This is a genomic window from Streptacidiphilus sp. MAP12-16 (assembly GCF_041262165.1).
GTDB lineage: Bacteria > Actinomycetota > Actinomycetes > Streptomycetales > Streptomycetaceae > Streptacidiphilus.
Map to the genome: position 1 here is coordinate 1 of NZ_JBGCBY010000021.1, position 112,134 is coordinate 112,134.

The following is a 112,134-nucleotide window of genomic DNA, read 5'->3' on the forward strand; positions in this document are numbered from 1 at the left end:
ATCTGGCGTTGACTTTTGGCACGCTGTTGAGTTCTCAAGGAACGGACGCTTCCTTCAAGACCGTCTCACCGGTCTCTCCGGGCGCTTCCTTCGTTCTTTACCCTATCAGACTCTCTCGGGTCCGATTTCCGCCTTCCCGCACCGTTTCCGGCCCGTTCCGACGAGTAAAACTCTAGCCGATTTCGCTCGGACGAGCGAATTCAACCGCATTCCCCGAATTCAGGTCATGGCAAAACAGACGCTCATGATTCTGATGGTTTCAGGGATGGCCGCACCCCGGGGTTCCCCGGCTGGCGACCAGGAAACTCTACGGGACCGGCGGCGGAGGACCAAATCGTCCGTCAGCGCCCGGCGAGGGCGTTGAGCTGTCGGCGATCCAGGCCGGTCGCCTTCTCGACCTCGGCCGTGTCGACCGCTCCGCAGTCGAGGCCGCGCAGCAGGTAGCTGCTCAGCGCCTTGGCGGTCGCGGGCTCGTCCATGACGTCGCCGCCCGAGCGGGACACGTACGCGCTGAGGCGGGCGGCAGCCTGGTCCAGGCCCTCCCGGTAGAAGGAGTAGACCGCGGCGTAGCGAGTGGGCAGGTGTCCGGGGTGCATGTCCCAGCCCTGGTAGTAGGCGCGCTCGAGCGAGCGGCGGACGAGACGGTGGTGCAGGTGCCAGGCGCCGCGGACCTGGGCGGCGTCGCCGGTCGGGATGACGTTGGTCGAACCGTCCGAGAGCCGTACTCCCGTTCCGGCGGCGGCGACCTGCATCACGGCCTTGGCGTGATCGGCGACTGGGTGCTCCATGCTCTGATACGCCGCGCCGACTCCGCAGGAGGCGCTGTAGTCGAAGGTGCCGTAGTGGAGTCCGGTCGCCCGGCCTTCGGCAGCGTCGATCATGCGCGCGACGGTGGCTCGGCCGTCCGCGCCGAGGATGGCCTGGGTGGTCTCGATCTGGATCTCGAATCCGATGCGGCCGTCCGGGAGGCCGGCGGCGCGCTCGAAGTCCTCGGCAAGGCGGACCATCGCGCTGACCTGCTGCGTGTAGGTGACCTTCGGCAGGGTGAGGACGAGCCCGCTCGGGAGACCGCCGCTGCCTGCGCTGAGCAGCTCGGTGAGAAAGAGGTCGAGAGTGCGGATGCCGCGCGTGCGGACAGCGGCTTCCATGCACTTCATCCGGATGCCGATGTAGGGCGGCGCAGTGCCCTCGGCGACCGCGGCGGCGACCAGGCGGGCGGCCTGGACGGCGGCACCGTCCTCTTCGGCGTCGGGGCGGGGCCCGTAGCCGTCCTCGAAGTCGATGCGGAGGTCCTCCACCGGCTCGCGGTCGAGCTTGGCCCGGACCCGGTCGTAGACCTCTGTGGCGAGCTGGTCCGCCGGCCGGCCGACGATGGCGGCGAGGGTGGCTGCGTTCGGGGCGTGCTGGTCCAGGAGGGCGGTGGCTTGCCGGCCCCAGTCGCGAACCAGGGCGGTCACGTTCGTTTCGGCCAGGGCGTCCGCCGGAACGTAGACGGTGTGGACGGGCTGGCGGGTGCTGGGCTCGCCGGGATAGCGGCTGGCGAGTTCGGCGTCGACCTCGGCGAGGGCGGTGTCGACTCCGGCCCGTACCGCGCTGGACAGCGTGGTGCCATAGCCCCCGTTGCCGACCGAGTCGTCGTGACGCGCCATCGCGTACTCCTCCAGGATTTCAACAGAATGTTGACGTGACCGTATCCGGGAGGACCGGGACCGTCAATGGCGGACGGGAGGGGCACCGGCGTTGTCAGGGCCGAAACTGCGTTGACGCCTGACGATGGGGCACGCGACAGTGCCCCATGCCCGCCGATCCGCGCTCAGCGCTTGCCCCTCTGCGTCATCCCGCCTTCCGCTTTCTGGCAGCTGGGCGAGGCGTCAATCTGCTGGGGAACGGCGTGGCCCCGATCGCGCTGTCTTTCGCCGTGCTGGACCTCACCGGATCGGTCAATGACCTCGGCCTGGTCGTCGGTGCGCGTTCGCTCTTCAACGTGATTTTCCTGCTTTTCGGCGGTGTGCTGGCGGACCGCCTGCCGCGCCACCTCGTGCTGGTCGGTTCCGGCGTCCTCAGCGCCTGCAGCCAGGCCGCGGTGGCCACGCTCGTGCTGACGCACAGCGCGACGATCCCGCTGCTGATCGTGCTGTCCGCCGCGAACGGAGTCTTCGCAGCCTTCGCGCTGCCGGCCTCCTCCGCACTCGTGCCGCAAACCGTCCCGGCGGAGCTGCGGCGGTCCGCCAACGCGCTCAACCGGATGCTCGCCAACACGGCGATGATCGTCGGTGCATCTTTGGGCGGGCTGCTGGTGGCCACGGTCGGTCCGGGGTGGGGGCTCGCCGTGGACGCCGCGAGTTTTGGCCTGGCGGCCGTGATCTTCGCACAGGTAAGGATCGCGCCCGACAAGTCGGCAGCCGAGCCTGATGCCGGACCGGACGCAGGTCCGCGGGCCGGGCTGGTCGCCGAACTGCGGGAGGGATGGTCCGAGTTCGCATCCCGGACCTGGGTCTGGGTGATCGTCGTGGCCTTCGGCTTCCTCAATGCGGCACTGTCGATGTCCGTCCAGGTGCTGGGGCCAGTGGTCGCCGACCACAGCTTCGGCCGATCGGGATGGGGCGTCGTGCTCGCCTCGCAGACCGCGGGCATGGTCGTCGGCGGGCTGATCGCGCTGCGGTTGCGCCCTCGGCGGCTGCTCCTGATGGGCGTCGCCTGCGTGGGCGCGGAGGTGCTGATGCCGCTGGGGCTCGCGCTGCAGGAACAGGTCTACGCACTGGCACTGACGGGCTTTGTGGTCGGGATGTGCATCGAGCAGTTCGGCATCGCATGGGAGACCTCGCTGCAGCAGGAGATCCCTGTGGACAAGCTCGCACGGGTCTACTCGTACGACATGATCGGATCCTTCGTCGCCATCCCGGTCGCCCAGGTCGCGGCCGGGCCACTCGCTCACGCCTTCGGTACTCGCGCCGCGCTGTTCGGGGCGGCCGGAACCATCGCCGTGTCCACGATCACCATGCTCGCCGTGCGTGACGTTCGTACTCTGCGCGCGCACGGAGGGACGGGATTGCGCGGGGACGACCCGTCAGGTCACGCAGCGAAGCCCGTCCCCAGCGCCGTCGACCCCGTGTGCTGAACCGAACCGAACCGAGGCGACGGCGAGGCGTCGGCGTCGACGGGGCGATCCCGGCGCCTGCGGGTGAGGGCGAGCGTCAGTTCCTGTGAGAATCCTGTGCAGGTCGACCCGGACGCCGGGCGGATCGGGCTGACCCGGCGTCAGCCGCCCAGGCTGGCTGAGCTGGTGAAACTTCACCCGGCCCCAGCACCGCCCCCGCTCCCCACCCTCGCTCGCCGGCGCAAGGTCCAGCCACATGGGCCTTGTTGCCACCCTTCCCCGTGGTGTTTGATTGCGCACCGTCAAGCAGTGACCGGTTCCGCTTCGCTGCCCGCTCCGTCAGGCGCAGCACCCACCGGTCCTGTCGATCACGGATGTCCTGGCGCGCCCCGGAGTCGCAACGAGTTCGGCGATCCCCGGCTGAAATCCCTCCCCGTTGTTGTCCCCCCACGGCATCAGAAGGAGCCCAGGGAATGTTGATACCCACCCCACACGGTCACTCGTCCACCGGTCGCCACTGGCGGCGGCTCCGCCACGCCGCTGCGGTGTGCGCCGTCGCGGTCGCCGCCGTGCTCGGCGCCGCGGCGTCCAGCACGGCCTCGGTCGTTCCCACAGGCGACACCTCGAAGCCCGTGCCCGCGGCCGCGCAGTCCGCCGGCGTCCACTACGTCCGCAGCCACGGGCACGTCTTCCGGGTGGAGACCCACGGCCGCCACGGCGTGGTCCCCATGCGCGGCCATGTCGGGACGCGCCACCCGGGCGCCCGCCCGGCCGCGAGCGGCACGCTCCTGTACAACGGCGGCCCGGTCCAGCACCAGGCGACGGTCTACCTGGTCTTCTGGGGCAACCAGTGGGACAGCGACAGCAACGGCGTGCAGCAGTACCAGCAGAACCTGTTCAGCGGCCTGGGCACGTCCCAGGACAGCTGGTCCACCGTCACCTCCCAGTACACAGACAGCAGCGGCCAGGGCCCGAGCTTCAACGGCTCCGTCCTCGGCGGAAGCTGGGTCGACGACAGCTCGGCCGCGCCCAGCTCGGCGGCCCAGGCCGACATCGCGGCCGAGGCCGATGCCGGGGCCCAGCACTTCGGGGTCTCCGGCCCGGACGTCCAGATCGTCGTGATGAGCCCGAGCGGCACCTCGCCCGACGGCTTCCCCAACTCGGGCTTCTGCGCGTGGCACGACTACAACGGCAACGTCGCCTACACCAACATGCCGTACGTGCTGGACGCCGGCTCCGGCTGCGGCGCGAGCTCGGTGAGCAGCCAGCTCGACGGGTTCAGCATCGTCGGCGGGCACGAGTACGCCGAAACCCTGACGGACCCGCAGCCCTCCAGCGGCTGGGTGGCCTCCGACGGCCAGGAGAACGGCGACCTGTGCGCGTGGCAGAACCTGAGCAGCGTCAGTCTGCCGAGCGGTTCCTTCGCGATGCAGCCGACCTGGAGCAACAACGCCGGCGGCTGCGCGATCTCGGGCTGACCCGATAGCGGAAGCGCATCGAGCAGAACGGGCGGGTCCCCTCAGGGGACCCGCCCTCTTCGCCGCGCGGTGAGCAGTTCTCCCCTGGTGAGCAGTCCTCCCCTTAGTAGCCGACGATCAGTAACCGACGATCAGCGCGGCGGCGTGGCTGACCGACACCGTGTGGGTGACGCACTCCGCACCGGTCAGCAGGTGGAGCAGGAAGGCTGTCGGCTCGGGCAGGTAACCGATCGTGCGGTCGGCGCGCAGGCACAGGTCGGTCTGCCGGTAGGTGCTGGGCGCGACGGCCAGGGTGCTGCCGGCGAAGGCCGCGGTGATCGGCCGGTGCACATGGCCCGCGAGAACGCGCACCACCTGCGGGTGGCGGGCGACGACCTCGCCCAGTGCCGCGCCGTCGACCAGCCGCATACCGTCCAGGTAGGGGATGCCCACCGGCATCGGCGGGTGGTGCAGGCAGACGAACGCGGGCACCTCCGGCCTGCGGGCCAGAACCGTGTCCAGCCATTCGAGTTGGTCCGGGCCGAGCAGACCGGAGGGCGCCCCGGGGACCTTCGAGTCGAGTACCACGATCGTCGCGTCGGGGTAGTCCACGGAGTAGTGCGCCTGCTTGCCGTCGCCGAGGTAGGTGCTGCCGCCGAAGGCGTCGAGCAGGGCGTCGCGGTCGTCGTGGTTGCCGGTCGCCAGATGGATCGGCAGGGGGAAGCGGTCGATCACCTCGTGCAGTGTGGCGTACTCGTCCGCGCGGCCCCGGTCCGCGAGGTCGCCGGTGATGACCACGCAGGTCGGCTGGGGATCCAGTGCCAGTACCCGGCTGAGCGCACGGCTCAGACCGGAGGCCGGTTCCGCCGCCAGGGCGCCCGTGGTGATGTGCGGATCGCTGAGATGAGCCACCGAGAAGACCATGCCGCCACCCTCTCCTGATCAAGGCGTTTCTTCCAGGGGGCGATCAAGGGAGTGGGCGGGCCGCTCAGTGGTCCGCGGGACGGCCCGCGGCTTCGATGGTGCGTCGAACGAGTGTGGGGACGGCCGTGCCGATCGGGTCGCGGACGACCTCGGCGGCGCGGTCGTCGTAGGGCGTCGGCTCCGCATTGACGATGGTCACCCGGGCCCCGGCGGCGAGGGCGACGTCGACCAGGCCGGCCGCCGGGTGGACGCGGAGCGAGGTGCCGACGACGAGCAGGGTGTCGCAGGCGGCGGCGATGCCCCTGGCCTGGCCCAGGACCTCCGGATCGAGGTGCTCGCCGAACATCACGGTGGCCGGCTTGAGCACGCCTCCGCAGGCGCGGCACGGCGGGTCGGCCTCGCCCGCGCGCACCCGGTCGAGGGCCTCGGCCATGGGGCCGCGCACCTTGCAGTCCAGGCACTGGACCTTTCGTGCCGTGCCATGGAGTTCCAGGACCTTGCGCTCGCTCACTCCGCCGAGCTGGTGCAGCCCGTCGACGTTCTGGGTGAGGACCCGCAGCGGGATCCCGGCGCGTTCCAGGTCCGCGAGGGCTCGGTGGGCCCCGTTGGGCCGGGCGTCGAGGACGCCGAGCTCGATGCGCAGCCGCCACGCCTTGCGGCGTACGTCCGGGTCGGCTCGGTAGTCGCCGATGGTGACCAGCTTCTCGGCCTCCGGGTCACGCCGCCACAGCCCGTTGGGGCCACGGTAGTCGGGGATACCGGAGTCGGTGGAGAACCCGGCGCCGCTGAGGACGGCGACGAGCGGAGGGGTTGACGCCATACCGGAACGGTAGGTCGACAGGTGCGCCGGCTGCGAGTGGTTTCCCACGCCCTCCGGACATATGAAGGATTCTTCATGTGTGCCGGTAGAGTGGTGGTCGTCACTGACCTGAGCGGCGCGGTCGCGCGGCGCCGATCGAGGAGGCCCTGGTGAGCCCGATCCGGGATCACGCGCCTGAGCAGCACGTGCACCGCGAGCCGCACGCGCACGAGGACCAGCCGCACCAGGGCCACGCCCACAGCGGGGGCGGCGGTCACGCGGGCCACGGCCATGGCGTGTCGGCGGACGCCGACCGGCGCTACCTGCTGGGCGCGCTCGCGCTGATCGCCACGTTCATGGTCGGCGAGGTGACGGTGGGTGTGCTGGCCCACTCGCTCGCCCTCATCTCGGACGCCGGGCACATGCTCACCGACGCAGCGTCCCTGCTGCTGGCCCTGGTCGCGATGCGGCTGGCGGCGCGGCCCGCAAAGGGGGCACTGACCTTTGGTCTCAAGCGTGCGGAGATCCTCTCAGCACAGGCCAATGGAATCACCCTGCTCGTCCTCGGCGGGTTCTTCACCTACGAGGCGATCCGCCGACTGGTCAGCCCACCCGAGGTGGCCGGAGGGATCGTCCTGGCGACGGCGCTCGTCGGCATCGTCGTGAATATCGTCGCGGCCTGGTTGATCTCCCGTGCGAACCGCAGCAGCCTCAATGTCGAAGGTGCGTACCAGCACATCCTCAATGACGCCTGGGCGTTCGTCGCCACTGCCGTGGCCGGCCTGGTGGTGCTGCTCACCGGCTTCGACCGGGCCGACGCCATCGCGACACTGGTGGTCGCCGCGCTGATGTTCCACGCCGGGTTCGGGCTGGTGCGCGAGTCCGGGCGGATCTTCCTGGAGGCGGCCCCGGCGGGGCTCGACCCGGACGCGATCGGCGCCGAGCTGGTGGCCGAGCCGGGCGTGGTCGAGGTGCACGACCTGCACGTCTGGACCATCACCTCGGGCTACCCGGCGCTGTCGGCGCACGTACTGGTGCGTGGGGACATGGACTGCCACGGGGTCCGGGTGCGGCTGGAGACGCTCCTGCGCGAGGACCACCGGATCGACCACACGACGCTACAGGTGGACCATGCCACCCCGGAACTGCTGCAGCTCGGCGGTGACGGCTTCGCGGCGCCGGCCGGGGACCACTGCCGCGACCCGCACGGCAGCTCGCACCGGCAGCCGTAGTGCCGAGGCACCGAGGGCCGTGGGGACGCTGCTTCTCAGGATTCTGATGGGAAACTCCAACAGACCGTCGGCACACCCTCGGCGTTATCAACCTGTTACTCATGGATATCGGTCATATCGACATAAATAAGATCATCGCCATTCCTCTCCCCCGCACACTTACGGGACGCTTAGCAGCCCACCGACTAACGTGACGCCGCGGGGACGAACTGCTGTCCCGGACTGGCCTGAAGCTACTGAGGACCGATGACACAGAAGAAGCCGTCGAACGCTGATCGGCGCCGCATAGCCCAGGAGAAGATCGCCGCGCAGCGTCTGGCCGAGGCCAGACGCCAGCGGAAGGTCATGATCAGCTGGGTCGTCGCCGGAGCGGTCCTCCTCGGTGGCGCGGGCACGGCCGCCTACTTCGGGATCCGAAGCACCATGGACGCGAACCAGAAGGCCAAGGCGACCAAGCAGGCCACGGACCCCTCGATCGACAAGAACACCAGCCTGCTCGCCACCACGGCGCACCAGGCCACCGGCGAGGACATCGACGGCGTGGTGAAGAGCAACTCCATGGAGACGCTCGACTACCACATCCACTCGCACCTGCAGATCTACGTCAACGGCGTGCAGAAGTCGATTCCGTACGGCATCGGCATCATGCCCCCGTACAGCCTGCAGAACAGCGGCAGCAGCGCGTTCGTCAGCAGCGGCAGCGCGTTCTACTACCTGCACACCCACGACGAGACCGGCGTCATCCACGTCGAGTCGCCCACCAAGCGCGAGTACACGCTGGGCAACTTCTTCGACCTCTGGAAGCAGCCGCTCAGCAGCACCCAGGTCGGCCCCGACAAGGGCACGGTCACCGTGTACGTCGACGGCAAGCTGTACACCGGCGACCCCACGAAGATCACGTTCACCGAGTTCAAGAAGATCCAGCTGGACGTGGGCACCAACACGCCCTACAAGGACTTCACCTGGCCGTCGGGCTACTAGGCAGCGGGCCGGACATCGTGGAAGGCCGAAGTGGACGCCGTGGACGCCGAGGACGCCGTGGACGCTGACACCGCCGACGCGGAGGAGCGGGAGCTCGTCGCGCTGGAGCAGGAGGCCGCCGCCCTGGACGCGCGGGCTCCTCGGCGCGGCTGGTTGCCGGGCCCGAGGCAGCTGCTGCTGCTTCAGGCCCCGGTGCTGGTCCTGCTCGCGGTCGTCCTGCTGCTGTGGGGGAGCAGCGCCCGCGAGGCCGCGACGGCGGCGCCCACGCCGCCCAAAATCGGGATGACGGACGCGCACCTGGACCCGCCGGCGGGCCCCGCCGGGCCCGTCTACGCCTACATCAGCATCCGCAACAACGGCGGGACCGCCGACCGCCTGGTCGGCGCGTCCAGCCCGTGGGCGGGGCGGATCACCCTGGTCCAGGGCTCCTCCCCCGCCGCGCTGCCGTGGATCACCGTGCCCGCGGCCGGCTCGGTCACGCTGAGCGCGGGCGCTCAGAAGATCGAGCTGACGGACCTCAAGCGGGTGCCCAAGCTCGGCGACACCATCCAGCTGGACCTGAACTTCGCCTCGTCGGGCACCGTGCACGTGTTCGCCCCGGTGGGTCCCGCGAGCAGCCTCACCGTGCTGGACGTCATGAACGCCATGAAGCACATGGACAGGCTGCCGCCGCAATAGGACCTGCCGGACGGGTCGTGAGCCCGACTGAGTCGTCGTCAGGGCTGAGCGTTCGTCAGCACGCGGCGTCGGGGCACGAGTCGCGCGGCGACGGACGACCCCGGGTCAGGTCCGGGCGGTCCGGCATCCGATCGTTACCAGGACCATGCAACTATTCCGTCCCTCGGGAAGTCTGCGGTGACAGGGGCAGCTCAGGCCCCAGACTGAACATCAGTTTTGTTTCATTTCACCTCCGACTTCCCCGAGGAAGGACCTTTGTAGATGGCGTCACTCCGTTTGTCCCGCGCGCGGCGCGCGGTCGCCGGTGCTCTGGGCAGCGCGGCTCTGGCCGCGCTGCTGCCGCTGGGGGCGGCCGCCCAGGCCGTTGCGGCCACCCCGTCCGTCTGCAGCTCGGCCACGCATCCTGCGTTGGCGGCCAAGCTGTCCCACGACATCAAGGCCGCCCTTGCCGGGCGCTACGACAGCGTGGGAATCAACGTCTGGGACGCCAAGTCCGGCGTCTACTGCGACGTGAACGCCTTCGTGCACTTCGACTCGGCGAGCGTGGTCAAGGCCAGCATCATGGGCGCGGTGCTCCGCCGGGCCCAGGAGCAGCACCGCGGGTTGACCTCGTGGGAGTCGAGCAACCTGCACCTGATGATCACTCAGTCGGACAACACCGCCGCGAGCAACCTGTGGTACAGCCTGGGCCGGGCCCGGTTCCAGGCGTTCCTGAACCTGGCCCGGATGGTCAACACCCACCCGGGCCCGGGCGGTTACTGGGGCCTGACCCAGATCACCGCGCGGGACCAGATGCACCTGCTGGACGCCTTCACCGACAACCACACCGTGCTGTCCGCGGGGTGGCGCGCCTATGCGCTGCAGCTCATGGCCGAGGTCACGCCCTCGCAGCGCTGGGGCACCCCCTACGGGACTCCGCGCGGCGTGACGGCGCACAACAAGAACGGCTGGCTGCCCCGTGCCACGCACGGCTGGCGCGTGCACAGCATCGGGATCTTCACGGGAGCCGGGCGGGACTACCGGATGGCGGTGCTCACCCAGAACAACGGGACCATGAGCTACGGCATCGACACGATCGAGCGGGTCGCCCTGGCCGTGCACCGCGACCTGGGTGGGTCCACCTCCTCGGCGGCCGTCGCGCCGCAGAGCGAGGCCCAGGTTCCGAACGCCTCCGACGGCTCCGCTCCGTTCGGGCCTGCGGCGCAGTAGTCGGCAGTAGGCAGCAGTAGACAGCATTGGGTAGACGGCACCAGCACGAGGCACCACACCGGGGCCCGGCCGGGCGGAGCGATCCGTTCGACCGGGCCCCGCGCGTTGGCGGGATGGGCGCTGATCTCGGCAGAGTCGGCGGAGCTGACCCGCCTGTAGGAGCAGCGGGAGATCACCGACGCGACCCGCCGCCGCCTGCAGCGCGCGCTGGACCCGACGAGTCGGGACTGCGCGAGAACTGATCCGCTTCCGGAACCTCCACGACACCCCGTCCGGCACTGCCGGACGGGGTGTTTCGGTTGCCGCACTGCGCATGTATGCTCATTTTTGCTTACTGCGCGACCCTTCTGCGCATCTTCGATCATCCTTTGAGGAGTCCGCCATGTCCTGGACCGCGCAAGAGATCGCCTCCCAGCCCGACTGCTGGCAGCAGGCACTGGACCGGCTGCCCGAGTTCGCGCCGCTGCTCCCCCGCCACGGCGAGCGGGTCGCGGTCGTCGGCTGCGGCACCTCCTGGTTCATGGCCCAGGCCTACGCCGCGCTGCGCGAGTCCGCCGGACTCGGCGAGACCGACGCCTTCGCCGCCTCCGAGGCTCCGCTCGGCGCGGGCTTCGACCGCCGCTACGACCGGGTGCTGGCGCTGACCCGCTCCGGCACCACCACCGAGGTGCTGGCGCTGCTCGAGCAGGTCCGCGGCAAGGTCGCCAGCACGGCGATCACCGCTGACCCGGCCACCCCGGTCGCCGACCTGACCGACGAGCTGGTAGTACTGGACTTCGCCGACGAGCGCTCGGTGGTGCAGACCCGCTTCCCCACCACCCAGCTGCTGCTGCTCCGCGCCCACCTCGGCGAGGACGTCGGCGCGGTTCTCGCCGACGGTGCGGCCGCGCTCGCCGCCCCGATCGCCGGCGAGCTGCTGGAAGCCGAGCAGGTCAGCTTCCTCGGCCGGGGCTGGACCTATGGCCTCGCCCGGGAGGCGGCACTGAAGGTACGGGAGACCGCCGCCTGGTGGACCGAGGCGTACCCGGCGATGGAGTACCGCCACGGCCCGATCAGCGTGGCGCGCCCCGGAAGGGCCGTGTGGAGCCTGGGCGACCTGCCCGAGGGCCTGGCCGAACAGGTCGCCGCGACCGGCGCGTACCTGGAGCGTCGCACCCTGGACCCGGTCGCGGAGCTGGTCCGGGTCCAGCGCCTGGGCGTCGCCCTGGCCGAACGGCTCGGCCGCGACGTGGACAGCCCGCAGCACCTGACCCGCTCGGTCGTGCTGTCCCCGGACCTGGCCGACCGGTGATCGTCACCGTCACTCTCAACGCCGCGCTGGACGTCACCTACCGCCTCGACCGGCTGCGGCCCGCGGGCACCAACCGGGTCGCCTCGGTGACCGAGCGCGCCGGGGGCAAGGGGGTCAATGTCGCCCGGGTACTGTCCGCGCGCGGCCGCCAGGTCCGGGTCGCCGGGTTGGCGGGCGGCGCGAGCGGGGAACTGCTGCGCGCCGACCTCGACCGGGCCGCGCTTCCCCACCTGCTGACGCCGGTAGGGGGGTCGACCCGGCGCACGGTGGCGGTGGTCGCGGAGGAGACCGGCGAGGTGACGGGTCTCTGGGAGCCCGGTCCGTCGGTCACCGCCGAGGAGTGGCGGCGCTTCGCCGAACGCGACTTCCCGAGCGCTCTGGCCGGCGCTGCCGTGGTGGTCCTTTCCGGCAGCCTGCCGCCGGGGCTGCCCGTGGACGCCTACGCCGTGCTGCTGCGCCGAGCAGCCGCACTGGGCGTGCCGGCGGTGCTGGACGCCGACGGCGAGGCTCTGCGAGCCGGTCTCGCGGGGCGTCCCGCGCTGGTCAAGCCCAACGCCGAGGAGGCTGAGCGAGCGACCGGAGCGACCCGTCCGGCGCTCGCCGCCGAGCGGCTCCGCGCCCTGGGCGCGGGCGCCGCCGTGGTCACCGCCGGGGCTGACGGCCTGTTCGGCAGCGCGGACGGCCTCCGCTGGCACACGCCGGTACCGCGACAGGTGCGGGGGAACCCCACCGGCGCGGGTGACGCCGCGACCGCCGCGCTCGCCATCGCCCTGGCCGACGGCCTGCCCTGGCCGGAGGCGACCGCCGATGCGGCGGCGCTGTCCGCCGCCGCAGTGGCAGCGCCGCTGGCCGGCGACTACGACGCCGCGCTCTACGCGGAACTCCGCGCCGAACTCCGGGACAAGCCCCGGACCGAGCTCCGGAACGCAATCAGCACCGAATTCAGCACCGAATTCAGTACCGAAGCCAGCACCGAACTGACGAAGCAGCAGGAGAACCGCTGACATGCCGCTCACGCCGACCGCGCAGATTCTCAGGACCGCCGAACGGGACGGCTTCGCCGCCGGCGCGTTCAACGTCATCCAGATCGAGCACGCCGAGGCGATCCTGGCCGGAGCGCGGCAGGCGAAGGCGCCGGTGATCCTGCAGATCAGCGAGAACGCGGTGCGCTACCACGGCGGCCTCGCCCCGATCGCCGCCGCCAGCCGGGCCGCCGCCCGCGCCGCGGACGTCCCGGCGGCGCTGCACCTGGACCACGCGACCAGCTTCGAACTGATCCGTGAGGCGGCTGCCTGCGGCTTCGGCTCGGTAATGTACGACGGCTCGCGGCTGCCCTGGGCGGAGAACGTCGCGACGACCCGCGAGATCACCGGCTGGTGCCACGAACAGGGCCTCCTCGTCGAGGCGGAGCTGGGCGAGATCGGCGGCAAGGACGGCGCCCACACCCCCGGCGTGCGCACCGATCCGGGCGAGGCCGCAGCGTTCGTCGCCGCGACGGGCGTGGACGCGCTGGCCGTCGCGGTCGGCTCCTCGCACGCCATGACGGTCCGTGAGGCCACCCTCGACCTGCCGTTGATCGCCGCGCTGCGTGAGGCGGTACCCGTCCCGCTGGTGCTGCACGGAAGCTCGGGCGTACCGGACAGCGCCCTGGCGGCGGCCGTCGCCGCGGGTATGCGCAAGGTCAACATCTCCACCCACCTGAACCGGCTCTACACCGAAGCCGTTCGCGAGGCACTGGCCGCGGACCCGGCACTGGTCGACCCCCGCCGCTGGCTCGCACCCGCGCGGGACGCCGTGGCGGCGGAGGTCGCCCGGCTGCTGGACGTACTGGCGCCGCAGATCGAGGACCGGACGGGCGCCAGGACCTGAGTCCGGGTGCGTGAAGTTCGCGGGGACCCGGCTGCTCACCATGCGGATGCCGCGCCGCAGGTGACGCAAGGTTAAATTTTCATGAGCGTCCGTGGCGTCGAGTGCGCCGCGGGGCGTGCGATGCGCTCCAATCACTCAGTGGATACTTTCGTACTATTTCTGACGAAGTGTGCGTATCGTCCGATTGCTACGACCCCGGCCTTGCACGAGGCGTCCTCGTGACGGCGCGGCGGGCCGTACTGGGCTTGCTGGCTGCGGCCGCGACGACTGTGGCGGCGGCACCGCCGCCACAGCGGGCCGGGAACAGGAATCAGAACAGCGCCCGGATCGACCTGGCAGCCGCGCGGGGAAGCCTGCTCCTCGCGGCGGACCAGGCGAGTGAGCGGGTACTGATCCTCGACACGGACGACTCGTCCTGGCTGGGGCGCGGCAGGCCGGCCCGGCGCTCGGCGGCGCGGGCAGCGCTGTGGTCCTGGTCGCCGGCCGACGACAGCCGCCTGCACGACCTGGCCCCGCAGCACGGCTGGCACAACGTCAGCGAAGCCAAGCACCGGGTGCTCAACGGTCAGGAGTGGCTGCTCACGTGCACCTCGGCCGGCATGGCCGCGCTGGTGTCGTACCCACAGGGGCGAGCCCACTGGGCCACCGTGATCTCGGGGGCGAACCTCCACAGCATGGAGATCCTCCCGGACGGCAACGTCGCCGTCGTGGCCAGCGCGGGCGGATTCGTCCGCGTCTACACCGCCTCCCAGGGCTCGCGGTCGACCAGGCACTACCAGTTCAGCCTGCCCGGCGCGCACGGCGTGCAGTGGGACGACGTCCGCAGGAGGCTCTGGGTCCTGGGACAGCACCAGTTGCTGGCGCTCAGAGTCGGCGGCACCGCGGCCCACCCGAGGCTGACGGCGACCCACATCGTCGACCTTCCCGAGCAGGGCGGCCACGATCTCGCCACGGTGGAGGGGAACCCGGACCGGCTGTGGGTCACCACGGGCGGTCGGGTGCGCCAGTACTCCATCCCCGATGACGCCTTCGTGCCGTACGTCGGGCAGCAGGGGATCGACCGGTCCGGGGTGAAGAGCGTCGGCGACTCCCCGGTGACCGGCCAGGTCCTCACGGTGACCCCGGATGCGGCCAACCCGTGCACCTGGTGCACCTCCGTCATCACCTTCCACCTGCCGGACGGCCGTCAGGACCTCGCGGGGACGAGCCTGTACAAGGCGCGTTGGATGCCGCGACCTGATACCCAGTGAACGGTGTACGCGGGCGACCGGCCGCGCAGGTGGCGCCGCCGTTCAGGCGCGGAGGACCCGGACGCCCGCGTCGGTGAGGGACTTCTCCTGGTCGTCCGTCAGGCCGTCGTCGGTGACCAGGTCGTCGATGTCCGCGAGCGGGCAGATCCCGGCGAAGGTCACCTTGCCGACCTTGGTGCTGTCGGCGACCACGATCGAACGGGCGGCGGCGCGCAGGAAGGCGAGGTCGGTGTTGGCCTCCATCTCGTCGTAGGTGGTGCAGCCCTCCGCCGCGGTGAGGCCGTCCACGCCGATGAAGGCGACGTCGAGGTGGTACTGCGCCAGCATCCGCTCAGCGGCGGGGCCGACCAGCTCGTAGCTGGCGCTGCGAGCGGTGCCACCGACGACGACCAGGCGGACCTCCGGGCGGACGATCAGGTCGGCGGCGATGTTGACCGCGTTGGTGACCACGGTCAGACCCCGGTCGGCGGGCCTGCGGTCGCACAGGGCACGGGCCACCTCGGTGACCGTCGTGCCGCCGGTCATGCCGACGACGGCCCCGTCCGGCACCAGGGCCGCCGCGGCTTGTGCGATCCGGCGCTTCTCGGCCTGCTGCCGCCCGGCCCGGTGCCGCAGCGGCAGCTCCAGGTTCACCGAGCCGGTGACCGCGCCGCCGTGGGTGCGCTGCAGCAGCCCCTGCTGGTCCAGCAGCTGCAGGTCGCGCCGGACGGTCGCGCCGGAGACGCCCAGAAGTGCGCTGAGCTCGTGCACGTCCGCGCTTCCGGCCGAGGCCACATGGTCAAGGATGCGCGCGATCCGGTCGGCTTTGAGCATGGCGGAAGTCTACGGCCGGGCCGCTCGGAGGGCGGGTACAGGCGTGGCGGGTCCAGGCGTGTACAGAGGGCGGCGCAGCGAGGGCAGACCGCACGACAGGGTAGCCGCGCGCGACCGCGCCCGCGCGAACATTCCGGTACTCTCCGCGCCCGGACGGTCACCTGCGGTACCCATGGTGCGGGAGGGATGTACCTGTGAGGCTCCAACGCACCGTCTTCACCCGCCGCCGTCCGCCCGCGCTCACCGCCAAGCTGGACGCCGCGGAAACGTTCATCCGTCAGTTCGCCAGTGAGGACCCGGAGTCCGGTGACCCCGAGCGCCGGCTGCGCGAGGTCCGTGCCGCCGTCGAGGCGCACGGGACGTACGAGCACACGCCCGAGGAGCTGGCCTTCGGGGCCCGGGTGGCGTGGCGCAACGCCGCCCGCTGCATCGGCCGGCTGTACTGGCGCAGCCTGGTGGTGCGTGACCTGCGGCATCTGCGGCACCCGGACGACATCGCCGAGCAGTGCTTCGAGCATCTTCGGGTGGCCGGCAACGGCGGTCGGCTCCGGCCCGTGGTCAGCGTCTTCGCCCCGGACCGGCCCGGTCGTCCGGCGGCGCGGCTGCTCGGCGAGCAGCTGGTGCGCTACGCCGACGACCCGCGCAGCGAGAAGCGGCTGGCTCTGGCCAGGGAACTGGGCTGGAAGGGCGGCAAGGAGGACTTCGACGTGCTGCCGCTGCTGGTGCAGGCCGCGCCGGACCGTTCGCCGGAGTTCTACGAGCTGCCGGACGACGCCGTCCTGGAGGTGCCGCTGCGGCATCCGCACCACTCGGGTTTCGCCGGGCTCGGGCTGCGCTGGTACGCCGTGCCCGCGGTGTCCGACATGACCTTGGAGATCGGCGGGGTCAGCTACCCGGCGGCGCCGTTCAACGGCTGGTACATGGGCACCGAGATAGGGTCGCGCAACCTCGGCGACGCGGACCGCTACGACCTGCTGCCCGCCGTCGCCGCACTGTTCGACCTGGACACGGCGAGCGACCGCAACCTCTGGCGGGACCGCGCCCTGGTGGAGCTGAACCTCGCGGTACTGCACTCCTTCCAGGAGGCGGGAGTGACCATCGCGGACCACCACACCGAGTCGTCCCGCTTCATCTCCCACATCGAACGCGAGCGGCGGCACGGGCGCTCCGTGCCTGCGGACTGGAGCTGGATCGTGCCGCCGCTGTCGGGTTCGGCCACCGCGGTCTTCCACCGCTCGTACGACCCGCCGGATGCTGAACTGCGGCCCGCCTTTCTACGGCGGGGCGCTGACCCCTGGGCGCCTGCGAGCTGAACGGCCCAGGACAGTAAGGGTCGGCGGTTGGTGCGTATTGCGTCAACGCGTTCGATCATGTGCGCGGTGTCCGCCGCCACCGGGCCTCGCCCCATCATCGACGCTCGCATCGTCTCTGACGCACCGAAACGGACACGAACCGACAGACATCGGCCCTGCGTGGACATCACGGTCTCGCAACGCATCAGGAACAGGGCGTTGACGCCCCCATTCATCTGCCGTAGAACTACCCGTGCGGTCGAGACAACGTTTCATCCTGGTGACTTCTGTTGGAAACCGATTGGTGCTGGCAGGCCCCCTGAGCAACATTCGCACAGCCGCAACGCCCGCCCCCTGCCGCACTCGTCGCGCGAACCTGAACGCCGTGCGCGTTCATGTTCCGTTTCGCCTCTCCGCGCCAGAGCACTCCACCCACTCCCCATGGAGGCACCATGTCGGACGTCGGCTCGTCGGGTACCAATGTCGCCGGGATGTCTCCGAGCCGACGAACCCTGCTCAGGGGTCTGGCCGGGGCGGCCGGACTCTCCGTCGTCGGCGGCGGTCTGCTGACTGCCTGTAGCAGCTCGGGGTCCAGCTCCAGCAAGCCGAGCACCGGGTCCTCAGGCTCGTCGGCGGCGGGCGGATCGGTGACCTTCGGGTCCAACTACTCCGACCCGGCCATCAAGGCGGCCTTCGCCTCCCTCTGCGGCGCGGCGACAGCGGCGACCGGATCCCAGATAAAGATCAACACGGTCGACCACAACACCTTCCAGACCAACATCACCAGCTACCTTCAGGGCACCCCGGACGACCTGTTCACCTGGTTCGCCGGATACCGCATGCAGTACTTCGCCGCGCAGGGCCTGGCCCTGCCGATCGACGACGTGTGGGCCAAGATCGGCGGCAACTTCGGTACGGCCGCCAAGCAGCTGTCGACGGGCCTGGACGGCCACCAGTACCTGGTCCCGATCTACAACTACCCGTGGGTCGTCTTCTACAACAAGAGCGTGTTCGCGGCCAAGGGCTACACCGTCCCCACCACCTGGGACCAGTACCTGGCCCTGGCCAAGAAGATGAAGGCCGACGGGATCATCCCGATCGCCTTCGCCGACAAGGACGGCTGGCCCGCGCTGGGGACCTTCGACATCCTCAACATGCGCATCAACGGCTACGACTACCACATCAAGCTGATGAAGCACCAGATCCCGTGGACCGACCCGGGTGTGACCCAGGTGTTCCAGCACTGGGCGGAGCTGATGCCGTATGTGCAGACCGGCGCCAACGGCCGGATCTGGCAGGACGCCGCGAAGGCACTGGAGACCAAGCAGGCCGGGATGATCTACCAGGGCACCAACCAGGTGGCCCAGCAGTACGTCACCGACAAGGCCAACCTGGCCGACCTGGACTTCTTCGTCTTCCCCGAGATCAACCCGGCCTACGGCACCGACTACATGGACGCGCCCACGGACGGCTTCATGCTCAGCAAGAAGGCCAAGAACGTCGACGCCGCCAAGGCCATCCTGGAGTACATCGGCACCGGGGCGGCCGAGACCGGCTTCCTGAAGACCGACATGTGGGACGTCGGCCTGGCCACCGGCCTGAGCGTGCCGAGCTACGACGCCATCCAGACCAAGTCGGTCGCGGAGATCGCCAAGTGCAAGGCCGTCGCCCAGTTCATGGACCGCGACGCCGACCCGGCGATGGCCACCGCCATGATCGCCATCATCCAGAAGTTCATCGACGACCCGAGCACGGCCAACATCGCGACCCTGCAGAAGAGTGCCGAGGACCAGGCGAAGGCGATCTACACTTCATGAGTTCCGCGACTGACGCGCGCACCCCGGCGGCGGCGACCAAGGTCCGCCGCCGCCGGGGGGTGCGCCAGCTCTCCAAGCGCGACCGGATCGTCGTCGCGCTGCTGCTCGGCGTGCCACTGCTCCTCGACCTGGCCTTCATCTGGTTCCCGGCGCTGGCCACCGTGCTGCTGTCGTTCACCAAGTGGAACGGCGTCGGCGGCCTGCACACCAAGGCATGCCTGCCGAACGTTCCCTCGATCGTCAACAACGGCTGCCTGTACGGGGTGCAGAACTACCACCAGGCCGCCACGATCTACCCGGAGTTCTGGCCCGCGGTCCGGCACAACCTGATCTGGCTCGCCGTCTTCATCCTGCTCGCCACCCCGCTGGGCATGCTCTTCGCCGTGCTCATCGACCGGGGCATCAAGGGCAGCCGGATGTACCAGAGCATCCTCTTCCTGCCGGTGATGCTGTCCCTCGCCCTGATCGGCATCATCTGGGAGTTCATGTACTCCCAGAACTACGGTCTGATCAACACCGTTATCGGGCGCAACGGCAACAGCAACGCCATCGACTGGCTCGGCAACCCGCATCTCAACCTGTGGGCCGTCCTGGTCGAGGCCACCTGGCGGCAGGCCGGCTATGTGATGGTGCTCTACCTGGCCGGGCTCAAGGCGGTGGACCCCTCGCTGCGCGAGGCCGCCGTGGTCGACGGCGCGAACGCCTGGCAGTCGTTCTGGCACGTGGTCTTCCCGGTGATGAAGCCGATCAACATCGTCATCATGGTGGTCACCGTCATCGAGTCGCTGCGCGCCTTCGACCTGGTCTACATCACCAACAAGGGGATCAACGGCCTGGAGCTGCTCTCGGTGCTGGTGACCTCCAACATCGTCGGCGAGACCCAACGAGTGGGCTTCGGCTCCGCGTTGGGTGTGGTGCTCCTGGTGATCTCCCTCGTGCCGATCAGCATCTTCCTGTACCAGACGTTCCGCCGTGAGGCTGCACCAAAGGATGTGCGATGACCACCGACACCCTTCCCCGGGTCACGGCGCAGCCCGGCAGCAAACAGCGCTCCAAGCCTCGGCCCTGGGGCCAGATCGCCTCCCAGCTGTTCCTGATCAGCGCCTCGGTGCTGTGGCTGCTGCCGATCGCCTTCGCCCTGTACATCGCGGTGCGGCCGTACGCGGAGACCCAGAAGTACGGCTATGTCTCGCTGCCGCACCACCTCACGCTGAAGAACTTCACGGATGCCTGGAGCCAGTCGGGCATGCTGCACTTCTTCTGGAACTCGGTGCTGATCACCGTCCCGGCGGTGGTCATCGTGCTGCTGCTGGCGTCGGGCGTGGCCTTCGTACTGACGCGGGTCAACGTGAAGGTCAACATCTCCCTGCTGATCCTGTTCACGGCCGGGAACCTGCTGCCGCAGCAGGTCATCATCACCCCGCTGTACCGGCTCTACCTGCAGATCCCGCTGCCGTCCTTCCTGGCCGGCAGTGGTCTGCTCTACAACTCCACAGTCGGCCTGATCCTCATCAACGTGGCCTTCCAACTGGGCTTCTGCGTCTTCGTGCTCAGTAACTACATGAAGTCGATCCCGGAGGAGATGTACGAGGCGGCGCTGGTCGACGGGGCCGGTCTGTGGACCCGGTACTGGAAGCTGACGCTACCGCTGTGCCGCCCCGCGCTGGCGGCCCTGGCCACGCTGCTGACGACCTGGATCTACAACGACTTCTTCTGGGCCATCACCTTGATGTCCTCGGGGGACAAGCGACCGGTGACCTCCGCGCTGGCCAACCTGCAGGGCCAGTTCGTCAGCGACCAGAACCTGATCGCTGCCGCGGCGCTGATCGCGGCAGTGCCGACCCTGGTGGTGTACGTCCTGCTGCAGAAGCAGTTCATCGCGGGTCTGTCGCTCGGTTCGAGCAAGGGCTGACCGGCGATCCGGCCGCACGACCTGACTGAACGACCTGACCTCGCGGACGACCAGGAACCGACAGGGGGCCCAAGAGTGCTGGCCAGGCAGCGGCAGGAGGCGATACTCGCCGAAGCCCGCGCACACGAGTCGGTGGATATCGCCGCCGTGGCGCGGCGGTTGGGCGTCTCGGAGGCGACGGTACGCCGGGACCTGGGCGTGCTGGCGGGACAGGGGCACACGGTGCGGGTGCGCAGCGCGGCCGGCGGCCCCGGAGCGGCGGTGGGGACCGGCTCCGGGGCGGCAGCGGGAGCCGCGCGAGGGCACAGCCGCCGCCCGTCGGCGCCTGGCACGGGGGCCACCGCCGAGCAGGTGGCCATCGCAGCGGCCGCCGCGCACACAGCCCGGGCCCACATGACCATCGGCCTGTCCGGCGGCCCGACCATTCACAAGCTCGCCGCGCACCTGCGCGAGCTCCCGGGTCTGACCCTGGTCACCAACTCGCTGCTGACGGCGGCCGTTCTGAGCCGCTCCAGCCGTTCCAGGGACCGGCCGACCGTGATTCTCACCGGCGGCTACCACGACATCTCGGACGACATGCTGCACGGCCCGGTCACCGCGATGGTGCTCCGCAGCATGCGCCTCGAACTGGCCTTCTTCGACTGCACCGGTCTGGACAGCTCGAAGGGGGCGACCACCGACAGCCTCGCCGACTGCGACGCGCGCCGCGCCCTGGTCCAGTCGGCCGCCCGCACCTGCGTGCTGGCCACGGCCGCGCAGTGCGGCAGCACCTCGCTCAGCATGTTCGCGGCCCCCGACCAGATCGACTACGTCGTCACGGCAGCGGTGGGCGCGCCCTCCCCTGCGCAGCAGGCGCTGCTGCGCAGGGCCCGTGGATCGGTCTGCGTGGACCTCGCGGGCACCTGCTCCCCGTCACGGACGGCTTGAGGTCACCGACGGCTTGAGGTCACCGACGGTTTGAGGTCACGGACAGCTTGAGGTCATGGACGGGTTGAGCCCGCTCGCCGGTACTGCAGTGCGAGGCCCTCGACCAGCGCGGTGAGTCCGGTCTCGAACGCGCCCTCGTCGATGCTCCGCTGGTGCTCGGCCAGCAGGTGGGCCTGGCCGAGGTGGGGGTACTCGGCGGCGTATATCTGCTCGTCGTCCACGAACCCGGCCGCGAAGGAACCCAGGGCGGACCCGAACACGAAGTACCGCATCAGGGCGCCTATCCGGGTGGCCTCGCCGCGCGGCCAGCCCGCGTCGACCAGTCCGCCGAAGACCACGTCGGCCAGACGCAGGGCGTTCGCGCGCCGTCCCGGACCCTGCGCGAGCACCGGGACCAGGTTGGGGTGGGCGACCAGGGCCGCCCGGTAGGAGCGGGCCCAGTGGCGCAGCGCGCCCGCCCAGTCTCCGGAGCCGACGGACTCCCACATCGACAGGTCGACTTCGCCGACCACCTCGTCGACCACGGCGTCCAGCAGAGCGTCCTTGGTGGCGAAGTGGTTGTAGAGCGAGGGGCCGCTCACGCCGAGCACCGCGGCGAGCCTGCGGGTGGACAGAGCCGCGAGCCCCTCGGCGTCCACGAGCCGCAGAGCGGCGGCGACGATGCGCTCGCGGCTCAGCAGCGGGTTGCGCGGGCGGGCCACGGCACGCCTCCGTTCGAGAGGTGGCCCACAGCACACTTCCCAAGGTGCTCGGGGCCGGGTTAGAGTCCAAAAACTTGCAGCGCTAGTTTATCGCCGGATCGCTGGTGCACCACCCGCACAGCATGTCCGTAGAGGACCGTGAGGACCCCCGTGAACCTCGAGCTCACCGAAGAGCAGGCCGCAGTGCGCGAGCTGGCGGCCGACTTCGTCAACCGCGAGATCGTGCCCCACGCCACCGCCTGGGACCGCGCGGAACAGGTCGACCGAGGCATCGTGAAGAAGCTGGGCGCGCTGGGCTTCCTCGGTCTGACCATCCCCGAAGAATACGGCGGCTCCGGCGGCGACCACCTGGCGTACGTCCTGGTCACCGAGGAGCTCGGGCGCGGTGACTCCTCGGTGCGCGGCCTGGTGTCCGTCTCGCTGGGCCTGGTCGCCAAGTCGATAGCCCACTACGGCACCGAGGCCCAGAAGCGGCACTGGCTTCCCCGGCTCACCTCCGGCGAGGCCCTGGGCTGCTTCGCGCTCACCGAGCCGGGCACCGGATCCGACGCGGGCAACCTCACCACCCGCGCCGTGCGAGACGGCGACGACTGGGTGATCGACGGCGCCAAGATGTTCATCACCAACGGCACCTGGGCCGAGGTCGCGCTCGTCTTCGCCCGCACCGGCGGCGACGATCCCGAGCGGAAGGGCCACAAGGGCGTCAGCGCCTTCCTGGTCCCGACCGACACCCCCGGCCTGACCCGCACCACCGTCCACGGCAAGCTCGGCCTGCGCGGCCAGCCCACCGCCGAGCTCGCCTTCGACGGCGTTCGCGTCCCGCACAGCGCCATGCTCGGCGACGAGAGCAAGGGCTTCACCGTCGCCATGGCCGCCCTCGCCAAGGGCAGGATGTCCGTCGCGGCGGGCTGCGTCGGCATCATCCAGGCGTCCCTGGACGCGGCAGTGGGGTACGCCACTCAGCGCGAGCAGTTCGGCCGGCCCATCGCCGGGCACCAGCTGGTGCAGGAGATGCTCGCCGACATCAAGGTCGAGCTGGACGCCGCCCGGCTGCTGGTGTGGCGTGTCGCCGACCTGATCGAACGCGGACTGCCGTTCGCCACCGAGTCCTCCGTCGCCAAGCTGTACGCCTCCGAAGCCGCGGTGAAGGCGTCCAACACCGCCCTGCAGGTCTTCGGCGGGTACGGCTTCGTCGACGAGTACCCCGTCGGCAAGTACGTCCGCGACGCCCGGGTGATGTCCCTGTACGAGGGCACCAGCCAGATCCAGAAACTGCTCATCGGCCGCGCCCTCACCGGCGTCAACGCCTTCTGACGCCAAGCCTTCTGACCAGGAGTCATCATGCGTCCTGTCTACTTCGCCGCCGCCCGGCGCACCCCCGTCGGCCGGCTGCGCGGCGCACTGTCCTCCGTGCGCCCCGACGACCTCGCCGCCGCGGCGGTGCGGGCGGTCCTCGACAGCGTGCCCGCCCTCGATCCGGCCAGGATCGACGACGTCTACTGGGGCGCCGCCAACCAGTCCGGCGAGGACAACCGCAATGTGGCCCGGATGGCCGTGCTGCTCGCCGGAATCCCCGACTCCGTGCCGGGGGCGACCCTGAACCGGCTGTGCGCCTCCGGCCTGGAGGCCGTCACCGCCGCCGCGCGAGCCATCGGGAGTGGCGAGGCGGACATCGTCCTCGCGGGCGGCTCCGAGTCGATGAGCCGCGCCCCCTTCGTGCTCCCCCGGGCCGAGACGGCGCTGCAGCACAACCAGGAGATCTTTGACACCAAGCTTGGCTGGCGGATGACCAACCCGCGGATGCACGAGCTGCACGGCGTGCTGTCCATGGGCGAGACCGCCGAGGAGGTCGCCGTCCGCTACCACGTCACCCGTGAGCAGCAGGACGCCTTCGCGCTGCGCAGCCACCAGCGGGCCGCGTCCGCCCGCAAGGACGGCCTGTTCGACGCCGAGATCGTTCCCGTCACGCTGGCCGACGGAACCGTCGTCAGCGAGGACGAGTCGATCCGTCCCGACACCACGCTGGACAAGCTGGCCGCGCTCAAGCCGGTGTTCCGCAAGGGCGGCACGGTCACGGCGGGCAACGCCTCGCCGATGAACGACGGCGCGGCGGGCCTGCTGCTGGTCAGCGAGGAGGCGCTGCGCTCGCTGGACCTCGAACCGCTCGGGCGGTACGTGGCCGGGGCGAGCGCCGGAGTGAACCCCGACGTGATGGGCATCGGCCCGGTCCCGGCCGTGAGGCGGGTGCTGGACCGCACCGGGCGCAGCGTCGAGGGCCTGGACACGGCCGAGTTCAACGAGGCGTTCGCCGCACAGGCGCTGGCCTGCGTGCGGCAGTTGGGCGTCGACCCCGAGCTGGTCAACCCGCAGGGCGGCGCCATCGCCCTGGGCCACCCGCTGGGTGCGTCGGGCGCCCGCCTCCTCACCACGCTGCTGCACCGGATGGGCCGTACCGGTGCGCAGCGCGGCCTGGCCACCATGTGCGTCGGCGTGGGGCAGGGCACGGCCGTGCTCGTCGACCGCGACTGACGCCGCCCCCCTAGGCCCTTCCCACCTTCCTGACCACCTGACCATCTGCTTACCTGCCTAACTGCCTTCTGCACTGGAGCACTTCATGACCCGTTTCACCGGCAAAGTCGCCGTCGTCACCGGCGCGGCCCAGGGCATCGGCGCGGCCACCGCGCAGCGACTCGCCGACGAGGGCGCAACCGTCGCCGTCGTCGACCTCACCGCCGAACGCGCCCAGGCCACCGTGGACGCGATCACCGCCAAGGGCGGTACCGCGCGGGCCTACGGCTGCGACGTCGCCGACTACGACGCCGTCGAGGCCGTGTTCGCACAGGTCGCGGCGGAACTGGGCGGCATTCACATCCTGGTCAACAACGCCGGGATCACCCGCGACAACCTCTTCTTCAAGATGCCCAAGGCCGACTGGGACGCCGTCATCACGGTCAACCTGACCAGCGCCTACAACTGCTCGCACGTCGCCCAGCGGTACATGTGCAAGCAGAAGTACGGAAAGATCGTCTCGCTGAGCTCGCGCTCCGCGCTGGGCAACCGGGGCCAGGCCAACTACGCCGCCGCCAAGGCCGGCATCCAGGGACTGACCGCGACCCTGGCCATTGAACTCGGCCCGTTCAACATCAACGTGAACGCCGTCGCCCCCGGTTACATCGCTACCTCGATGACCGCCGCCACCGCCGAGCGAGTCGGCGCGACCGCCGAGCAGCACCAGGAACTCGCCGCCGAGCGCACGCCGCTGCGACGCGTCGGGCAGCCGGAGGAGATCGCCTCCGTGGTGGCCTTCCTCGCCTCCGAGGACTCCTCGTACGTCAGCGGCCAGACCCTGTACGTCAACGGCGGAGCCCGCTGACCTCCCGCCCCACGGCAACCACCCCACGCCTTCGGAGTCCTCAAGCAATGACGCTTTCCCTTGCCTCCATCCTGGCCGAGAACGCCCGCCGCAGGCCGGACAGCCTCGCCCTGGTCGAGGGCGACACCCGGCTCAGCTTCGCCGAACTCTGGCGGCAGTCCCTGGCCCAGGCCGCGGCACTGGTCGAGCTGGGCGTGCGCCCCGGCGACCGGGTGGCACTGATGGCGCCCAACGTCGCCGAGTTCCCCCGCGCCTACTACGCGATCCTCGCGGCGGGCGGAGTAGTGGTGCCGGTGCATCTGCTGCTCACCGCGGAGGAGGTCGGCTACGTCCTGCGGGACAGCGGCGCGTCGGTGCTGGTCAGTCATATCGCGACGGCCGCGGTCGCCGCCGACGCGGCCGCCCCCGCGAACGTGCCGCTGGTGACGGTCGGTCCGGACGTGCCCGTGCCCGGGGCGCTCGGCCGGTTGGAGGAGCTGGCGCAGCGGGTGCAGCCGCTGGCGCACTTCGTGGCCCGGCAGCCCGAGGACCCGGCCGTGGTCTTCTACACCAGCGGCACGACGGGCCGGCCGAAGGGCGCGATCCTGAGCCACCTCAGCCTGGTGATGAACGCCACCGTCAACGCCTTCGACGCGAACCACGTCCAGCCGACGGACGTCGCCCTCGGCGCGCTGCCGCTGTTCCACACCTTCGGCCAGACCGTCAGCATGAACTCCACCTGGCGCGGCGGGGCCACGCTGGTGCTGCTGCCGCGCTTCGACGCGGCGCGGGCACTGGAGTTGATGGTGCGGGAGGGCGTCAACACCTTCCACGGGGTGCCGACGATGTACATCGCGTTGCTGGAGGCCGCGAAGTCGGCCCCGGCACTGCCGCAGCTCAGGCTGTGCATCTCCGGCGGCGCCTCGCTGCCGGTGCCGGTACTGGAGCGCTTCGACGCCGTGTTCGGGACGAGCGTGTGGGAGGGCTATGGCCTGTCGGAGACCTCGCCGACGGCTTCGGTGAACCAGCCCGACTTCGGGACCCGCGCCGGGACGGTCGGCCACCCGGTGTGGGGCGTGGACGTGGAGATCGCCCGGCCCGAACTGGAGGAGCGGATCGAACTGCTGCCCGCCGGGGAGCTGGGCGAGATCGTGGTGCGCGGCCACAACGTCTTCCTCGGCTACCTGGGCCGCCCGGAGGCGACCGCCGAGGCCCTGGTCGACGGCTGGTTCCGTACCGGGGATCTGGGCACGCGGGACGCCGACGGCTTCATCTCGATCGTGGACCGCAAGAAGGACATCGTGATCAGGGGCGGCTACAACGTCTACCCGCGCGAGGTCGAGGAGGCGCTGCTGCGGCACCCGGCCGTCGCCGAGGCGGCGGTGATCGGCCTCGCCGACGAGTTGCACGGCGAGGAGGTCTGCGCGGTCCTCGTCCTGGACCGCGCGGCCGAGCCGCAGCCGAGTGCGCAGGAGATCATCGACTGGTCCAAGGAGCATCTGGCGAAGCACAAGTACCCGCGCCGGGTCGAGTTCGTGGACTCGTACCCGCTGGGCCCGAGCCACAAGGTGCTCAAGCGCGAGCTGCGCGCCCGCTACGGCGGTTAGCCCTCCCCCGACTCGGAGATCCGGGCGAACTGTGTGTGATTCTTTGAGAGGATCCGAACCCTCCTGGGAGGGAAGTGTCCGATTTGCCACACGAGGAACCCGCACCGTCGCTACGCTCTGTATATGCACCATCAGCCATCCGTGAGCAACGGTCAGAACGCGGCTGCCGCAGTCTTCCTCTGCATCCTCCTGGCCGTCATCGCCACCACCCTTGTCGGCACCATCGCCGCCTACCAGCGCAGCACCCACAGCCCAGGCGTCTCCTGGTCCCTGGCACTAGCAGTGGCCCTGGCCGCGTTCCTGATCCTCTTCTGGCCTCTGGCGCTGTTCGCGGTCACCGCGGCCACCGCGGCCGAGATCGCCGGTGGCGTCGCGGTCGCGGTGGCTCTCGGTGGTCTGCTCCTCAGTCGCTGAGACGGCCGCCGCCTCAGCCGCGGGCGTCCCAGTCCGCGAGGAGCTGCTGCTCGCGCTCCGGGGTGAGGAGCTGATGGTCGGTCATGCGGTGGTGGACGCCGAAGGCCTCCTCCAGGCCACCCGGAGCGAAGAGCCAGGCGGCGGTGTCGCGGATCGACTGGGTGACCGGTCGGCACTGGAGCCCGGCGGTGACCGCCTTCGCCGAGGAGGGCTTCCAGACTGCGGCGAACTCCTCGTTGTCCGGGGCCCAGAGCGGGAGTTCCACCCAGGGCTCGACCCCGTGCTCCAGCAGGAACTGGTCGTCCACCCACACCAGTTCGGCCTTGCCCCCGGTCACCTCGACGCAGGTGCCGAGGTACTCGCCCCAGGTGGTGTTCGCGGGAGTGCCGCTGGTGAGGTACGTCCCGGTGCTCCCGTCGACGATCCGGTCCAGGCCGAAAACGGCGATGTCTCGGGCGTCGATGAGCTGCATCTCACGGTCGGGCGCCCCAGGGGCGATCATGCGTCCGCCCTGACTCGCACGACGCAGCCAGACCGCGAGCCGTCGGGCACGGTCGCCCGGCCCCATGATCAGCCCGGGTTCCACGACCAGCGTGCGCCCGGGGAAGCCCTCGGTGACGGCGCGCTCGCAGCCCACCTTGAGCACGCCGTAGTCGCCGTCCTCGGGGCCGGCGTCCGGAGCGCACTCGTGGCGGGGGGAGTCCTCGTCCACGGGCACGGCCGGAAAGCCCGGGTAGGCGTTGATCGAGGAGATGAACAGATAAGCCCCGGCGGACTTGGCCAGGGCGGCCACGGACGCGCCGACCACGCGCGGCGTGTAGCCGCAGACGTCGACGACCGCGTCCCAGGGACCCGCGGCGGCGAGGCGCTCCAGGTCGTCGGACTGCTCCCGGTCGCCCTGGACGGCGGTCACGCCCGGTTCGTCCTGGCCGGACCGGCCGCGGTTGAAGGTCGTCACCTCCCATCCGCGGGCCAGGGCCTCGCGCACGAACGCCTGCCCGAGAAAGACGGAACCACCGATCACCAGAAGTCTCATGTGACCGAGTGTCAGCTGGTCGGCTGAGCGCAGGGAAGACCTGTCCGCCGACGGCGGAAGAAGTCCGCCGACGGCGGAAACGCGGCTCCCGGGCTACTGGGCCTGGCTGCGCCAGGCGTCCACGCCTGCCTGGGATGCCTGCTTGGCCTGCCGCAGGGTGCGGGCCGCGAGTTCGGTCGGCGGGGTCTCCCACTGCTGGACCCAGCCGCGACCCGCGGTCGCCAGCGCGGTCATCGCGACCGCGGTGCCGACCAGCCCCAGCACCGCCCCCGTGCCGGTGAGCACGGCTCCGGTGGCAAGCAGTCGCTTGTTGACTCGGAACGTCATCTGATTATTCGCCATGCCACCATCGTGCGCCGGCCCGCCACACAGCGCTCGGCGGGCGGGCCGATCGGGTGCACGGCGAGTGGGCAGACCCGCCGATCGCGGCAGGTCCGCCCCCTCATCCGGTTCGCACGCGCGTCCCGTTCACACGCGCGGCGTCGTCACCACGGCCCGTACGGTCACCATCGGTACCAGCGGCCCCGGGCCCCGCCGCCACTGGTGCTCCGCATAGCGAAGCCCAGCAGCCACAGCACCAGGACGATCACAGCGATCCACCAGAGCACGTGCACGGCGAAGCCGAGGCCCCCGAGGATCAGGGCCAACAGCAGGACGAGAAGTATCGGTCCCATGAGTATCAACCTCCTGAACGCCGCCTGCCCCGGTCCTCGCTGAACATGCGCGCCCTCGACCGAGCACTCCGTCGAACGTGTGCGCCGTTTGGCGTACGGCGCTCGGCTGCGTAGGGTGTCGCAGTTGGCAGCATCACCCCTCACCTCCCCTGATCCACGGAACGGCAGCGGCATGAACGCAGGACCTCACGGCGACGGCACGACCCTCACCGAGGACGTTCCCGGCATCGAACCGGAGCGGATGAAGCTGGTCCTGGCCGTCCTCGCCGAGCTCGACGAACTGCCGCTGGACCACCCGGACGCCGTTGCCGTGCGCCGCGCGACCTCCGGCCTCTACCGGCAGGTGAAGCAGCGCCGCCGCCAGGAGCGCCGGGCCGCCAAGACCGCCAACGACCGCGCCGTGACCGAGGCCACAGCGACCGGGGCGGCCAACCGGATCGACGACGAGACCCAGGGCCTGCAGCTCACCACGGAGACCAGCGGACCCATCGCGGGCGTGCTCGAGCGCCCCCGCTCGTGCTACATCTGCAAGACCCGGTATGTCGAGGTCGACGCCTTCTACCACCAGCTGTGCCAGCCCTGCGCGCACGAGAACCGCGCCCGCCGCGACGCCCGTACCGACCTGACCGGCCGTCGCGCGCTGCTCACCGGCGGCCGGGCCAAGATCGGCATGTACATCGCGCTGCGGCTGCTGCGTGACGGTGCCCACACCACCATCACCACCCGCTTCCCCAACGACGCGATCCGCCGCTTCACCGCGATGCCGGACAGCGCCGAGTGGCTGCACCGGCTCCGCATCGTCGGCATCGACCTGCGCGACCCCTCCCAGGTCATCGCGCTGGCCGAGTCGGTGGCGGCGCAGGGACCACTGGACATCCTGATCAACAACGCCGCGCAGACGGTCCGCCGTTCCGCACAGGCCTACGCGGAGCTGATCACCGCCGAGAGCGCACCGCTGCCCGCGGGCGAGCTCCCCGAGGCGCTGGTGCTGGGCGGCTTCGACCTCAGCCGCCAGCCCGCGCTGCCCAGCCAGACCCGCGGCCAGCAGGGCGCGCTCAGCGCCCAGGCACTGACCGCTCTCGCGCTGACCAGCGGTTCCGCCGCGCCCGCGCTGATCGAGGCCGGCACCGCCATCGACGCGGGAGGGCTGGTCCCCGACCTGGACCCGGTGAACAGCTGGAGCCAGAAGGTCGACGAGGTCGACCCCATCGAGCTGCTCGAAGTGCAGCTGTGCAATGTCACCGCCCCGTTCATCCTGGTCAGCCGGCTGCGCCCGGCGATGGCGGCGTCGGCTGCCCGCCGCAAGTACGTGGTGAACGTGTCGGCGATGGAGGGCCAGTTCAGCCGCGGCTACAAGGGCCCGGGGCACCCGCACACCAATATGGCCAAGGCCGCGCTGAACATGCTCACCCGCACCAGCGCCCAGGAGATGCTGGACCAGGACGGCATCCTGATGACCGCCGTGGACACCGGCTGGATCACCGACGAGCGCCCGCACCCGGACAAGATGCGCCTCGCCGACGAGGGCTTCCACGCCCCGCTGGACCTGGTCGACGGCGCGGCCCGGGTCTACGACCCGGTCGTGCGCGGCGAGCAGGGCGAGGACCTCTACGGCTGCTTCCTCAAGGACTACGCTCCCTCCCCATGGTGACTTCCGACGCGGCCGGCCCGACGACGCACGACACCGTGATGTGGGAGGTCCGCGCGGCGCCCGGGCGCATGCCCGAACTGCTGGAGTGGGTCGGGGACCTTCCCGCCCCGCCCGGTGGCAGCGCCGACGTCTACACCGCGGCCGACGACCGCGTCGTGGTGATCCTGCGCACCCCCGGCAGCACGCCCGGTCGGCTGCCCACCCCGCCCGAGGGGCTGCTCGCCCGACCGGCCCACCAATGGCCGTTCGCGTTCCAGCGTTCGCTGGGCTCTACCGGCTGACCAGGAACTCGTCGAGGCGCGCCAGGTGCCGTTCCACCGCGCGCAGGCGGCGCTCGTCGGGGACGTCGCGGCGCAGCGCGAGCAGGTCGGGCCCGAGGCGTCGGGCCTCGGCGTCGTCCTCGATCGCGCGCCAGCATGCCTCGGCGTTCGCGGCGGCCTGCCGGGTCTCCGGATCGTCCGCGCCCCGGGTGCCGAGCAGGCTGAGAGCGACGGCGCGGTACTGGTCCGCGGCGTCGGCCTGCTGTCCCGCCAGCCTGGACACATGCGCGCGCACCTGGCGGACCTGCAGCGACAGATCCGCGTCCGGACCGTGGGCGGTGACGGCCTCACGTTCCAGCTCGCAGGCGAAGGCCGACGCCCGGGCGTGCTCGCCCGCGTCGGCGGCGGCGACGATCACGGCGATGGCCTGCTGGTAGTCCTCCAGCGCGGTGAGATGGACCGTCGGCGGGTGCACCGGGGGCGGTGGCAGGTCGAACGGGGGCGGGTCGGACGGAGGCAGATCGGACGGAGGCGCGTCGGACGGCGGTGCCGCGATGTGCGTCGAGTCGAACTGCATGGTCTCGAACTCCAGCGTGCCGGGCTCCGGCCTCCCGGGCAGCGGCTTCCCGGGCAGGGGCAGCTGCGGGCGCCTCGCTTCGAGGCGGCGGGCCGTGTTGCGGAAGACCTGCGAGCCGGGGCCGTGCGAGACCACCAGGAGCACCTCGGGGCGCAGCACCGAATGCACCTGCTGGTGCAGTTGTTCCGGCGTCAGCGCGCCTCCCTCACCGGGCCGTCCGCCGTGCAGGGCCTCGACCAGGGCCCGGGTGAACGTGCCCACCTGCTGCGGGTCCGGGCTCACCGCCGCCCACAACGGCAGTCCTGCTCCGAGCGGCGAGGGGACGACGCGCAGCGGCGGCAGCAGCGACTCCTCGGCGCTGAGGTCCGCGATCACCAGCGAGGTCGTCTCCACCGGCCGCAGCCGCAGTTCCTCGATGACGGTCTGCCAGGGCAAGTGCGAGCCGCCCAGGTCGAGCTGAGCGCCGCCGGTGCGCCGATCCCTGACCAGGTGGCCACCGATGTGCACCAGCAGCGGTCCCGGGTGCCGTACGGCGGAGCGCAGATGCGCGAGGATGCCCGAGGCGTCGGTGGCTGCGGGGAGGTGCACGGTGTCGACGGCCTCGGCCGCGAGCAGCACCTGCGGGGAGATCGCGGACAGGATCACGGACAGCGCGGGGGCGGGGCGACCGGGGCGCGGCGGGAAGCGGCGGGCACTCTGACCGCTTCCGCCCTCGATCACCAGCACCCGTCCGCGCGGGCTCTCGCCCAGGGACAACGCCTCGCCCGTCACCACGCCACCCCCGTCAATGCCGCGCCTCTGCTCCCAATCCTGCTGCGACACCCTACCGTCGAGCTCAGGCGGCACCACCAGTCCCCCGCAGTTCGGCGATCAACGCATGGGTCTCCGGTTCGAGCGGACGGCCGGTGCGGGCCGGAAGGCGCTCCAGTCGGGTGACGGCCTTGTGGAGTTGCTCGGTGGCCCCGGCGTCGGCGTAGACGCAGAGCAGGTCCCGGTGCAGGAGTTCGGTCGCGGGAGCGGGGGTCAGGCCGGCGAACGCGGCGGCCTCCGCGCCCCGGTGGTCACCGGCGCGGAGTCGACGCAGGGTCAGTTCGTGGGCGGCCTCGACGCTGGTCCCGGTTTCGGCCCCGGACGGGGAGTCACGTTCCCGCCAGGGGCTGCGGAGCGACCAGGGGTCGAGGGCGGGGGCGAGGTCGGGTTCCGGCGCGGGCGCGAGGGCGGGCGCGGGCGCGAGGGCGACGGCGGGCTTCGGCACGAAGTCGGGTTCGTGGTCGGGATCGAGGTCGAGGTCGGGATCCTCCCGGAACAGCGGTTGGGGTCGGGCGGGCCAAGGTGACGTCTGCGGGGTGGTCGTCCCCAGCAGGCTGAGCCACTGCCGGTACTCGCTGTCGTCCAGCCGCTGGAGCTCCACGCTCATGTCGAGCCCGGGCAGTTGGGTCATCCCGGTCGCTGGCAGGGTCCATCGGGCGACGGGCCCCGCACCGGGCGGCGGCGCGGCGGTGACCACGGCGACGCTGCCTCGCGGTCTGGCGTCCAGGAGTCGTCCCAGCGTTTCCGGCGTGCCACCGCCCGGCGCGGTCGCGCACAACACGATCTCCGGTGCCCAGGCTTCGCTCACCACGCCCCGTCCCCTCGCCTCACGAGGGGTGCCGACCCCTGCGTCCAGCAATGCGCCGCGTACCACCAGGTCACGTGCGACGACTGCGGCGACGGCGGCTTCCAGCGTCGGATGGACGTGCAGGCGGCCTTCGGCGGCAAACTCCAACTCGTCCCCCACACCCACCACGTGGACGTTCACGCCGTCGGCGAGCGGTGTGAAGGCCAGTTCCAGGGCGAGGGTGCGCAGCACGTCCGCGACGGCGGTGGGCGGACCGGACAGATGCAGCAGGCGCACCGCCTCCAGGTCGACCAGTACGGTGCTGCCGTCGGCGGCCGTGCCGAGGCTGACCAGCGCGGGGAAGGGCGCGGGGACGGCGGCGGCAGCGGCCGCGGGGAGGAGTTGATCGGTGTCCGCGGTGCACCACCAGATGGTGGAGGCGTGCGCGGCGCGGAACGGTGCGATAGGGGCCGAGGGGACGGACAGGTGCAGCTCCACGGTGTGGGCGGGGGTGATCCGCACGGCCGTCAGTGCGGGCAGCCGGCGCCCCTCCCCTGCGGCGGTGCCGGCCAGGCTGCGCAGCGCGCGGTCCAGCAGGTCCAGCCCCACTGCGTCCTGGCGTGCGGCCAGCGCCGATTCGAACGCGGTGGCGGGGGTGGTGGCGGCGGGGGTGGTGGCCGGATCGCTCGAGGCGAGCGAAGCGAGCAGCGCGGCGGGGACCGGGGTCGGGCCGGTCCGGGCTCGGGTGCGGGTACGCGAGGCGGGGTGCGGGGGCCGGCTGCTCCTGCGCACGGCGACAGCGCCCAGCAGGACGGCGGCGAGCAGCGCGGTTCCGCCGAGGAGCGCCCCCTCGGGTAGAGCGGAGGCGTGCGACGGCCCGGTCCCGCGACCGGGTGCAGGCAGCGCTGCGGAGGGCGGCGGCCCTGCCGGTGGCAGAACGCCCGCCCCGGACGTGACTGAGGCAGAGGAGCGCGGCGACGGCGGTGGCGGCGAGGAGGTCGCTCCGACCGAGCTACCAGCGCTGGGGGCCGCTGCGCCGGCCTGCGCGGTCGCGGGCGCGGACGTGACGGGTGCGCTGCTCGCCGGCGGAGCGGTCACGGGCCGGGATGTGACGGGTGCGCTGCTCGCGGGCGGAGGAGTCGCGGTCGGGGACGTGACAGGTGCGGTCGCGACCGGCGGGGTTGCCACCGAGGGAGCCGTCACCGGCGGATTGCTCGTCGGCGGCGGGGCCACCGGCGGCTTCGGCGCCGGTCCCGGCTGACCCGAACCGGCCCCCGGCAAGGTCAGCACCATGCCCGGCTCGATCACGTCCGGATTCTCCAGCCGCACCCCGTCCGGCGCCTGCTCGCCCTTGTTCGCCGCATACAGCGCCGGCCACTTCGCCGCGCTTCCGAGTTCTTGCTCGGCGATCCCGGACAGGGTGTCACCCGCCTGTACGACCACCGTCCCCGCCCCCGAGCGCACCTGCCCGGCTGACACCGCGTCAGTCGGGATCAGCAGCACCCAGCCGGGACGGATCGGCCGGTCCGCCTCGAAGCGGAGCCCGGAGGCGTCCATCACCCGGCCCTCGTTCAGCCGGGCGATCTCCTGCCAGCGCGCCCCCGAACCGAGCTCCTTCTCGGCGATGCTCCACAGGCTGTCGGCCGGTCGCTCGTCCTTGACCGTGTACGTGGGCTGCGGGGCCTTGTCCGTCACCGCTGCGACTCCGGCGCCTCCGCCCGCACGCGCAACCGTCGACGGCGCTGCCGTCACGGCCACCGGTGCGTGCACCCCGACCGTGGTCGTCACCGCCGTCGGGGTCGCGGCGAGCGCCGCCCCCGCCGTGGGCAGCAGCGCCAGGACCGCGCCGACCAGGCTGCCCGCCATCCGCTGGCTCCAGCCCAGCGCCAGCACCCGGCGGGCACTACGGCCCCGCAGCTGCGCGGGCACCTCCAGGACCACCGACGCGGCGAGGCACAGCCAGGCGCTCCAGCCGACGACGACCAGCGCCCACAGGAAGAGGTTGCCGTCGTCTGGCCGCGTCAGCATGGCGAGCAGCCCGACATCGTGGGGCGTGGCCTGCCTGGTGACCGCGAGCGTGCCCACGGCGAGCAGCGCGGGCAGCCCGGCGAGCAGCAGCAGGAGCGCGACGAGCGCGGCCATGCCTCGGCAGAGGTTACGGAGCATCAGGACTACTCCACTACGTGGGTCGGCTGGGACTGTGGGTCAGGGGCAGGGTCAGGGTGCGGTGGGCAGGGGGTCGGGGGCGTTGACGCCGGGGACGAGGCGAGCCTGGCCGACGCCGTGCACGGTGAGGTTGTCGAGGCCGATCAGTCCGAGCAGGCTGGTGTGGTACGTCGTCGTGATCGTCACCTTGACGGTGGTGGCCGTGGTGGTGACCGTTGGGGTCACGCCCCTGCCCTTGAGGTAGTCGTCGGCCGCCGTGACGGCCTGCTGTTGGTCGAGGACGAGCCCGTGGCCCTGCAGCAGTTGGGCCTGGTCGATCTGCTGGCCGCCGGCCCGCGCGGCCTCCTGGGCGAGAGCGTCGGCGTGCTCGATGGCGCGCAGCCGCCCGCCGCCATCGAGGACGAGCCCGGCGAGCATCAGCAGCGCCGTCGCGCAGATGGCGACGAAGATCGAGAGCGTGCCCCGGTCCGCATCCGGTCGCGGTCGTGCGCTCATCGGGTGCGGTAGCGGTCGACGACGGACGTGAAGACGCTGCTCAGGGTGACGCTTCCGGGCAGTCCCCGAACCGCGAGGTCGGACAGCAGGACGGTGCAGCTGACCGTCACGGTGACCGATCCGGTCACGCCCGGCTGAGGGGCGAAGTCGTTGGTGTCCACGACGGGTTGACTCAGGTTCTGGCACGACACTCCCCCCTCTACCAGCGACTTCGCCGCCGCGTCGGATGCCGCCTGCCTTGCCGCGTCCGGCGTGCGGGCCAGCGACGCGCTGCGCGCGGCGTCGCGGGCGGCCGCGTCCACCGTGCCCTTGGCCGTCTCCACCCGCCCGGCCGCGATGACGATCAGCAGGAACAGCACCAGCGCGGGCACGAGGATGGCCGCCTCGAGAGCGAGGCTGCCCTGCTCGCGGTCCCCCCCCCACCCTCCTCAGGGGCTCGCTCACCGCACCTCCTTTCACGGTGCCGTCGCCGGGACGAAGCGTTCCACCGGCGCGGTGACCTGCTGGGTGATCCGGATGCCCGGCAGGAACGGCAGCAGTGACTGGGTCCTCACGCTCACCGTGACCACGACCGTGGTCGTCGCAGGTCCCACCGGGGTCACGTCCACCGAACGGTCCGTCAGACCGCCGCCGACCCGGTCTAGCAGGCTGTTCGCCGCCGTGCTGCCCGCGGTCGGGTCGGCCTGGAAGCTCCGGGCCGCCTCACTGCCCTCCCGCGCTGCGGTGAGCGCGATCTGCCGGTCGTACCACCACAGGGCGGCCTGGACGGTGAGCACGATCAGGACCAGGACGAGCGGGAAGACCATGGCAAGGCTGATCGACATGACGCCGCCGTCCTTCGCCGGTGGTGTTCTCCGTCTCACTGGCCGCTGGTGTCGCTGGTGCCGATCTGCGTCGCCTTCTTGGTGACCAGGGCTTTGATCGCGAGGACGACGAGGGAAGCGCCGACGATCAGGACGATGACCAGCATCGCCATCTCGATGCTGAGCGCGCCCTTGTCACGGTTGGCCCGTGCGGCGGCGACCCGGTGGCTGCGGTAGCGCACAAGCTGGAAGGCCATCACTGCGGGGAGGAAGTCGTCGGGGAGCCAGGCCCGAACGTTCTGGCTGTCGAGATGGATGCGGGCGCGCTTCATTGTCAGCCTCCTTGGAACATCTGGTAAACGGAAGGAAAGGCGATCAGTACGGTCATCAGGGTCACCAGAGCAGTGCCCGGTGCGACCATGCGTTCGCTGTCGACGTTGGCCCGGGCCAGTTCGTCGGCCAGGAGTTCGGACCGCAGGTTGCGGGCGCGGGCCCGAAGGGTGCGGTAGACGGCGGCGCCGTCGGTGCCGGAGATCCGCATGATGTCGGCGACGTCCTGAAGCGGCGTCAGAGCGAGTTCCTCGGCGAGGGCGTCCAATCCGTCCCAGGGCGGCAGCCGGTCGAGCGTGGCCCGGTCCAGGGCGTCGGCGATGCGGCGGAAGACCGTTCCCCTGCCGACGCCCGCGGCCCGGTGCAGCGCCTCGGCGGGGCCGCAGTCGGCGGCCCGCTCCAGGGCGACGAGTTCCAGGTAGGCGGCGATGCCGTGCAGGTACTCGACCCGCGCCTCCTTGGCCTCGCTGCGGACCACCGCGTCCGGGACGAACCACAGCACGGCGGCGAGCCCGATCGATCCGAGCAGCGGCACTGTCAGCGAGATCGACCCGCCCAGCAGCAGCTCCATGACCTGCAGAAAGGGCGGGATCAGGAGACCGATGAGGGCGAACAGCAGCTTCTGCGCCATGAACCGGGCCGGAGTCCGGCCGATCAACGCCAGTTCGTGGACGGGCAGCCGGGTGCCGGGAATCGCGAGCAGCCGCGTGCCGAGCCGGTCGAACGGCCCGGGAGCAGTACGGGTCCGGGAGTCGCTCGGGCGTTCCGGCTCGCGGTGCAGCCGGTCCAGGGCCGCGCCCAGCTCCGGTGGGGCCGGGCGCAGTTCGGCGGCGAGCAGGGCGAGGCCCACGCCGAGGGCGGCACCCGCGAGGATCAGCCAGGTCAGCATCAGCGTGCCCCGCCTTCGCGCTTCGAGCCGTCCAGCGTCATGCCGTCCAGCGTCACATCCAACTCCAGGGCTTCCCGTTCGAGCTCCGTCGCGTCGCGGACCGGCGCGCGCCCGGTGCGGCTGCGCCGGTCCCCTTCGAGGAAGCGCGGCGTGGGCTTGTGGCTGGCGAGGTTGCGCATCCAGGCGACGACGGCGACGAACGCGGCCGCCACCCCGGCGAGGACGATCTGGCCGGTCACGGTCTCGTAGGGGACGGTGTAGGAGTGGTTGAGCGAGCCCACCGCGACCACGCCCAGGATGATGACGACCAGCCAGCGCACTGTGGCCCGGTGCTTGGCCCGGTCCGCCTCGATCGCTCGACGCTGACGGACCTCCTCGCGTACCGACTCGGCCAGGTCGGCGAGCGCCCCGGCCAGGCCCGGACCGCGGTCGGCCGCGCGGAGCAGCAGCGCCGCGAGCACCTTGTCCGCGGTGGAGTCGCCGAGGTCGTCGGCGAAGGCGCGCAGCGCGTCGGCAGGGCTCCAGCGGGACTGGAGCCGTCCGACCAGGTCGGTGATCTCGCGTTCCAGTGCGGCGGGGGCGGTACGGCGACTGGTGATGACGGCCTGTTCCAGGCCGACGCCGAGCAGCAGCACGTCCGCGAGCCGCTGGGTCCACTCGGCGAGTGCCTCCATCTGGTCGATCCGGCCGGTGTGGGAGCGGGTCGAGTTGAACAGCCAGGGCAGGGCGAACACCAGCGCCGGCACCAGCAGAGCGGTCAGCGGGATGCCGGTGAACAGCCAGGCTGCGGCGCCGCCGACGACGGCGACGCCGCACTGGACCCGCCTGCGGCGCAGTTCCCGCACCAGTCGCTCGGCGCGTCCCGGGGTGGTGCTGACGGCGTCGGCGGGGCCGGGTGCGCCACCGCGCCAGAACAGCACCAGTGCGACGAGTCCGCCCGCGAACGCGGCCCCGCACAACAGGTAGGGGAGGATCAGGTTCACCAGGGCGCTCCCGTCCTGATCCGCAGGTCCAGCGGCCGGGCCCAGGAGCCCTGCGGTGACCCGAGCAGCCGGGCGTCGAAGCCGACCCGCCGCAGGTCGTCCAGGCAGGCGGGCGGGGTCTGCGGGACTGCCCGGGGCTCCCCACCGGAAGGCCCGAAGATGTTGTTCAGCGCGGGGCGTCCGCTCTCGCCCATGCCGACGACCTCCAGCACGTTCGACACGAAGCGGTGCCGGCGCCCGCCGACGGCCGTCTCGTCGACCATGGTGACGTGGACCACGAAGTCCAGGGCGTTGGCGGTGAGCCGGTAGGCGAGGGTGTCGGTCATCTGGGCGCCGTACTCGAGGCAGAGCTCGGCGATCCGGTCGATGACCATGTGCGGGGTGCGGGCGTGCAGGGTGCACATGGAGCCGCCCTCGCCGTTGGTCATGACCCGCAGCATGGGAACGACCTCGGCGGAGCGGACCTCGCCCACGATGATGCGGGTGAGGGTCATCCGCAGCGCCGCCGGGATGAGCTCACCGATCGTCAGCTCGCCTGCGGAGCGGCCGTCCACCCGCTCGCCGTTGCCCTCGCGGGCCTCCATCGGGACGACCTGGCGCAGATGGCCGAGGGTGTGCAGCCAGAGCTCGTACTCGGACTCCAGGGTGCCCACCCGCTCGTCCGGCGGGATCTCGCCCGCCATGGCGCGCAGCAGGCTGGTCTTGCCGACGCCCTGGGTGCCGGTGATCATGACGTTCTTGCGGGCCCTGATCGCGGCTGCGAGGAACGCGGCGAGGGTGCTGTCGATGGTGCCGAGGGCGACCATGTCGCCGAGGGTCGCGCTGGCGACGCGGTGGCGGCGGATCGCCACGTAGGGGCGCGGGGTGACGCCGGTGAGGGCCTGCAGCCGCATCCCGCCCTCCAGTCGCAGCGCGAGGGTGGGGCTGGACGTGGACAGGCTGCGCTCGCCGCCGCCGTGACGGCGCGCCAGGTCCTGGAGCAGCTCGACGAGTTCCTCGTCGCTGTCGGCGACCGGCGGGACCTGGCGGAGCGGCTGGTGGGCCCGGGAGATCCAGACGTCGTCACAGCCGTTGACGAGGATGTTCTCGATCTCCGGGTCGTCCAGGTAGGGCTGGAGGCGTCCGGCGCGGAACAGCAGGTCGTAGACGGCCTCGGCGAGGGCCCGGTCCTGCTCGCGGGTGGGCGGCACGCCGTGGGTGAGGGCGTAGGCGTCGGACCAGCGGGCGACGGCGTCCTCGATCAGGGCCCGGCCGCGCTGGCGACGGGTGGCGGGGTCGGCGGCGGTGCCGCGCTGGTCGTCGAGCAGCGCGAGCTGTTCGTGGAGTTCGGAGGCGACCTGCCGTTTGAGGGCGCGGGCGATCTGCGGGTCCGCGGTGGCGGGGGGTGCCGCCGCTGCCTGCGGCGGGGCGGAGGTCTGCACGGAGGGCTGGAAGGCGGCCGGGGACCAGCCGTTGAGCGCCGCGCCGCTCAGCGCGCCGCCGTTCGGTGGAGCGGCGACCACGGAGTCAGAAGGAGGCACGGGCCACCTCCTGCCCGGGGCCGGACTGGGCGCCCGGTGTCTGCGGCGCGTACGGCTGCGGGGCGAACGGCTGCGGCGCGAACACCTGCGGCACGGGTGGGCGTGGCGCGTATCCGGCGAGGGGCACGGGTATCGGCGGTACCGGCGGCGTCGGTGCGGCTGCGGGAGTCGCCGGGGCCGTTGGCATCGGCGCGGTCTGCGGTCCCCCTGGCCTGAGCCGCAGCCGCCGACGGCCCGCCAGCAACCGGATCTCGTCAGCCGTGGACCGCGCGGAGCGCATCAGCGCCGAGCGGACGAAGCGCCGGTCGCCGCTGTCGCCGCCGTCGGACAGCACCCGTGCGCTGCGCGGCTCGAACGGCAGCAGCCCCACTACCGGGGCTCCCAGGGCCCGTCCCACCTCCGTCGGGGCGTACGGACCTTCCTGGACCAGGACCAACCCGAGCGCGTCCGAGCCCGTCCCCTCGGCGTCGAGGTCGGCCGAGAGGGCGGCGATCCGGGGCTTGGCCGAGCTGAGCCCGCGCAGCGTGGAACGCACGGTGACCAGCACGGCGTCGGCCCGTCGCGCGAGCACCGCCGAAGGTCCGTGCGCGCCGGAGCGGCCCAGGTCGACCAGGACGTCGCAGCCGTTCGCGTCCAGATCCTGACAGGCCGTCACCAGTGGCTCCCAGGTGTAGGCGAGACCGGGTGCCTGGGCGGGATCGGTGAGCCCCGGCAGCAGCAGCCGGTCGCCGCTTCCGTTCGGAGACAGGTCGACGAGTTGCTCCCAGAGGGTCTCGGCGAGACGTCCGCGCCGGTCGGCGACGGCGAGGTGACGCAGCCCGTACCCGGCGTCGACCCGCCCTTCCAGGGCACCCGCAAGCACCGCGCCGCCGTCGGGGTCGCACTCCAGCAGCAGGACCCGGCGGCCCTCGGCGAGCGGCCAGGCGAGCAGCAGGGCAAGGGCGGTGGTCGTGGCTCCCGGCGCGCCGGAGCCTCCGCTGATCGTGACGACAGCCATCAGCCGCTCCCCTGCGCTGCCACCAGGAGCGCGAATCTGCCGCTCGCGGCGAGGTCGGCGACGGCCGCGCCCTGGGCGGAGGGGACCGCGACGTCGACGACGACGGTGCCGTCGTTGTCCGGCGCGCCGACATCCACGACCACGGCGGTCAGCGAGGTCAGCGAACCTGCCGCGGGTGTCGAACTCGTCGAACCGGAGCCGCCGGCTGCGGACGGCGTCGCCACGAGCACCACGCGCGTGCCCGGTTGCAGCCGGACAGCAGGCAGTTGGGTGTGCTTGGCGGCGATGCCGACGATCTGCTGGCCGGGCAGGACGAGCGGGCTGTCGGTGAGGTCGGAGCTGGTGAGCAGGCTGCCCGCCTTGAGGTCCGCGGTGGCCCGCATCCCCACGACCCTGCTGTTGACGGAGAGCGGGTGGAGCGCGGGGTCGAGCGAGATCCTGGCCTCGGCCAGGTCCGCGCTGGTGATCGTCCGTCCGGCGGGGACGTTGCGGGCGAGGGCGATGACGGCGACGCGTTTGCCGGTCGCCGTGTAGAGGGCAGCGCCGCCGAGCCCGCCCGCGGCGACCAGCGCGACGGCGAGCGCCAGCACGGCGGGTCGCCGCCGCCGGGCCCCGCCCAGACGGTAGGGGGCGCCGGCGGCGATCGGCGGGCGCGTGGCCGTGAGCGGCCCAATCGGGGATTCCACCGTGCGGTCGCCTCTCAGTTGAGTACTTGGAGTTCGGAGATCCGTAGCGTCGCAGCCGGGGTTGCGATCGGGTCCATGTCGAACGCGCCGGTGAGGTTGCCGGATACCCAGGTGACGGTCCAGTGGGCCGTGGCGGTGATCGCGTACTGCTGGCCGGGCTGACCGGCCGAGGGCTTGGTGTAGCGATAGCCGCAGTCGGGCGAGGCACTGGCCCCGTCGGCGTCGGTGTAGGGGGTGCCCGGTCCGCTGCAGTTCGCGGTGCCGCCGTCGCCCATGTCCCAGACGAGCTTGGACACCCACACGGTCGCGGTCACGCTGAGGCCGGGGACAGACGCGGTCGCATACAGGGGCTTGTCCTTTTTGGCGTAGACGTTGCCGCTCCCGTCGATCCACAGCCAGATCGGCGAGCCCACCAGGCCGGTCTTGTTTCCCCCGCCGTCGGGGCGGGTGTGCACGGTGGCGGGCATCAGCCCCAGGGTGGTTACGGCCTGGTGGGCGAGCTGACCGGGTGTCACCGTGGGCGGGGCGGCCGGGGCCTGCGCCAACCAGACGTTGGCCGCGCCGGCACCGCCCTGGTACGGGCAGGTGCGGGTGTAGACCGCGCCGTCGCCCGGCTGGTGGCCCTGCCAGGACGGGTCACCCGCCGGGGGCTGGGGCTGGGCCTCCATGTAGTAGCAGCCGTCTGCGGGATCGAAGGTGCCGTACGGCCCGCTGCACGGCACGCTGACGCCCTGCCAGTTACAGACCTGCACGCCCCCGCCACCGCCGCCGCCCGAGCCTCCGCCGCCCGACGGCGGTGAGGCGGGCGTGCTCGCGCCCACGCACACGGAGCTGTTGGCGCATGGGCCCACCGGAGGATCCGCTGCGGCGCGCCCGCCCCGGAGCCACAGCGGCGAGGACACTACCGCCAGCAGCACCAGGGCGACGACGGCCAGGCAGCGGCCGGAACCGGACCTCAACACGTCTTCCCCGTCTCACTACGGGTCTCGGAGATCATCCAGACACCTCCCACCGTTCGAGCCGTCACATGTACCGGATAGCGGGTCAGCCTCTTCGCCGGGTCGCGGAGCTGACGGGTCTTCGAGTCGATCTGGTGCCAGGCCGTGACGTCCAGGCAGTCCGTGATGGTCGCGCTCTGTGCACCGGGCTGCCCCGGCTCGGGGCCGAGACCGGTCACCTGCGGGTTGCTGCGGGGTGTCCCGGCCATCAGCAGTCCGTCCTGGCCCAGCCGGAACGAGTCCGAGTAGGCGGCGCTCAACGCCGCCCCCGTGGCGTAGGTCTGCAGGCCGCTGCCGGTCACCGTGCCCGAGTCCAACGCCCGCACCTGCGCCGCCCAGTAGCCCTGGTAGGCGCGCAGCACCAGCACCATCGTGGTTCCTGACGGGATGACAGCGGGCGCCGTCGGCTGGACGGACACTCCGGCAGAGGGCGTGGACGCACCGGAACCGGACGCGTTCGGCGCGCCGTCGAGGGTCTGCACGCTGCCCCCGGAGGAGCAGGCCACCAGCCCGAGCGCGGCGACCGTCAGCCCCACGCCGCACCGTACTGCCGTACTCACGCGTCGCATTGATGCCCCCTCGCCGCGTACTCCCCAGGTGGCGATGAATCAGCACACTATTACTTGGATGTCGCGCTGTCCCCGGTGTGGCCGATTTTCTACCGAACGAAATGTTCACGTCAATCTACTGGCATATGCAGTTCACCGGAGCCGAGATCCCCATCCCCAACCCCGCCCCGAGGTCGGCCCTGAGGGCCGGTCCGCAGCGCACCACGCAGCACCGCGCGGTTGCGCAGCAGCAGCCTGGAGTCCGCCGGCGGGCCGAGCCAGCGCGCGCCCGGGGCGTCCCGCGCCGCCAGCGTCGGGTGCAGCGCCGCCGGGTCGATGACCGCGGGAAGTCCGGGCAGCCCCTGCTGCAGCGCTTCGGCCAGCAGCCTCGCGAACCCGCCTGCCACCGAGCTCGCCCCCTCCCCCGCGCCGCCGCCGCGACCCCAGCGCGATGGGGCGTACGGCAGGATCCGCCCCCACAGCGGCACGCTACCGGCATCGAGAGTCCCGCCGGCCCACGCCTCGGTGCTCAGCACAGCGTCCACGACCAGCAGCGAGTCGCTGCGCGCCGCCCCCGCGCCGTGCGCCATCGCGCTCACCACCCACTCCCAGGCGAGGCCGCGGGCATGCGCGTTGTCGCGCCCGCTGCCCGCCGTGACCAGCACCGCACGCCGCCGCCTGACGTCCCAGGTGAACTGCCCTGCGATGTACACGATCAACACTCTGCTGTCCCGCTCCACCGCCTCCTTGACGGCGGTCAGCAGCGCGTTGGCGTCCGCGTCCGGTGGCACGACCGTGGTCCGGCAGCGCCCGGCCCCCGCGTCGAACAGCGCTCCGGTCACCGCCTGCCCGAACAACTCCGCTCCGAGCGCCGCGCCGAGCGACCCGGCGAACGCCCGCTCCTGCGGACACTCAGCCCCCAGCAGGACCAACTCCACCACCATGCCCACACCCCCCTCCTCTGCAAGATGCCCCATTCCCCGGTTATGCCAGGACCATGTGCCCCCATGGCCAGTTGTGTGGCGCCGTCGGGGGCGGCGTCGGGGGCGGCGTTGGGGGCGGCCGCGAAGTGACCCGCCAGTAGCGGTAGCCTCCTCAGCACATCACCGCACGTGACAGGAGTGTCAGCATGGCGACCTTCGCATCCCTCGCCGAGTTCACCGCAGCCGTCGGTACCGAGCTGGGCAGCAGCGAGTGGCACACGATCGACCAGGACCGGGTCAACCTGTTCGCGGAGGCCACCGGCGACCACCAGTGGATCCACGTGGATCCGGAGCGGGCCAAGGCCGGCCCGTTCGGGACCACTATCGCCCACGGCTTCCTCACGCTGTCCCTGATCCCCGTGCTGGCCCAGGAGTGCTACTCGGTCGAGGGCATCAGGATGGCGGTCAACTACGGCTCGGACAAGGTCCGCTTCCCCTCGCCGGTGCCGGTCGGCTCCTCCGTCCGGGGGACCGCCGAACTGGTGTCCACCAGCGAGGTCCCCGGTGGCATCCAGGCCGTGGTCCGCTTCACGATCTCCGGACGCGACGGCGGCAAGCCGCACTGCGTCGCCGAGACGATCACCCGCTTCTACGCCTGACACGCAGATGACGCCCCGGTGACGTCCAGGTGAGGCCTCGGAAACTCCCGGGCCGTCGCTCTGAGCCGCAGGTACGCTGCGCAAGAACCTGTGGATTCCCGTCAGAGGAGGCTCCGTGCCCGGCTCCCGTCCGTGGTACTCCCGCATCGCCGGCACCCGCCTCAACGGCCTGGCGCTGCCCGCGATTCGCCCCGACGCCTTCGGCGCCGAGCCCACGGGAGAGCGCCTCGCCCGGATCCGTCGCTCGCCGCACTTCGTGGACGGGGCCTTCCGCAACCCCGTCCCCACCCGCCGCCTGGTCCCCGGCGCTCTCGCCGGGGGCCTGCGCGCGGGCCTGACCGAGAACCGGGGCCGCCGCGAGCCCGTCGCGCCCGTGCCCGTCCACCAGCTCACCGCCGAGGAGTTGGCCTTCCGGCCCGCCAGCGGCCTGCGGCTGACCTGGATGGGCCATGCGACCGTGCTCGCCGAGATCCAGGGGCGCCGAGTCCTGTTCGACCCGGTCTGGGGCGAGCGCTGCTCGCCGTTCGCCGGATTCGGCCCGCGCCGCCTGCACCCGAACCCTCTCCCCCTGTCGGAGCTGGGCCCGATCGACGTCGTTGTGATCTCGCACGACCACTACGACCACCTGGACGCCGCCGCGATCCGCACTCTCGTCGGCTCCGGCGCGGACTTCGCCGTCCCGCTGGGCGTCGGCGCGCACCTGGAGCACTGGGGTGTGCCGGAGGACCGCATCGTCGAGCTGGACTGGCACGAGTCCGCGCGGGTCGCCGGGCTCACCCTGACCGCGACACCGGCCCGGCACTACTGCAGCCGCGGGCCGCGCACCAGCACCCACCAGCTGTGGGCCTCGTGGGTTGTCGCGGGCACCGAGCACCGGCTGTTCCACAGCGGCGACACCGGCTACTTCCCCGGCTTCGCCGAGATCGGCGCTCAGCACGGACCCTTCGACGCCACCATGATGCAGATCGGCGCGTACAGCCGGTTCTGGCCCGAGGTGCACATGACCCCCGAGGAGGGCGTCCGCGCCCACGGCGACCTCGGCAGCGGGGCGGTACTCCTGCCGATCCACTGGGCGACCTTCAACCTGGCCCCGCACCCGTGGGAGGAGCCGATCGAGCGCACGCTCGCGGCCGCCCGCGAGACCGGCGTCACCGTCGCCACCCCTCGCCCCGGCGAGCCCTTCGAACCGGCCGCCACCCCGTCCCCGCGCCCCTGGTGGCGCCCCATCGCCGCCCCCGCCGGCACCGAGCCGGTCACCGAGACCTCCCTCTCCACCCGACCGGAGCAGCCGGAGGGCGTCCCGGTCCCCTAGGAGGGTCAGCACCCTCCTACGGCCTGTCAGGTGGACAGGCCGAGCTCCTCGGGGGCCCCCGCCGCCCAGCGCAGGACGCCGTGGGACCCGGTTGCAGCAAGGCAAGCCACTTCGATCAGCGTGTGGTTCAGCGGTGTGGACCGGTCGCTCGTCCGGTCCACACCGCCCTACGCGTTGCGACCCGGTGTCAGGTCGCGGTCCAGACGAAGGTCGCGCTGCCTGACGCACCGTTCGTGCTCCTCGCCGTCACCGTGACGGTGTAGGTGCCGACGGTGGTTGCCGCTCCGGAGACGATGCCTGACGGGCTGATGGACAGCCCGGGCGGCAGCCCGGTGGCGGTGTAGACGATGCCCGTGGCGGGCTGGGCGAAGGCCCAGTCGACCTGGGCGTGCACGGGACTGCTCATGCCGTACGGGTTGGCGACGGCCAGTGCGGTGCCGGTGCCGGTGCCGGTGCCGGCCGTGAGTGCGTTGGCGTTCATCGTGGTGGGGACGCTGAGGTTGCCGCTGAGCGGCAGGTTGCGGGAGGAGTCGCCGACCAGGATCTGGTAGGTGCCCGCCGTGGTGGTCCAGGCGTTGGCCGTCGTGTCCCAGTGCGCCAGGTCGTGGGCCGACACCGTGAACTGGACGGTCTGGGCCTGCCCCGGGTTGAGGGTGACCCGCTGGAAGTGACGGAGCTGGTGGACCGGTTCACCCGTGGAGGCCGGGTCGCCGACGTAGAGCTGGACCACGTCGGTGCCCGCGCGGGAGCCGGTGTCGGTGACCGTCGCGGTCACCGTCGCGTTGCCGCCGGACAGGGCGCCCACCTGCAGGTTGCTGAACGCGTAGCTGGTGTAGGAGAGGCCGAAGCCGAACGGGAACATCGGGGTGATGTTCTTCGCGTCGTACCAGCGGTAGCCGACGTCCAGACCCTCGGAGTACTGCACCTGGCTGTTGGTTCCGGGCCACTGCGCCGGGGTGTTGGCGGGGACGTCGGCCAAGCTGTTGGGGAAGGTGACCGGGAGCTTGCCCGAGGGGTTGACGTCGCCGAACAGCAGCGCGGCCATGGCCGTGCCGATCTGCTGGCCCGGGTAGAAGCCCTCAAACACGCCCGCCACCTGGTTCAGCCACGGCATCGACGTGGCCGAGTTGGTGTTGAGGACGACGATGGTGTGCGGATTGGCCGCGACCGCGTCCTCGATCAGTTGGTTCTGCGTGCCGGGCAGGTCGATGGTGGTGGTGTCGTGCTCCTCGTTGCCGTAGTTGTCGCTAGCGAACACGATGGCCACGTCCGAGCTCTTCGCCAGCGCGGTGGCCGCGGTGAGGTCGGTGCCGTCGTTGTAGGTGACCGTGGTGCCCGTGCCGGCGACCCGGTTCTGGATGCCGGTCAGCGGCCAGACCGTGCCAGGACTGGTCACCGTGGCACTGCCGCCGCCGATGGTCTGCACCCCGGCCCCACCGTCGACGCCGAGTACCGCGATGGAGTGGGTGGTGGAGGTGGAGAGCGGCAGCAGGCCGTTGTTCTTCAGCAGCACGGCCCCCTCCTCCGCGCCCTGCAGGGCCACCGCCGCGTGCGCCGGGGTGGTGACCGTCGCTGTGGGCGAGCCCGAAGGTGCCTTGTCGAACAGACCGAAGGCGAAGAACTGGGTGAGCAGCCGGGTCACCATGGTGTCCAGCGTGGCCTGGCTGACCGTCCCGGCCTGCACGGCCTGCTTGAGGAAGTCGGCGTAGAAGTACCCGTTGGGCATCTCCACGGTCAGCCCGGCGTTGGCCGACTCCACCGTCGAGTGCGTGCCGCCCCAGTCGCTGGTGACGAAACCGCCGAAACCGGCCTGCTGGTACAGCGCGGTGTTGAGCAGCGCCGGATTCTGGCAGGCCGGAACGCTGTTGACGACGCTGTAGGCGCACATCACCGCTGCCGTCGCACCCTGGGTGACGGCGGTCTGGAATGCGGGCAGATAGAGCTCCTGCATGGTGCGGTTGTCCACGACCACGGTGCCGGCCGGGTTCTCGATATTGTAGACGGCCGCGTGCTTGGCCTCGGCCATCACGCCCTGGCTCTGGATGCCGCGGATGTCGGCGGCGGCCATCTGCCCGGACAGGTACGGGTCCTCGCTGAACGTCTCGAACGCGCGTCCCCAGCGCGGGTCGCGCACGATGTTGAGGGTCGGGCCGAGCGCCACGGCGGCGCCCTTCCCGGCGAACTCCGCGCCGACGGCAGCGCCGTACTGCTGCTCCAGGGCGGTGTCGAAGGTGGCCGCCGAGGAGTTCCCCGAGGGCATCTGGGTGACTCCGCCCATGCCGTCGCCGACGCCTGCCGGGCCGTCCTGCAGACCGATGTTGGGAATGCAGAGCGAGGGGATGCCGGTGATGTCGCCGATGTACGGGGACGAGTTGCCGTTGCCGTGCAGGATCGAGATCTTCTGGTCCAGCGTCATCTGTGCCATGACCTGCGCGACGCGGGTCGCGATCGGCGCGGTCGAACCCACCCAGGGACAGGTGCCGTTGCCGCCGCCGGGTGGCGGGCTGGACGGCGGGGTGGTGGCGCCGCCGACGGTGTTGACGGTGAACTCCCACAGGGAGTCGCCCCACTGGGTCGCCCGCGCGGTCGCGTAGAGGCGGATGTAGCGGCCGGTGCCGCTGACGGCGAGGGTCTGCGTGCCGCCGGTGCCGGTGGTGGTGGAGTAGACGCTGGTCCAGGTGGACGCGTCGTTGGACAGCTGGATCTGGAACGCGGTCGCGTACGCCGTCTCCCACTGCAGGACCACCTGGCAGACCGGCAGCGCGCTGCCGAGGTCCACCTGCAGCCACTGCGGGTCGCTGTACGCGCTCGACCACCGGGTGCCGGTGTTGCCGTCGACCGCTGCGGACGCCGGAGTACCGGTGTTCTCCGTCGAGGAGGCTGTGGCGGGCTGGTTGAGCGCGGCGTTGGCTGTGCCGCAGCCCCCGAGGGTGCCGTAGACCTGGAACTCCCACAGCGAGTAGCCGTAGGGGGTGGCCCGTTGGGTGCCGTACATGCGCACGTAGCGGCCGGTGCCGGAGATGTTGAGGGTCTCCGTGCCGCCGTGGCCTGCGGTGGTGGAGTAGATGGCGGTCCAGGTGGTGCCGTCGGTGGAGGTCTGGATCTGGTAGCCGGTGGCATAGGCGGACTCCCAGGTCAGGACGACCTGGCTGACGGCGGCTGTGGCGCCGAGGTCGACCTCCAGCCACTGGGGGTCACTGAACGCGCTCGACCACCGGGTGGTCGGACTGCCGTCCACAGCCGCCGAAGCCGGCGTTCCCGGCGCCTCGACCGAGGAGGCCGTCGCGGTCTTCCCCTGCGAGAGCAGGGTCGCCGCGGCGTGGGCGGGGGTGCCGGCCATCGCCAGTAACAGGCTCGCCACGAGGGCCGCCACGAGCATCAGAACGAGGAGCGAGCGCCGTGCGAAGCTGGAGTGACCGCCAGTCATGGCGTCTCCTAACGTGTGTCGCGTATTCCGACGGAGCGAGAGAGCGCTCTCTGAGTTGAGAGATGATTGCGACACTGTTTCCGACATGTCAATCAAATCGACAGGTTCCGCAACAGCGCCACGTCTCCGGGCCGACTGGACTGCGGAAAGCTCCACATGGTCAAGTTGCGCCTGACCATGACCATTCCGACCACACGGACCCCACGTAGGAGCACACGACCGCATGACCGAGACCACCAGCGAGGCTCCGCCCGCCGCGCGACCCGCAGAGATACCCGGACCTGCCTGGGCGCGGACGGTCACCCGCGGGATCGACCCGCAGAACGTGATCTTCGCTGTGCTGCTGCTCGTCGGCGGCGTGCGCCACGGCTGGTCCGGCATCGGCTGGGCGCTGTTCGCAGCGCTGTTCGCGGGCGTCCTCCCGATGGCGTTCATCAAGTTCGGGATGCGCAGCGGGCGGCTCGGTGACCGCTACGTCGGCGACCGCGCGAAGCGGGCGCAGGTGATCCCGGTCGTCATGCTCCCGGTACTGGTCGGCCTGGTCCTGATGGAGGTGCTCGGCGCGCCGCGCGAGTTGGGCGCGATGATCATGGCCATGCTGGCTACCCTCCTGCCGATCATGGCGATAACCGCGCTGCTGCGCTGGAAGGTCAGCATCCACACGGCCGCGTCGGGCGGCTCGGTGGCCATGCTCGCCGTCGCCATGGGCGCCTGGTGGCTGGCCGGATACGCGGTGGTCGCGCTGGTCGCCTGGTCACGAGTGGCGCTGCGGGACCACACGGCAGCCCAAACGGTGGTGGGCGCGATCGTCGGATCGGTCACGGCAGGTCTCGTCTTCGCCGTCGGTCGCTGACGCCGACTGGCGCTGACGCCGACTGGCGCTGACGCCGACTGTCGCGAGCCGGCATGAGGTGGCCCCGGTGTCGGCACACCGGGGCCGAGGGCTCATGACCCCGCGTCAGCGTAGCGGTTTTTTGCCATGTTCACGACAAGACGTTCGCCTGTCCCAGATACTGGCATCGACAGGGACGAGAAAGCGCCGCCTACTCGGAGGGCGCCCGGGGCACCAGGTCCGACGGGTCCGTGTTGGCGCCGCACAGCACCACCACGACGTTCTCTCCCGGCCTCGGGACGTAGGCCCCCGCCCGCAGCGCCGCCAGGGCCGTCGCGGCGCCGTGTTCGACGGCAAGGCGCTGGTGGTCCCACAGCGCCCGACGGGCGCCGACGATCGCGGAGTCGTCCACCAGGACGTTGCGAGCCTCGTCGTGCAGGGCGGCGTGCAGAGCCATGGCACTCGCGCGACGGGCCCCGAGCGAGTCCGCGGCAATCGAGTCGACGCTCACGTCCACCGGCTTCCCGGCCTCCACCGCGTCGTACAGGGCCTGACAGCCGGAAGGTTCGACGCCGACGGCCCGCACGCCGTGGTGCTGCGCGGCGGTCGCGACTCCGGCGAACAGGCCACCGCCGCCGACCGCGACCACCACCGTGTCCACGACCGGGAGTTGGGCGCGGATCTCGTCCAGGAGGGTGCCGGCTCCCGCTGCGATCAAGGGATTGTCGTAGGCGTGCGAGGCCAGTGCGCCGCTCTCCTCGGCGAAGCGCGCACTGGCGGCCGCCGCGTCCGCGTACTCGCCCTCCACCAACCGGACCTCGGCGCCATAGCCCCGCAGCTTGGCCAGCTTCACCGCCGGTGCCGACGCCGGCAGGAACACCGTGGCAGTGACACCGAGTCGCCGTGCCGACCAGGCACACGCGAGACCCGCGTTGCCGCCGGAGGCGATGGTGACTCCGGCGGCGGGCAGGCTGCCGTCCTCCAGGTGGCCGCGCAGGAAGTTGATCGCGCCACGGGCCTTGAAGGACCCGGTGTGCTGCATCTGTTCCAGCGCCAGCCACACCCGGCAGGGGACCTCCGCACGGTCGTCGGAGGGGTCGCGCCACGCCTCCCCGACGGTCCCGGGATCGGCCGGCGCCAGGACCACGGGACGGATCTGGCCCGCGATCCGGCCGGCGGCCCGAGTGATGTCGCCGTAGCTGAGAGAGTTGGTCACAAAGCCGCTCCTTGGGTCAGGACCAGTACACCAGCTCTCCGCGGAGGTCCGATCGGCGCTCGGCTAGTGGTGCACCGTTAGCTCCCGGACTGGTAGGCGCGCACGTCGGCGACGCTCCACCAGTTGGGGGCCGCGGTGGTGAGGGTGATCCGGACGTAACGGGCGTGCTGGTTGTCGAGGTCCACGACGGTGAACTGGCCGGTGCCGGTGGCGCCGGCGACCGCGGTGGTCCAGTGCACGCCGTCGGTGCTGAACGTCGCGGTGTAGCCGCGTGGGTAGTCGCCGGTGGACGCGCCGGTGTCGAGGACGACCTGCCGCAGGCGCTGGATCTTGCCGAGGTCGACCTGGAGGTACTGGCCGGGCGTCTGGCCGGTGCCGGTGGAGTAGCGGGTGCTGGCGTCGTCGTCGACTGCCTTGGCCGGCGCGTCGGTGGCACCGGCAGGGCTCGCAGTCGCAGTCCAGCCGGTCGGGTCGATCTGGCGCAGGCCGGTGCCGTGGCCGGTGGACGGGTTGCCGTTCCAGACGAAGCTGGCCAGTGCGCCGCCGGGCAGGGTGTAGGTGAAGCTCCGGTCACCCTCGCGTACGGCGAAGGTCTGCGGGTTGTCGTTCTCGTTGTGCGCGACCAGGACGGTGCTGCCGTCCGGGTTCCGGAAGGCGGTGTCCTCGACCTGGCCGTTCCAGCCGGTGGTGCCGAAGGAGGTGCTGGCGATACGGACGGCGCCGGGCTTCACAAAGCGGGCCAGGTGGCCCAGGGTGTAGTACTCGGCGTTGCGGGTCACGGTCCCGTCGGAGTTGACGGTCAGCACACCGGTGCAGCCGGTGCAGCCGCCGACGTGCGGGCCGCCGCTGGGATCGAGGGCGATGTTCCAGTTGACGACGGACTTGGCCCAGTTGCGGGTGGCCCCGATGACCAGATTGCGGGTGTGCCACTTGAGGGTGTCGGAGAAGGTGTTGGCCGGAACGCCGGACTGGCTGCCCGAGCACTCGGTGAAGTAGATGTCCTTGGTGGGGAACTGGTTGTGCAGCGCGGTCATCGCGCTGGGATCGCCGCTGTAGCAGTGGTACGCGGTGCCGGAGACGTACTTCGCCGCGCTCGACCCCAGCACCTGCTGCGGGTAGTCGTTGATGTCGGCGGTCTCGTCGGGCGGGGTGGCGGCGACGTCGTTGGGGTGCTCGGTCCAGTTGTGGTCGTAGGCGAGGATCTTTGTGCCGAGGTCGGCGTCGTGGAGCATCGGGCCCAGCTCGGCGATGACCTTCTCCTCCTGCCAGGAGGGCATGTCGGTGCCCGGGTAGCCGGAGGGGGTCCGGTTCTGCGGTTCGTTCTGGACCGTGATCGCGTCGACGTGCACGCCGTTGGCGCGGTACGCCTGGATGAACTTCACCAGGTAGGCGGCGTAGGCGTGGTAGACGCGGGGGTCGTCGACCAGGCGTCCGCCGATCAGCGAGCCGCCGGTCTTCATCCAGGCGGGCGGGCTCCACGGCGTGGCCAGGATCTGCAGCTTCGGGTTGAGCCGCTCGGCCTGGCGCAGCAGCGGCAGGATCTGGTTCCGGTCATGGGCGACGGTGAAGTGCCTGAGGGCGTAGTCGGTCTGGCCGGCCGGGACGTCGTCGTAGGTGTAGGCGGCGGTCGTCACGAAGTCGGAGGCGCCGACGGGCTGGCGCAGGTAGTCCAGGCCGTCGCCGGTCCGCGGGTCGAACAGCGACCTCATGGCCTCGGTGCGGGCCTGCGACGGCAGGGTGTAGAGCACGGAGGCGGAGGAGTCGGTGATCGAGGCCCCGAAGCCTGACATGGTCTGGAAGGTGCGGGTGGGGTCGACTACGACGGTCGGCGCGGTGGAGGGGGCGTCGGTGAACGCGACGGTGCCCAGGTCGGCCATCTTGTCCGTGCCGTCGGGGGTGGTGATCCAGACGTGCGCCGAGTCGGGGACCGGGCGGTGGTGGTCGGCGGCGGCGGAGGCGTTGCCGAGGCCGGAGCCGACGATCGCGGCTGCGACGAGGGCGGTACTGGTGGCGATCAGCGCGGTCCTACGAGGTGTCCGCATGGGTGGGTGGCCTCTCCGATCGATGAAACAGTATGAAACTATTTCTGGAACATCTGCGAAACACAGACAAGCGACCCCCGTTTCACCTGTCAAGGCTTCGCACACAACAGCGCTCGGGCGCTGCTGGGGCAGGCGGAGCACCACTAGGCTGCAGGGCATGAAACGAAACGCTGTAACACGTGGCTAGGCCCCCGGGAACGCGGGTCACGGTCCGCGCCATCGCCGCAGAGGCGGGCGTGTCGATCGCCACCGTGTCGCGCGTCATGAACGGGCAGGTCCAAGTCGCTCCCGAGACGGAGGAGTTGGTCCGGCGGGCGGTCGAGCGCCTGGGAGCTCCCGCCCCGGTCCGGCGCGGGGCGGGCGAGGGCGCGATCTATGTGCGCTGCCCCTACGTGCTCACGGACTACTTCGGGCTGATCGTGTCCTCGATCGCCGAGACCCTCGACCTGCACCGCCGACGGCTGGTGCTGAACGCCGGTGAGGCCGCGCAACAGATCTCCGTACTCCAAGCCCTGCCGCACGACGCCGGCATCGCCGGAGCGATCCTGATCCTGCCGCCCGAACCGAGCGAAGAGCTCGAATCACTGCACGCGCAGGGCTTCCCCTTCGTCGTGGTCGACCCCAGGACCCTGCTGCCCCGCGATATCGCCTCGGTGTCCGCGGCCCACTTCGCCGGCGGCCGCAGTGTCACCGCGCATCTGACCGCGCTCGGCCACCGGCGCATCGGCGTCATCGGCGGACCCCGGGAATGGCTCGCCAGCGAGTCACGCATCGTGGGCCACACCTCGGCACTCGCCGACGCCGGCACGCTGACCTCGCCCGAGCTCCTTCGCAGCATCGAGCCGACGACTGACTGGGGCTACGGAGCGGCGTGCGAGCTCCTCGACCTCCCGCAGCGTCCGACCGCGCTGGTGGCCTTCAACGACAAGGCCGCCGTCGGCGCCCTTCGCGCGGCCCAGGAACGCGGCCTACGCGTACCGGAGGACCTCTCGATCACCGGCTTCGACGACATCGACCTCAGCCGCAGCACCGTCCCCATGCTCACCACCGTGCGCCAACCCCTGGAGGAAATGGGCCGGATGGCCGTCTCGCTGCTGATGCGCCTGCTGGAGCGGCACACCGTCGACACCCTCCACGTCGAACTCGCCACCCACCTCATCGTGCGCGGCTCCACCGGGCCTGCCCCGCAGGCCCGGTGACGACAAAACTCTGGCAGCGACACCAGGCGTCGGGCTACGTCCCAGGGCGTCGCTGACGATGCGCCCTGGGGAGTACGACGGCACCGCACGCGATCGCTACGGTGAGGGCGTGGCACCGACGGGGTGCCCGCCGGACCGGACAGATGCGGGCGAGCATTCGGGATGCGCGCCCCAACGAGGGAAACAAGGGAGCGGGCAACCGTGGCTTCTCAAGTGCAGAGCGCGCGGCGGGTGGTGGGCCTGCGGCAGGCCAGCCTCGGGCTGTGCGTGATGCTGATCGCGGAATACGCGCTCGGCGTCGCCGTCAACATCTACGTCACGGTGCCCAAGTCGTACCAGGGCAACGGCCTCGGGAAGGCGTTCGGCGACGCCCTGACCAAGGGGCCGACCGCACTGGTCGTGCACGCCGCGGTCGGCCTGCTGGTCGTCGTCGCCGCCGTCACTCTGCTGGTGCGCGCGATCCTGGCCCGCCACGTCGTCGTCATCACCACGGCGAGCATCGCCCTGCTCGCCGTCATCGGAGCGGCGAACAGCGGCGCGAGCTTCGTCGACACCGGCCAGAACAGCGCGTCGTTGGTCATGGCGCTGCTCACCGCTCTGGCGCTGCTTTGCGCCGTGTCGAACCTCTACCTCCTCGGCCGCGCCGCCGGAGCGACGTCCTCGAGTCAGTGACCGCGCTGTGACCAGAGGGGCCCCTCCCCCCCAACGCGGGGAGAGGGGCCGGTGTGTCAGCGGATGGGGAGACCGGAGAGGGTGCGGGCGATGACGAGGCGCTGGATCTCGCTGGTGCCCTCGAAGATGGTGTAGATGGCGGCGTCGCGGTGCATGCGCTCGACCGGGTACTCGCGGGTGAAGCCGTTTCCGCCGAGGATCTGGATGGCCTGGGCGGTGACCCACTTCGCGGTCTCGCCCGCGTAGAGCTTGGACATGGAGCCCTCGGCCGAGGTGAAGGGCTTGCCGGTGGCGGCCATCCACGACGCGCGCCACACCAGCAGTCGCGCGGCGTCGATGCGGGTGCGCATGTCGGCGAGGGTGAAGGCGATGCCCTGGTTGTCGATGATGGGACGGCCGAACTGCTCGCGGGTCTTGGCGTAGTCCATGGCCACCTCGTACGCCGCCCGGGCCACGCCCACGGCCTGTGCGCCGACGGCTGGGCGGGACGCCTCGAAGGTCGCCATCGCGGCGTTCTTGACCTTCTCGGTCCGGTCGCCGCGCGCCTCGGCGGCGGCCCGCTCGCGGGCGCGGGCCAGGCGCTCGTCGAGCTTCTCCTTGCCGCCGAGCAGGCAGGAGCCCGGCACCCGGACTCCGTCCAGAACCACCTCGGCGGTGTGCGAGGCACGGATGCCGTGCTTCTTGAACTTCTGACCCTGGCTCAGACCCGGTGTTCCGGACGGGACGATGAACGAGGCCTGCCCGCGAGCGCCGAGCGCCGGATCCACCGAGGCGACCACGACGTGGACGTGGGCGATGCCGCCGTTGGTGGCCCAGGTCTTGGTTCCGTTGATCAGCCACTCGTCCTTGGCCTCGTCGTACACCGCGCGGGTGCGCATCGCGGCGACATCGGAGCCCGCGTCGGGCTCGGAGGAGCAGAACGCGGCGAGCTTGACGTCGTCGGGCGTGCCGAACATCTGCGGGGCCCAGGTGCCGACCTGTTCGGGCGTGCCGTTGGCGACCACGCCGACGGCCGCGAGCGCGCTGCCGACGATCGCCAGCCCGATGCCGGCGTCGCCCCAGAACAGTTCCTCCATGGCGATGGGGATGCCCAGTCCGGTCGGGTCGAACTGCTGCTGGGCGAAGAAGTCCAGCGAGTAGATGCCGACCTTCGCGGCCTCCTGGATCACCGGCCAGGGGGTTTCCTCGCGCTCGTCCCACTCGGCGGCGGCGGGCCGGATGACGTCGGCCGCGAAACCGTGCAGCCAGTCGCGGACGGCGATCTGGTCCTCGTTCAGGTCGAGGGTGAAGCCACTCATGGTCGGTGTGTCTCCCGGCAAGTCGGTGTATGTCGCAGTGGTATGTCGCAGCGAGGGGCGACGATCAGCTTGGTGTTACCTTGGGTAACTGCGTACCAAGTTTGTTACCCCTCAGTAAGGAATGTCAATGGCAGACCGACGCAGCGAACTGCTGGACGCGGCCGACCGCGTGGTGCGCCGCGACGGGCCGCGCGCCAGCATGAACACCATCGCCGCCGAGGCGGGCATCACCAAGCCGATCCTGTACCGGCACTTCGGCGACAAGAACGGCCTCTACCGGGCGCTCGCCGACCGGCACACCGCCGGACTGCTCGACGCGGTGCGCTCCGCCCTCGCCCTGCCGCTGGAGCGCCGCGACCGGGTCGAGGCCGTCATCGACACCTACCTCGCCGCCATCGAGGCCCGACCGCAGGTGTACCGCTTCCTGGCGCACCCCGACCCCGCCTCGGACGGCCTGTCCCCCGCCGGGCCGCTGGCGCCCGCACTGCGGCTGATCGCGGACGAGCTGAGCCGCGCGGTGCGGGAGCAGGTGGACCTCGGCCCGGACAGCCCGGTGCTCGCGGAGGCGTGGGGCCAGGCGATCACCGGGATGGTGCTGGCAGCGGGTGACTGGTGGCTGGAGACCAGACCGTTCCCGCGCGAGCGGATGGTGCAGACCCTCGCCGACCTGCTGTGGGGACGGCTCGCGGCGGCCGGCGAGCGGCCCGCGCCCCAGGGCGGAACCCCGGAGCGGAACGGAACGCCCGAGCAGACCGGAACCCCTGAGCCCTGAGTCGCTGTGGCCTGAACGGCTGTGGCCTGATCCGCCGGGACCTGATCCGCCGTTGCCTGAACCGCTCAGGCCCGAGCTTCCCGGGCAGCCGCCCGGTACCAGTCCGAGCGCCGCATCGCCCGCCTTGCGCGGGCCAGCCGCAGTCCGGCCAGACGGTCCAGGAACACCCCGCCGTCCAGATGCCCGGTCTCGTGCTGGAGGCAGCGCGCGAAGAAGCCTGTCCCCTCCACCTCGACCCTGGCCCCGGTCAGGTCCTGACCCCGGACCAGGGCCCGGTCCCAGCGCGGCGTCTGGGCGCGGAGTCCCGGGAGCGACAAGCAGCCCTCCTCGCCGCGGACCTCGACGCCGTCGGCCTCGACCAGGACCGGGTTGACCAGGTGTCCCAAATGGCGGACATCCTCGTCGTCGGGACAGTCGTAGACGAACACCCTCAGCCCGAGGCCGATCTGATTGGCCGCCAGGCCGACGCCGTCCTGCGCGTACATGGTCGCGAAGAGGTCCTCGACCAGCGCTTCGAGCTTCTGGTCGAAGGCGGTGACGGTGGCGCAGGGGGTGCGCAGCACGGGCTCCGGCCAGGGCGTGACGGGGTGGACGGTGCCGGCGCTGCCGGGAATGCGGGGCATGACGTCAGACACTACGGCGGGTGGGGCCGCTTGGTTGAATCGACCGTGCCGGTAGGCTGACCCCCGTCTGTACCGAGGAGGAGATCGACCACGATGCCAGCGAACCCCGAGTCGGCCGGGCCTTCGGCCACGCTGCCCCCGCGCGCCAAGCTCGCCGTGACAGCGGGCAAGGTCGCCGCTGCGGTCTCGCGGACGGCCGGCCGCGGCAGCGGTTCCGTGATCGGCGGCAAGATCGCGCTGAGGCTCGACCCCGACCTCCTGCGCGCCCTGGCCCAGAACCTGGACGTGGTGCTGGTCTCCGCGACCAACGGCAAGACGACCACGACCCGGCTGATCGCCGAGGCGCTCAAGGCCGCGGGCCCGGTCGTGTCGAACGCGCTGGGTGCGAACATGCCCGCCGGGATCACCTCCGCCCTCGCCGGCGGCAGCGACGCGCGCTTCGCGGTCATAGAGGTGGACGAGAAGTACCTGGCGGGTGTGGCCAGGGACACCGACCCGAAGGCCATCGCGCTGCTCAACCTCTCCCGGGACCAGTTGGACCGCTCCTCCGAGACCCGGATGCTCGCGGAGAAGTGGCGCGAGGGCCTGGAGGGCTCCGAGGCCGTCATCATCGCCAACGCCGATGATCCGCTGGTGACCTGGGCCGCCTCCTCCTGCCGCCGGGTGGTGTGGGTGGCGGCCGGCCAGGCGTACCGCGAGGACGCCTGGTCCTGCCCGAGCTGCGGCGGCGTGATGCAGCGCCCCGGCGAGGACTGGTTCTGCCCCTCCTGCGGTTTCCGCCGCCCGCAGCCGCACTGGGCGCTGCAGGGTGACCACGTCGTGGACCCGCAGGGCTCGGCCTGGCCGATCCGGCTGCAGCTGCCGGGACGCGCCAACCTGTCCAACGCCACCAGCTCCGCCGCCGTGGCCGCCGTCTTCGGGGTGCACCCGCAGATCGCACTGCAGCGCATGGAGTCGGTCGAGGCGGTGGCGGGCCGCTACGAGTCGGTGACCGTGGCCGGTCGCGAGGTGCGGCTGCTGCTGGCGAAGAACCCGGCCGGCTGGCTGGAGACCTTCACCCTCATCGACCAGCCGCCGGCCCCGGTGGTGCTCTCGGTGAACGCGCTGTCCGCCGACGGTACCGACACCAGCTGGCTGTGGGACGTGGACTACGAGCGGCTGGTCGGCCATCCGGTGTTCGTCATGGGTCAGCGCAAGCTGGACCTGGCGGTGCGGCTGGAGGTCGCCGGGGTCCACTTCCAGGTCGTGGACTCGCTCGCGCAGGCGGTGGCCGCGGCCCCGCCCGGCCGGATCGAGGCCATCGCCAACTACACCGCGTTCCAGCAGCTGCGCCGCGACGTCCGCGGCTGAGCGCCCGCTGCCGACCGAAGCCGCCGACGGCCGCTGACGAAGAGGATCCTGAACTCATGAGCGAGAGCGCACTGCGCGTGGTCTGGGTGTACCCGGACCTGCTGAGCACCTACGGGGACCGGGGCAATGTCCTGGTCGTCGAGCGGCGGGCCCGCCAGCGCGGGCTGGACGTGGCCCGGGTCGACGTACGGTCCGACCAGCCCGTGCCGACGAGTGGTGACATCTACCTGATCGGCGGCGGCGAGGACCGGCCGCAGCGGCTGGCCGGGGAGCGGCTGCGGGCCGACCCGGGCCTGCACCGCGCGGTGGAGAACGGCGCGATCGTGCTCGGCGTCTGCGCGGGCTACCAGATCATGGGCCACGAGTTCATCGACGATCGGGGCCAGCGCACGCCCGGTCTGGGTCTGCTGGATGTGTGGAGCACGCGCGGCGAGGGCCAGCGCAACGTCGGCGACATCCTCGCCGAGCCGGACCCCCGGCTGGGTCTGCAGACCCTGACCGGGTTCGAGAACCACCAGGGCGTCACCCACCTGGGCCAGGGGGTGTCCCCGCTCGCGCGGGTCACCGTCGGCGGCGGCAACGGTACCGGCGACGGTACCGAGGGCGCCTGGCGGGACACCGTCTTCGGAACCTATCTGCACGGTCCGATCCTCGCCCGCAACCCGGGCGTGGCGGATCTGCTGATCAAGCTGGCGCTGGACGTCAGCGCGCTGCCGCCGGCTGACAACACCTGGTACGACGCGCTGCGCGCCGAGCGCATCGCCGCCGTCCAGCAGCCGGCGTAACCGCGTACCGCTCGTCAGGGGGCAGGGCCGCTCCCGTCAGGGGCGGCGGTACGCGGAGAAGGAAAATCCCCGCGCGGGGCGGCGAAGGAGCCGCACCGCGTCCGTCCCAGCCTGACCGGAGGTTGGTGGGCGGTATCATCGCGATGGGGTAAATAGTCCGATTTGCCATACCTTCATGCAGGCGAAACGCCCACGACAACCACCAGTGGGCGCGGGCCGGTAGGTTGGGTGCGTCGTCGGGCTGGAAGTCCGGTTGTCCGGTTCTGCTCGGGAGTTGCAAAGCGATGCGTATTGGTGTGCTGACCAGCGGCGGGGACTGCCCGGGTCTGAACGCCGTGATCCGCTCCGTCGTCCATCGCGGCGTCGTGGACCACGGCGACGAGATCATCGGCTTCGAGGACGGGTGGCGGGGCCTGCTCGAGGGCCAGTACCGCGAACTCACTCTGGACTCCGTCAGCGGAATCCTGGCCCAGGGCGGGACGATCCTCGGCTCGACCCGGGTGCAGCCGAGCCATCTGGTCGACGGCGTCGCCCGCGCCAAGGAGTACTGCGAGGAGCTCGGCCTCGACGGGATCATCCCGATCGGCGGCGAGGGCACCCTCAAGGCCGCCCGGCTGCTGTCGGACGGCGGGCTCCCGATCGTGGGCGTGCCCAAGACCATCGACAACGACATCGCCTGCACCGATGTCACCTTCGGCTTCGACACCGCCGTCTCCGTGGCCACCGAGGCCCTGGACCGGCTGAAGACCACCGCCGAGTCGCACCAGCGGGTGATGGTGGTCGAGCTGATGGGCCGCCACACCGGCTGGATCGCCCTGCACGCGGGCATGGCGGCCGGTGCGCACGCCATCATCGTCCCGGAGCGCCCCTTCGACATCGAGCGGGTCACCGCCGTCGTGAAGGAGCGCTTCGAGCGCGGCAAGAAGTTCGCCATCGTGGTCTGCGCGGAGGGCGCCAAGCCCGAGCCCGGCACCATGCACTGGGAGGAGGGCACCGTGGACATCTACGGCCACGAGCGCTTCACCGGTGTCGCCACCCAGCTGTCCATGGAACTGGAGCACCGCCTCGGCAAGGAGGCCAAGCCGGTCATCCTCGGCCACGTCCAGCGCGGCGGCACGCCCACCGCGTACGACAGGGTGCTCGCGACCCGCTTCGGCTGGCACGCGGTCGAGGCCGTCCACAAGGGCGCCTTCGGGCACATCACCGCGCTCCAGGGCACCCAGATCAACCTGGTGCCGCTGGCCGAGGCCGTCGCCGACCTCAAGACCGTCCCGGCCGAGCGCTACGCCGAGGCCGAGACCGTCATCTGACGCCTCCGAAGGACGCCCGACCGCGACCCCGGACCGGGGCCGCGGCCAGCAGGGGCTGGCGTGGCTGCCGTGGCTGCCGTGGAGATCCTCGCCTACGGCGTGCGGGCCGATGAGCAGTCCATGACCGAGGCGGCCTTCGCCGGCCGGTACCCGGTGCACTGCCTGGAGGTGTTCCTCAACGCCGACACCGCGCCGCTCGCGGTCGGCCACGAGATCGTCAGCACCAGGGCCAACGCCAGCCTGGACGCCCCGCGCGGCGGATCCGCCAGGGGGGTGCGTACGGGGCACAATCCGGACAGTTCTACTCTGGTCCGGTAGTACACGCGCGGCTGTGCGTGCCGGGTAGGCCAGGAAAGCAGGGACAACCGATGGGTGACATGCCCGGAATGCCAGGCATGGGGCAGGAACTGCCCCGCTTCACCCTCGGAAGGGCGCTGGCCCTCGACCCCTCCGCCGACTGGCCCTTCCTCATCGGCTGCCTGCTGATGCTCGGGTTCTACCTGGCCGGTGTGGTCCGGCTGCGGCGGCGCGGCGACTCATGGCCGCCCGCCCGCACCATCTCCTGGTGCCTGGGCGTCGTCACCGTCGCCCTGGCCACCTGCACCGGCCTCGACCGCTACGGGATGCAGCTGCTCAGCGCGCACATGATGCAGCACATGGTGCTCTCGATGCTCTCCCCCATCATCCTGCTGCTAGGAGCGCCGATCACCCTGGCGCTGCGCGCCCTGCCCGCCGCCAAGGGCAGGTTCAGCCCGCGCGACCTGCTGGTGGCGCTGCTGCACTCGCGCTACGTGAAGGTGGTCTCCCATCCGGCGTTCACCATCCCGGTGTTCATCGGCAGCCTCTACGGGCTGTACTTCACCCCGCTGTTCGACTTCCTGATGCGGTCCACCGCCGGGCACACGCTGATGATGACCCACTTCCTGGCCGTGGGCCTGCTGTTCTTCTGGCCGATCATGGGCGTGGACCCGGGGCCGCACCGGCCAGGCCATCTCATGCGGATGCTGGAGCTCTTCATCGGGATGCCCTTCCACGCCTTCTTCGGCGTGGCCGTGATGATGGCGTCCGGGCTGATGGTGACGACCTTCGCGCACCCGGCCGCGTCCCTGGGCGCGGACCCGCTCACCGACCAGCACCTGGCAGGCGGGCTCGCCTGGGCGTTCAGCGAGATCCCCACCTTCATCGTGCTGATCGCCCTGACGTTCCAGTGGGCGAAGTCCGAGGAGCGGCTGTCGCGGCGCAAGGACCGCACGGCCGACCGCGACGGCGACAGCGAGCTCAACGCCTACAACGCGTATCTGGCCGCGCTGGAGCGCCGTTCGGGTGACGCCCGGTCAGCCGGCGGCCAACCGGCTCAGGGCACCTGACGCAGGTACAGCGCACCGCAGGTGTGGCAGATCGGCTCGGTGGTGTGGCTCCAGGACGTGTCGCTGGTCGTGGCTGCGGCCGCGTCGAGATCGCGCCCGCACAGCGCGGTCATCGAGCCGTCGCGGGTCATGTGCCAGTACGTCATCGGCCCCTGCGTCCCGCCGTCCGCGTACTGGGCGCGCATCTCGTAGATCGCCATGTCGGTACCTCCTGGTCACACACCGGCCCCGATCCCCGCACCACTCCAGAGTGCCCCTACCCGGGTTCGCGCGCGAGGAGACCGGCAATGATCACATCGAGGCCGAAGTCGAAGCGCTCGTCGCCCGAGTCGCGGGTGAGCGCGGCGACCATCGACGTCAGCACCGGATAGCGGTCCCCCGGCAGCGAGGCGAAGAAGCCCCGGATGCCGTCGAGATACGCCTGGGACTGATCCGGCTCGGCGTTCGGCCCGGTGCGCGTGCTCTGCTCGTAGGCCGACGAGACCACGTAGAGCGCCAGCAGGTCCACCCCGTACGCGGCGACCTGGTCGGACAGGCCCCCCGCGCGCAGCAGGGCGAGCATGCTCTCGGCCGCGTCGAGGGCGTGCGGCGTGGTCGGGATGTTGGACTGCATCGCGGCGCGCGCCAGGTCCCCGTGCGCGACCAGGTTGTCGCGCCACTGCCGCAGGAACTCCTTGGCCTGGGTGCGCCACTGCTCCGGATCGGGGAAGGGGTGCCGCAGATCCCGGTACGCCCGGTCGAGGAGCAGCTCGACGAGCTGCTCCTTGTTGCTGACGTGGGCGTAGAGCGATGCCGGTCCCGTGTTCAGCTCCTGCGCGATGCGGCGCATGCTCAGCGCCTCCAGCCCCTCGGCGTCGACGATGCCGAGCGCCACCTCGACGATCGCCTCCCGGCTGAGCGTGCGGCGCTTGGGCGTGCGCGGCTCCGCGTCCCACGGGCTGGGCCAGGGGGGCCTGGCGGCTGAGGTCATGCGGTGCTCCTCGCTGCTGCGCGGTCTGGATCCGTTCACCCTAGTTGACACGAACGGCGTTCGCCAGTAGAACGGTGTTCGTAACGAGCGAACACTGTTCGCCTTCGCCGCCGCAACCTTTCCCAGGGGGAATCCCATGACGACCACCGAGAACGCACTGCCTGTTGACCGGCTTCACGCGACCGAACCCGAACCACCTGGCTACCGCTGGCGTTGGTTCGTCCTCGGCGTCGTCCTCGTCGCCGAGATCATGGACCTGCTCGACACCACGATCGTCAGCGTCGCCTCACCCGCCATCCGGAACGACTTCGGCGGCGGAACCTCGCAGATCCAGTGGATCGGCGCGGCCTACACCCTCACCTTCGCCGTCCTGCTGATCACCGGCGCCCGACTGGGCGACCTCGTCGGCCGGAGGCGGATGTTCCTGATCGGCACCATCGGCTTCACACTCTGCTCCGCGCTGTGCGCCGTCTCCGCGGACTCGGGGATGCTCATCGGCTCCCGCGCGGTCCAGGGCGGATTCGCCGCCCTGATGATCCCGCAGGGCCTCGGCATCATCCGTGAAGTCTTCCCGCCCAAGGAGGTCGGCGCGGCGTTCGCCGCGTTCGGCCCGGTCATGGGCCTGTCCTCGGTGCTCGGTCCGACCCTCGGCGGCTTCCTGGTCACCGCTGACCTGCCGGGCACCGGATGGCGCATGATCTTCCTGATCAACGTGCCGCTGGGCCTCCTGGCCGCGGTCCTCGGCGCCCGGCTCTTCCCCGGGAACACCCGCAGCACCGACGCCACCCGGCTCGACCTGCCCGGCATGGTCCTGCTCAGTGCCGCCGTCCTGCTCCTGGTCTACCCGCTGGTCCAGGGCCGAGAGCTCGGCTGGCCGCTCTGGACGTACCTGTCCATGGCCGGGTCGCTGCCCGTGCTCGGCGGCTTCGGCTGGTACCAGCGCCGGGTGCACCGCGCGGGCGGCTCCCCGCTGGTCGAACCCGGCCTGTTCACCAACCGTGCCTTCACCGCCGCGCTCGGCGTCGGCGTGGTCTTCTTCGCCGCCATGAGCGGCCTGATGCTCACCCTGACCCTGGCCATGCAGCTCGGCTCCCGCTGGACCGCGCTGCACGCGGGTTCCACCATGATCCCGCTGTCGCTCGGCATCGTCGCCGGCGCGATCCCCGCCGGGGCCGTGCTCGGCCCCCGGTACGGACGCCGGGTCATGCACGCCGGACTGCTCGTCATGACCCTCGGCGTGCTCGGCCTGTGGGCCTCCTTCGCCCACTGGGGCCTGCACATCACCAGCTGGGAACTCATCCCCGGGCTCCTGGTCACCGGAATCGGCATGGGCCTGCTGATGGCCCCGTTCTTCGACATCGCCCTGGCCGGAGTGGCCGAGCAGGAGTCGGGGTCCGCGTCCGGCGTGCTCAACGCCGTCCAGCAGCTCGGCGGCTCGATCGGCGTCGCCGCCCTCGGCACCGGCTTCTTCAGCTGGGCCGCAGGACACGGCTTCGTCCAGGCCACCGGCTGGACCCTGGGCTGCGCGGCGGCCGCGCTGCTCGCCTCCGCCGGACTCACCTTCGGCCTCCCGCGGATGGCGCGGCCTGAACCGGAGCCCGCGACCGTCACGGTATGAGCAGCGTCTTGCCGACGGTCTCCCTGGACTCGATCGCGGTGTGCGCCGCGGCGGCGTCGGCGAGCGGGAAGCGTCGGCCGACCAGGGGACGGAGCCGGCCCTCGGCGACGGCCGCCAGCGCCTCAGCGGTCTGCCGGCGCTGCGCCGCCGGTCCCCGGTTGCCGGTCGGCGGCCCGAAGTAGGAGGAGACCGTCAGCTGACGGTCCGCCACCTCCTCGGGTGCCGTCCTGGTGATGTCGCCGCTGGAGAAGCCGAAGGCGACGAAGCGGCCGCCGTCCGCCAGCAGGTCGAAGGCTGCCCGGCCGATCTCTCCGCCCACGCCGTCCAGGGCGACCGTGACGCCCTCGGGGGCGGCGGCGCGGACCTGGTCCGTCCAGCCGGGGAGGCTGTAGTCGATGGCGGCGTCCGCGCCCAACTCGCGTACCAGGTCGAGTTTCGCCTTGCCCCGGGCCAGGCCGACGATCCGCGCCGCGCCGGCGGTCCTGGCGAGCTGGAGCAGCAGGGCGCCCACCGCGCCGGCGGCCGACTCCACCAAGACGGTGTCGCCCGGGCCGATCGCGGAGGTCTCGACCAGCGCGACCGCAGTGCGGCCGGTGCCGAGCAGGGAGACGGCGTCACCGGTCTCGACGGAGTCGGGCAGCAGGTGCGCGTCGGCGGCCGCGAGCAAGGCCCGGTCGGCGTACCCGCCGTCGCTCGGGGTCTGCCCGGCGACCCGACGGCCGATCAGCGCCGCGTCGCCGCCGCTGCCGACGGCGACCACCCGGCCGCCGACCTCGCGGCCGGGTGCCCAGGGCAGGGCGGCGGGGGCCAACGGCGTACCGGCCATCCTCCCGGCCCGGATCTGGGTTTCGACGAACTGCACCCCGGCCGCCTCGACGTCGACCAGCAACTGCCCCGGTCCCGGCACCGGGTCGGGCAGCTGCTCCAGCCGCAGTTCCTCGGGGGCGCCGTACTGGTGCAGGCGAATGGCGCGCATGGGTGTGGTCCCTTCCACGGCGGTTCCGGCGATCGCCCCCACGCTAGGCCCGCCCGCCGACGACCACCTCGGCCTCCGGCCGCAGAGGGCCTAGGACCTTGGCCCTGGTTCGACCGCGTTGGGGATGTAGCCGAGGTCGAGGGGGTGCGCGGGCGGACCGTCGCGGCGGAGGTCGGCGAGGAGGGTGACGAGTTGCGGGGGCCAGAGCAGGTCGGGGCATTCGGCCAGCTCGTCGGGGGTCCACCAGCGGCAGGTCATGATGCCGTCGAGGGTGTGGGAGTCGCTCAGGTCGCCGACGGGGTCGCGGCGGGGGCCCGAGCCGAGGAAGATGACCTCGCGCTGTCGGGTGGGGACGCCCGCGCGGGTGTAGTCGTGCTCCCAGATCCACAGCGCCGGGCCGGGGACGACGTCCGTCCAGCCGGTCTCCTCGACGGTCTCGCGCAGGGCGCCGGCGAGCGCGTCCTCGCCCTCGTCCAGACCACCGCCCGGCAGGACCCAGTGCAGTCCGATCTCGACGTCGTCGTGGAGTTGGAGGAAGACCGCGCCGTCGGGATCGAGGACCAGGATGCGTGCCGCGCGGCGCGGTACTCGCTCGATGCTCATCAGTAACACCTTAGACCGACCGGCAAATGGAGGGCGGCGTAGGGTGCGGAGCCTCAGGGGTGCATCCGCGCACCCTTGAGCACCTTGTCCACCGCGTTGCGCGACCCGTATACCGCCATCCCCACCAGATCGAGCCCGTCCCTGCGCACCGCCCGGACAGCCGCGCGGTTGTCCTGGTCATGGCCCGTCCCGAACAGATCCGAGGTGAACACGGCCATCCGTAGCGAGCGGGACAGCGCACGGCCCTGCGCGGCGGTCAGCGTCTCCTTCGTCCCCTCGAAGACCAGCACGGGCTGGCGGAACATCGGCAGATACACGGTGTCGTCGGCGTCCGTGTACGGCTCTCCGATCACCTCAGGTGACGCCGTGCCGAGCCCGCTGACCAGGAAGGCGGTCACGTTCAGCCGCTGCCAGGACTCAAGGTCGTCGCGCAGCAGGACGGCGATCTTGGTGTCGAAGCGGACAGTCGGGTTCGTTTCGTTCTCAGTTCCCATACGTCGAGACTGCGGGTCGCATGCCTTCTCCGTCTTGTACGTTCTTTGCGTGATGCCACAGCAGGAGGTCTCCGCTTGGCGCCCGCCGGTCGCGGGTGTCGTGGAGGTGTTCCACGCCCACTTCACCGAGCACGCGTATCCCATGCACGTCCACGACGCCTGGACTCTGTTGATCGTCGACGACGGCGCGGTGCGCTACGACCTGGACCGCCATGAGCGCGGCACACCGAACGGCACGGTGAGTCTGCTACCCCCGCACGTGCCGCACAACGGCTCCTCTGCCACCCCGGAGGGCTTTCGCAAGCGCGTGCTCTACCTCGACATGACACAGCTGGACCAGCGTTTCATCGGGCCTGCGGTGGACGGGCCGGACCTCACCGACCCCGTCCTGCGCAGACGCGTCGGCCAGCTGCACACAGCCCTGGCGAACCGGGGCGACGAGTTCGAGGCGGAGAGCAGGCTGGCCCTCATCGGCGAGCGGCTTCGCGGGCACCTGCTCGGGCAGCTGCGCCGCGCGTCGGCCTTCGGCGGTGCCGTGCCAGACCTCAGCGTTGCCCGGACCCTGCGTGACCTCCTCGACGAACGACTGACTGAAGGCATCGCCCTGGACGAGGCCGCGCGACTGGTCCACGCCCACCCCACGCATCTCGTCCGCGCCTTCAGCGGCGTCTTCGGCATCGCCCCGCACCAGTACGTGGTGTCCCGCCGCATCGACCTGGCCCGCCGTCTGCTGCTCGACGGACAGCCACCGCGCGAGGTGGCGAGCGCCGCGGGCTTCTACGACCAGTCCCACCTCACCCGGCACTTCAAGCGAATCGTGGGTACCACCCCCGGCCGGTACGCCCGCACGGTTACCCATGACCGCCTCAGGCCCGCGCACGGAAGGTAGGACGAGCTCAGACCGGACGGCTCGGCAGACGGTCGGTCGACTTGTGCCGCATCGCGCGGCGCAGCAGTAGGCCGTCCGGGGCGGCGGCGGTGAGCAGGACGGCGGGGCCGGCGAGCGGCAGCAGGGCGGCCTCCGCCGGCGGGACGCCCAACAGCTCCGCGGCCGGGGGTCGGTGGGCGAGGTCGGGGTCACAGAGGACGATCTGGCCGAGGGCGCGGTGCGTGGCGAGGACGGCGGGGCCGTCCCAACCCGGGGCGCCCGGCCCGAGGTCGGTGTGCTGGTCGAGCAGGACCCGGTTGTTGTGACGGAGGGTCAGCCGGGAGCTGAGGCGGCCGGGGGTCTCGCCACTGCGGCCGAGGATCTGTTCCTCGCGCAGCAGCAGCCGGGCGTCGCCGGAGAGGGTGATCCGGGTGGTCATCCGCAACTCGCTGCCGGCTGCGGCGATGACGGGTTCGGGCAGCCACTCCAGTACTCCGCCCTCGTCCACGCGCAGGTCGAGCTCGTAATGCGCGGGGGCGGGGACGCGTCCGGGCAGGCTGACGGTGGCGGCGGCGCTGGTGACCCGCAGCCGCGCGCCGGCCTGGACGTGGACCTCGATCCGCAGCCGATCGCCGCCGAGCGGCGCGGCCATCGCACCGACGAGGGTGACCTGGGCCGCCGGGGGCCCGTCCGGGTGGGTGGTTCGGCGGACGGCGAGCGGCCCGTCGCCGGCGAGCAGGGGCAGGGCCGTGCCGCCGCGTCCGTCCGGGGCGGCGGTGATCCGGGCGACCGCCCGGACGGTGCTGCCGGCCGCAACGCCCGCTGCGGTGACGTTGGCGGCGGCGATGGCGCTGATGGCCGGGGTCACGTCGTCCACTCGGCGACGCGGGCGCGGACCCACTGGGCGACGGGGGCGACGCCGTCCACCGTGGCGAGGGAGCAGAAGACCACTGGCAGCTCGCCGCGCTGGGTCCGCGCGTCGCGGGCCATGACGTCGAGGTCCGCGCCGACGAGCGGGGCGAGGTCGGTCTTGTTGATGACGAGCAGGTCGGAGCTGGAGACGCCGGGACCGCCCTTGCGCGGGATCTTGTCGCCGCCGGAGACGTCGATGACGAATATCTGGAAGTCGACCAGGCCCTTGCTGAAGGTCGCGGTCAGATTGTCCCCGCCGCTCTCGACCAGGACCAGGTCGAGCGGGCCGACTTCGGCCTCCAGGTCCTCGACGGCTTCGAGGTTGGCGGAGATGTCGTCGCGGATCGCGGTGTGGGGGCAGCAGCCGGTCTCCACGGCGGTGATCCGCTCCGGTGGGAGGACGGCGTGGCGCAGCAGGAACTCGGCGTCCTCGGTGGTGTAGATGTCATTGGTGACGACGGCGAGGGAGAGCTCGTCGCGCAGGACGCGGCAGAGGGCGGCGACGGTGGCGGTCTTGCCGGAGCCGACGGGGCCGCCGAGGCCGATCCGCAGGGCGCGCCGGCGGCCGTCGCGGCGCAGGGGGTCAAGGCCCGGCAGAGGCGCGGGCAGGTCGTGGTCACGGTGCACGGGAGCTCCTTGCTGAGGGGATTCAGGAAGCGAAGAGTCGGACCGCCCAGGCGGCCTGCTGCTCGGCGTAGAGGTCGAGCAGGGGCGCGGAGGCGGCGGGGAGGGCGTCGGTTCCGGCGTGGGCTGCGGCTTCGGCGGCCCGATCGGCGGCGGCGGCGACGGTGGTCAGGTCAGGGGTGAGCCGGGCCAGGACGGCGGTGGCTTGGAACGGGTCGAGGCCGAGCAGTCGCACGCAGGCGGTGACCGGTCCGGAGACGCTGTCGTAGGCGGCGGCCGACGCGGCGTCGTGCGGGCTGAGTCCGGCGGCCGCTGCGGTGCGGCCGAGGACGACGGGCTGGTGGGCGCCGCGTGGGCGGTCGGCGGCGAGCTGGTCGAGGGTCGGGTCGGGCCAGATGGTGCGGGCTGCCCGGATCAGCTGGCGGCCGAGCCGGCGGGAGACGGCGCGGAGCGCCGGGGAGGGGATGCGGGCGTCGGCGGCGTCGTCCAGGGTGAGCGGGTCCAGGTCGCCGCGGGCCGCCGCCGCGGCGAGCGCGGCGGCGGTGAGTCCCGCGGTGTGCAGGCGTCCGGTGCAGAACCCGTGCAGGGTCGCGGCGTCGTGGACACGCCCTGCCTTCACGGCGGCTTCAACACCGCCGGAGTGGGCATGGCCCCCGGCCGGGAAGCGGCCGTCGGAGAGGAGCAGGAGTGCTGGGTTCATCACCGTCCCGGGTGTCGGTGGAGTCAGGGGTGGAGTGAGAAGTACGGAGTGAGGCGGCGGGTCGGAAGAGGGATCAGAACAGGAAGTAGCGCTGCGCCATCGGGAGTTCCGTGGCAGGCCGGGGTTCGACGATCTCACCGTCGATCCGCACCGTGAAGGTGTCGGGATCAACGGTGACCTCGGGGCGGGCGGTGTTCTCGTGGAGATGGTCCTTGGTGACGCCGCGGGTGTTGCTGATGGCGGTGAAGGTCTTGCCGATGCCGAGGTCGTGGGCGAGGCGTTCGGGCAGGCCGTCGTCCAAAGCGGAGCCGGTGACAAAGTTGAGCGAGTTGGCCGCCGGGGCGCGCCCGATGGCGCCGAACATGGGACGGGGCAGCACGGGCTGCGGGGTGGGGATGGACGCGTTGGCGTCGCCCATCTGCGCCCAGGCGATCTGGCCGCCCTTGATGACCAGGTCGGGTTTGACGCCGAAGAACGCGGGGGTCCACAGGACGAGGTCGGCGAGCTTCCCGGTCTCGACGGAGCCGATCTCGGCGGCCAGGCCCTGGGCCACCGCCGGGTTGATGGTGTATTTGGCGACATAGCGACGTGCACGGTTGTTGTCGGCTGGCCCGTCTCCGGGCAGCGCCCCTCGGCGGCGCTTCATGACATGCGCGGTCTGCCAGGTGCGCATGACCACCTCGCCGACCCGGCCCATCGCCTGGGAGTCGGAACTGATGATGGAGATCGCGCCGAGGTCGTGCAGGAAGTCCTCGGCGGCGATGGTGGAGGGGCGGATCCGCGACTCGGCAAAGGCCAGGTCCTCGGGCACGCTGGGGCTGAGGTGGTGGCACACCATCAGCATGTCCAGATGCTCGTCCACGGTGTTGCGGGTGTGCGGGCGGGTCGGGTTGGTCGAGCTGGGCAGCACGTTGAGCTGCGAGACGACGGTGATGATGTCCGGCGCGTGGCCGCCGCCTGCGCCCTCGGTGTGGTAGGCGTGGACCCCGCGCCCGGCGATGGCGGCGAGGGTGTCCTGGACGAAGCCGGCCTCGTTGAGGGTGTCCGTGTGGATGGCGAGCTGCGCGCCGGTCTCCTCACAGACGTTGAGGCAGGCGTCGATGGCGGCGGGGGTGGCGCCCCAGTCCTCGTGGATCTTGAAGCCCATGGCTCCGGCACGCAGCTGCGCCCGCATGGACTCGGCGTTGACGGTGTTGCCCTTGCCCAGCAGGCCGAAGTTGACGGGGTACTGCTCGGCCGCCGCGAACATCCGGGCCAGGTGCCAGCCGCCGGGGGTGATGGTCGTGGCCTTGCTGCCCTCGGCGGGTCCGGTGCCGCCGCCGAGGAGGGTGGTGACGCCGGAGGCGAGGGCCTCCTCGAAGATCTGCGGGCAGATCAGGTGGACATGGGCGTCGACGGCCCCGGCGGTGAGGATCTTCCCGTTGCCGGAGATCACCTCGGTCTCGGGGCCGAAGACCAGGTCGGGGTGGACCCCGTCCATGGTCTCCGGGTTGCCCGCCTTGCCGAGGGCGGTGATCCGCCCGTCGCGGATGCCGAGGTCGGCCTTGACGATGCCCCAGTGGTCGAGCACGACCACGCCGGTGATCACCGTGTCCGGAGTGCCCTCGGCGCGGGAGGCGCGGGACTGGCCCATGGACTCGCGGATGACCTTGCCGCCGCCGAACACGGCCTCGTCGCCGCCGGCGCTGAGGTCCTGCTCGATCTCGATGAGCAGGTCGGTGTCGGCGAGGCGGATGCGGTCGCCGGTGGTCGGGCCGTAGAGGTCGGCGTAGCGGCGGCGGGTCAGTGAGAGTGCGGGCTCGCGGGAGTCGCGGCCGTCACGGGAGTCGCGGGCGTCGCGGGCGTCAGTCATCGAGGCTTCCCTTCGTCTCGCCGCGCAGGCCCAGCACCTCGCGGCGTCCGCCCAGCGGCACGAGCTCGACCTCGGCGGGGATGCCGGGTTCGAAGCGGACCGCGGTCCCGGCCGGGATGTTGAGGCGCCGGCCGTGGGCGGCGGCCCGGTCGAAGTCCAGACCGGGGTTGGCCTCGGCGAAGTGGTAGTGCGAGCCCACCTGGATCGGGCGGTCGGCGGTGTTGACCACGGCAAGGGTGGTCACGGGGCGGCCGAGGTTGAGCCCGACCTCTCCGTCCGCGAGCAGCACCTCTCCAGGGATGATCCCGGGGACGACACCGGGAGCCGTCGGCGCGGCGGTCATGCGATCGGCTCGTGGACGGTGACGAGCTTGGTGCCGTCGGGGAAGGTCGCCTCGACCTGGACGTCGTGGATCATCTCCGGGATCCCCTCCATGACGTCGGCGCGGGACAGCACCTTGCGCCCGGACTCCATCAGCTCGGCGACGGTCCTGCCGTCGCGCGCGCCCTCCAGGACGTGGACGGTGAGTATCGCAACCGCCTCCGGGTGGTTGAGGCGCAGTCCGCGTTCGCGCCGGGCCCTGGCGACGTCTGCGGCCACATGGATGAGCAGGCGTTCCTGCTCGTGCGGGGAGAGTCTCATCGGCGATCACCTCTGGGGGCGTCCCATGCAGGCTGCTTGGGGGGAGGGGACGCGGGCACGCCGTCGTGCCGCGGGAGGCCGTCGGGACGCGGCGGGGGTACCGGCCGTGGTCGGCGTCGCACACGGGCCGCACTGCCCGCCGCCACCACGTCCGATCCGCGCCCGGCGGGGTGGATCGTGTGCCGACACGTTAGCGGACCGGCGGCTCGGAAGGTCAGAGGCACGAGCCGGATCCGCCTCGCGCCACCGGCAGCGGAGCGGTGCCATCGGGCGCTCGGGCGAATGATCGACGAGCCGGCGGAATACCGGACTCCGATACTCACCGGAGATCACCAGGAAGATCACCGGGAGATCACGGGAACTCCTGGGAGATCACCTCGACGAGTGATCGGCGAACGCCCCTAATAGGCGGAAGATTTGACTCCCTATCAGCGTCTGACGAGGCGTCATCGCAGGTCAGGCCATATTCCCGAGATCCGTGTGAAATTTATCAACACCCTTGGAAACAACCGGAATCCGATCCCGAAACCCGAGGTGACAAGAGTCACAAAAGGCCGTCGCGACGTGAAGATCCCATAAGAACGTGGCAATACTGACGGCCGAACAGAAAGTCCCCGCCACCCAGGCGGGGCGGTCCGGCCGGACGCCGAGTCTCGCCACCGGTCGGACGCCAGGTGCACAACACACCTGACAGGCGAGAGCGGGAGACCCAATCAAGGCGGGACGGCCGGACCGTCCCTTGGGGTGAAGCCACCACGTGGCCGGGCAGCTTTCGGAGCCCGAACCCGACAGGGAGACCTTTCGTAGGCGGTTCCGGAAGGAAGCGCATGACTGCGTCCGCGATCACCCATGCCCCGAAGCGGAACCTGAACAGCCGCCGCTGGCGGGCCGGGGTCACCTCAGCGCTCACGCTGGCCGCCGTGGCCGGCAGCACCCTGCTGGCGAACAGCCCCGCCGATGCCGCGACGATCGAGGCCAAGGCCCTGAGCATCGCGGCATCAAAACACGGCGACCCCTACAGCTACGGCGCCGCAGGCCCCAACCGGTTCGACTGCTCGGGCCTGACGTACTACTCGTTCAAGCACGCCGGCAAGAATCTGCCACGCACCGCGCAAGCCCAGTACAACAGCGTCCGGCACATCTCCAGGGCCAGTCTGCGCCCCGGTGACCTGGTGTTCTTCCACTCGGGCAGCTACGTCTACCACGTCGGGATCTATGCCGGGTACAACCGGATCTGGCACGCCCCGCACTCCGGCTCGTACGTCAAGCTGGAGCGGATCTGGACCGGTTCGGTCTGGTTCGGGCGGATCGGCTGACGCCTGCCCCCCCTGACGCCTGCCCCCCTGACGCCTGCACCCGGCCGGCTGACGCTCTGCGGCGGAGGGCTGCCGACGTCACTCGCCCGGGTAGCGAACTCCGGTCTGCGCCCGGGCGGCGTCGAGGATCTCCATGACCTCCAGGGTGTCCTGCCAGGACACCAAGGGGCTCTCCAGGAGTCCTGCGCGCAGGCAGCGCATGGCCTCCTCGGCCTCGTGTGCCAGGCCGACGCCGGTGCGGGGCAGCTCGAACACCTCCGGTTCCACCGACTCGCCCTCGCCCCGGTAGAGCGAGATGCGGTCGGGACAGAAGAACGGCGCGGAGAGTTCGATCCGCCCGAGCGGGCCGCTGACGACGGCGCGCACGGGCGTGGCCGCGACGAGGCCGCAGCTGAGCGTGGCCAGCGCGCCGGACTCGTAGCCGAGCAGCAGGCCGGTGTTGGCGTCCACGCCCTCGGGGGTGAGCTTCGCCCAGGCCGACACACTCTCAGGGCGGCCCAGCAGCAGGTGGGCCAGGGAGACCGGGTAGACGCCCAGGTCGAGCAGCGCTCCCCCGCCCAGCTTCGGGTCGCGCAGCCGGTGCGCCGGGTCGAACGGACCGGCGAGGCCGAAGTCGGCCTGGACGGTGCCGACCTCGCCGACGGCCCCGTCCGCCACGAGCTCGACCAGCTTGCGGATCGCCGGGTTGCAGCGCATCCACATGGCCTCCATCAGGAACAGGCCGCGGCTGCGGGCGAGCTCCGTCAGCTCCCTGGAATCGGCGGCATTGAGGGTGAACGGCTTCTCGCACAGGACGGCGCGCCCGGCCTCCAGACAGAGCGCCGCCGCCTCGCGGTGCGCGTGGTGCGGGGTGGCGACGTAGACGATGTCGACGTCGTCGTCGGCCGCGAGCGCCGCCCAGCTGCCGTGGGCGCGGGGGATGCCGAAGCGGTCCGCGAAGGCACGGGCGGACGCCTCGGTGCGCGAGCCGACGGCGACGATCTCGGCGTCCGGCAGCAGTTGCAGGTCCTGGGTGAAGTCGGCGGCGATGCTGCCGGTGGCGAGGATGCCCCAACGGATCTTCTGAGTCATGAGGTCATCCCACCGCGCCGGCACCGCCGCCGTCCAGCGGTGTCCACCGAAGGCCTAGCCATGCCCTCATCCGCGCTCGCGGCGTTTCAGACCGACCGGTCAGACCGACCGGTCTTAGCGCCGCGGGTCGGTCCTGACGATCACTTCCACGGCGTGGCCGATCTGGTCCTCCGTCAGGTCCGCGCGGGCCGTCAGCCGCAGCCGGGACCAGCGGTCGGGGACGGACGGCGGGCGGAAGCAGCCGACCAGAAGGCCCTGCTCCCGGCAGGCGGTGGCCCAGGCCAGCGCCGTCTCCGGAGCGGGCACCCGTACCGACACCACGGCGGCGTCCGGTACCGACACGTCGAGGCCGCTCGCGGCGAGGCGGGTCGAGAACTCCCGCGCCACATGGCGGGCGCGTTCCGCGCGCTCCGGTTCCTCGCGGATCAGCCGCAGGGCGCCGAGCGCAGCGCCGACCGCGGCGGGCGCCAGTCCCGTGTCGAAGATGAAGGTGCGGGCCGACTGCACCAGGTGCTCGATCACCCGCCGCGGGCCGAGGACCGCTCCGCCCTGCGAGCCCAGGGACTTGGACAGCGTCACGGTGGCGACCACGTCGGGCGCACCGGCGAGGCCGGCTGCGGCGAGTGCACCGGCACCGCCCTCGCCGAGCACGCCCAGTCCATGTGCGTCGTCCACGAGCAGCGCGGCGCCGTGCGAGCGGCAGGCGGCGGCGTGCTCGGCGAGCGGGGCGGCGTCCCCGTCCACCGAGAAGACGGAGTCGCTGACCACCAGTGCCCGGCGCTCGGACCGTACGGCCAGCTCGGCCCGGACGGCGTCCGGCGAGCGGTGGGCCGCCCGGGCGACGCGGGCGCGGGAGAGCCGGCAACCGTCGATCAGCGAGGCGTGGTTCAGCGCGTCGGAGACGATCACAGTGTCGTCGTCGGTGAGCGCGGTGACGGCGGCGAGGTTGGCGGTGTAGCCGGAGGAGAAGACAAGCGCGGCCTCCGCACCGCAGAAGGCGGCGAGTTCGGCCTCCAGCTCGGCGTGCAGCGCGGTGCTGCCGGTGACCAGGCGGGAGCCGGTCGAGCCGCCGCCCCAGCGCAGGGCCGCGTCGGCGGCGGCGCCGGTGACCCGGGGGTGGCGCACCAGGCCCAGGTAGTCGTTGCCGGCCAGGTCGAGAAGCTGCTCGTCCGCGGCGCGGGGGCGCAGGGTGCGGACCAGGCCGGCACTGCGGCGCCGCTCGGCGGCGTCGTCCAACCAGTCGAACGGGGAGGTGAGCTGCGCTGTCTTGTCGATCCCGGTCAACCCGAACACGCTCCTCGCTGGGCCTGCTGCCACTCGCACACCGGACACAGCGGTGCTCCCGGCGTGTCGGCCGGATAGTCGGTCGGCTCGCCGCAGAGCACGCAGTCGGCGACCGGGGCGCCGGGCGCGGCCGGACTTCGCCGCTCGGCGGGGGGCTGAGCGGCGTCGCAGTACGGTTCGGGCTCCACAGCGGCCATCCTAGGGTGCAGGACCTGACGGGTCTGGCCGCAGGGGTCCGACCTGAGGTGTCCGGCCTGAGGTGTCCGACCTGAGGTGTCCGGCCTACGGGGTCGGCGTCGCCTTGGACTGGTCCGTCTGCCAGGCGAGCGCGGAGGCCACGGTATAGGAGAGGAACCAGGTAGGGGTGTCGAGCTCCGCCGTTGCGGGACGGCCGTCGGCGAAGGCCGACTGCACGATGGCCACCGTCCTGCCGATCGCGGCGACATGGATCTCCGTCGCCGCACTGTCCGGGTCCTGCGACGTCGGCTGCGCGGCCGTCGGACTGCTCGACGGCGACGGCGACGTCGTGGGCGAGCCGCTCGGGACCGAGGTCTGCGCGGTCCCCGGCGTCCCCCGCTGAACGGTCAGTGACGGCGTCACGGACGCGGACGGGCTCGCGTGGGACACGGTCGCCGGAAGTCCGCCGGCCGGCTGCTGGAACTGCAGATCGGCCAGGGCCGTCCCGGCCGGGTTCAGCGCGCCGGCGACCCGCGCCGCCGTCGCAGCGTCCGCGTAGTACAGCACCGTGACGGAGGAGTACACCGCGTGGTCGTCCATGCGTACGTAGTCGGCCGTCAGATAGCCGCTGCAGCCGCCGGTCACCGTCGCCGGAGCCTGCGGGGCGAAGGCGTTGGCGCAGTCGCCGCCGCTTCGGAACGCGTTGTAGCGGGTGCCCCGATAGCCCTCAGGACTGGTCAGGGTCGCGGGAAAGCCGACGGTGCGCGGAAGGACGACGTCGAGGGTCGTCTGGTCGGCGCCGCCGCTCCCCGCGGTGGTGCTGCCGCTCTGCAGCCCGGCGCTGTCCTGCGAGACACCGTCGACGGCCGCCTGCTGTTCGGCGTGTATCCGGCCCGCGAAGTGGACCTCGGCCCAGGTCGCCCCGGCCGCCGCAGTGGCGAGCAGTCCCACCAGCGCGAGTGTTCGGGGCGCACGGCGGCGTACCCGGTCGGCAGGGATGTCGTGCTGCTCCCCCGTCGTGGTCATGCGGATGAGTGTATGGGTTCGATATGTGTGCCTGGCCAGGGGTCTCCTGTGAGCAGTCGTGTGAGGAATCGAACGTCGCCGGAGGGTCGATTTGGAAGTTCTGTGACAACCGGGCAACCACGCGGGCAGATCTTCTGGCAGGTTCGGCAGTGGCGGCCGACCCGCCCTGACCGGCAGGATCACCACCATGGATCTGCTCGACTCCCTCGTCGCCAAGGGCTTGCGCCGCGAACTCCCCACCCGTGAGGAGGCCCTCGCCGTCCTTTCCTCTTCCGACGAGGACCTGCTCGACGTGGTCGCCGCCGCCGGCCGCGTCCGCCGCCAGTGGTTCGGCCGCCGGGTGAAGCTCAACTACCTGGTCAATCTGAAGAGCGGGCTGTGCCCCGAGGACTGCTCCTACTGCTCGCAGCGGCTCGGATCCAAGGCTGAGATCCTCAAGTACACCTGGCTGAAGCCGGACCAGGCCGCCGCCGCCGCGAAGGCGGGCGTGGCCGGTGGCGCCAAGCGGGTCTGCCTGGTGGCGAGTGGGCGCGGCCCGACCGACCGGGACGTGGAGCGGGTCGCCGACACCATCTCGGCGATCAAGGCCGACAACGAGGACGTGGAGATCTGCGCCTGCCTCGGCCTGCTCTCCGACGGCCAGGCGACGCGGCTGCGCGACGCCGGCGTCCACGCCTACAACCACAACCTGAACACCTCCGAGGACACGTACGGCGACATCTGCTCCACCCATGACTACGCGGACCGCGTGGACACGGTGCAGCAGGCGCAGGCCGCCGGCATGTCGGCCTGCTCCGGGCTGATCGCGGGCATGGGGGAGAGCGACGCCGACCTGGTCGACGTGGTCTTCGCGCTGCGCGCGCTCAACCCCGACTCGGTGCCGGTGAACTTCCTGATCCCGTTCGAGGGCACCCCGTTGGCGAAGGAGTGGAACCTCACCCCGCAGCGCTGCCTGCGGATCCTGGCGATGGTCCGCTTCGTCTGCCCGGACGTCGAGGTCCGGCTGGCCGGCGGGCGCGAGGTCCACCTGCGCAGCCTGCAACCGCTGGCGCTGCACCTGGTCAACTCGATCTTCCTGGGCGACTACCTGACCAGCGAGGGCCAGGCCGGGCAGACCGACCTGGACATGATCGCGGACGCCGGGTTCGTGGTCGAGGGCACCGACGAGAAGACCCTGCACGGTGACCGCGCGGCCGACACCGCCTCGGTGCGGCAGCCGGACGAGCAGGCCAGCCGCCAGGACCTGGTCTCCGTGCGCCGCCGCGGCACGGGCACCGACCTCCCGCCCAACGCGTGAACCCGCGCCCCGGACCGGGCCTGGACCCGCAGGACCTGCTCGCGCTGGACCGGGCCCACGTCTGGCACCCGTACGGGGCGATGCCCGCAGCGATCGCCCCGTACCCGGTGGAGTCGGCGCGTGGCGTCAGGCTGCGACTGGCGCAGCCCGTCGAAGGGCGCAGCGAGCTGATCGACGGCATGTCCTCGTGGTGGTCGGCGATCCACGGGTACGGCCACCCGGTGCTGGACGAGGCGGTTCGGGACCAGCTCGGCCGGATGAGTCACGTCATGTTCGGCGGCCTCACCCACGAGCCCGCCGTCCGGCTGGCGGCCCGCCTGGTGGAGATCACTCCGGAACCGCTGCAGCACGTGTTCCTGGCCGACTCCGGCTCGGTCGCGGTCGAGGTCGCCGCGAAGATGTGCCTGCAGTACTGGCGATCGGTGGGCCGTCCGGAGAAGCAGCGCCTGCTGACCTGGCGCGGCGGCTACCACGGCGACACCTTCCACCCGATGTCGGTGTGCGACCCCGAGGGCGGAATGCATCACCTGTGGAGCGGGGTGCTGCCGCGGCAGGTCTTCGCCGACGCCCCACCGGACGGCTTCGACGCCGAGCCGGAACCCGCCTACGTCGCGCACCTGGACGAGCTGATCGGCCGTCATGCGGCGGAGGCGGCGGCGGTGATCGTCGAACCGGTGGTGCAGGGCGCGGGCGGGATGCGCTTCCACTCCCCCGCGCTGCTGCGGGTGCTGCGCCGGTTGTGCGACGAGCACGGCGTGCTGCTGGTGTTCGACGAGATCGCGACCGGCTTCGGCCGTACCGGCGCGCTGTTCGCCGCAGACCACGCCGGGGTCTCCCCGGATGTGATGTGCGTGGGCAAGGCGCTGACGGGCGGTTACCTGACCCTGGCCGCCGCGCTGTGCACCAGCGAGGTCGCGGCCGGGATCAGCAGGGGTGAGGTGCCGGTGCTCGCGCACGGGCCGACGTTCATGGGCAACCCGCTGGCCTGCGCGGTCGCCAACGCCTCGATCGAGCTGCTGCTCGCCCAGGACTGGCGGGGTGAGGTCAAGCGCATCGAGGCCGGGCTGCTCGACGGACTCGCCCCGGCGTCCGGGCTGCCCGGGGTGCGTGAGGTGCGGGTGCTCGGCGCGATCGGCGTGGTCCAGCTCGACCACGAGGTGGACGTCGCCGCCGCGACCCGGGCCGCCGCGCGGGCCGGGGTGTGGCTGCGTCCGTTCCGGGACCTCGTGTACACGATGCCGCCGTATGTCACCGGTGACGACGACCTGGCCGCGCTGTGCGCCGGGGTGGTCGCCGCCGCCGAGGAGGGCTGACCGGACGTGGAAGCGATCGTGGGACCGACCGACGGGTTGAGCGCCGGCGGGCAAGGAGGGCCGAGCGTCCGGGGCATCGTGCTGGTGACCGGCACCGGGACGGAGATCGGCAAGACCGTCGTGACGGCCGCCGTCGCCGCGCTGGCACTGGCCGAGGGGCGGAAGGTCGCGGTGCTGAAGCCCGCGCAGACCGGCGTGGCACCCGGCGAGCCGGGTGACGTGGACGAGGTGCGACGGCTCGTCGGGGACGAGCTGACCTGCGGCGAACTGGCCCGCTATCCGGAGCCGCTGGCTCCGGCGACGGCCGCGGCCCGGAGCGGGCTGGCACCGGTGACGCCTGAGCAGGTCGCCCGGGAGGCCGCCCTGCTGGCCGCCACGCACGACCTGGTCCTGGTCGAGGGCGCGGGCGGGCTGCTGGTCCGCTTCGACACCGACGGCTCGACCCTCGCGGACGTGCCGGCCGCCCTGCGGGCGCTGGGGTTCGACGCCCCGGTACTGCTGGTCACCACCCCGGGTCTGGGCACGCTCAACACCACCGCGCTGACCGCCGAGGCCCTGCGGGCGCGAGGGGTGCGGCTGCTCGGCCTGGTCATCGGCGCCTGGCCGGCGGAACCGGACCTCGCCGCCCGCTGCAATCTCGCGGACCTGCCGCTGGTGGCGGACGCCCCGCTGCTGGGGGCGATGCCGGAGCGCTGTGTCACCCCACCGCGGCCCGGCTCCGGCCAAGGACAAGGCGCCGGACGAGGACAAGAGGAAGCGGACCGGGCCTCCCTCCTGGCCACGGCCCGCTCCTCGCTCGCGCCCACCCTGGGTGGGGTGTGGGACGGGGTGCGCGTACTCAGCCGGTGATCTTGTTGAAGATCCGCGAGTAGGCGTAGCCGGTGCCCTTGTCGTAACCGTCGACCTCCCAGAACGCCAGCTCCTGGACGCCCTTGGCGGCAGCGAAGCTCTCCAGCGTGGCGGCGTTGGACTGGGTGAAGTTCTCGTTGTCGTCGTTCCGGCCGGCGATCGGGGTCAGGCCGATCTTGTTCCAGACCTGGGCCGAGGTGCCGCCGTAGAGCCCGGCGAGCTGCCCCTCGGTACCGTTGGCGGCCGACTCGGCGTCCTTCAGTGCGTTCTGGCCGTCGCCGAAGTCCATGGTCATGATGTTGACCAGGTTGACCTTGACGCCCTTGCTCTTGGCGTCCTTGAGCAGGTTGAGGGCGTTGGACGGCAGCCCGGTGGGGTCGACCGGCAGGGTGAAGTCGACCTGGACCGAGGGGTTGGCCTTCTGCAGCGCCGCCAGGGCCTGGTCCCGGCGGGAGTTGGACGCGGTGTCGTCCAGCACGCCGCCCTCGATGTCGAAGTCCAGGCGGGTGCCGTAGGCCTTGACGACGTTGGCGTAGGCGGCGGTCAGGCTGGTCACCGACTTGCAGGTCTGGGCGAGCTCGCCGCCGGACGCTCCGCCGAAGGAGACGATGACGTTGCCGCCCGCCGACTTCAGCGAGTTGACCTGCGAGGTGAAGGCGCCGAGCGAGTCGTTGTTGTACTCCCACATCGGCGTACAGCCGGATTTGGGCGTCAGGAAGGCCAGCGTGAAGTACTTGGTCCCGGTCGCCTTGAGATCGGCACTCATGTCTCCGGCGTCGCTGCCCTGTATCTGCAGGTAGGGAGCCGCGTAGTGGGTGGGGAACGAGCCCGATGCCTGGGCCGGCACGGCGCCGGCGAGCAGCACCAGCGCGGGGGTGAGAGCGGCGGCGGCGAGGGCGGCGGTACGCGCGGTGGACTTGGCCATGACGACCTTTCAGATCCGGTGCGACTATCGTTAGGAAGGTTTCCTAACAGCGTTGTCGAGGATCGTGGACCCTTGCCGTGACTCTGTCAAGAGGGGGAAGGGGCCGAGCCGGATCGGTGTAGGGGACAGCGTCCTGCGCACGGCGGAGGGCTGGACCGTCGGCCCCCTCCGCCGGAAGGATGCCGACTGTCAGTACTCCGGCTTAGGCTCGAACCGGCCCGACCGAGCACCGGCTTGAAGACTCCAGGGGGAATCCATGTCCACTCCGGCCGCGCGAGCGGCACAGCTGACCAAGTCCTACGGCGCGGGCGACACCCGGGTGGTGGCGCTCGACTCGGTGGACATCGAGATCGAACAGGGCCGGTTCACGGCCATCATGGGGCCCTCCGGCTCGGGCAAGTCCACGCTGATGCACTGCCTGGCCGGCCTGGACAACGTGAGTTCGGGGCGGATCTGGATCGGCGACACGGAGATCACCTCGCTGAACGACCGGCAGCTCACCCGCCTCCGCCGGGACCAGGTCGGTTTCGTCTTCCAGGCGTTCAACCTGCTGCCGACGCTCACCGCCGAGGAGAACATCACCCTGCCCGCCGACATCGCCGGGCGGAAGGTCGACGAGGCCTGGTTGAAGACGGTGATCAGCACCCTCGGACTCGGCGACCGGCTGCGGCACCGCCCCTCGGAGCTGTCCGGCGGCCAGCAACAGCGTGTCGCCGTGGCCCGCGCACTGGCCTCCCGACCGCAGATCATCTTCGCGGACGAGCCCACCGGCAACCTGGACTCCCGCTCCGGCGCCGAGGTGCTGGGTTTCCTGCGCGGCAGCGTGGACGAACTGGGGCAGACCGTGGTGATGGTGACCCACGACCCGGTCGCCGCCTCCTACGCCGACCTGGTGGTCTTCCTCGGCGACGGCCGCGTCGTCGACCGGCTCAAGGACCCCACGGCCGACGCCGTTCTCGAGCGCATGCGCCGCTTCGACGGCCTGAGGGCCGACTGAGCCAGGAAGGACGTGCGACAGTCATGCTGAAAGCAACCCTGCGCGGCTTCCTGGCACACAAGGGCCGCCTCTTCCTGTCCCTGCTGGCGGTCGTGCTGTCGGTGGCCTTCGTCGCCGGCACGCTGATGTTCACCGACACCATCAGCGGCACCTTCGACCGGCTGTTCCGCAACACCGCGGCCGATGTCAGCGTCACCCCGCACACCGACCTCGGCACCGACCGGCAGAACATCTCCGGCGCCGTGCCGACCGAGTCGGACGCGCTGGTCGCCAAGGTCGCGGCGGTGCCGGGGGTGGCCTCGGCAATCCCCCGCGTCGGCCTCTCCGGGATCGTCCTGGTCGACGCCGGCAACCACGACATCGGTTCGGTCGGCGGAGCACCGACCATCGGCATCAACTGGCTCCCCACCTCCAAGTCCGTGGTCGACCTGACCTCCGGCACCGCCCCCCAGGGCGACGGCCAGGCCGTCATCGACGCCGACACGGTCCGGAAGCACCACCTGACGATCGGCCAGCAGCTCAGGGTGATCGCCGCCCCCGGCAGCTTCCCGGTGCGGATCACCGGCATCGCCACCTTCAACACCACCAACCCGGGCGCGACGCTGGTCTTCCTGGACACCAGGACGGCGCAGCAGCGCCTGCTGGGGCAGCCCGGCCTGATCACCTCGGTGGACGTCACCGCCGCCAAGGGCGTCTCCGACGACGCCCTCAAGCAGCGGATCGCCGCCGTCGTCGGCAGCGGCTACGACGTCAAGACCGCGGCCCAGTCCGCCAAGGACTCCTCGCAGCAGCTCGGCACGTTCCTGAGCGTGATCAAGGACGCGCTGCTGGGCTTCGCCGGGATCGCCGTACTGGTGGGCATCTCCCTCATCCTCAACACCTTCTCGATGCTGGTCGCGCAGCGCACCCGCGAGCTCGGCCTGATGCGGGCCCTCGGCGCGAGCAGACAGCAGGTGAACCGGTCGGTGATGGTGGAGGCCCTGCTGCTGGGCGTGCTCGGCTCCACTCTGGGACTGCTGGTGGGCGTGGGCCTGGCCCAGCTGCTGATCAAGCTGATCGGCGGAGCGGGCATGGAGCTGAAGGGCAGCGAGATCGCGTTCCGCTGGCCCACTCCGGTCGCCTCCTACGCCGTGGGCGTCATCGTCACCGCCGTCTCCGCGTACCTGCCGGCCCGGCGGGCTGCGCAGGTCTCGCCGATGGCGGCGCTGCGCGAGGCGGACACCCCCGGCAGCGGCGCTCCACTGCGCCGGCGGGCGATACTCGGCGGCTCGGTGGTCCTGCTCGGCGCGGCCGCGCTGGTCGCCGCCTCCGCACTGCACTCCGCCGGGTCCGCGGCCTCGTACCTGGGCCTGGGCATCGTGCTGACGCTGATCGGGCTGATCATGACCGGGCCGCTGCTGGCCCGTCCGGTGATCCGGGCGCTGGGCGGCTGGTTCCCCCGGGCCTTCGGCTCGGTCGGCGCGCTCAGCCAACGCAACGCGCTGCGCAACCCGCGCCGCACCAGCGCCACCGCCTCGGCGCTGATGATCGGCCTGGCGCTGGTCGCGGCACTGTCGGTGGTGGGCTCGTCCATGGCGGCGTCCTTCGACAGCCAGGTCGACAAGACCATCGGCGCCGACTTCATCGTCCAGAACAGCACCGGGCTGCCCTTCCCCGCGGAGGTCGCCCAGACTGTCCAGGGCGTGCCCGGCGTCGGTCTCATGGTGCGCAGCCAGGGCACACAGGCGACGCTGGTCGCGGCGGACGGCAGCAAGAAGAAGACCACCGTGGTGGGCACGACTCCCGGGCTCGACAAGGTGGTGCACCTGACGCTGCGTTCGGGCAGCGTCGCGGCGGGCACCGCACCCGGCTCCGTGATGATCGCCTCCACCTACGCCGACGCCCACCACCTGGGCATCGGCAGCCCGGTGACCGTTCGCTTCCCGAGCGGGCAGCTCGCCACGCTCACGGTCGGCGCGGTCAACTCGGTCGACCCGAACAGCCTGACCGGTCTGCGTGACAACCCGGTCGTGGGCACCGATACCCTGGAGAAGTACGCCCCCGGAGCGCTCGACAGCAGCGTGTTCATCGACGCCGCGCCGGGAGCCGACAAGGCGCAGGTGAAGGCGGCGGTCTCGACCGCCCTCGCCAAGGACCCGCAGGTGCAGGTCCGGGACCAGTCGGACTACAAGAAGCTGATCCGGCAGCAGATCGACATCCTGCTGAACCTGATCTACGGGCTGCTCGCGCTCGCGATCATCATCGCGGTGCTCGGGGTGGTCAACACCCTGGCCCTGTCCGTGGTGGAGCGCACCAGGGAGATCGGGCTGCTCCGCGCCATCGGTCTGTCGCGGCGTCAGCTGCGCCGGATGGTCCGGCTGGAGTCCGTGGTCATCGCGCTGTTCGGGGCGGTGCTGGGGCTCGGCCTGGGACTGGTGTGGGGGCTGACCTCGCAACGCCTGCTGGCGCTGAAGGGGATGCAGTCGCTCTCGATCCCCTGGGTCACAGTCGTCGCGGTGGTGATCGGCGCGGGGCTGGTCGGCCTGCTGGCCGCGCTCGGCCCGGCGCTGCGCGCCTCCCGGCTGAACGTGCTGGACGCCATCGCCCACGAGTGACGGCGCTGCCGTTCACTCCGAGGACCGCCCTTCATCTCAACTGCTTGGTCCAGCGGGTCCACTCCGGGTCGGGAGCGTACCCGGACGCCAGCCAGGCACTGCGCCCCAGCTCGTTGCGGTCGAGCACCATCGCGTCGCCGCGCCGCCCGCCCAGGGCGGCGAAGCGCCGCTCGGCCGCAACGAGCAGGGCGCGGGCGACGCCCTGGCGCCGCGAGCCCGGGTCGACCGCGAGGCGGTAGAGGCTGCAGCGCCAGCCGTCCCAGCCCGCGATGACCGTGCCGACGATGCGCCCGTCCCGCTCCGCGACGATGAGCGCGTCGGCGTCACGGGCGATCAGACGGCTGACGCCGTCCGGGTCGTCGCTGATGCTCGTGCCTTCGGCCGACTCCTTCCAGAACCGGAGCAGAGCCTCGACATCGGCGGGGGCGGCGGAGCGCAGGTGTAGGTCGGCCATGGGAGCGAGCCAATCACCCGGCGCGGGTCGCAGCCAGCTGTTTTCGCTGCGCCGGACTGTGCCCCGTGCGAGACGTCCTTGGACCGACCGGCACATGGTGGCTGGATGCAGGAGCGGGGCGAGAGCCATCGGCTTGCGACGCCAGCCACCACGTGCCGGACGTTCTCAGTGTCCGTCACCGCCGTCGTCGGGAGGATGCGCGATGCCGAGCGGCAGTTCCAACTCGACCCACACCACCTTGCCGTTGTGGGTGGTGCGGCTGCCCCAGCGATGGGCCAGCTCGTTCACCAGGTACATGCCGCGGCCGCCCTCGTCCTCCTCGGAGACCCGGCGCAGCCGGGGCGCGTGGCTGTCCGCGTCGGCCACCTCCAGGGTGAGCACCCGGTCGCGGAAGAGCCGCAGCTGGGTGGGCGTCCCGGCGTGCAGCAGCGCGTTGCTGACCAGCTCGCTCACCAGCAGCACGGCGAACTCGCTGAGCGAGGACAGGCCCCAGTCGGCGAGTGTGCCCCGGGTGAACCGGCGTGCCTGGCCGACCACGGCCCTGTCGCCGGACAGCGGCAGCGAGGCGATCCAGTCGTCACGCACCGGCAGCGCCCGGGCCATGATCACCGCGATGTCGTCCTCGCTGTCACTGGCGGACAGTGCTTCCAGTACCGCGTCGCAGCTCTCCTCCAGGGACTGACGGCGCTTGGTCACGACCTGCGAGAGCAGGCTCAGCCCCTCGTCCAGGTCGCGGTTGCGGCGCTCGACCAGACCGTCGGTGTAGAGCACCAGCACGCCGTCCTCGGGAAGGACGAACTCCACGCTCTCGAAGGGCACTCCGCCCACCCCGAGCGGGGCTCCGGGGGGCAGTTCGAGCAGCCGTGTCGACCCGTTCGGATCGGTCACCACGGGCGGCAGGTGCCCGGCACAGGCGATGGTGCAACTGCGGTCGGCCGGGTCGAACACGGCGCACAGGCAGGTCGCGAACTGCCCCTCGCCGATCGCCAGCGCCGTCTCGTCCAGGCGCCGGAGCACCCGGTCGGGCGCCAGATCGAGGGTGATCAGCGTGCGGGCCGCGGTACGGAGCTGGCCCATCGTGGCGGCGGCCCGGATGCCGTGGCCCATCACATCGCCGACGACCAGTGCGACCCGCCCGCAGGACAGCGGCACGACGTCGAACCAGTCGCCGCCGACCTCGCTGACCACACTGCTCGGCAGGTAGCGGTAGGCGATCTCCAGCCCCGGTGTGCGGTGGACCTCCTGGGGCAGCAGGCTGCGCTGGAGCGTGAGCGCGGTGTCGCGCTCACGCCGGTAGAGCCGGGCGTTGTCGATGCACACCGCCGCACGGGTCGCCAGTTCCTCAGCGAGCGCCACGTCGGAGGGGGTGAACGGCTCCGGATTGCGCATCCGGATGAACTCGGCCCCGCCGAGCACCATGCCACGGGCGAGCAGAGGCACCATCAGATACGAGTGGACTCCGGCGTCGAGACTCGGCTGGACCCGGTCCGGGTGCGCGACGATCCGGTGCAGCGCCGCCTCGTCCACCTGCGAGACCAGGATCGACCTACCGGTGCGCAGGCTCTGCGCATAGAGCTTGGCCGAGCGGGAGGTCCCGCCGACCGCGTCCGCTGCCCCGGTCATGCCCGCGTCGGTCACCTCGCCGACGGCGACTGCGCGCATCAGCACCGTTCCGTCGTCCGGCATCGGGGCCTGCTCCCCGTTCTGCTCCCCGCCCTGGAACACCGAGTCGAGCAGATCGACCGTGACGAAGTCGGCGAACCGCGGGATCACCAGCTCGACCAGTTCCTCGGCGGTCCGCTGAAGGTCGAGCGTGGTCCCGATCCGGGTGCTCGCGTCATTCAGCAACGCCAGCCGCTCCTGGGCCGCATGGGCTTCCTCGAGCGCGCGCTGCCGGGCCCGGGACGCGTCCCGCTCCCGGGTGTAGAGCAGCGCGTTGTCGATGGACACCGCCGCGCGGGCCGTCAGCTCGGTGGCCAACGCCAGGTCCAGCTCGTCATAGGGCCGATCGGTGACGTTGCGGTAGAACGCCACCACGCCCACCGCCGCGCCCCGGGCGATCAGCGGCACCACCATGAAGCAGTGGACACCCTGCTCGCGCACCGCCGCGCCCCGGGCCGGATCGTCGGCGAACCAGCTCAGCCCCTTCGCGTCCATCGTCGGAACGAGCACCGGTCGGCGGTGCGTGAGACTCCAGGCATAGGGAGTCGTCGGGTGGAACCGGTGGATGTCGCCGACCGGGGCGACCGGATCCATCCCCGATCCCTCGACCGTGTGGAAGGCCAGGCGCCGCAACACCGCCGACCGGTCCGGCGGGCCGGGCAGTTCCTCGCCGCGCACCAGCGAGTCCAGGACCTCGACGACGACGGTGTCGGCCAGCCTCGGCGTGGCGACCTCGGCCAGTTCGAGCGCGGTCTGGACCAGGTCGAGGGTGGTACCGATCCTGGTCGACGCCTCGTTGACCAGCGCCAGCCGCTCCCGGGCCGCGTTCGCCTCGGCCAGGGCCTGCTGTCGGGCCACCACGGTCTCGTGCTCGCGCAGGTACAGGCGGGCGTTGTCGATGGCGACGGCCGCCCGGGAGATCAGCTCGTCACCCAGCGTGATGTCCTCGCGCTCGAACGCCTCCCGGCCACCGCGCCGGGAGTAGACCACCATCCCGAGCACCGTCCCGCGCGCGACCAGAGGCGTCACCCGCACCACACGGGATTCGCGGCGCTGGTAGGAGCCCACCCGCACGGCGGCCGCCCCCGTGGCGAGCGGGGGCAGATCCCGCGACGGCACGACGACGGTCCGGCCCGTCGCCATCGCCTCGGCGTAGGGAGAGCCCGGCGGCACGCTGTAGACGGCACCGATGGGCAGGTCCTCCACCGGGTAGTGGGCGTCCGAACTCGCGAAAGCGAGCCGGCGCACCCGCTCCGCGCCCTGGGGATCGATGGGTTCCACGCCCTGCCCCGCCACCAGCCGCTCCAGCACGAACACTCCGCTGACGTCGGCGACCTGCGGCACCATCGTGTCGGCCAGCTCGCGGGCCGTCTGCCCCAGGTCGAGGGTGGTGCCGATCCGCGAGGTGGCGTCGACCAGCAATTCCAGCCGCTCCCGGGCCCGGGACGCCCGGGACTCGGCCCGGAAACGCTCGGTGACCTCGATGATCGTGGAGCTCACGCCCAGGATCCGGCCGGTGGTCTCCTGCAGCCGGAAGTAGGAGGCCGACCAGGCCCGGTCGTGGGTGGGGTCGGCCGGGGTACGGCCGTGGGACCTGGCGTCGACGATCGGCTCGCCGCTCTCCAGCACCTGCCGCATCACCGCCTCGATCTCGGTGCCGTTGACCCCCGGGAGTACCTGGTCCACCCGCCGCCCCAGATGCTCCTCCGCAGGGATGCCGTTGATCGCGGCGAGAGCGTCGTTGAGCCGTACGAAGCGCAGTTCCTGGTCGTAGACGGCCATGCCGACCGGCGACTGGGTGAAGAAGCTGTCGAGGACGGCCAGGTCCGACTCGATCCGGCGCAGCGACCTGACGTCGGATGCCACGGCGAGAACCAGGGGCCGACCCTCGGGTCCGACGATGGGATGCGTGCGGAACTCCAGGTTGACGTGGTGCCCGTCGCGGTGCCGCACAGGGAACACCCCGGACCACTCCTGGCCGGCCAGGATGTCACCGAAGAGTGCCTGGACCTGCGGCCGCTGCTCCTCCGTCACGAGCAGCTGGGCGGCGAAGGCGCCCACGGCCTCCTCTGCGGTGTAGCCGAGCAGCACCTCCGCGTCGGCGCTCCAGTGCAGGATGCGCCCGTCATCCTTGATCAGCGCCGTCGCGATGGGGATGAACATCAGCCCGCGCCCCAGCGCCTCGCCGCCCGCCGCGACGCGGCCGGCGCCTGAACCAGTCCTCGAGTCGTCCTTGCGCATGGTCAGGTAACCGCCCGGAGGTCATCTTCCCGCTCTGCCATCTTCCCACGGATGCCTCAGGCCGCCTGTGCAGCGGACGGCCTCGCTACCATGGGCCAGGGGAGGTGCCAGGTGGCCGAAGCGCCGCTGCTCAGCGAGCTGATGCCGTGGTCGGTACCGGGGCTGCGACCGGGCCGGGAGTGGGTGCGCTCCGCCCATCCGGACGTGCTGGTCGGGCGCTGGCGTCGGCTGGCCGAGGCCCCGGCGGGGCAGCGGGCCGCGCTGTTCGGGGCCACCAGGTCCCGCTCGGTGGACAGTGCCGTGGCGCAGCTCCCGGGGCAGTCCGCCTCGACCGCGCGCCTGGCCCGTGACCCCGGGCCGTGCCCGGAGCCGGTCCAGATCCGGCACGGAGCCTTCGACCGGCTGTGGCTGCTCCCCGACCAGCGGGTGCTGGACCAGGCCCGCCCCGAGCTGTGGCGGGTCGCCGACGCGCGCCAGGTCTTCGCCACAGTGCAGCCGCACACACCCGGCACACCCGGCCCCACCCTGGCCTTCTCCGCCGAACTGCCCGACGGCCATCGCGCGAAGGGGATCGGCCGGGTCCATCCCCTGTACCGGCAGCCCGGCGGGCAGGAGCCCAATCTCGCGCCTGGCCTGACGGAGTGTCTGAGCCGCCAGCTGGGGCTGCCGGTCACCCCGGAGGACCTGCTGGCCTGGATCGCGGCCGCCACGGCCCACCCCGCCTGGGAGGCCGCACGCAGCGGCGACGAAGTGCCCGTGCCGCTGCCCGCCACCGCTGAGCTCTGGGCGGAGGGGCTGGCGCTGGGCCGCCGGGTCCTGTGGCTGCAGACCTTCGGTGCGCGCTGCGCCGACCCGGCCGCGGACCGCCCGCACGGTCGGCCCCGGATGCCGGGCGGACGACGGCCCTTCGTCCGGGAGCGCGTCACCGGGTATCCCGAAGCGCTCGACCACGACCCCGAGGAGGAGTCGCTGGTCCTCGGCACCGGCCGGATCGCCCCGGTGCCGCGCACCGCCTGGGAGTACACCGCGGGCGGGACGCCGGTCCTGGCCGAGTGGCTCGCTGCCCGCGAACCCGATCCGGACGCCCGGCCCGGCAGTCTGGAGGCCCTGGGCCTCGCCGCGTGGCCGCAGCAGTTCACGGCGGACCTGGTCGACCTCGCCACGGTGCTGGCCCTGCTCACCCAACTGCATCCCGCCCAGGCAGCGCTGGTCGCGCCCGACCGCGGTCCCTGGCTCAGCGCGGCGTGGCTGGCAGCGGCGGGGGTGCTGCCGGTTCCGGCATGGAGCCGCCGTCCGGCCTCGGTGCTGCTGCACCAGGAAGAGGGCCCGGAGGGACAGTTCGCCCTGCTCTGATCTTGGACCGACCGGCACATGGGGGGCGGCGTCGCAGGCCGATAACTCTCGCCTGACCGGGTTGTCGTCAGTCGCCAGTGCTCCGCAATGGCTCCCTCCTCCGCCCCGCCCAGACTCTCCCCCAAACTTCGTCCGGGGGTGCCCCCTCCCTCGACCCCCTCCTTCACCCACCCCCCATGTGCCGGTCGGTCTTAGCCCGACTCCAGCCCGCCCCTCGTCCGGCCCTGACGACCCGTCCGCCTCGCGCGGCCCGGACGCCGGCCGCGACTCCGGCGGCGACCAGCAGGCTTCCGGCGATCTGGCCCACGCCGAGAGTGCCGGTTCCGACCAGGGGCGCGGTCGCGGCGGCGGAGACCGGGATCGCCCCCAGAAGCAGCCCCGACCGTTCGGGACCGAGCCGCTGCACCGAGGAGTACCAGGCCCAGAACGCGAGGACGGTGACGGGCAGAGCCATCCAGACCAGCGCTGCCGCCTCCGACGCGGTCGGCAGCCGCAGCACAGCCGGGCCGTGCAGCAGCAGCCCGAGCAGCATCGCCTGGACCGCACCCACCACACAGGCGCAGCCGGCCAGCAGCAGTGGCCCCAGCGGCGGGATCAGCGGCACCGCGATCAGGCCGAAGCAGGCTTCTCCTGCCAGCGCGAGCACCGAGAAACCGAGACCCGCCGCGTCGGTGCGGCCGAGTCCCTGCACCACGACGGCACCCGCGACCACCAGCGCCGCCGCTCCGGCGATCCGCGCGGACGGACGACGGCGCTCCAGCAGCGGCGCGAGCAGGGCGAGCACCAGCGGAGCGCAGCCCACGACCACGCCGGGGACCGCCGGTTCCGCCGTGCGTTCGGCCGCGACCACCGCGGCGTTGAAGCCCACCATGCCGGTCGCCGCGATCAACGCGAGACGCAGCCACTGGCGCGGGCGCAGGTTGCGAACGGGTGCGAGCCCGGCCGGCCGGCGGGCGGCGAGGACCAGCAGGGCGAGCGCCGCCACGCCGTAGCGCAGGCCCTGCCCGCCGAGAAAGGGGTAGCGGCCGAGGAGGCTCATCGCCACGAAGGAAGTGCCGATCAGCACGGCCGCGGTGGTCGCGAGGCCGGCCCCGGCGCGGGCCCCGCGGGCGGCGGCGCGGGCGGCGCCGTCGGTGGTGGACTGGGCGGCGGGGCGGTCAGCGGTGCCGGGGCGGTCGAGGCCAGGGCGGTCGAGGCCAGGGCGGTCGGAAACGGAGCAGGCGGGGCCGGGGCGGTCGAAAACGGAGCGGTCGAGGCCAGGGGCGGGGTCGCGGCCGGAGGCGGGGTCGCGGCCGGGGGCGGCGGTAGGTGGCCGGTTGGGGCCAGGGGCGGGGGCCGGGCCGGAGACGGGGGCGGGTGGCCGGTTGGGGCCGGGGGCGGGGGTGGCGGTCATGGATTCAGCCTTTGCCGGCGCACTGGTCCTCGTTAAGGTCCACTTCTGTGCAGACTTCATGGACCACTCCCCCGCCGCCGAGGGACACGGACCCCTCCCCCGCCTGGGAGCTGCTGCTCCCCGCCGCCTCCGGGCCGCCCCGCGGGCGGCGGCGGGAACTGGGCGCAGCCCTCCGCGCGGCGATCCGCACGGGTCGGCTCGCCGCAGGCACCCGGCTGCCGTCGACCCGCGATCTGGCCCGGGACCTCCGGGTCTCCCGCGGCCTGGTCAGCGAGCTGTACGCGCAACTGACCGCCGAGGGCTATCTGACCAGTCGCCAGGGCTCGGGCACCTGGGTCGCCCGGCTCCCGGCCGCGCCGGAGGCACCGGTCCCCCGCGCGCACCCGCAGACCTCCTCGGCCGTCACCGACTTCCGTCCGGGCCTCCCCGACCTGTCGCTCTTTCCCCGCTCCGCCTGGTCCGCCGCCCAGCGCGGCGCCCTCGCCCGGCTGCCCGACGCCGCCCTGGACTACCCCGATCCGCAGGGCCTGCCGGAGTTGCGCGCCGCGCTGGCCGAGTTGCTGAGCCGCCGTCGCGGCGTGGTCGTCGAACCCGACGGGCTGATCGTCTGTTCGGGCGTGGCCCAGGCCCTGACCCTGCTCGGGAGGTTCCTCAAGCACCACGGCCAGGACGCCATCGCCCTGGAGGACCCCGGCAGCCCCTCCGAGTTCCCCCTGTTCACCGCAGCGGGCCTGCGCTCCGTCCCGGTCCCGGTCGACACCGAGGGGCTGGACCCCGTCGCCCTCGCCGCCACCGGCGTCCGCGCCGCCGTGGTCACCCCGGCGCACCAGTTCCCCACCGGCATCGTGCACTCCCCCGAACGCCGCGCCGCCCTGCTCGAATGGGCCCGCCGCACCCACGGCCTGCTCATCGAGGACGACTACGACGGCGACTTCCGGTACGACCGCGCGCCCGTCGGCTCGCTCCAGGGACTGGCCCCCGAACTGGTCGCCTACACCGGCTCGGTCAGCAAGTCCCTCGCCCCCGGCCTGCGCCTGGGCTGGCTGGTCCCGCCCAGCGGGATGCTGGCGGAGCTGGTCGAGGCCAAGCGGTACAGCGACCTCGGCAACACCGTCGCCGAGCAGGCCGCGTTCGCCGCATTCCTGCGCAGCGGTCGCTACGACCGCCAACTCCGGCTGTGCCAGCGCCACTACCGCACCCGCCGGGACGCCCTGATCTCGGCGCTCGCCACCCACCTCCCCGCGGTGAGGACCAGCGGCATCGCCGCAGGCCTGCACCTCATCGCGGAGTTCCCGACCGAGCTGGGCCCGCTGCTGCCCGCCGCGAGCGCCCGGGCCGGAGTGCGGCTGCGCCCGCTCGGCGACTACACCGCCCCGGCGCGGCCGACCCCGACCGTCTTCGTCCTCGGCTACGCCCATCTGGGCGTGCCGGAGATCACCAGGGCGGTCGCCGCACTCGCGGCGGCGCTGCCCGACATTCCCGTTAGCAGTGTTGCCGTTTGATACCGAAGCCGACGATGAGCTGCAGAAACGCTCGCGGCCACGGACCAGCCCCGGATACGATCCGCCTACCCCCCGGCAGAGTCGCCGGCGGGCAGGACGCGGAAGGGAAAGGCGGAGAGTTGGCACAGCTCACCGGCGGGGACTCCTCGCTGCTGCGGCGGATCAACTCCGCGGTCACCCTGCACGCGCTGCGCGACGGGAGCGCCCTGACGCTCACCCAGTTGGTGGGCGACACCGGCCTGTCCCGTCCCACCGTCGAGGGCGTCATCGAAGGCCTGATCGACTCGGGCCTGGTCGTCGAGGTGCACCCTGATCCCGACTCCAAGCGTACCGACAGCGCCCGGCAACGCGGCCGTCCCGCCCGGCACTTCCGCTTCCGCGCCGAGGCCGGGCACCTGCTCGGCATCGAGATCGGCACGCACGGCGCCCGCGCCGCCCTGTCCGACCTCACCGGACGGATCCTGGGTTCCTACGCCCGCCCCATCGACGAGTCCACCGGCGCGACCGAGCGCCTCGGGCTGGTCCGCGGCACCGTCGCGGAGCTGCTGCGCCGGTCCGGGGTGTCCCGGGACACGCTGTGGGCCGTCGGCGTCGGCACCCCCGGCGTCGTGGACGCCGAAGGCGTGGTCCGGCTCGGCACGGCGCTGCCCGGCTGGACCGGCCTGGAGCTGGGCGCGAGGCTGCGCCGCTCGTTCCGCTGCCCGGTCCTGGTCGAGAACGACGCCAACCTCGCCGCGATCGGCGAGCACTGGCAGGGCGCGGCGACCGGTATGGGAGACGTCGTGTTCGTCCTGGCCGGGCTGAGCCCCGGCGCGGGCTCCCTCATCAACGGCCGGCTGCACCGCGGCTTCGGCGGCGCGGCCGGCGAGATCGGCTCACTGCACCTGCTGGGCCAGGAGTCCAACCCCGCGCAGTTGCTGTCCGCTCCGAGCAAGCCCATCGACCCGCTGGACGAGGCGGCGGTGGCGCGCGTGCTGCGCCTGGCGGAGCAGGGCGACCGGGTCGCCCTGGATGTCCGTGACCGATTCCTGACCCGGCTGGTGCGGGACGTGGCAGCGCTGGTGCTGGCGATCGACCCGGAGATCGTGGTGATCGGCGGTTGGGCGGCCGGCCTGGACGGCGTGCTCGAACCCCTGCGGGAGCAGCTGGGACGGTTCTGCCTGCGCCCGCCCGAGGTGCGCCTCTCGGCGCTCGGTGACGACGTGATCGCCACCGGCGCCCTGCGGCTGGCCCTCGAACACGCCGAGGAGCAGCTGTTCTCGGTCGATCAGGAAGCGGTACGGACCTCGGTGGCGGCTGCGGCGGGAGCGACGTCGACGACACCGGACGCGCCGAAGGTCAACCGGCAGGTGTCGGCGCGGTAAGTGGAGACTGCCACCGCAGCCGTACGGCCCTGCGCCTGGTAGCGGGTGGTCAGCACCAGCACGGGGATACCCGGCGGGCGCTCGAGCAGGCGGGCCTGCTCCTCCTCGGCGACGCCGAGCTCCACCGCGCGTGACTCGCCGTCGAGCTCCAGGCGCTGCAGCTGGCGCAGCACGGAACGGGCCCGGCTGGAGTCGGCGATGCTGGGCTTGACGCTGTGCTTCATGAAGACGCCGCCCGCTACGTAAGGCACCACCGCGTCGGGCACGTACAGGGTCTCGGTGCCGATGGCCTGACCGTGCATCATCCGCAGCCGACGGACGGTGTGCACGGCCTCGTCGGCCGGGACGCCCAGGGCCGCGGCGACGGCCGCGGGCGCGGGCGCCGAGGTCGAGTCGACGATGCGCCAGACGTCGCGGCCGGTGCCGGGCCGGCCCTCGGCCGACTCGGCCACCGGAACGCCCATCCGCGGGGCTGCGACGAGCGTGCCGATACCACGGCGGCGGACCAGGCGGCCCTCCAGCTCCAACTGGTCCAGGGCCTGACGCAGGGTCGCGCGGGCGACGCCGAAGCGCGCTGATAGGTCGCGTTCGTTGGGCAGCACCTCCCCGGCCTCGAACTCGGAGTCGAGCGCGCGTACCAGCACGGTGCGCAGGTGCCAGTACTTGGGTTCGGGCGCCGCTGCGGTGGCTGCTGCCGCCGTTCCGGTCCCGATCGTGGCCTGTGTGGTCCCCACCCTGTCCTCCGGCTTGTACGTCTCGTGCCCGTGTGGTGGCCGTGCGACACCTGGTGGATGCCTGGTCGACGCCCACTATTTATGAGCCCTTATTTCTTAAAGGACCCTGCACTAAGGCGACACTAGGGGCACCCCCGATCATTGGTCAAGACCAATGCGACGGGAGCCGCACACGGAGAGGTAGTGCGTCAAGCCACTGCGGCCGTTGCGCATCATCAGGGAGTGGTTGACGCGGAAGAGGGGCCTGCCGGGAACCGCGAGGCGGCGCATCAGCGGCTTGCGCACCTCCACGTCCTCGTGGAACACGGCGACCGCGGCACCGTCGCCGCGGCCGGTGACGGTCCACCGGGTGATCCCGTCGAGGTCACCTGTCAGCCGGGCTTCCAGCACCCCGGCGGCCGGGTCGTTCCGGGTCTCGTGGGCGACCACGGTCAGCTCGTAGGGCAGCAGCGAGCGGAATCTCATCCGCCCGCTGGCGGCGTCCAGTTGCTGCACCTCGCGGATCTCCGGCCACCAGGCCGGATAGGTGCGCGGGTCGCCGAGCACTCCGTACACCAGTGCGGGCGGGGCGGCGAGCTCCCAGACGCTCAGGAAGCGGTAGCGGTGCAGTCCGCTGCGCGGGGGCGGCGGGCTCGGAGAAGTCGGCGGGATCGGCGGGGTCGGCGAAGGCATGCACCGAGTGTGTCGGCCTCGGGACCGCCCTGCGAGTACGCCTGTCCGGAGCGGTAGCGTGCAAGCGGACCATTCCGATTCTCACCGCTCCGGGAGCACCCCATGGCAGAACCGCTGATCGCCGCCGTCGCCGGGCGGACACCCGAGGTGGACGAGCGAGCGTTCGTCGCACCGACCGGGGTCGTGCTCGGATCAGTGCGACTCGCCGCCGGGGCCAGCGTCTGGTACGGCGCGGTGCTGCGCGGCGACTGCGAGACGATCGTCATCGGCGAGGACAGCAACGTCCAGGACAACTGCTCCGTGCACGCCGACTTCGGCTACCCCGCGATTCTCGGCGCGCGGATCTCCGTGGGCCACAACGCCGTTCTGCACGGCTGCACCATCGAGGACGACGTGCTGATCGGCATGAGCGCCACCGTCCTCAACGGCGCGGTGATCGGCGCGGGCTCGCTGGTGGCGGCGGGCGCACTGGTCACCCAGGGCACGCAGGTGCCGCCCGGCTCCCTGGTCGCCGGGGTGCCGGCCAAGGTGAAGCGGGAGCTCACCGAGGAGGAGCGGGCCCACATCAAGCTCAACGCCGACTGGTACGTCCAGCTCAGCGCTCAGCACCGCGCGGCGTTCGGCGGCTGAGTCGCAGCTCCCCGGCCAGGCCGAACAGCGAGACCACCGCCCAGGTGCCCTCCAGCAGCAGGAACCCCCACTGGAGGGTCACCGCGGCGTCGACAGCGAGGGCGCCGGACCCGGCCAGGTTCAGGGTGAGATAGCTGAGCGACCGGGGATTGACGCGCCCCAGCTGCGCCAGCGCGAACGGGATCAGGACCAGGATCGAACCGAGGATCTGCACCAGCTGCTCGGTCATGACGACACGCCTCCATCGGAGCGTCGTCTTGGCGGACCGGGTACGGCGCGTCTCGTCCGGAAGCGGGCGTCATCCTGCCCACTCCCTCCATGCTCGCACACGCGTTCCTGTCGCCGGCGTCAGGTGTCGAGCCCCTGCCGCACCCGCCTGGACGGCGTGAAGGCGTAGAGGTCGAGGATGTCGGGCGGATCGACCAGGCCGGGGCCGCCGGCCCGGACCCAGGCCGCGATGTCGCTCGCGGCGTCGGGGTCGTTGACCAGGCCCAGCCACAGCGGGCGTCCTCCGGCCGCACGGCCCTCGGCGGAGGGCTGGACCACGACGACGTTGGCGTACTCGCAGGAGTCCAGGCAGTCGACCCGCCGCACCAGCGCGACGTCGGCCAATGATGTTCGCAGGTCCTCGAGTTGGGCCGGGTGATCCAGACGCGGGACCTTGGGGGTGCCGCAGCAGCATCCCCGGCAGACGGTCACGGTGGGCCGCGCCGCCCCAGGGGCGGGCACCGCCCGGCGCGGGCTGCGGCGGCTCACCGGCCGGGCCCGTTCGGGTCGGCGGCGCGGTGCCACGCGGCGTCCCGCAGCAGCCGCAGGCCGTTGAGCCCGACGATGACGGTGGAGCCCTCGTGCCCCAGCACGCCGAGCGGCAGCGGCAGGTGTCCGACCAGGTCCCAGACGACGAGGCCGGAGATGAACACCGAGGCGATGACCAGGTTCTGCACCACCAGCCTGCGCGCGCGCCGGGACAGGGCCACCACGGTGGGAACGGTGGCCAGTTCGTCGCGCACGATGACCGCGTCCGCGGTCTCCAGCGCGAGATCGGAGCCGGCCCGGCCCATGGCGATGCCGGTGTGGGCGGCGGCCAGCGCGGGGGCGTCGTTGACCCCGTCACCGATGACCAGCACCTTGCGTCCGCGCGCCTCCAGCCTGCGCACCGCCTCGACCTTGTCCTGCGGAAGCAGCCCCGCGTGGACGTCGTCCCCGGCGATGCCGACCTCCGCGCCGAGACGGGCGGCGGCGCGCGGATTGTCGCCGGTGACCAGCACCGGGCTGGTGCCGGTCAGCGTACGCAGCGCGGCGACAGTGGCGGCGGCGTCGGGGCGGAGCCGGTCGGCGATGCCGAGGACGCCGACGGGGACGCCGTCGCGCTCGACGAGGACGGCGGTGCGGCCGCCCTCTTCCAGTTCCTCCGCGACGGCGAGGGCTCGGGCGGACACAGCGTCACCTGCACCGTTGACCAATCGGGCGGGGGTCCCGACGGCGACCGCACTGCCCCCGACGGTCACGGTCACCCCGATGCCAGGGGCGGAACTGAAGTCCGCTGCCACCGGCAGCTCCAGGCCGCGCTCACGGGCGGCGCCGACGACGGCGCGGGCCAGCGGGTGCTCGCTGGGGTGCTCGGCGGCTGCCGCCAGGGTCAGCAGATCCGCTTCGGTGAGGCCGGAACCGGAAAGCGGACGAATGTCGGTGACCCGGGGGGTGCCCTCGGTCAGCGTGCCGGTCTTGTCCAGCGCGACCGCGTCGACCTGGCCCAGGCGCTCCATGACCACGGCCGACTTCACCAGTACGCCGTGCCGCCCCGCGTTGGCGATGGCCGACAGCAGCGGCGGCATGGTGGCGAGCACCACCGCACAGGGCGAGGCGACGATCATGAAGGTCATCGCGCGCAGCAGCGACCCGGTCACCGCCGAGCCGAAGGCGAGGGGGAGGAGGAACACGGCGAGAGTGGCCGCGACCATGCCCAGCGAGTACCGCTGTTCGACCTTCTCGATGAACAGTTGCGTGGGCGCCTTGGTCTCCGACGCCTCCTCGACCATGGCCACGATCCGCGCGATCACCGAATCGGAGGCGTCCCGCTCCACCGCGACCCAGAGCGCCCCGGTGCCGTTCAGCGTGCCGGCGAAGACCTCGTCTCCGGCCTGCTTGGGGACAGGGAGCGGCTCGCCGGTGATGGTGGCCTGGTCGACCTCGCTGGCCCCGTGCAGCACCCGTCCGTCGGCCCCGACGCGCTCGCCGGGGCGGATCAGGATGGTGTCGCCCACCGTCAGCACCTCGGTGGGCACCGTCTCCTCGCGGGCGTCCCCGCTGCTGGCTCCCCCGTCGTGGCCGTCGCCCCCGTCGAGCAGGCGGGTGGCGGTGGTGGGGGCCAGGTCGAGCAGGCCACGCACCGAGTCCTGGGTACGCGCGGTGGCCAGCGCCTCAAGCGCGCCGGAGGTGGCGAAGATGACGATCAGCAGGGCGCCGTCCATGACCTGCCCGATCGACGCCGCGCCTACAGCGGCGACGATCATCAGCAGGTCCACGTCCAGGGTCCGGTCCCGCAGTGCCTGCAGGCCGGCCCAGCCCGGCTCCCAGCCGCCGGTGACGTAGGCGATCACGTAGAGCGGCGCCCAGGCCCACGCGCTGACGCCGGTCAGCTGCAGCGGCAGCGCGACCAGGAACGCGACCGTGGCCGCCGCGGCCCAGCGGGCCTCGGCCAGCGCGAACACCCGCGTGCGCCGCCTGCGGGCCGACGCCTCGCGGGGGGCTGCGGCCGGCGCAGGGCGCTCGGTGAGGGTTGTGGACATGGCGCGGGTTCCTTCGCGTAAGACGGGGCGGGAGCGGGCAGAGCGGGGCTGCACGCGGCAGGGCGACCCACCCACCATACCGGAATGATTGAACAGTCTTTCACGCGTCATGGGTAGGATGCCGACATGGGACACGGAGTCGACGAGAAACAGCGCGCCACCTCGCGCGAGCGGTTGGACCACGTCGGCAGTGCGAGCGTGGCCACCATGCTTCAGGCCCTGGCGACTCCGTCCCGGCTGCTGATCCTGGCCCGCCTGGTCGAGGGCCCGTGCGCGGCCAGCGATCTGGCCGAGGCCGCAGGGATGGAACGCTCCGCGTGCTCGCACCAGTTGCGGCTGCTGAAGAACCTCGGACTGGTCGTCGCCGAGCGCCACGGACGCTCCATGGTCTACGCCCTGTACGACCACCACGTCGCCGAACTCCTGGACCAGGCCATCTTCCACGTCGAGCACCTGCGGCTCGGCCTGCAGGACGCCGACGACAACCTCGTCGCCGACTGACCCGGGCCCGCGCGCGGACGTCAGCTACTCCGGCCGCCACGTCCCTACGGTCGTGAGGTGACGCTGCGACGGGCACGGAGCAGCGGCACCGTGCTCAGCCCGCCCACCACCACGAACGCGGCCACCGACAGCGCCAGCGTGGTGGTGTCCGGCGACGTCGCGGCCTTCCCCGCCGCGACATACGCCGCCGTAGCAGGGACCACGCCCAGCGCCGTGGCGCCGAGGAAGGTGCGCAGGCGGACACCCGAGACCGCGGCGCCGTAGTTCGCCACGGGGAAGGGCATCCCGGGGAAGAGGCGCAGCATCAGCACCGCACGGAAGCCACGCTCGGTCAGGCCGCGATCGACGGCGCGCCAGACCCGGCCGCGCAGCACCGACCGCAGCGCGTCCCTCCCGAGCACCCGGCCCAGCCCGAACGCGAGCGCGGCGCCCAGCGTGGTGCCCACCGCGGCGAGCGCGAGCCCCTCGGGGAACCCGAAGAGCACTCCGGCGGCCACGTTCAGCAGCGGCTTGGGAACGAACGCCAGCGTGCCCAGGGCGAAGACCGTCACGAACACCGGCTCCGCCCACGGCGAGGGCAGACGCTCGGTGAGCAGCCGGCTCGGATGCCATGCCAGGAGGACTCCCCCGAGTACCGCCAGCAACACCAGGAGCAGGACCAGCCGCAACCGGGCAGAGCGCGCGGCACGCTCGTCGGCGGGGCACGGGCCTGACCCGGCTGCGGACGGAGAAGTGCAGGAAGCGGACACGGTTGTGCATTCTGCCAGCGGAACCGACCGGGCTGCGGCCCGGACCGACCCGTCCAACGCCCCGCAGGGGCGGCGGGGACGCGTTGGCCGTCAGTCCGTGCGGCCGGTGGTCGCCACGGTGAGACCGAGACCGATCATCGCCAGTCCGCCCGCGCCGCCGACCGCGCGCAAGCGGCGCGGGGAGCGGGCGAACCAGGACCGGGCCGCCGAGGAGGCGAGCCCCCAGGTGCTGTCGCAGGCGAGCGCGATCGCGTTGAAGATCAGCCCGAGCACGAGCAGTTGCAGGAGTAGCGGTCCGCCGTGGCTGCGGTCCACGAACTGCGGGAGCACGGCGGCGTAGAAGATCATCGTCTTCGGGTTGGTCGCACCGACGACGAAGCCCTCCGCGACGACCTTGGCGTCGCCGGCGCCGGCCGGCCCCTTCCCTGGTGCGACCGCCTCGAACGCCGCGGCCAGGGAACCGCGCGTGCGGAAGGCCTTGACGCCCAGATAGACGAGGTAGCCGGCTCCGGCGAGCTTGAGCACGGTCAGGGCGAGCGCGGACCCCGCGAGGATCGGCCCGAGCCCGAGCGCGACCAGGCTGACCAGCCCGAGCGAGCCGAGGGTGTTCCCCAGCACGCTGAGCAGGGCGGTTCGACGGCCGTGCGCGAGCGCCCGCCCGAGGACGAACAGCACGCTGGGGCCGGGGATCACGATGATCACCGTCGCCAGGGCGACGAAGGCAAGCAGACGATCAGTGGGCGGCATCTTCCGATCGTAGGTCGCCGCGCGAGGCCTCCGCGAGCAATTTGCGGCCGGTCGGCACCGCGCCCGACCCAGGCGACGCGGGGTGCCTCCTCAGGCTCAACGCCCCGCCCGCCTGCACGATTGCGTGCTCACTTCACCGCGCCCCTGCCCAGCGCAGCTCACCCCTTCGTGCAGAGTAGGGAGCATGCGCTGGTTCGACGCTCCCGCGTACTGGCTCGGCCGCCTGCTCTTCCAGCGCGCGCTCGCCGGGCTGTACCTGATCGGGTTCCTCGCTGCGGCCCGCCAGTGCAAGGCGCTGATCGGCGAGCACGGGCTGCTGCCCGTGCCGCGGTATCTCGCGCGGACGACCGCGCGGGAGGCGCCGACGCTGTTCCGGCTGCACTACACCGACAGGTTCTTCGCCGCCGTGGCCTGGACCGGCGTCCTGCTCGCCGCCGCCGTCGCCGCAGGACTCGCGGACCTCGTGCCGCTCTGGGGCGCACTCCTGATCTGGCTCGCGCTCTGGGCGCTCTACCTGTCCATCGTCAACGTCGGACAGACCTGGTACTCGTTCGGGTGGGAGTCGCTCCTCCTCGAGACCGGCGCGCTCGCCGTCTTCCTCGGCAACGCCCACACGGCGCCGCCTTGGCCCGTCCTGCTGCTGATCCGCTGGCTGCTCTTCCGGGTCGAGGTGGGGGCAGGGCTGATCAAGCTCCGCGGGGACCAGTGCTGGCGCGATCTGACCTGCCTCTACTACCACCACGAGACGCAGCCGATGCCAGGGCCGTTCAGCTGGTGGTTCCATCGACTGCCGCGCCCACTGCACAGGGCCGAGGCCGCGGCCAACCATGTGGTGCAGCTCGGCGCGCCTGTCGCGCTCCTGCTGCCGCAGCCAGGAGCGACCGTCGCGGCGGGACTGATCGTGGTGACCCAGCTGTGGCTGGTGCTCTCGGGGAACTTCGCCTGGCTGAACTGGCTGACCATCACGCTCGCACTCAGTGCGGTCAGCACCGGCTCGAACCGGGCCTACCCGCCGACTCCCACCTGGTTCCAGGTCTGCGCGCTCGCCTACACCGCGCTGGTGCTCGTGCTCAGCTACCGTCCCGCCCGCAACCTGCTGTCGCACCGTCAGGCGATGAACCGTTCGTTCGACTCGTTCCACCTGGTCAACACCTACGGCGCTTTCGGCAGCGTGACCCGGCTGCGCCACGAGGTCGTCCTCGAGGGCAGCGCCGACGGACACACCTGGCTCGCGTACGAGTTCAAGGGAAAGCCCGGCGACCCCCGCCGCCGGCCCCGCCAGTGGGCTCCCTACCACCTGCGCCTGGACTGGCTGATGTGGTTCGCCGCGATCAATCCCGCGTACGCCCGCTCCTGGTTGACCCCGCTGCTGCGCAAGCTGCTGGCCGGCGACCGGGACACGCTCCGCCTGCTGCGCGGCAATCCCTTCCCCGACCAACCGCCGGTGCACGTCCGCGCCACCCTCTACCGCTACCGCTTCACCACCCACGACGAGCGCCGAACCACCGGCGCCTGGTGGCACCGCGAGCCCGTCGGCTCGTACCACCGCCCCCTGTCCCGCCCCAGCTCCGGGCCTCGGTAGGGTCGGGCGCATGAGCTATCCCGCAGACGGCGCAGGGCCCTACCGCAGCATGGTCGCCGTGGGCGACTCGTTCACCGAGGGTATGTGTGACGAGCTGCTGCCGGACGGCGAGTTCCGGGGCTGGGCGGACCGGGTTGCCGAGCGGCTGGCCGCCGACGCTCCCGGGGAGTTCCGCTATGCGAATCTGGCCGTGCGCGGGAAGCTGATCGGGCAGATCGTGGACGAGCAGGTCGACGTCGCCGCGGCGATGGGCGCGGAGTTGGTGACGCTCGCCGGGGGACTGAACGACGTGCTGCGGCCGGGCTGCGACGTCGCGGCGGTGTGCGCGCAACTGGGCGCGGCGGCTGAGAAACTGGCGTCGGGGTCGCGGCAGTTGGTGATGTTCCACAGCACCGACCCGTCCCGGAGGCTCGCCGGGAGCGCGCGGCTGCTGCCCGCGATTCTGCAGCTCAGGGAGTTCGTCGCGGAGCTCGGTACGCGGCCCGAGATCGCCGTGGTCGACCTGTTCGAGGCCGCTTGCTTCGACGACCCGCGACTGTGGGCGGACGACCGGCTGCACCTCTCCGCCGAGGGCCACCGCCGGGTCGCCGAGGCCGTACTGCAGGCCATGGGCCACCCGGCATCGTTCGACTGGCGCGCCCCGTTGCCCGCCGTCGCGCCGCCCGGCCGGCTCCAGAAGCTGCGCGCCGACCTGCGCTGGCTCGGGAAGCACCTGGGGCCGTGGGTCATGCGACGGCTCACCGGCAGGTCGTCCGGGGACGGACGCGCGCCCAAGCGCCCCGAACTGGCCCGCTTTCGCTGACGACCTGGGGAGCAGGTCGTAAGCGGAATCCCGGACTGGCAATTCGGGCAAAACATTACCAACCAGTCTTTACGTTCTGGTCATGATCCGTTTGTGATCACGAAACACCGGTTCGACAGGATTCCCATCATGGAGAAGCTGACGAACCGTAAGCACAAGTGGCGCCGCGACACCGTGGAACTCTCCGCCGTGTTCCTGGCCGTGGCCCTCGCCGACCTGGTGGCCAACGTGGTGGTGCACGGTCACGACGGCCCGATGCTGCTGGTCGCCTCGGCAGTGGCACTGATCGCTACGGCGGCCTGGCACAGTTGGTGGTCGCACCGCCATCCGCACGCCCCGCCGGGGCCGGCGCCCGGCGACATCGTGGTCTCCTCCGCCGCACTGGCGCCCGAGGAGCAGGCACTGTGGCGGGTTCGGGCGACCGTGCCGGACTCCCCCGGCAGCCTCGCCACCCTGTGCCGGGCGCTGGCCGACCTCCCCGTGAACATCATCTCCATGCAGGCGCACCCGCTCGCAGAGGAGACCGTCGACGAGTTCGTGGTGCAGGCCCACAGCGACACCCCGCCGCAGGAGATCACCCGCGCCGTGGTCGCGGCGGGCGGCACCGAGGTGTGGCTGGAGCGCGCCGACGCCCACGACCTGGTCGACGTGCCCACCAGGATCCTCAACCTCGCCACCCGCACTGCCCTGGACGCCGCCGAACTGCCGCTGGCCCTGCGCCAGCTCTTCGGCCGCTGCACGATCCGGTCGATCCCGGGTGAGATCGACGAGGACGAGCTCGACGGCAGCACCATGCGTCTGCGCGACCCCTCCGGCGGCGTGCTCGTGGTCGACCGCGACGAACCGCCGTTCACGCCCACCGAGTTCGCCCGCGCCCGGGCGCTGATCGAGCTGGACGCGCAGCTGGGCCCGCGTGTCCCCGACACGCGGGCCGTGCTGACGCTTCCGATCGGCGGCGAGCCGACCGGGTCCGAGCTGACCGTCCGCCGGGCCGACCCGTCCGACCGGTCGGCCGCTGTCGCCCTGCACGAGCGCTGCAGCACCCGCACACTGCGGCAGCGCTACCACGGCCCTGCCGCCGACACCGACCGCTACCTCGGCCACCTGCTGGAGCCCCGCTACGGCCAGACCCTGACCGTGGAGACCCTGGACGGCGATCTCGTCGCCCTGGGCCACCTGATGTGGGACGACGACAGCGCCGAGATCGCCGTCCTGGTCGAGGACGCCTGGCAGCGCCGGGGCCTCGGCTCGGAGCTGGTCCGCAGGCTGGTGGAGCTGGCGCAGGACGCCGGGATCGGCGAGGTCTACGCCGTGACCACCTCGTCCAACAGCGGCATGGTGGCGACCCTGCGCCGACTCGGCGTCCCACTCGACTACCAGGTGGAGGACGGCACCCTGGTGATCACCGCCCACCTGGTACTGGAGCCCAGCACCGCCGCTACTCGACGGTGACGCTCTTCGCCAGGTTGCGAGGCTTGTCGACGTCCCGCTCCAGCGCCACCGCCGCGTAGTAGGCGAACAGCTGGAGCGGGATGCCAAGCAGGATCGGGTCGAGCTCGGGCTCGTTCTTCGGGACCAGGATGCTGTCCTCGGCGAGCTTGGCGTCCGGCGCGGTGTGGCCGATCATCAGCACCGGGCCGCGCCGGGCCCGGATCTCGCCGAGGGTGGTGAGGTTCTTCTCCAGCAGCTCGTCGTCCGGGACGACGGCGACGGTCGGCAGGTCCGGGCCGATCAGCGCGAGCGGGCCGTGCTTGAGCTCGCTCGCCGGGTACGCCTCCGCGTGGACGTAGGAGACCTCCTTGAGCTTCTGCGCCCCCTCGCGGGCCACCGGCCAGCCGCGCACCCGGCCGACGAACATCATCCCGGGGTGGTCCGCGTACTTGGCGGCGAGCTCCGCGATGTCCTTCTCCTGCGCCAGGATCTCCCGGATCTGGCCCGGCAGGGCCTTGAGTCCGGCGCAGATGCGGCGGCCGTCGGCCGGGGACAGGTCGTGGACCCGGCCCAGGTGGAGCGCGATGAGCGCGAACGCCACCGCGGTGGAGGTGAACGCCTTGGTCGAGGCGACCGAGATCTCCGGACCGGCGTGCAGGTACATGCCGCCGTCGCACTCGCGGGCGATGGCGCTGCCCACGGTGTTGACGACGCCGAGCACCCGGCCGCCCTTGCGCTTGATCTCCTGGACGGCGGCGAGGGTGTCGTAGGTCTCGCCGGACTGGCTGACCGCGATGTAGAGGGTGTCCGCCTCGATCACCGGGTTGCGGTAGCGGAACTCCGAGGCGGGCTCGGCGTGTGCGGGGATCCGGGCCAGCTCCTCGATCAGCTGCGCGCCCAGCTCGCCCGAGTAGTACGCGGAGCCGCAACCGAGGATCTTCACCCGGCGGAAGGCGCGGGCCTCGCGGGCGTCCATGTTGAGGCCGCCCAGGTGCGCGGTGGAGAAGCGCTCGTCGACCCGGCCGCTGAGGGTGCGCTCGACCGAGGAGGGCTGCTCGTGGATCTCCTTGACCAGGAAGTGGGCGTGGCCCGCGGTGTCGTAGGAGGCCTCCTCCCAGTCCACGGTGGAGGGCTGTTTGGCGGTGGCCCGCGCGTCCTCCTGGGTGAAGGTGTTGAAGCCGTCGGCGCGTACGGTCGCCAGCTCGCCGTCGTCCAGGTGCACGACCTGGCGGGTGTAGCGGACCAGGGCCGCGACGTCGGAGGCGGCGAACATCTCCTTCTCGCCGATGCCGAGCACGATCGGGCTGCCGTTGCGGGCGACCACGATGCGGTCGGGCTGCCGGGCGTCCAGCACCGCGATGCCGTAGGTGCCGACGATGCGCTTGAGGGCGGCGCGGACGGCGTCCTCCAGCTCGACGCCCTCGGTGGCGAGGCCGGCGATGAGGTGCGCGAGGACCTCGGTGTCGGTCTCCGAGTTGAAGACAACGCCTTCGGCCTGAAGCTTGGCACGCAGCTCGTCGGCGTTCTCGATGATGCCGTTGTGCACCACCGCGATGCGCTCGGCGCCGTCCAGGTGCGGGTGCGAGTTGGCGTCACTGGGCTCGCCGTGGGTCGCCCAGCGGGTGTGGCCGATGCCGGTCTTGCCTGCGAAGCGCGCCGGGACCAGGGCGGCGAGCTCGCCGACGCGACCCTTGCTCTTGCGGACCTTGAGCCCGCCCGCGCCCTGGCCCTTGCTCGCGACGGCGATGCCGGCCGAGTCGTAACCCCGGTACTCGAGGCGCTGGAGTCCCTCCAGCAGGATGGGCGCGGCGTCCCTGGGACCGATATAGGCGACGATGCCACACATGGGCGGTGCTCCTCTTTGTGGATGGAGAGGGAGGGTTGGTGAAGCGTGCGGTCCAGCCGGTGCGGCCGGGGTGTCCGGTGCGCGGCCGGTCCGCCCGGGAGCTGGACCGGCTGTTGGCGGACTAGCCGTAGACCAGGCGGCGCAGCTGCCGCGCGGACAGCTCGGGCGCGCGGACCCGGCGCAGCGGCAGCTCGGCGGTGATCCGCTCGAAGATGCGGTCGTTGGTCAGCCCCCGGGCCTGCAGTTCGCCGTGCCGGCGGCGGACGTACTCCTCGGTCGTCTCGGCGAAGTACGCCAGGACGTCGGCCACGACGCGGGACGCCTCGGCCGGCCCGAGGACCGTGGTCCTCGACAGATGTTCGAGGAGGTCGTCGTGCGGAAGCGAGGCACCGGACGCGGCAGAGCTGGACACGAAGAGAGACCTTACGCAGATCCCCCGGCTAAGCCAATATTTCTGCCCGGAATCGGGCAGGATTCGGCACTCATGGCCCACATCCTCACTTGGACCCGTCGTTTGGACCTGTCGTTTGGACCGGTCGCTCTCAGTCGCGTCGATTCCTCCGTGCGAGCAGTCCCCAGCCGGCCGCGCTGACGAGCAGCAGCAGGCAGCACAGCGTCGGCAGCCAGTTGCCCCAACGGTCGTAGAGGGTGCTTCCGGTGGCGAGCGGCATCCGGTACTCGGTGGCCGTCCGGTCGTTCTTGCCCAGCTGGCGGCCGACCTGGCGGCCCTGCGCGTCGTAGGCGACGCTGACGCCGGTGAGCGTCGCCTGCACGACCGGCCGCCCGGTCTCCGCCGCGCGGAAGGCGGCGAGCGAGGCGTGCTGCTCGGGAGCGGAGGTGTGCTGGAAGGTCGAGGTGGAGGACTGGATCACCACTACCTGCGCGCCGCTCCGTACCAGCGCCCGGCTCATGTCGGGGAACGCGGACTCGAAGCACACCAGCGGCCCGATCCGCAGCGTCCCGCCGCCCGGCTCGGGCACGGTCATGACCACCGGAGTGTTACCCCGGCGGCGGTCGACCGCGGCGGCCTTCGACAGCGAGGCGATCCAGCCCAGGGCCGGGCGCAGCGGGATGTACTCGCCGAAGGGCACCAGCCGGATCTTGTCGTAGCGCTGCCCGGTCAGTCCCTGCGGGTCGACCAGCACCGAACTCTTGTAGATCGCGCCGCTGCCGGGGCGCATCGCGTCCACGTTCACCAGCAGGTCGGCGCCGACCTGGGAGGACAGCGTGGCGAGCTGCGCGGTGAGGTCCGGACGGGTGCCGAGGTCGTAGCCCAGGCTGCTCTCGCCCCAGACCACCAGGTCCGGGTGGGTGCCGATCAGGGTGCGGGTGAGGCGCTCGCCGCGCGCCGCGCGGTCGTCGAGTGAGGCGGAGCCGCCGGGCTGGACCACGGCGATCTCGGCCGACGTTCCGGTCAGCCGGGGCTGCGGGGCCCAGGTGAACGCGGCGAAGGCGCCCGCGCCGAGCGCGACCAGGGTTCCGTAGGCGACGGCGGAGCGGCCCCAGGCTGCGATGAGCACCACGACGGCGGTGTTGACGGTGACGAGGACGAGACTGTCGAGCCAGACCCCGCCGACCGAGGCCAGCACCAGGGCCGCGTGCTGCTGGTACTGGCTCGCGCCCAGCAGCGCCCAGGGGCCGCCGAGGTACTGCCAGGAGCGGATCGTCTCGATGGCGAGCCAGGCCGAGGGGACCAGCACCACGGCCGCCAGCGCCCGTCCCGCGTCGGGCCTGCCGTGCAGCAGCCGCCACACCAGCCAGCCCCAGGGCGCCCAGAACAGGCCCATCAGCGCGGCGACGGCCAGGATCGCGACGCTGAGCGTGGGGATCAGCCAGCTCATCACGCCGATCAGGAAACCGATGCCGCCGCACCAGCCCAGCTGCAGTGCCCGGCGCTGGGTGGGTGCTGCGCGCAGCACCAGCATCAGCGGCACCAGGCAGAGATAGGCGAACCACCACCAGCCGAAGGTGGGGAACACCAGCACGGGCAGCGCTCCGGTGGCGGCGGCCAGGGCCGGCACCGCCATCCGCCGGGCCCACCTGCGGAGCCGCCCCGGGCCGGTGTCATCCCGCGTCCGGCTCGCCCGTGCGAGCGCGCCCGGCTCGACATCGGCGGCATGCCCGCCCGTGGGGCCCCTCCCGGCGACGAAACTCACGATCCACCCTCTCCTCGGCAGCCATCCAAGTGTCGGGGCATTCTCGCAGTTCAGCACCTCGAAATCGGGAAGCGCTTCCGATCGGGCGAGTGCTGGGGCACTCTGGGGGCAGGGAGGCTGACATGGCATCAGATCCGAGGCGACCGCGGGGTGTGTCCCGACGGCTCCACTACCGGGGCGGCGCCTTCCCACGGGGTGGCCGCCGGGGGCACGGCCACCTGGCACGTCGCCGTCGCCGCCTGGCCGTGGGCGCGCTGACCCAGCTCACCGTTCTCGCCCTGCTGCCGCTGTGGCCGTTCATCGCCTACCCGCTGGAGCGCGGCGTCCTGGCACGTCGGCGGGGGCGTCCGGAACAGGGACGCCGGGAGCCGGGACGGCGTGGACGTCCGGTGCGGGTGCCGGTGCGGTCGGGGACCGTCTTCCTGCACGGTGTGGCGCGGCACCCGGTGGTGATCGCCCTCGGTGCGCCCATGCGCTTCGTCGCCGGCCAGATGCACCGGCCGCGGTTCGGTGGCGGCCGCAGGGGCGGCTGGGGCGGCGGCTGGGGACCGCCCCCTGCGGGCGACCGCGAACCCCGGCGTCCCAAGTCGGGACCGCCGATGGACGCGATCGCCCTACCCGAGCCGCGCGGCTGAGCGGCTTGAGCTGGAGCGGATTGAGCTGGAGCGGTGTGCTGGGCCGACCTTGAGCAGGGCGGCTCAGCTCCTGGCCTGGCGCTCCAGCCAGTCCAGCATCGACCCGGCCTGCTTCGCCGCAGCGGCAAGCAGCTCTCCGTGCTCGGCGGCCAGCTCCCGCACCT

The 112,134-nt window shown here is 71.8% G+C and carries 106 protein-coding genes, 1 pseudogene and 2 riboswitches (1 of these 109 only partly in view); of the genes and pseudogenes, 50 read left to right on the forward strand and 57 right to left on the reverse strand.

Going from position 1 to position 112,134, the window contains the following annotated elements:
- Nucleotides 1-341 precede the first annotated feature (341 nt).
- The gene (locus ABIA33_RS25405; protein ID WP_370084778.1) at nucleotides 342-1,649 is read right to left on the reverse strand and encodes an aldolase; all 1,308 of its coding nucleotides are present in this window, start codon (nucleotides 1,647-1,649) and stop codon (nucleotides 342-344) included.
- Between the two features lie 146 nt (nucleotides 1,650-1,795).
- On the opposite strand from ABIA33_RS25405, the gene ABIA33_RS25410 reads away from it, so the two are divergent.
- Complete coding sequence (locus tag ABIA33_RS25410; RefSeq protein ID WP_370084779.1) at nucleotides 1,796-3,118, forward strand: MFS transporter; 1,323 nt, start codon at nucleotides 1,796-1,798, stop codon at nucleotides 3,116-3,118.
- A 452-nt stretch (nucleotides 3,119-3,570) separates the two neighbouring features.
- Nucleotides 3,571-4,575 carry a hypothetical protein gene (locus ABIA33_RS25415; protein ID WP_370084780.1) on the forward strand — a complete coding sequence of 335 codons (1,005 nt, stop codon included), beginning with the start codon at nucleotides 3,571-3,573 and terminating at the stop codon, nucleotides 4,573-4,575.
- Nucleotides 4,576-4,692: 117 nt separating this feature from the next.
- On the opposite strand, the gene ABIA33_RS25420 is transcribed toward ABIA33_RS25415, so the two are convergent.
- On the reverse strand, nucleotides 4,693-5,478 hold the full coding sequence (locus tag ABIA33_RS25420; RefSeq protein ID WP_370084781.1) for a phosphodiesterase: 786 nt from the start codon (nucleotides 5,476-5,478) through the stop codon (nucleotides 4,693-4,695).
- A gap of 64 nt (nucleotides 5,479-5,542) precedes the next feature.
- The gene (locus tag ABIA33_RS25425; protein ID WP_370084782.1) at nucleotides 5,543-6,298 is read right to left on the reverse strand and encodes an NAD-dependent deacetylase; all 756 of its coding nucleotides are present in this window, start codon (nucleotides 6,296-6,298) and stop codon (nucleotides 5,543-5,545) included.
- A gap of 158 nt (nucleotides 6,299-6,456) precedes the next feature.
- On the opposite strand from ABIA33_RS25425, the gene ABIA33_RS25430 reads away from it, so the two are divergent.
- The 8 genes from ABIA33_RS25430 (at nucleotide 6,457) to ABIA33_RS25465 (ending at nucleotide 14,787) form a co-directional block, all read left to right on the forward strand.
- A complete protein-coding gene (locus ABIA33_RS25430) occupies nucleotides 6,457-7,509 on the forward strand; it encodes a cation diffusion facilitator family transporter (protein WP_370084936.1) in 1,053 nt (350 codons plus the stop codon).
- 246 nt (nucleotides 7,510-7,755) lie between these two features.
- Nucleotides 7,756-8,490, forward strand: coding sequence for a hypothetical protein (locus tag ABIA33_RS25435; RefSeq protein WP_370084783.1), 735 nt, complete (start codon nucleotides 7,756-7,758; stop codon nucleotides 8,488-8,490).
- Between the two features lie 30 nt (nucleotides 8,491-8,520).
- Nucleotides 8,521-9,168 (forward strand): copper chaperone PCu(A)C, encoded by a 648-nt coding sequence (locus ABIA33_RS25440; protein ID WP_370084784.1) that lies wholly within the window; start codon nucleotides 8,521-8,523, stop codon nucleotides 9,166-9,168.
- Between the two features lie 261 nt (nucleotides 9,169-9,429).
- Nucleotides 9,430-10,377: a serine hydrolase gene (locus ABIA33_RS25445; protein ID WP_370084785.1), complete on the forward strand. Its 948-nt coding sequence runs from the start codon at nucleotides 9,430-9,432 to the stop codon at nucleotides 10,375-10,377.
- A 382-nt stretch (nucleotides 10,378-10,759) separates the two neighbouring features.
- Nucleotides 10,760-11,668: an SIS domain-containing protein gene (locus tag ABIA33_RS25450; protein ID WP_370084786.1), complete on the forward strand. Its 909-nt coding sequence runs from the start codon at nucleotides 10,760-10,762 to the stop codon at nucleotides 11,666-11,668.
- Nucleotides 11,665-12,672 carry a 1-phosphofructokinase family hexose kinase gene (locus tag ABIA33_RS25455; RefSeq protein WP_370084787.1) on the forward strand — a complete coding sequence of 336 codons (1,008 nt, stop codon included), beginning with the start codon at nucleotides 11,665-11,667 and terminating at the stop codon, nucleotides 12,670-12,672. The genes ABIA33_RS25450 and ABIA33_RS25455 overlap by 4 nt, the downstream gene beginning before the upstream one ends.
- 1 nt (nucleotide 12,673) lies before the next feature.
- Nucleotides 12,674-13,537: a ketose-bisphosphate aldolase gene (locus ABIA33_RS25460; RefSeq protein WP_370084788.1), complete on the forward strand. Its 864-nt coding sequence runs from the start codon at nucleotides 12,674-12,676 to the stop codon at nucleotides 13,535-13,537.
- Nucleotides 13,538-13,755: 218 nt separating this feature from the next.
- Nucleotides 13,756-14,787, forward strand: coding sequence for a DUF6528 family protein (locus ABIA33_RS25465; RefSeq protein WP_370084789.1), 1,032 nt, complete (start codon nucleotides 13,756-13,758; stop codon nucleotides 14,785-14,787).
- A 42-nt stretch (nucleotides 14,788-14,829) separates the two neighbouring features.
- On the opposite strand, the gene ABIA33_RS25470 is transcribed toward ABIA33_RS25465, so the two are convergent.
- The gene (locus ABIA33_RS25470; protein WP_370084790.1) at nucleotides 14,830-15,600 is read right to left on the reverse strand and encodes a DeoR/GlpR family DNA-binding transcription regulator; all 771 of its coding nucleotides are present in this window, start codon (nucleotides 15,598-15,600) and stop codon (nucleotides 14,830-14,832) included.
- Nucleotides 15,601-15,794: 194 nt separating this feature from the next.
- On the opposite strand from ABIA33_RS25470, the gene ABIA33_RS25475 reads away from it, so the two are divergent.
- The 5 genes from ABIA33_RS25475 to ABIA33_RS25495 all read left to right on the forward strand — a co-directional run bounded on the left by ABIA33_RS25475 (nucleotide 15,795) and on the right by ABIA33_RS25495 (nucleotide 21,548).
- The gene (locus ABIA33_RS25475) at nucleotides 15,795-16,913 is read left to right on the forward strand and encodes a nitric oxide synthase oxygenase (RefSeq protein ID WP_370084791.1); all 1,119 of its coding nucleotides are present in this window, start codon (nucleotides 15,795-15,797) and stop codon (nucleotides 16,911-16,913) included.
- Nucleotides 16,914-17,383: 470 nt separating this feature from the next.
- Entirely contained in the window at nucleotides 17,384-18,709 is a 1,326-nt protein-coding gene (locus ABIA33_RS25480; RefSeq protein WP_370084937.1) for an ABC transporter substrate-binding protein, read from the forward strand.
- Entirely contained in the window at nucleotides 18,706-19,710 is a 1,005-nt protein-coding gene (locus ABIA33_RS25485; RefSeq protein WP_370084792.1) for a carbohydrate ABC transporter permease, read from the forward strand. The genes ABIA33_RS25480 and ABIA33_RS25485 overlap by 4 nt, the downstream gene beginning before the upstream one ends.
- Nucleotides 19,707-20,621, forward strand: a complete 915-nt coding sequence (locus ABIA33_RS25490) for a carbohydrate ABC transporter permease (RefSeq protein WP_370084793.1) — start codon at nucleotides 19,707-19,709, stop codon at nucleotides 20,619-20,621. The genes ABIA33_RS25485 and ABIA33_RS25490 overlap by 4 nt, the downstream gene beginning before the upstream one ends.
- 75 nt (nucleotides 20,622-20,696) lie before the next feature.
- Complete coding sequence (locus ABIA33_RS25495; protein WP_370084794.1) at nucleotides 20,697-21,548, forward strand: DeoR/GlpR family DNA-binding transcription regulator; 852 nt, start codon at nucleotides 20,697-20,699, stop codon at nucleotides 21,546-21,548.
- 53 nt (nucleotides 21,549-21,601) lie between these two features.
- On the opposite strand, the gene ABIA33_RS25500 is transcribed toward ABIA33_RS25495, so the two are convergent.
- Nucleotides 21,602-22,249 carry a TetR/AcrR family transcriptional regulator gene (locus ABIA33_RS25500; protein ID WP_370084795.1) on the reverse strand — a complete coding sequence of 216 codons (648 nt, stop codon included), beginning with the start codon at nucleotides 22,247-22,249 and terminating at the stop codon, nucleotides 21,602-21,604.
- Between the two features lie 150 nt (nucleotides 22,250-22,399).
- On the opposite strand from ABIA33_RS25500, the gene ABIA33_RS25505 reads away from it, so the two are divergent.
- The 5 genes from ABIA33_RS25505 to ABIA33_RS25525 all read left to right on the forward strand — a co-directional run bounded on the left by ABIA33_RS25505 (nucleotide 22,400) and on the right by ABIA33_RS25525 (nucleotide 27,622).
- Nucleotides 22,400-23,563: an acyl-CoA dehydrogenase family protein gene (locus tag ABIA33_RS25505; RefSeq protein WP_370084796.1), complete on the forward strand. Its 1,164-nt coding sequence runs from the start codon at nucleotides 22,400-22,402 to the stop codon at nucleotides 23,561-23,563.
- A 27-nt stretch (nucleotides 23,564-23,590) separates the two neighbouring features.
- Nucleotides 23,591-24,778 carry an acetyl-CoA C-acyltransferase gene (locus tag ABIA33_RS25510; RefSeq protein WP_370084797.1) on the forward strand — a complete coding sequence of 396 codons (1,188 nt, stop codon included), beginning with the start codon at nucleotides 23,591-23,593 and terminating at the stop codon, nucleotides 24,776-24,778.
- An 85-nt stretch (nucleotides 24,779-24,863) separates the two neighbouring features.
- Nucleotides 24,864-25,622 carry a beta-ketoacyl-ACP reductase gene (locus ABIA33_RS25515; RefSeq protein WP_370084798.1) on the forward strand — a complete coding sequence of 253 codons (759 nt, stop codon included), beginning with the start codon at nucleotides 24,864-24,866 and terminating at the stop codon, nucleotides 25,620-25,622.
- 47 nt (nucleotides 25,623-25,669) lie between these two features.
- Nucleotides 25,670-27,208, forward strand: coding sequence for a long-chain fatty acid--CoA ligase (locus ABIA33_RS25520; protein ID WP_370084799.1), 1,539 nt, complete (start codon nucleotides 25,670-25,672; stop codon nucleotides 27,206-27,208).
- A 123-nt stretch (nucleotides 27,209-27,331) separates the two neighbouring features.
- Entirely contained in the window at nucleotides 27,332-27,622 is a 291-nt protein-coding gene (locus ABIA33_RS25525) for a hypothetical protein (protein ID WP_370084800.1), read from the forward strand.
- Between the two features lie 13 nt (nucleotides 27,623-27,635).
- Here ABIA33_RS25525 and ABIA33_RS25530 read toward each other — a convergent pair whose 3' ends face one another.
- The 3 genes from ABIA33_RS25530 to ABIA33_RS25540 form a co-directional block, all read right to left on the reverse strand.
- Complete coding sequence (locus ABIA33_RS25530; protein ID WP_370084801.1) at nucleotides 27,636-28,658, reverse strand: NAD-dependent epimerase/dehydratase family protein; 1,023 nt, start codon at nucleotides 28,656-28,658, stop codon at nucleotides 27,636-27,638.
- Between the two features lie 93 nt (nucleotides 28,659-28,751).
- Nucleotides 28,752-29,000: a hypothetical protein gene (locus ABIA33_RS25535; RefSeq protein WP_370084802.1), complete on the reverse strand. Its 249-nt coding sequence runs from the start codon at nucleotides 28,998-29,000 to the stop codon at nucleotides 28,752-28,754.
- A gap of 161 nt (nucleotides 29,001-29,161) precedes the next feature.
- Nucleotides 29,162-29,332: a hydrophobic protein gene (locus tag ABIA33_RS25540; RefSeq protein ID WP_370084803.1), complete on the reverse strand. Its 171-nt coding sequence runs from the start codon at nucleotides 29,330-29,332 to the stop codon at nucleotides 29,162-29,164.
- 172 nt (nucleotides 29,333-29,504) lie between these two features.
- Between ABIA33_RS25540 and ABIA33_RS25545 the strand changes: the two genes are divergently transcribed.
- Both ABIA33_RS25545 and ABIA33_RS25550 read left to right on the forward strand, forming a co-directional pair.
- Nucleotides 29,505-30,983 (forward strand): SDR family NAD(P)-dependent oxidoreductase, encoded by a 1,479-nt coding sequence (locus ABIA33_RS25545; RefSeq protein WP_370084804.1) that lies wholly within the window; start codon nucleotides 29,505-29,507, stop codon nucleotides 30,981-30,983.
- Entirely contained in the window at nucleotides 30,977-31,264 is a 288-nt protein-coding gene (locus tag ABIA33_RS25550) for a hypothetical protein (RefSeq protein ID WP_370084805.1), read from the forward strand. The genes ABIA33_RS25545 and ABIA33_RS25550 overlap by 7 nt, the downstream gene beginning before the upstream one ends.
- On the opposite strand, the gene ABIA33_RS25555 is transcribed toward ABIA33_RS25550, so the two are convergent.
- The 14 genes and pseudogenes from ABIA33_RS25555 to ABIA33_RS25620 form a co-directional block, all read right to left on the reverse strand.
- On the reverse strand, nucleotides 31,254-32,642 hold the full coding sequence (locus ABIA33_RS25555; RefSeq protein ID WP_370084806.1) for a hypothetical protein: 1,389 nt from the start codon (nucleotides 32,640-32,642) through the stop codon (nucleotides 31,254-31,256). The genes ABIA33_RS25550 and ABIA33_RS25555 overlap by 11 nt on opposite strands.
- Before the next feature lie 13 nt (nucleotides 32,643-32,655).
- A complete protein-coding gene (locus ABIA33_RS25560; RefSeq protein WP_370084808.1) occupies nucleotides 32,656-35,583 on the reverse strand; it encodes a LysM peptidoglycan-binding domain-containing protein in 2,928 nt (975 codons plus the stop codon).
- Between the two features lie 51 nt (nucleotides 35,584-35,634).
- On the reverse strand, nucleotides 35,635-36,078 hold the full coding sequence (locus ABIA33_RS25565; protein WP_370084809.1) for a hypothetical protein: 444 nt from the start codon (nucleotides 36,076-36,078) through the stop codon (nucleotides 35,635-35,637).
- Nucleotides 36,075-36,467 (reverse strand): annotated as a pseudogene (locus ABIA33_RS25570) (TadE/TadG family type IV pilus assembly protein); the annotation flags it as partial. The gene ABIA33_RS25565 and the pseudogene ABIA33_RS25570, both read right to left, overlap by 4 nt.
- Before the next feature lie 66 nt (nucleotides 36,468-36,533).
- Complete coding sequence (locus tag ABIA33_RS25575) at nucleotides 36,534-36,902, reverse strand: TadE/TadG family type IV pilus assembly protein (protein WP_370084810.1); 369 nt, start codon at nucleotides 36,900-36,902, stop codon at nucleotides 36,534-36,536.
- A 35-nt stretch (nucleotides 36,903-36,937) separates the two neighbouring features.
- Entirely contained in the window at nucleotides 36,938-37,213 is a 276-nt protein-coding gene (locus ABIA33_RS25580; RefSeq protein WP_370084811.1) for a hypothetical protein, read from the reverse strand.
- A gap of 2 nt (nucleotides 37,214-37,215) precedes the next feature.
- Nucleotides 37,216-38,100, reverse strand: coding sequence for a hypothetical protein (locus ABIA33_RS25585; RefSeq protein ID WP_370084812.1), 885 nt, complete (start codon nucleotides 38,098-38,100; stop codon nucleotides 37,216-37,218).
- Complete coding sequence (locus ABIA33_RS25590) at nucleotides 38,100-39,083, reverse strand: type II secretion system F family protein (RefSeq protein ID WP_370084814.1); 984 nt, start codon at nucleotides 39,081-39,083, stop codon at nucleotides 38,100-38,102. The genes ABIA33_RS25585 and ABIA33_RS25590 overlap by 1 nt, the downstream gene beginning before the upstream one ends.
- Nucleotides 39,080-40,603: a CpaF family protein gene (locus ABIA33_RS25595; RefSeq protein ID WP_370084815.1), complete on the reverse strand. Its 1,524-nt coding sequence runs from the start codon at nucleotides 40,601-40,603 to the stop codon at nucleotides 39,080-39,082. Before ABIA33_RS25595 ends, ABIA33_RS25590 begins: the two co-directional genes overlap by 4 nt.
- Complete coding sequence (locus ABIA33_RS25600; RefSeq protein WP_370084817.1) at nucleotides 40,590-41,600, reverse strand: hypothetical protein; 1,011 nt, start codon at nucleotides 41,598-41,600, stop codon at nucleotides 40,590-40,592. Before ABIA33_RS25600 ends, ABIA33_RS25595 begins: the two co-directional genes overlap by 14 nt.
- Nucleotides 41,600-42,286, reverse strand: a complete 687-nt coding sequence (locus ABIA33_RS25605; protein ID WP_370084818.1) for an SAF domain-containing protein — start codon at nucleotides 42,284-42,286, stop codon at nucleotides 41,600-41,602. The genes ABIA33_RS25600 and ABIA33_RS25605 overlap by 1 nt, the downstream gene beginning before the upstream one ends.
- 14 nt (nucleotides 42,287-42,300) lie before the next feature.
- Nucleotides 42,301-43,245, reverse strand: a complete 945-nt coding sequence (locus ABIA33_RS25610; protein ID WP_370084819.1) for an ATP/GTP-binding protein — start codon at nucleotides 43,243-43,245, stop codon at nucleotides 42,301-42,303.
- Nucleotides 43,242-43,844, reverse strand: a complete 603-nt coding sequence (locus ABIA33_RS25615) for a hypothetical protein (protein ID WP_370084821.1) — start codon at nucleotides 43,842-43,844, stop codon at nucleotides 43,242-43,244. Before ABIA33_RS25615 ends, ABIA33_RS25610 begins: the two co-directional genes overlap by 4 nt.
- A gap of 119 nt (nucleotides 43,845-43,963) precedes the next feature.
- Complete coding sequence (locus tag ABIA33_RS25620) at nucleotides 43,964-44,782, reverse strand: hypothetical protein (protein WP_370084822.1); 819 nt, start codon at nucleotides 44,780-44,782, stop codon at nucleotides 43,964-43,966.
- Between the two features lie 179 nt (nucleotides 44,783-44,961).
- On the opposite strand from ABIA33_RS25620, the gene ABIA33_RS25625 reads away from it, so the two are divergent.
- Nucleotides 44,962-45,414: a MaoC family dehydratase gene (locus ABIA33_RS25625; protein ID WP_370084823.1), complete on the forward strand. Its 453-nt coding sequence runs from the start codon at nucleotides 44,962-44,964 to the stop codon at nucleotides 45,412-45,414.
- Between the two features lie 145 nt (nucleotides 45,415-45,559).
- The gene (locus tag ABIA33_RS25630; RefSeq protein ID WP_370084938.1) at nucleotides 45,560-46,726 is read left to right on the forward strand and encodes an MBL fold metallo-hydrolase; all 1,167 of its coding nucleotides are present in this window, start codon (nucleotides 45,560-45,562) and stop codon (nucleotides 46,724-46,726) included.
- A 187-nt stretch (nucleotides 46,727-46,913) separates the two neighbouring features.
- Here the strand turns inward: ABIA33_RS25630 and ABIA33_RS25635 are convergent, their stop codons facing one another.
- Entirely contained in the window at nucleotides 46,914-50,153 is a 3,240-nt protein-coding gene (locus ABIA33_RS25635; protein WP_370084824.1) for a discoidin domain-containing protein, read from the reverse strand.
- 223 nt (nucleotides 50,154-50,376) lie between these two features.
- Here ABIA33_RS25635 and ABIA33_RS25640 point away from each other — a divergent pair, with 223 nt between their 5' ends.
- Nucleotides 50,377-51,006: a hypothetical protein gene (locus ABIA33_RS25640; protein WP_370084825.1), complete on the forward strand. Its 630-nt coding sequence runs from the start codon at nucleotides 50,377-50,379 to the stop codon at nucleotides 51,004-51,006.
- Between the two features lie 190 nt (nucleotides 51,007-51,196).
- Here ABIA33_RS25640 and ABIA33_RS25645 read toward each other — a convergent pair whose 3' ends face one another.
- Nucleotides 51,197-52,201, reverse strand: a complete 1,005-nt coding sequence (locus ABIA33_RS25645) for a serine/threonine dehydratase (protein WP_370084826.1) — start codon at nucleotides 52,199-52,201, stop codon at nucleotides 51,197-51,199.
- 77 nt (nucleotides 52,202-52,278) lie between these two features.
- A complete protein-coding gene (locus tag ABIA33_RS25650; RefSeq protein WP_370084827.1) occupies nucleotides 52,279-54,243 on the reverse strand; it encodes a discoidin domain-containing protein in 1,965 nt (654 codons plus the stop codon).
- A 179-nt stretch (nucleotides 54,244-54,422) separates the two neighbouring features.
- Between ABIA33_RS25650 and ABIA33_RS25655 the strand changes: the two genes are divergently transcribed.
- Nucleotides 54,423-55,442, forward strand: coding sequence for a LacI family DNA-binding transcriptional regulator (locus ABIA33_RS25655; protein WP_370084828.1), 1,020 nt, complete (start codon nucleotides 54,423-54,425; stop codon nucleotides 55,440-55,442).
- Between the two features lie 201 nt (nucleotides 55,443-55,643).
- A complete protein-coding gene (locus ABIA33_RS25660; RefSeq protein WP_370084829.1) occupies nucleotides 55,644-56,114 on the forward strand; it encodes a hypothetical protein in 471 nt (156 codons plus the stop codon).
- A gap of 56 nt (nucleotides 56,115-56,170) precedes the next feature.
- On the opposite strand, the gene ABIA33_RS25665 is transcribed toward ABIA33_RS25660, so the two are convergent.
- The gene (locus tag ABIA33_RS25665) at nucleotides 56,171-57,412 is read right to left on the reverse strand and encodes an acyl-CoA dehydrogenase family protein (RefSeq protein ID WP_370084830.1); all 1,242 of its coding nucleotides are present in this window, start codon (nucleotides 57,410-57,412) and stop codon (nucleotides 56,171-56,173) included.
- A gap of 121 nt (nucleotides 57,413-57,533) precedes the next feature.
- Here ABIA33_RS25665 and ABIA33_RS25670 point away from each other — a divergent pair, with 121 nt between their 5' ends.
- Nucleotides 57,534-58,184: a TetR family transcriptional regulator gene (locus tag ABIA33_RS25670; RefSeq protein WP_370084831.1), complete on the forward strand. Its 651-nt coding sequence runs from the start codon at nucleotides 57,534-57,536 to the stop codon at nucleotides 58,182-58,184.
- 65 nt (nucleotides 58,185-58,249) lie between these two features.
- Here ABIA33_RS25670 and def read toward each other — a convergent pair whose 3' ends face one another.
- Nucleotides 58,250-58,807, reverse strand: coding sequence for a peptide deformylase (gene def / locus ABIA33_RS25675; protein ID WP_370084832.1), 558 nt, complete (start codon nucleotides 58,805-58,807; stop codon nucleotides 58,250-58,252).
- A gap of 93 nt (nucleotides 58,808-58,900) precedes the next feature.
- On the opposite strand from def, the gene ABIA33_RS25680 reads away from it, so the two are divergent.
- The 5 genes from ABIA33_RS25680 (at nucleotide 58,901) to ABIA33_RS25700 (ending at nucleotide 63,619) form a co-directional block, all read left to right on the forward strand.
- Nucleotides 58,901-60,157, forward strand: coding sequence for a MurT ligase domain-containing protein (locus ABIA33_RS25680; RefSeq protein ID WP_370084833.1), 1,257 nt, complete (start codon nucleotides 58,901-58,903; stop codon nucleotides 60,155-60,157).
- Between the two features lie 56 nt (nucleotides 60,158-60,213).
- Nucleotides 60,214-60,942 carry a type 1 glutamine amidotransferase gene (locus tag ABIA33_RS25685; protein WP_370084835.1) on the forward strand — a complete coding sequence of 243 codons (729 nt, stop codon included), beginning with the start codon at nucleotides 60,214-60,216 and terminating at the stop codon, nucleotides 60,940-60,942.
- Nucleotides 60,943-61,226: 284 nt separating this feature from the next.
- A complete protein-coding gene (locus tag ABIA33_RS25690) occupies nucleotides 61,227-62,252 on the forward strand; it encodes a 6-phosphofructokinase (protein WP_370084836.1) in 1,026 nt (341 codons plus the stop codon).
- A 60-nt stretch (nucleotides 62,253-62,312) separates the two neighbouring features.
- Complete coding sequence (locus ABIA33_RS25695; RefSeq protein WP_370084837.1) at nucleotides 62,313-62,570, forward strand: hypothetical protein; 258 nt, start codon at nucleotides 62,313-62,315, stop codon at nucleotides 62,568-62,570.
- Between the two features lie 50 nt (nucleotides 62,571-62,620).
- The gene (locus ABIA33_RS25700) at nucleotides 62,621-63,619 is read left to right on the forward strand and encodes a cytochrome c oxidase assembly protein (RefSeq protein WP_370084838.1); all 999 of its coding nucleotides are present in this window, start codon (nucleotides 62,621-62,623) and stop codon (nucleotides 63,617-63,619) included.
- Here the strand turns inward: ABIA33_RS25700 and ABIA33_RS25705 are convergent.
- Complete coding sequence (locus ABIA33_RS25705) at nucleotides 63,607-63,819, reverse strand: hypothetical protein (protein WP_370084839.1); 213 nt, start codon at nucleotides 63,817-63,819, stop codon at nucleotides 63,607-63,609. The two genes, ABIA33_RS25700 and ABIA33_RS25705, sit on opposite strands and share 13 nt — an antisense overlap.
- A gap of 56 nt (nucleotides 63,820-63,875) precedes the next feature.
- Nucleotides 63,876-64,589, reverse strand: coding sequence for a TetR/AcrR family transcriptional regulator (locus ABIA33_RS25710; protein ID WP_370084840.1), 714 nt, complete (start codon nucleotides 64,587-64,589; stop codon nucleotides 63,876-63,878).
- A gap of 136 nt (nucleotides 64,590-64,725) precedes the next feature.
- Here ABIA33_RS25710 and ABIA33_RS25715 point away from each other — a divergent pair, with 136 nt between their 5' ends.
- On the forward strand, nucleotides 64,726-66,207 hold the full coding sequence (locus ABIA33_RS25715) for an MFS transporter (protein ID WP_370084841.1): 1,482 nt from the start codon (nucleotides 64,726-64,728) through the stop codon (nucleotides 66,205-66,207).
- Here the strand turns inward: ABIA33_RS25715 and ABIA33_RS25720 are convergent.
- From ABIA33_RS25720 to ABIA33_RS25730, 3 genes are all read right to left on the reverse strand, one after another.
- A complete protein-coding gene (locus ABIA33_RS25720) occupies nucleotides 66,197-67,183 on the reverse strand; it encodes a zinc-binding dehydrogenase (RefSeq protein WP_370084842.1) in 987 nt (328 codons plus the stop codon). The two genes, ABIA33_RS25715 and ABIA33_RS25720, sit on opposite strands and share 11 nt — an antisense overlap.
- A gap of 90 nt (nucleotides 67,184-67,273) precedes the next feature.
- The gene (locus tag ABIA33_RS25725) at nucleotides 67,274-67,786 is read right to left on the reverse strand and encodes an NUDIX domain-containing protein (protein ID WP_370084844.1); all 513 of its coding nucleotides are present in this window, start codon (nucleotides 67,784-67,786) and stop codon (nucleotides 67,274-67,276) included.
- Nucleotides 67,787-67,839: 53 nt separating this feature from the next.
- A complete protein-coding gene (locus tag ABIA33_RS25730) occupies nucleotides 67,840-68,280 on the reverse strand; it encodes a DUF2000 family protein (protein ID WP_370084845.1) in 441 nt (146 codons plus the stop codon).
- A 49-nt stretch (nucleotides 68,281-68,329) separates the two neighbouring features.
- On the opposite strand from ABIA33_RS25730, the gene ABIA33_RS25735 reads away from it, so the two are divergent.
- Nucleotides 68,330-69,169 carry a helix-turn-helix domain-containing protein gene (locus ABIA33_RS25735; protein WP_370084847.1) on the forward strand — a complete coding sequence of 280 codons (840 nt, stop codon included), beginning with the start codon at nucleotides 68,330-68,332 and terminating at the stop codon, nucleotides 69,167-69,169.
- 7 nt (nucleotides 69,170-69,176) lie between these two features.
- Here the strand turns inward: ABIA33_RS25735 and ABIA33_RS25740 are convergent, their stop codons facing one another.
- From ABIA33_RS25740 to ABIA33_RS25765, 6 genes are all read right to left on the reverse strand, one after another.
- A complete protein-coding gene (locus tag ABIA33_RS25740) occupies nucleotides 69,177-70,025 on the reverse strand; it encodes an urease accessory protein UreD (protein WP_370084848.1) in 849 nt (282 codons plus the stop codon).
- Nucleotides 70,013-70,687: an urease accessory protein UreG gene (gene ureG, locus ABIA33_RS25745; protein ID WP_370084849.1), complete on the reverse strand. Its 675-nt coding sequence runs from the start codon at nucleotides 70,685-70,687 to the stop codon at nucleotides 70,013-70,015. Before ureG ends, ABIA33_RS25740 begins: the two co-directional genes overlap by 13 nt.
- Nucleotides 70,688-70,709: 22 nt before the next feature.
- Nucleotides 70,710-71,384 carry an urease accessory protein UreF gene (locus ABIA33_RS25750; RefSeq protein ID WP_370084850.1) on the reverse strand — a complete coding sequence of 225 codons (675 nt, stop codon included), beginning with the start codon at nucleotides 71,382-71,384 and terminating at the stop codon, nucleotides 70,710-70,712.
- A 73-nt stretch (nucleotides 71,385-71,457) separates the two neighbouring features.
- Nucleotides 71,458-73,236 carry an urease subunit alpha gene (locus ABIA33_RS25755; RefSeq protein ID WP_370084852.1) on the reverse strand — a complete coding sequence of 593 codons (1,779 nt, stop codon included), beginning with the start codon at nucleotides 73,234-73,236 and terminating at the stop codon, nucleotides 71,458-71,460.
- Nucleotides 73,229-73,540, reverse strand: a complete 312-nt coding sequence (locus ABIA33_RS25760) for an urease subunit beta (protein WP_370084940.1) — start codon at nucleotides 73,538-73,540, stop codon at nucleotides 73,229-73,231. Before ABIA33_RS25760 ends, ABIA33_RS25755 begins: the two co-directional genes overlap by 8 nt.
- Before the next feature lie 35 nt (nucleotides 73,541-73,575).
- On the reverse strand, nucleotides 73,576-73,878 hold the full coding sequence (locus ABIA33_RS25765) for an urease subunit gamma (protein ID WP_370084853.1): 303 nt from the start codon (nucleotides 73,876-73,878) through the stop codon (nucleotides 73,576-73,578).
- A 674-nt stretch (nucleotides 73,879-74,552) separates the two neighbouring features.
- Nucleotides 74,553-74,703, forward strand: a riboswitch (cyclic di-AMP (ydaO/yuaA leader).
- Between the two features lie 2 nt (nucleotides 74,704-74,705).
- On the opposite strand from ABIA33_RS25765, the gene ABIA33_RS25770 reads away from it, so the two are divergent.
- Nucleotides 74,706-75,194 carry a C40 family peptidase gene (locus ABIA33_RS25770; RefSeq protein ID WP_370084854.1) on the forward strand — a complete coding sequence of 163 codons (489 nt, stop codon included), beginning with the start codon at nucleotides 74,706-74,708 and terminating at the stop codon, nucleotides 75,192-75,194.
- A gap of 78 nt (nucleotides 75,195-75,272) precedes the next feature.
- On the opposite strand, the gene ABIA33_RS25775 is transcribed toward ABIA33_RS25770, so the two are convergent.
- From ABIA33_RS25775 to ABIA33_RS25790, 4 genes are all read right to left on the reverse strand, one after another.
- The gene (locus ABIA33_RS25775; RefSeq protein ID WP_370084856.1) at nucleotides 75,273-76,265 is read right to left on the reverse strand and encodes a Gfo/Idh/MocA family protein; all 993 of its coding nucleotides are present in this window, start codon (nucleotides 76,263-76,265) and stop codon (nucleotides 75,273-75,275) included.
- Nucleotides 76,266-76,379: 114 nt separating this feature from the next.
- Entirely contained in the window at nucleotides 76,380-77,549 is a 1,170-nt protein-coding gene (locus tag ABIA33_RS25780; RefSeq protein WP_370084857.1) for an 8-amino-7-oxononanoate synthase, read from the reverse strand.
- On the reverse strand, nucleotides 77,546-77,746 hold the full coding sequence (locus ABIA33_RS25785; protein ID WP_370084859.1) for a hypothetical protein: 201 nt from the start codon (nucleotides 77,744-77,746) through the stop codon (nucleotides 77,546-77,548). The genes ABIA33_RS25780 and ABIA33_RS25785 overlap by 4 nt, the downstream gene beginning before the upstream one ends.
- Before the next feature lie 85 nt (nucleotides 77,747-77,831).
- Nucleotides 77,832-78,752 carry a hypothetical protein gene (locus ABIA33_RS25790; RefSeq protein ID WP_370084860.1) on the reverse strand — a complete coding sequence of 307 codons (921 nt, stop codon included), beginning with the start codon at nucleotides 78,750-78,752 and terminating at the stop codon, nucleotides 77,832-77,834.
- 187 nt (nucleotides 78,753-78,939) lie between these two features.
- On the opposite strand from ABIA33_RS25790, the gene bioB reads away from it, so the two are divergent.
- Genes bioB through bioD form a run of 3 tightly spaced genes read left to right on the forward strand, consistent with a single transcriptional unit; the run spans nucleotide 78,940 to nucleotide 82,211 of the window.
- Complete coding sequence (bioB, locus tag ABIA33_RS25795; protein WP_370084861.1) at nucleotides 78,940-80,049, forward strand: biotin synthase BioB; 1,110 nt, start codon at nucleotides 78,940-78,942, stop codon at nucleotides 80,047-80,049.
- Nucleotides 80,046-81,362, forward strand: a complete 1,317-nt coding sequence (locus tag ABIA33_RS25800) for an adenosylmethionine--8-amino-7-oxononanoate transaminase (RefSeq protein ID WP_370084862.1) — start codon at nucleotides 80,046-80,048, stop codon at nucleotides 81,360-81,362. Before bioB ends, ABIA33_RS25800 begins: the two co-directional genes overlap by 4 nt.
- Nucleotides 81,363-81,377: 15 nt before the next feature.
- Nucleotides 81,378-82,211, forward strand: a complete 834-nt coding sequence (gene bioD, locus ABIA33_RS25805) for a dethiobiotin synthase (RefSeq protein WP_370084942.1) — start codon at nucleotides 81,378-81,380, stop codon at nucleotides 82,209-82,211.
- Here bioD and ABIA33_RS25810 read toward each other — a convergent pair.
- Entirely contained in the window at nucleotides 82,201-83,136 is a 936-nt protein-coding gene (locus ABIA33_RS25810) for a chitinase (RefSeq protein ID WP_370084863.1), read from the reverse strand. The genes bioD and ABIA33_RS25810 overlap by 11 nt on opposite strands.
- Before the next feature lie 256 nt (nucleotides 83,137-83,392).
- On the opposite strand from ABIA33_RS25810, the gene ABIA33_RS25815 reads away from it, so the two are divergent.
- On the forward strand, nucleotides 83,393-84,133 hold the full coding sequence (locus tag ABIA33_RS25815; protein WP_370084864.1) for an ABC transporter ATP-binding protein: 741 nt from the start codon (nucleotides 83,393-83,395) through the stop codon (nucleotides 84,131-84,133).
- Nucleotides 84,134-84,156: 23 nt separating this feature from the next.
- The gene (locus tag ABIA33_RS25820) at nucleotides 84,157-86,727 is read left to right on the forward strand and encodes an ABC transporter permease (protein WP_370084865.1); all 2,571 of its coding nucleotides are present in this window, start codon (nucleotides 84,157-84,159) and stop codon (nucleotides 86,725-86,727) included.
- A gap of 31 nt (nucleotides 86,728-86,758) precedes the next feature.
- Here the strand turns inward: ABIA33_RS25820 and ABIA33_RS25825 are convergent, their stop codons facing one another.
- Together ABIA33_RS25825 and ABIA33_RS25830 are read right to left on the reverse strand one after the other, a co-directional pair.
- Nucleotides 86,759-87,181 carry a GNAT family N-acetyltransferase gene (locus tag ABIA33_RS25825; RefSeq protein ID WP_370084866.1) on the reverse strand — a complete coding sequence of 141 codons (423 nt, stop codon included), beginning with the start codon at nucleotides 87,179-87,181 and terminating at the stop codon, nucleotides 86,759-86,761.
- Nucleotides 87,182-87,346: 165 nt separating this feature from the next.
- Entirely contained in the window at nucleotides 87,347-91,084 is a 3,738-nt protein-coding gene (locus ABIA33_RS25830) for a SpoIIE family protein phosphatase (RefSeq protein WP_370084867.1), read from the reverse strand.
- Nucleotides 91,085-91,195: 111 nt separating this feature from the next.
- On the opposite strand from ABIA33_RS25830, the gene ABIA33_RS25835 reads away from it, so the two are divergent.
- Nucleotides 91,196-92,437 carry a type ISP restriction/modification enzyme gene (locus ABIA33_RS25835; protein ID WP_370084868.1) on the forward strand — a complete coding sequence of 414 codons (1,242 nt, stop codon included), beginning with the start codon at nucleotides 91,196-91,198 and terminating at the stop codon, nucleotides 92,435-92,437.
- Between the two features lie 163 nt (nucleotides 92,438-92,600).
- On the opposite strand, the gene ABIA33_RS25840 is transcribed toward ABIA33_RS25835, so the two are convergent.
- Entirely contained in the window at nucleotides 92,601-93,830 is a 1,230-nt protein-coding gene (locus tag ABIA33_RS25840) for an EamA family transporter (protein ID WP_370084870.1), read from the reverse strand.
- Nucleotides 93,831-93,877: 47 nt separating this feature from the next.
- Here ABIA33_RS25840 and ABIA33_RS25845 point away from each other — a divergent pair, with 47 nt between their 5' ends.
- Entirely contained in the window at nucleotides 93,878-95,332 is a 1,455-nt protein-coding gene (locus ABIA33_RS25845) for a PLP-dependent aminotransferase family protein (protein WP_370084871.1), read from the forward strand.
- Between the two features lie 119 nt (nucleotides 95,333-95,451).
- On the forward strand, nucleotides 95,452-96,696 hold the full coding sequence (locus ABIA33_RS25850; protein WP_370084873.1) for an ROK family protein: 1,245 nt from the start codon (nucleotides 95,452-95,454) through the stop codon (nucleotides 96,694-96,696).
- Here the strand turns inward: ABIA33_RS25850 and ABIA33_RS25855 are convergent.
- Nucleotides 96,600-97,430, reverse strand: coding sequence for a GntR family transcriptional regulator (locus ABIA33_RS25855; protein WP_370084874.1), 831 nt, complete (start codon nucleotides 97,428-97,430; stop codon nucleotides 96,600-96,602). The genes ABIA33_RS25850 and ABIA33_RS25855 overlap by 97 nt on opposite strands.
- 138 nt (nucleotides 97,431-97,568) lie before the next feature.
- Nucleotides 97,569-98,102: an SRPBCC family protein gene (locus tag ABIA33_RS25860; protein WP_370084875.1), complete on the reverse strand. Its 534-nt coding sequence runs from the start codon at nucleotides 98,100-98,102 to the stop codon at nucleotides 97,569-97,571.
- 102 nt (nucleotides 98,103-98,204) lie between these two features.
- On the opposite strand from ABIA33_RS25860, the gene ABIA33_RS25865 reads away from it, so the two are divergent.
- Entirely contained in the window at nucleotides 98,205-98,732 is a 528-nt protein-coding gene (locus ABIA33_RS25865) for a gamma carbonic anhydrase family protein (RefSeq protein ID WP_370084876.1), read from the forward strand.
- Here ABIA33_RS25865 and ABIA33_RS25870 read toward each other — a convergent pair.
- From ABIA33_RS25870 to ABIA33_RS25880, 3 genes are all read right to left on the reverse strand, one after another.
- Nucleotides 98,698-98,961, reverse strand: coding sequence for a hypothetical protein (locus tag ABIA33_RS25870; RefSeq protein WP_370084878.1), 264 nt, complete (start codon nucleotides 98,959-98,961; stop codon nucleotides 98,698-98,700). The genes ABIA33_RS25865 and ABIA33_RS25870 overlap by 35 nt on opposite strands.
- A gap of 17 nt (nucleotides 98,962-98,978) precedes the next feature.
- Nucleotides 98,979-99,046, reverse strand: a riboswitch (guanidine-III (ykkC-III) riboswitch).
- Between the two features lie 34 nt (nucleotides 99,047-99,080).
- A complete protein-coding gene (locus ABIA33_RS25875; protein ID WP_370084879.1) occupies nucleotides 99,081-99,488 on the reverse strand; it encodes a (2Fe-2S) ferredoxin domain-containing protein in 408 nt (135 codons plus the stop codon).
- Nucleotides 99,485-101,521: a heavy metal translocating P-type ATPase gene (locus ABIA33_RS25880; protein ID WP_370084881.1), complete on the reverse strand. Its 2,037-nt coding sequence runs from the start codon at nucleotides 101,519-101,521 to the stop codon at nucleotides 99,485-99,487. Before ABIA33_RS25880 ends, ABIA33_RS25875 begins: the two co-directional genes overlap by 4 nt.
- Before the next feature lie 126 nt (nucleotides 101,522-101,647).
- Between ABIA33_RS25880 and ABIA33_RS25885 the strand changes: the two genes are divergently transcribed.
- On the forward strand, nucleotides 101,648-102,022 hold the full coding sequence (locus ABIA33_RS25885; RefSeq protein WP_370084882.1) for an ArsR/SmtB family transcription factor: 375 nt from the start codon (nucleotides 101,648-101,650) through the stop codon (nucleotides 102,020-102,022).
- 44 nt (nucleotides 102,023-102,066) lie between these two features.
- Here the strand turns inward: ABIA33_RS25885 and ABIA33_RS25890 are convergent, their stop codons facing one another.
- Together ABIA33_RS25890 and ABIA33_RS25895 are read right to left on the reverse strand one after the other, a co-directional pair.
- Nucleotides 102,067-102,771, reverse strand: a complete 705-nt coding sequence (locus ABIA33_RS25890; protein WP_370084884.1) for a TVP38/TMEM64 family protein — start codon at nucleotides 102,769-102,771, stop codon at nucleotides 102,067-102,069.
- Between the two features lie 90 nt (nucleotides 102,772-102,861).
- Nucleotides 102,862-103,518 carry a LysE family translocator gene (locus ABIA33_RS25895; RefSeq protein ID WP_370084885.1) on the reverse strand — a complete coding sequence of 219 codons (657 nt, stop codon included), beginning with the start codon at nucleotides 103,516-103,518 and terminating at the stop codon, nucleotides 102,862-102,864.
- A gap of 184 nt (nucleotides 103,519-103,702) precedes the next feature.
- On the opposite strand from ABIA33_RS25895, the gene ABIA33_RS25900 reads away from it, so the two are divergent.
- The 3 genes from ABIA33_RS25900 (at nucleotide 103,703) to ABIA33_RS25910 (ending at nucleotide 107,354) form a co-directional block, all read left to right on the forward strand.
- Nucleotides 103,703-105,100, forward strand: a complete 1,398-nt coding sequence (locus ABIA33_RS25900) for a lipase maturation factor family protein (RefSeq protein ID WP_370084886.1) — start codon at nucleotides 103,703-103,705, stop codon at nucleotides 105,098-105,100.
- 10 nt (nucleotides 105,101-105,110) lie between these two features.
- On the forward strand, nucleotides 105,111-105,902 hold the full coding sequence (locus ABIA33_RS25905; protein ID WP_370084887.1) for an SGNH/GDSL hydrolase family protein: 792 nt from the start codon (nucleotides 105,111-105,113) through the stop codon (nucleotides 105,900-105,902).
- Between the two features lie 129 nt (nucleotides 105,903-106,031).
- Complete coding sequence (locus ABIA33_RS25910; protein WP_370084888.1) at nucleotides 106,032-107,354, forward strand: GNAT family N-acetyltransferase; 1,323 nt, start codon at nucleotides 106,032-106,034, stop codon at nucleotides 107,352-107,354.
- Here the strand turns inward: ABIA33_RS25910 and glmS are convergent.
- The 3 genes from glmS to lnt form a co-directional block, all read right to left on the reverse strand.
- Nucleotides 107,341-109,179, reverse strand: a complete 1,839-nt coding sequence (gene glmS, locus ABIA33_RS25915; RefSeq protein WP_370084889.1) for a glutamine--fructose-6-phosphate transaminase (isomerizing) — start codon at nucleotides 109,177-109,179, stop codon at nucleotides 107,341-107,343. The two genes, ABIA33_RS25910 and glmS, sit on opposite strands and share 14 nt — an antisense overlap.
- Nucleotides 109,180-109,300: 121 nt before the next feature.
- Nucleotides 109,301-109,591, reverse strand: coding sequence for a hypothetical protein (locus ABIA33_RS25920; RefSeq protein WP_370084890.1), 291 nt, complete (start codon nucleotides 109,589-109,591; stop codon nucleotides 109,301-109,303).
- A gap of 130 nt (nucleotides 109,592-109,721) precedes the next feature.
- Complete coding sequence (gene lnt, locus ABIA33_RS25925; protein WP_370084891.1) at nucleotides 109,722-111,335, reverse strand: apolipoprotein N-acyltransferase; 1,614 nt, start codon at nucleotides 111,333-111,335, stop codon at nucleotides 109,722-109,724.
- Nucleotides 111,336-111,457: 122 nt separating this feature from the next.
- On the opposite strand from lnt, the gene ABIA33_RS25930 reads away from it, so the two are divergent.
- Complete coding sequence (locus ABIA33_RS25930; protein ID WP_370084892.1) at nucleotides 111,458-111,970, forward strand: hypothetical protein; 513 nt, start codon at nucleotides 111,458-111,460, stop codon at nucleotides 111,968-111,970.
- Nucleotides 111,971-112,033: 63 nt separating this feature from the next.
- On the opposite strand, the gene ABIA33_RS25935 is transcribed toward ABIA33_RS25930, so the two are convergent.
- Nucleotides 112,034-112,134: the end of a tetratricopeptide repeat protein gene (locus ABIA33_RS25935; protein ID WP_370084893.1), read on the reverse strand. Its footprint extends 2,875 nt past the window's final position; the window shows 101 of its 2,976 coding nt (coding positions 2,876-2,976); its start codon lies beyond the right edge, outside the window; its stop codon occupies nucleotides 112,034-112,036.

Coding starts and splice junctions, on each gene's coding strand:
- ABIA33_RS25405 (WP_370084778.1), bottom strand. CDS start 1,649: ATGGCGCGTCACGACGACTCGGTCGGCAACGGGGGCTATGGCACCACG.
- ABIA33_RS25410 (WP_370084779.1), top strand. CDS start 1,796: ATGCCCGCCGATCCGCGCTCAGCGCTTGCCCCTCTGCGTCATCCCGCC.
- ABIA33_RS25415 (WP_370084780.1), top strand. CDS start 3,571: ATGTTGATACCCACCCCACACGGTCACTCGTCCACCGGTCGCCACTGG.
- ABIA33_RS25420 (WP_370084781.1), bottom strand. CDS start 5,478: ATGGTCTTCTCGGTGGCTCATCTCAGCGATCCGCACATCACCACGGGC.
- ABIA33_RS25425 (WP_370084782.1), bottom strand. CDS start 6,298: ATGGCGTCAACCCCTCCGCTCGTCGCCGTCCTCAGCGGCGCCGGGTTC.
- ABIA33_RS25435 (WP_370084783.1), top strand. CDS start 7,756: ATGACACAGAAGAAGCCGTCGAACGCTGATCGGCGCCGCATAGCCCAG.
- ABIA33_RS25445 (WP_370084785.1), top strand. CDS start 9,430: ATGGCGTCACTCCGTTTGTCCCGCGCGCGGCGCGCGGTCGCCGGTGCT.
- ABIA33_RS25450 (WP_370084786.1), top strand. CDS start 10,760: ATGTCCTGGACCGCGCAAGAGATCGCCTCCCAGCCCGACTGCTGGCAG.
- ABIA33_RS25460 (WP_370084788.1), top strand. CDS start 12,674: ATGCCGCTCACGCCGACCGCGCAGATTCTCAGGACCGCCGAACGGGAC.
- ABIA33_RS25470 (WP_370084790.1), bottom strand. CDS start 15,600: ATGCTCAAAGCCGACCGGATCGCGCGCATCCTTGACCATGTGGCCTCG.
- ABIA33_RS25480 (WP_370084937.1), top strand. CDS start 17,384: ATGTCTCCGAGCCGACGAACCCTGCTCAGGGGTCTGGCCGGGGCGGCC.
- ABIA33_RS25485 (WP_370084792.1), top strand. CDS start 18,706: ATGAGTTCCGCGACTGACGCGCGCACCCCGGCGGCGGCGACCAAGGTC.
- ABIA33_RS25490 (WP_370084793.1), top strand. CDS start 19,707: ATGACCACCGACACCCTTCCCCGGGTCACGGCGCAGCCCGGCAGCAAA.
- ABIA33_RS25510 (WP_370084797.1), top strand. CDS start 23,591: ATGCGTCCTGTCTACTTCGCCGCCGCCCGGCGCACCCCCGTCGGCCGG.
- ABIA33_RS25515 (WP_370084798.1), top strand. CDS start 24,864: ATGACCCGTTTCACCGGCAAAGTCGCCGTCGTCACCGGCGCGGCCCAG.
- ABIA33_RS25520 (WP_370084799.1), top strand. CDS start 25,670: ATGACGCTTTCCCTTGCCTCCATCCTGGCCGAGAACGCCCGCCGCAGG.
- ABIA33_RS25525 (WP_370084800.1), top strand. CDS start 27,332: ATGCACCATCAGCCATCCGTGAGCAACGGTCAGAACGCGGCTGCCGCA.
- ABIA33_RS25530 (WP_370084801.1), bottom strand. CDS start 28,658: ATGAGACTTCTGGTGATCGGTGGTTCCGTCTTTCTCGGGCAGGCGTTC.
- ABIA33_RS25535 (WP_370084802.1), bottom strand. CDS start 29,000: ATGGCGAATAATCAGATGACGTTCCGAGTCAACAAGCGACTGCTTGCC.
- ABIA33_RS25540 (WP_370084803.1), bottom strand. CDS start 29,332: ATGGGACCGATACTTCTCGTCCTGCTGTTGGCCCTGATCCTCGGGGGC.
- ABIA33_RS25545 (WP_370084804.1), top strand. CDS start 29,505: ATGAACGCAGGACCTCACGGCGACGGCACGACCCTCACCGAGGACGTT.
- ABIA33_RS25550 (WP_370084805.1), top strand. CDS start 30,977: ATGGTGACTTCCGACGCGGCCGGCCCGACGACGCACGACACCGTGATG.
- ABIA33_RS25560 (WP_370084808.1), bottom strand. CDS start 35,583: ATGCTCCGTAACCTCTGCCGAGGCATGGCCGCGCTCGTCGCGCTCCTG.
- ABIA33_RS25565 (WP_370084809.1), bottom strand. CDS start 36,078: ATGAGCGCACGACCGCGACCGGATGCGGACCGGGGCACGCTCTCGATC.
- ABIA33_RS25575 (WP_370084810.1), bottom strand. CDS start 36,902: ATGTCGATCAGCCTTGCCATGGTCTTCCCGCTCGTCCTGGTCCTGATC.
- ABIA33_RS25580 (WP_370084811.1), bottom strand. CDS start 37,213: ATGAAGCGCGCCCGCATCCATCTCGACAGCCAGAACGTTCGGGCCTGG.
- ABIA33_RS25585 (WP_370084812.1), bottom strand. CDS start 38,100: ATGCTGACCTGGCTGATCCTCGCGGGTGCCGCCCTCGGCGTGGGCCTC.
- ABIA33_RS25600 (WP_370084817.1), bottom strand. CDS start 41,600: ATGGCTGTCGTCACGATCAGCGGAGGCTCCGGCGCGCCGGGAGCCACG.
- ABIA33_RS25625 (WP_370084823.1), top strand. CDS start 44,962: ATGGCGACCTTCGCATCCCTCGCCGAGTTCACCGCAGCCGTCGGTACC.
- ABIA33_RS25635 (WP_370084824.1), bottom strand. CDS start 50,153: ATGACTGGCGGTCACTCCAGCTTCGCACGGCGCTCGCTCCTCGTTCTG.
- ABIA33_RS25640 (WP_370084825.1), top strand. CDS start 50,377: ATGACCGAGACCACCAGCGAGGCTCCGCCCGCCGCGCGACCCGCAGAG.
- ABIA33_RS25650 (WP_370084827.1), bottom strand. CDS start 54,243: ATGCGGACACCTCGTAGGACCGCGCTGATCGCCACCAGTACCGCCCTC.
- ABIA33_RS25665 (WP_370084830.1), bottom strand. CDS start 57,412: ATGAGTGGCTTCACCCTCGACCTGAACGAGGACCAGATCGCCGTCCGC.
- ABIA33_RS25670 (WP_370084831.1), top strand. CDS start 57,534: ATGTCAATGGCAGACCGACGCAGCGAACTGCTGGACGCGGCCGACCGC.
- def (WP_370084832.1), bottom strand. CDS start 58,807: ATGCCCCGCATTCCCGGCAGCGCCGGCACCGTCCACCCCGTCACGCCC.
- ABIA33_RS25680 (WP_370084833.1), top strand. CDS start 58,901: ATGCCAGCGAACCCCGAGTCGGCCGGGCCTTCGGCCACGCTGCCCCCG.
- ABIA33_RS25685 (WP_370084835.1), top strand. CDS start 60,214: ATGAGCGAGAGCGCACTGCGCGTGGTCTGGGTGTACCCGGACCTGCTG.
- ABIA33_RS25690 (WP_370084836.1), top strand. CDS start 61,227: ATGCGTATTGGTGTGCTGACCAGCGGCGGGGACTGCCCGGGTCTGAAC.
- ABIA33_RS25700 (WP_370084838.1), top strand. CDS start 62,621: ATGGGTGACATGCCCGGAATGCCAGGCATGGGGCAGGAACTGCCCCGC.
- ABIA33_RS25705 (WP_370084839.1), bottom strand. CDS start 63,819: ATGGCGATCTACGAGATGCGCGCCCAGTACGCGGACGGCGGGACGCAG.
- ABIA33_RS25710 (WP_370084840.1), bottom strand. CDS start 64,589: ATGACCTCAGCCGCCAGGCCCCCCTGGCCCAGCCCGTGGGACGCGGAG.
- ABIA33_RS25715 (WP_370084841.1), top strand. CDS start 64,726: ATGACGACCACCGAGAACGCACTGCCTGTTGACCGGCTTCACGCGACC.
- ABIA33_RS25720 (WP_370084842.1), bottom strand. CDS start 67,183: ATGCGCGCCATTCGCCTGCACCAGTACGGCGCCCCCGAGGAACTGCGG.
- ABIA33_RS25725 (WP_370084844.1), bottom strand. CDS start 67,786: ATGAGCATCGAGCGAGTACCGCGCCGCGCGGCACGCATCCTGGTCCTC.
- ABIA33_RS25730 (WP_370084845.1), bottom strand. CDS start 68,280: ATGGGAACTGAGAACGAAACGAACCCGACTGTCCGCTTCGACACCAAG.
- ABIA33_RS25750 (WP_370084850.1), bottom strand. CDS start 71,384: ATGAACCCAGCACTCCTGCTCCTCTCCGACGGCCGCTTCCCGGCCGGG.
- ABIA33_RS25755 (WP_370084852.1), bottom strand. CDS start 73,236: ATGACTGACGCCCGCGACGCCCGCGACTCCCGTGACGGCCGCGACTCC.
- ABIA33_RS25765 (WP_370084853.1), bottom strand. CDS start 73,878: ATGAGACTCTCCCCGCACGAGCAGGAACGCCTGCTCATCCATGTGGCC.
- ABIA33_RS25770 (WP_370084854.1), top strand. CDS start 74,706: ATGACTGCGTCCGCGATCACCCATGCCCCGAAGCGGAACCTGAACAGC.
- ABIA33_RS25775 (WP_370084856.1), bottom strand. CDS start 76,265: ATGACTCAGAAGATCCGTTGGGGCATCCTCGCCACCGGCAGCATCGCC.
- ABIA33_RS25785 (WP_370084859.1), bottom strand. CDS start 77,746: ATGGCCGCTGTGGAGCCCGAACCGTACTGCGACGCCGCTCAGCCCCCC.
- ABIA33_RS25790 (WP_370084860.1), bottom strand. CDS start 78,752: ATGACCACGACGGGGGAGCAGCACGACATCCCTGCCGACCGGGTACGC.
- bioB (WP_370084861.1), top strand. CDS start 78,940: ATGGATCTGCTCGACTCCCTCGTCGCCAAGGGCTTGCGCCGCGAACTC.
- ABIA33_RS25810 (WP_370084863.1), bottom strand. CDS start 83,136: ATGGCCAAGTCCACCGCGCGTACCGCCGCCCTCGCCGCCGCCGCTCTC.
- ABIA33_RS25815 (WP_370084864.1), top strand. CDS start 83,393: ATGTCCACTCCGGCCGCGCGAGCGGCACAGCTGACCAAGTCCTACGGC.
- ABIA33_RS25820 (WP_370084865.1), top strand. CDS start 84,157: ATGCTGAAAGCAACCCTGCGCGGCTTCCTGGCACACAAGGGCCGCCTC.
- ABIA33_RS25825 (WP_370084866.1), bottom strand. CDS start 87,181: ATGGCCGACCTACACCTGCGCTCCGCCGCCCCCGCCGATGTCGAGGCT.
- ABIA33_RS25830 (WP_370084867.1), bottom strand. CDS start 91,084: ATGCGCAAGGACGACTCGAGGACTGGTTCAGGCGCCGGCCGCGTCGCG.
- ABIA33_RS25840 (WP_370084870.1), bottom strand. CDS start 93,830: ATGACCGCCACCCCCGCCCCCGGCCCCAACCGGCCACCCGCCCCCGTC.
- ABIA33_RS25860 (WP_370084875.1), bottom strand. CDS start 98,102: ATGCCTTCGCCGACCCCGCCGATCCCGCCGACTTCTCCGAGCCCGCCG.
- ABIA33_RS25865 (WP_370084876.1), top strand. CDS start 98,205: ATGGCAGAACCGCTGATCGCCGCCGTCGCCGGGCGGACACCCGAGGTG.
- ABIA33_RS25870 (WP_370084878.1), bottom strand. CDS start 98,961: ATGACCGAGCAGCTGGTGCAGATCCTCGGTTCGATCCTGGTCCTGATC.
- ABIA33_RS25880 (WP_370084881.1), bottom strand. CDS start 101,521: ATGTCCACAACCCTCACCGAGCGCCCTGCGCCGGCCGCAGCCCCCCGC.
- ABIA33_RS25885 (WP_370084882.1), top strand. CDS start 101,648: ATGGGACACGGAGTCGACGAGAAACAGCGCGCCACCTCGCGCGAGCGG.
- ABIA33_RS25895 (WP_370084885.1), bottom strand. CDS start 103,518: ATGCCGCCCACTGATCGTCTGCTTGCCTTCGTCGCCCTGGCGACGGTG.
- ABIA33_RS25900 (WP_370084886.1), top strand. CDS start 103,703: ATGCGCTGGTTCGACGCTCCCGCGTACTGGCTCGGCCGCCTGCTCTTC.
- ABIA33_RS25905 (WP_370084887.1), top strand. CDS start 105,111: ATGAGCTATCCCGCAGACGGCGCAGGGCCCTACCGCAGCATGGTCGCC.
- ABIA33_RS25910 (WP_370084888.1), top strand. CDS start 106,032: ATGGAGAAGCTGACGAACCGTAAGCACAAGTGGCGCCGCGACACCGTG.
- glmS (WP_370084889.1), bottom strand. CDS start 109,179: ATGTGTGGCATCGTCGCCTATATCGGTCCCAGGGACGCCGCGCCCATC.
- ABIA33_RS25930 (WP_370084892.1), top strand. CDS start 111,458: ATGGCATCAGATCCGAGGCGACCGCGGGGTGTGTCCCGACGGCTCCAC.